The sequence below is a fragment of the Enterococcus sp. 6D12_DIV0197 genome (genome assembly GCF_002174385.1).
In the GTDB taxonomy this organism is placed as follows: domain Bacteria; phylum Bacillota; class Bacilli; order Lactobacillales; family Enterococcaceae; genus Enterococcus_D; species Enterococcus_D casseliflavus.
Genome location: NZ_NIBN01000001.1, coordinates 2,663,468 through 2,778,810 on the forward strand (window position 1 = coordinate 2,663,468; position 115,343 = coordinate 2,778,810).

The window sequence follows — 115,343 nt, forward strand, 5'->3', positions numbered from 1 at the left end:
GTTATTAATAAATCAAAGTGCTCTAACATTGACTCTAATTTATTACCATCTTGAATAAAAGTTATATTTTCAGGATATTTCGACTGATTTAACCTTACATAGGGATGCAGTGATATTGTTATATCATACTCTTCTACTTGATCAGAAAATACTCGAATAAAAGTCTCTATCAAAGAAAGAGAAAAATCTGAGCTACCTGTTCTGTAAGTCGGAGCATATAAGACTTTTGTCCTGCTCCCTTTAGAATGAGTAATCCTTTGATTGATAATACTGTCACATTTGGGATTGCCAAGAGCTTTTACATTTTCTAAAGCCATACCGAATGCTTCGGCAAAAAAAACAATATCTTCATCCGCATTAACTACCGCTAAATCATAATTTTTATGAGGTTTGATCACATCAGTACGATTTTTTTTCACTGATAAACCAAATTTTTTCAAATGACCGATTGCATGCCAAATCTGCACAACGAAATTTCTTTCATTCTTGGTTACACAATGTAATGGAAGGAAGTAATCATCTACAACAAATATGCCTGATTTCGCTAGGTAATATAGCCCCTGAATAGAATGATACATATACAGAATTCTGCCTTTAAACGATCGTTCAAATCGAAATGTTAAGATACGTGTCTTATAATCACCATTTTCTTCAAAAGCTTTGTACATATTTTTTAACCCACCATATAACTCAGTATCACGATTCGAGACAAAAGTGACTAAATCTCTGTCATATGAACAAAATACAGTAAATAAAATGTAAAGAAGATTAAAAAAATATTTCACTACCAGCAATTTTATTTTTTTCACATCAGATGTCCCATTTCATCACTGATTTGCCCCAACTGCTGATCAAATCATCTTCAAAGAATTCAACAACATCTGATAAATGGCGAATCGTTTTGCGAATGCCAATTAAATTAACCAAACGTTGTCTTGTTTCTTCGTGCGCGCTTAAAAAGTCAACCGTCTTTTGAAATGCTTCTCTGCCGCTGCGAGAACTGCCAATCATAGTTAACCCTTTTTCAAGGATCATCCGTGTATTTACTTCGACATAATGTTCAGAAACTCCCATTAAAGCAATCACGCCTTGTGGCTTGATCAAATCAATAATTTGGTTGATTGCATCTTGACTACCCATTCCGCCAGTACACTCGATGGCATTTGAAATTTCTAAATTTGCAGGAATATCATCCACTTGATACGTTTCATCCGCAAATGAAAAATAATCCAGCTTTTCTTTATGTTTTCCAAAAACGATCAATTTGGCATCTGGATACATGTTTTTCAAAAGAACTGAGGAAATATAGCCAAGATTGCCATCTCCCCAAACGCCAAACACTTGTTGATTGTCATTCATTTTTTGATCCAAGCGGCTGATTGCATGCATCGCTACTGAAATCAACTCAATAAAGGCTGCTAATTCAGATTCAATATTATCTGGAAGAGCCACTGCTCGATCACGGCGCAAGTATACATATTCTTGCATGTAACCATCATAGCCACTAGAGCGAAATTTAGTACTTCGCAAATAATTTTCCTCAATAACGGGGTCCTCTTCAAATGGTGTGTTAGGTATCATCACAACCCGTTGTTTTTTTTCGAACTCGCCCTTCGGATCAAAAATAACTTCGCCGATTCCTTCATGGATCAATGCCATTGGCAATTTTTGACTCATGACTTTCTTATCTCTACTACCGGTAAAATAGCGTTGATCTGCATGACAGATCGATAGATAGGTTGGGCGGACGACGATACAATCTGATTGCTCGATTTTCTCATCAACGATAACCGTTTCAAATTGACGTGGTGAAACCAATCGATATACTTGGTTTAACATTACTCTCTCTCCTCAATGATTGCTTTAGCAATTTTCAAATCAAATGGTGTAGTCACTTTAATATTGGCTGTTGAGCCTTCTACGAGTCCTACTTTTTCTCCTAAAAGCAAGCAAATTTTACATGAATCACTTAAAGTTTTGATATCTTCTTCAGAAAGCTTATTTAGACAATCCAAAAACACATTGATATTGAACGTTTGTGGTGTTTGACCTTGATACATTTCATCTCGGATTGGTATTTCTGTTACTTCAGAACCATTGCCGCGGACGATCGTATCGGTAGCAGGGATCACTGTATCAATGGCATTGTATGTTTTAGACAAGCGAATATTGTCCTCAATGATACGGCGAGAAATGAATGGTCGTACAGCATCATGCACAACGATCACATCATCATCATGTTGTCCAAAAGATTCATGGATAAATGCGATCCCACTTTTCAATGTGTCATTTCTTTCTTTACCGCCAGCAATGATTTTGACCCGATCATCGTGAATATATTTGGCGATAATATCTTTGGCGTGCTGAATCCAGTTTTCTGGACAAGAAACAATAATCGCATCAAAGGCATCATTTAGGACAAATTTCTCTAATGTATGAATAATAATTGGTCGATTGCCTAATTGTAAAAATTGTTTTGGCATACCTACATTACCCATTCGTGTTCCTTTACCGCCCGCTAAAATTTGTGCATATAACATAGTTTGATCTCCTCACCTTAGTCGATTTCTTCTGTTTTTATTTTTTGTTTCTTTTTGTTTGTGGATTCTCCCCAATGAGGAATAAATTTCCCATCTGCTGTATATCTTGAATCAACTGCTTCTTCTGTCTTATCTTCTTCATAAAAATCATTGATTAGATAATCAACAAAGCGTTCACTTGCTTTGCCATCAAGATCGTCAAAGAAATAATGAACAAAATCATCAATTTTTTTATAATCGATTTTTTCTTCTCTAATTTGCGTGATCAATTCATTGGTATTGGTTGCAAAAGATCCCGGTATAAAGTCCAAGTAGTCATAATAAAAGTTTCTTGAACTCATATAATCCGCTAGGTCGGGACTAAAGAAAATCATTTGCTTATTTAGTAATGCATATTCAAAACATACCGATGAATAGTCCGTGATCAAGATATCTGTCACCAATAACAAGTCATTAATTTCACGATACGTGGACACATCATAAAAGAAATCGGTATATTTATAGGGAATATTAGGATCATTTTGAACAAAAGGATGTATTTTTAATAAGAAAACATAATCCTTACCCGAAAATTCTCGATAAATCTTTTTGAAATCAATCATTTCATAGGGATAATAAGCTGATTGTTGTCCATTCCCTCTGAATGTTGGTGCAAATAAAATCACTTTTTTGCCTTTTAAAAAAGGTAATTCATTATAAACTTTCTCTACAACGACCGCTTTTTCAACCTCATCAAAGAATAGATCTGTTCTTGGTATACCGATCGGTAAAATATTATTGATCGAGATACCAAATCCCTCAGCATACTTATCCGAGATATTGTGAGAACTAACCAATGCCCGAGTATAGTTTTTATGGTTGACACTATCCGGTTTAGGTCCCCCTGGCATTCCAACACGGCTATAGCCGAAAGTTTTAAATGCGCCAACTGCATGCCATACTTGAATCAATTCAGATTTTTCTCTAATCGTCAAAGGATAGATCAGTGGATAAAAGTCATCAACGATGATGTATTTACTTGTTGCAATTGCTTTTGCCAAAAGTCTGATTTCTGAGAAGGACTTCTTTTCTTTAATACTTGATTTTAAGTAAAATCTTATATCCACATCCAAATTTTTTTCCAATAGTTTGCGATAGATATACTCAAAATTTCCAGAAATATCGATCCGACTATCAGACAAAAAAGAAATCTTCTTCTTGTTTACAGGTTTCAAATGATAGTATTTATAGAAAAAGGAGAATAAATACCGTTTGAACACGCGAGATAGCGGGCCGTCTACGATTATTTCTTCTGTAGAATATTCTAACGGGTCAATATCTGAGAGTTTCTTGGACAAGATCGTGATAAAGCTCCCAGCAAAATGATGAACGATCGTCAGACTGAACTTTTTGTTGCTGCGGGCTGAAAAGCTGTACATTTTTGTGGAAACTATTATATCGTTTGTTGCATGTTTAACTTTTCCGACAGTATCTCTTTTGGTTATCCAGCCACCAGCATCCCGCAGAAATTGTGTAACTTCAATCAACATTTCGTAATTACCGACTTCGATTGGTTTGCCATCACTAAATGTTGAAAAATTGATCGCGCCTCTGTATTTTACCCAACCTTCTCCCTCTTTAGCTTTTTTATTGATCAAAGGTACCGTGAATTCCTGATTGGTTTCTTTGTTGATAATAATCAAATTTTTACGTATCAAATCATCTGAAATAGTCTCATCTGTTTCGAAATAGGCATAGCCATCGATTTTAAAAAATGAGTTATTGAATTCGATCTGATCAACGCCTCGTTTAAGAACATACTGGTTATTTACACTTTTGCCAGCTGCACTTCCTTTGCTGCTTGTTTTATTGATTACATAGTCGCTTAGAATTTGATCCATTACAATACTACGCAATTCTTTGCTATCAATTTTGGTTTCTTCCGTGTTATTCTTAACAACTACTGTCGAATTTCCTGTAATTTTTCGCTTAACACGCCCTAAAAATGATCTAATCCCCATTTGTCCACCTCATAGTCTTATTTCGATAGTTCCAGTATAAACTTTTCCCCAAAAAAACAGGTAATTGCAACATTCTTCCAATCCTTGTAGGGTTACTCACCGAGCGGTATAACCACTCCAAGTGCCACTTGATAAATAGGTCAGGCGCGCGCTTTACATGACCACTCAATACATCAAAGCTTCCACCTACATCTTGAAAGATGTGTACGTTGAGATCTTGAAAATGTTTTGCTAAAAATTGCTCTTGTCGTGGAAATCCTAACGCAACAAAAAGGAAATCAGGCGATACTGCATTGATTTGTTTGACGATTTCTTCATCTGTTGATGTTACATACCCGTCAATCATACCAACAATCCGAAGATTAGGATACATTTCTCTCACATGCTTATCTGTATCTTTTAAAACATTCGGTTTGGCGCCGTACAAGAAAATCGATTTTTGATGTCTATCGGCATATGCGAGCATTTCTAGCATTAAATCATATCCAGCAACGCGTTCTTTGATCGGACCGCCTGTCAGCTTTGAAACCAGCACAATACCAATACCATCCGGAATTCGATGAGTACTTTGTTTAATAAAGGCTACGACTTCAGGATAACCTGCCGCTTCAGTAACAATTTGGGGATTGACACTGATCAGCGTCATCTTTTTGTCTTCAGACAAATAATTTGGTACATCCTTTACAATATCTTCCATCGTCAATGCATCTACAGGTATTCCCATCACTATATCAGTTTGCATATTGTTTATCGATCCAATCTATTAATTGTTTGGCAGCATTACCTTGTGGGAATGCATTCCATTTCTTATTAAATTCTGTGCTATCATCATGACTTGTTGTCAATATTTCCCTAACTAATGCTTCATTTGAGTCAACACTTTTTTTGGATGTTTCTTCAATAAAAGATTCTTGCACACCTACTGTTTCAATATACTCATTCAAGTCATAGCAAAAATATACAGTTTTTCCTGCTGGATTCGCTAATGAATATTCAAAGGGTACTGAAGAATAGTCTGTGATCAAACAATCCGCTACAAAGAGCAAGTCGCTTAACGGCCAATGATCTAATTTTGATGTTTGCTTGCCGTTATCGGCAATTTTTTTCTTCAAAAAATGATCATGAGGATGAGGATGTATCATAAAATGCCACCCTTCCCCCAGTGCTTGTTGCATGTAATCAATCTCAATTGGATTTTCTTGGTAATGTTCTCGATAAGTAGGTACATATAGAGCGAGTTTCTTTTGCTCTGGATTATCTTCATGATATTTTTTTTCTACTTGCTCTTTGATTTTTTGATCAAAGTAACGATCAGTCAATGGATAGCCGAAAGGTAGAACCTCGATCGATGTATGATAACTTTTGGCAAAGATATCTGCCATGTGTTGTGAGCTGACAACGTAATGTGTATACCGTGCATAGACTTCTTGGTATCTTTTTTGATCTATTTGTGTAGCATGTTTCGCATAGTTCGCTTCTAAACCAAATTTTTTGATAGCCCCATTTGCATGCCAAATCTGAATGATTTTGGTGGATTCTAAAAAATCAATCCCACCTAGAACAGCAAAATAATTATCACAGACAATCACTTTGCTATTTTTCAAAATTGGCACGATTTTTCTTAGTAACACATCAAAGGTATCGAGAGGATAGACTTGGCACCCCTTTTTTTTGTATTCTATTGCCATCCCTTGAGCATTTTTTGTATAGCAAATAACCAATCTTCCTTGGTATCTTTCATAAAGTTTTTCCAATATATACTCGCTTGTACTAGGAAAACTCATCATGAAAACGACTTGGTCATGTTGATGACGTGCAAATTTACTAGCCTGTCTGACGCAATGCAGATAAAATGATTTTGATAATGACTTCACTGAACGAATTTGCATAATTCCCCTCTTTTTCACACTAACCTTTATTTTAACCGATATTCGCACAAAAGAAAATATTTGTAATAAAACCGTCATATTTCCTCCCTGATCCTATGGTTTAGACACAGCATGATATTAGCTATTTTTCATTGTTCCCCTTATAATGATGTGATAATATATTACTTCGACGAAATTTTACAAGCAGCAGAAAGGAATTAATTATGAATACTCATAAAAGAACAGGTTTTAGTTTATTAGCTATCGCCATTCTTGCTTTATTTTTTATTTCACCCCAAATTTTCCAACGATCCTTGATTGTTGCCAATGACTGGATTTTTCATATGAATCGTTATTATGATACATCTATGCAAATTCAGACTGGTCACTTCAACTACTTCCAATCCTTATTTGGATTTAATCAATCCGGTCGAGTAATCAATGCGATGTACGGAGCTGATTTTGCTTACTTTGCCGGTTTTGTTTTGGCAGTTGTCAAGAATTGGTATCATTTCGAATTAATTCTTAATTTTTTGTGTTTTTTCATCGCAGGCTCTTCGATGTATATACTTACGCGATCTGCTAAACTGAACAATAAAATTGCTATTTTATGTGCTGTTTTATATATGGGTTCTCCTTTGATTGTCTGGTGGACCACGACTCAAGGGTTTTCTGGAATGGGAGCTGCTTTCTTACCTCTAGCTTTTGTTCCAGCTCTTCGCATGATACAAAATCGTGAATATCCCATTCAGCCTATTGTTTTTGGGAGTATTTTTGCCCTACTTTTGTCTATTCATATGTTTACCACATTGCTAGCATGTATAGCAATTTTACCTTTTTATATCATTGGTTTCATTCGCTCAGATCAAAAAATGCAAATGTTTAGACAGACAATCCTTGCTGTGTTCATTGCTGTTTGTTTGTCTTTGAATACATTTGCTGCCATACTTGATTTGCATACTGATACTTTAATCATGCCTCTAAATGCCGCTGGACTATATAACGGTGGAACATTTCTCTCCTTAGGTGCGATGGACTATAACAATTTTGGCTTGATATTCTCGCTTATATTTATCTTTCAACTGGTCATAACAGTTGCCTATTGGAAAAATATGTCAACACTGATCAAAATAACCAATGTCACTGGACTCATATTTTTTGTTATTTCTTCAAAATACTTCCCTTGGAATCATCTCACAGAACAGTTACCTGCTCTGCTGAGTATTCAGTTTTTGAGACGCTTTTCAGGTATTACCTGTGTCTTGCTGATTCTCGGATTCGGTTATTCAATGAACCACTTGCGTCATTATCTCAACAAAGATGAATCCAAGAAATCCCTAATGATTGGTTTAGCCGTTTTAGGATTGATCAGTACAACAAGCGGTTGGCAACTAATAGATAAACAAGCACAAAGATGGAATTCTGATACTCCTCTTTCCGGTGATACGAATGCAGCACAACCTATTGAGTCTGATCCTATTAAAATAAGAACAGGATTGACCAGTTCCGACTTATCTCAGGCATTCACAATTACACAGAAACCTACACCTGATTATTTGCCTACAAAGACCAATTTGATCAATGGCTATTCAACTTATTCAAATGAAGTCTTGCATAACGATCTTGCGATTACTAAGACCGTCACGAATGATGCAAAACTTAAAATCACTTGGGATAGCAATCAAACTGAGGAAAAAAACATCTTACTGCCAGTAATTGTTTATAACAATAGTACATTAAATTTAAATGGTAAAGAGTTAACTGCTGATGATTACCAACTATCCGATATTGGCGCCTTAAAACTAAGGAACAACCATGAAAAAAACACCTTAGTGATTGGATATCAGCCATCAATCTTCTTTACTATTTCACTTTATATCAAAGGATTAGCCTTCATTGCTCTTGTTTTATACAGCATCTGGAAACTCACGCAAAGCAGGATACTGCACAAAACGAAAGATAAAGAGTGATCGAGAAGTTTCTATCAGATGAATCACGTCAAAAAAAGAGCTTGTGATATAAGTAAAAAGACGACATTAATTTCCAAACATTTGGAATTTGATGTCGTCTTTTAAATTTAGAAAAGCTACTATGTTCTAAATTAATGATGAATTACACGCAAAATTTAACGAACAATTAATAATGATTTTGATGCTTTGTTCAATTATCAAACTGCTTAAACATTTTATGTTACACTCGTCGTTTTGAGCTCGATTTTACGGATAAATCCGATTCAACAACCGTGGAAACGGAATGGATTCTCTTACGTGCTCGATTCCTGATAACCAGGTAACGGTCCGTTCTAATCCAAGACCAAAGCCGGTGTGAGGAACTGAGCCGTACTTGCGTAGATCTAAATACCATGAATATTCATTTTCGTCCAAGCCGTGGGCGCGGATTTGTTCTAGCAGGTATTCATGATCGATAGCACGTTCAGAACCGCCTATGATCTCGCCATAGCCTTCTGGTGCGATCATATCGGCACAGATCACGACATCTTCTCTCGTTGGATGTGGCTTCATATAGAAAGGTTTGATGGCTTTTGGATAGTTTAAGATAAAGACGGGCTGATCGAATGAATTGGCAATAAAGGTCTCATGTGGTGAGCCAAAGTCATCGCCCCATTGAATATCATCAAAGCCGTTCTTTTGTAATAATGCCACTGCATCATCGTAAGAGATTCTTGGGAATGGTAATTTGGTGTATTTTTTCAAGACTTCACGGTCACGGCCTAAGACGTCTAGTGCATAGTCACAGTTATCAAGCACATTTTGCACTAAGAATGCCACGTACTGCTCTTGGACTTCTAAACTTTCTTCTTGGTGCATAAAGGCCATTTCTGGTTCAATCATCCAAAATTCAATCAAGTGACGACGTGTCTTCGATTTTTCGGCACGGAAAGTTGGTCCAAAAGAAAAGACTTTGCCAAACGCCATAGCGGCAGCTTCCATGTACAATTGACCGGACTGAGATAGATATGCTTTTTGATCGAAATAGTTGGTTTCAAATAAATCGGTCGTTCCTTCTGGTGCTGATCCGGTTAGGATCGGTGGATCGATTTTGATAAAGCCATTCTTGTTGAAGAATTCATACGTTGCCCGGATGATTTCGTTTCTGATTTGCATGATGGCGTGTTGTTTTGAGGAACGCAACCATAAATGACGATGGTCCATCAAGAAATCTGTTCCGTGTTCTTTTGGTGTAATTGGGTAATCGTGGCTTTCACCGACAACTTCTAAACCAGAAATGCCAATTTCATAGCCAAATTTTGAGCGGCTGTCTTCTCTGATTTCCCCCGTGACCAGTACGGCAGTTTCCTGATTTAAATTTTTCGCTAATTGGAAAACTTCTTCCCCTACTTCACTTTTTACAACGATTCCTTGGAAATACGCTGTTCCGTCGCGAAGTTGTAAGAAGGCGATCTTGCCGCTAGAACGTTTGTTAGCAACCCATGCTCCGATTTGAACGGTTTCGCCAACGTGTTTTTTTGCATCTAAAATTTGAATAGATTCCACTTGATTCTCTCCTATCTAATTAATAAAGGCACCATAGAGCATTTTAAGCTTTTTGGCGCTTCTTTTCAACAAAATCATGGATTCGTTTGGTAGCTTCCTCTAACGTGTCCCAATCAGTTGCATAGCTGATCCGTAAATAATCCGGTGTGCCAAAACCAGCACCAGTCACTACTGCCACGTGGGCTTCCATTAGTAAAGCTTCTACGAAGGCATCAATGGTTTGATAGCCGCACATTGTCATGGCTTCTTTGACATTTGGGAACAAGTAAAAAGCGCCTTGGGGTTTCGTCACCTGAAAACCAGGAATAGCGGCAATTAGCGGATATAGTTTGTTCAAGCGTTCTTCGAAGGCCTGACGCATCACTTCGATCGATTCTTGATTACCAGTCAGTGCCTCAACTGCAGCGTATTGGCTAGCAGCCGGCGGGTTGCTGGTAGCTTGGGAAGCGATATCGACCATCGCTTTGATGATTTTTGCATCGCCGACAGCAAACCCGATCCGCCACCCAGTCATAGAATAGGTTTTAGAAACGCCGTTGATCACGATGGTTTGTTTGCGGATCTCTTCTGATAGACTAGCGATTGATGTAAAGGTATTGCCGTTATAAACCAAACGACCATAGATATCATCCGCTATGATCCAAATATTATTTTCCACTGCCCAGTTGCCGATTGCCGTTAATTCTTCTTTTGAGTATATCGCCCCTGTTGGGTTGGCAGGCGAGTTTAAAATGATGGCTTTCGTTTGCTCTGTACGAGCGGCTTCTAATTGAGCAACAGAAACTTTAAAATCTGCTGATTGCTTGGCTTCAACAAACACAGGTGTCCCTTGCGCTAAACGGACTTGTTCCGCATAGCTGACCCAATAAGGCACTGGAATGAGTACTTCATCCTCTTCATCAAGGAGCGCTTGAAACAGCGTATAAAGGGCAAACTTCGCGCCATCTGTCACGATCACTTGGTTTGAATCATAGTCAGCACCATAAAACTCTTTCATATAAGCAAGAATCGCCTGTTTTAACTCAGGAATCCCCGCAGTTGCTGTGTAAAAACTAGCCTTGCCGCTCTCAATCGCTGCGATCGCTGCTTGGCGAATGTTTTTCGGGGTAATAAAGTCGGGTTCACCGACAGTTAGACTTAATACGTCTACACCTTGGTCCGCTAACGCTTTTGCCTTAGCAGATGCCGCTAACGTTGCGGAGGGTTCCAATTTTTCTGCTCTTTTTGAAAGTACCATGTTTATCATCCTTTCTACGATCCAAAATTCATTCTATCATAAGCGTCTTCCTATAGTTCAGTGATCGCTTTGATTTCTTCGCCATCTTTGAAACCAATCAAATAATAGTTCAAACGACCATCGCCATCTTTCGTCATGACTTCCCAAGTTGGCTCGCCTTCAAAAATACCCAATGCGGCCTTTTGGATTTCCTGACCTTGATGATTGTCGCGAACAAATGCCTTAGCTTGTGCTTCCGTCAGCCCATCCGCTTGATTAAAAACAGAAACCTTCTCACCGCTTTTTGGGATGATCACAACGATCTCATTGTTATTCGTATCCTTTCCAACAATGCTAAAGGAGGTTTCCTCACGGGTAAACCAATAAAATTGTTCGACCTCTGCTAAATCGGTGTATCTTTCTGCTATTTCGATTGCTTCGTTTCTTGCTTGTCGCATTGGACGAGAAGAACGGAGATAGAAAATAGAAGCGAAGAGAATAACGACCAGTAAGACTGTGATCGCACTCAGCAAAATAACCACACGCCGATGTTCTTTGTCTTTTGTTTTCACACTTCGTACTCCAATCTTAAATAAAATCCATTATATCAGATGTTCAACTCATTTTTCAAAATCGGCTGCTGCTTTTTCCTCTTGCGCAAAAAAATGTTGGATGTCTTCGGCGATCTCGGTTGGACTTGCTTCAATCAGAGGTAAGTTTTTGGGTAAGCCTTTGACCATTCGTTTGCCATACTTTGTCGATAGCAAGCGTCGATCAAGGACGACCATCACGCCGGTATCCTCCTCGGAACGGATCAAGCGCCCCAATGCTTGGCGCAGCCGTAAAATCGCTTTAGGTAAGGCATCTTCTTTAAAAGAATCAATGCCTTCTGCTTCCAAAAAGGCGTGCCGTGCTTGGACCATGGGTTGTTTAGGGTTCTCAAAAGGCAATCGGGTCACCACAGCGATCTTCAGTGCCTGTCCTGGTAAATCGACCCCTTCCCAAAAACTGCTAGTCCCTAATAAGATACCATTTTCCGCTAATAAAAATTTCTTTAAGATTTTCTCACGGGTTCCGCCAGTCCCTTGAGCAACGATTTCTCTGCCATAATGCAGGGCTTTTTTATTCAATCGATCATAGACATTTTTCAAAGTTTCGTGCGCCGTAAACAACACAAGCGCTGGTTGCGGATTGTCAAACAAAATCGGGACTAACGCTTCGACTAAATAATCCGCGTATTCGGCAGCTGATGCTTGTTGGATCGAGAGACCTTTTTTGATTACATACAGTCGCGTTTGCTTGCTGTAATCATAAAAGGCAGGAATCGTTTTGACTGGCACATCCGTCAAGCCGATCTGATGGGCAAAATATTCTTTGTTGCCTGGGATCTTCAATGTCCCCCCTAGATAAATGATGTGCTGATAGCGTTGGTACCATGTGCTCTCCACGATCGAATGTCCTTCTAGATCAGCTAACTCAATCACAGCATTTCCTGACTGGGGATGCTTTTTCAGCCAATGAACGTAACGAGGATGCCACCAAGTCAACCACGCGGTCACTGTTTGTTCCTGTGCGTCCATTTGACTAAAGAAATCAAATAAACGGGCAATCACGATCCGTTGTCTTGCATACCACCGATCATTGGTCAACTCGAATCGCTGACGCAGCTGCTGTTGAATCTCATTGATTTCCTGATAATAGAGGCTCAATTTTTGATGTAGCTTGTCCTGCTCTAATGACCCCTCATAGAGGTCACGATGCTGAACGACTTGTAATTCTGGGGCATCGATCGATAAGGTGCGAAAATACTGTTCTTGTGTTTCGACCAAAACCGACAATGCATTTCGATACAACGAGAACATCCGTTGCAAAAAATCGTCCTCGGTAATGATCTGGGCAATTTCTTCAAATAGTCCTTCTTCATTCAGCTGTAAAAACTGCCGCTTGAAATGAGCAGAGTCAAAGACATGTTGACTAAATCCTTCTGCTTGCTGCGGCAACTGTTGGGCTTCATCGATCAACAAATAATCACTCGTTGGCAACAGTGGCTGCGCCCGTCGGTTTTCCTGCATTAAAAAGGCATGATTGACGATCAAAACATTGCTTTGCGCCATCCGCCGATATAAATGTCGAACAAAATCTTGTTCATAGAAGGGTTGATCTTTGGCTAAAAAGTCGACCCCGCGATGGCGAATGTCGGTAAATAAAGGATGATCAAGACGAACTAAATTCAATTCATCAAAGTCACCTGTTTCTGTTTTGGTCAGCCAGACTAAGATCCCCATCTGATATTGGGCGTATTGCTTTTGTTCTACCGGTTGATCCAGCGTCGCTTTAAAGCGCTGCAAATCAATGTAATGACGATGGCTTTTGACCAAGACCGCTTGCAAAGGCTGCTGCAGTACTTGGTTCACCAATGAAATATCTTTGCTAACGATCTGATTTTGTAAAAGAATCGATGAGGTGCTAACGATCAATGGATTTTCTGGCGTCGCTAAATAAGCGGCTGGAAACAAGTAACCGATGGTTTTTCCCATCCCCGTTTCTGCTTCAATAATCAAATTTTTCTCTGGTTGGGTGTAATGCGTATACACCGCATTCATCAAACGTGCTTGTTGTTTCCGATAGATCAAGTGCTCGCCAAAGCGCTGTTCTTTTTCCGTTTTTACTTTCGGATACGTTTCTTGAAAATGCGTGGCTTCAAAAAGCGGAACAGTTTTTTTTCGCAGGACGACGCCGTCGATCACTTCGAAATCTTCCGCCAACTCTGGTCCTTTTTCTTTCAAAATTCCGTGAATATACTCACTCGTTTGCATCCCCATCTGACCGCTTAAAAGCGCAATCTGTTTAAGAGTCGTCCGTGGTAGCTGTCGCATGATTGCTTCAATGTATAAAAATAATGCTGCGGTCACTTCTGCATCACTATCGGCTTGATGCGGGTTGTCATGACGAAAGCCGATGCTGTCTGCCAGATCACCTAAGCGAAAGCTGCTTTCTGTCGGCAAAAACACTTGCGCCAATTCCACCGTATCGATCCCTGGAATCGATAAAGGCGGCAGACCGCAACGAACAAATTCATTGCTTAAAAAATGATAGTCAAAATAAATGTTATGCGCCACAAAAATCGTATTGCTGAGTAAGTTGTAGATCGTGTCAGCTATGTCTTCGAAATAAGGCGCTTTGCTTACTTGCTGGTTTGTGATGTGTGTCAATCGTTGAATTTGCTTAGAAATTCTGCGGTCAGGGTTGATATCTGCGGCAAAACGATTAATGATCTTGCCATCTTGGACTAAGACGCAGCCAAATTGAATAATTCGATCAATCGTCGAATCGGTTCCTGTTGTTTCAAGATCCACCACAGCGTATATGGGTTTCATTGTATTCCTCCTTGCACACTGTCTGCATTATACTACAAAATCAATGGCGATTACATCTGTTTTCCCATCGGATACGAGGGTTCGCAGGAAGAAGAACCTTACTATCTAGTATCCGTATTTATCAGCCAAAGGAATTTGTCACTCGTCGCTGATCGCTTTTTTCGACAAAAAAAGGGATCTTTTTTATAATTTACTATAAGGAGGCGAAAAAAATGAATGATTTCAAAAACAAACAAGTGATTGTAACGGGGGCTGCTTCAGGAATTGGAAAAGCGGTGGCAGAACAATTTCTAGCCCAGGGTGCTCTTGTTGGATTGATTGATCGCAACGAAGAGGAGCTACAGGAGTTTCTTGCTGACTATGACGCACAAACCCACTATCGTGCCGTTGACGTCACTGAAGCAGAGAAGCTGCAAGAAGCGATGAGTGGTCTTGTGGAAGAACTAGGTGGTCTCGATGTACTTCACGTCAATGCCGGCATCAACGGTACTTGGACACCGATCGAAGAATTGACGGTGGCGGAATGGGACCAGACGATCAACACAAATTTACGCAGTACCTTTATTACCGTCAAAGCTGCGATCCCATTTATGAAAGCAAACGGCGGCAGCATTGTCATCACGAGTTCAGTCAATGGAAACCGCATCTTCAGCAATTTTGGTGCAACTGCTTACAGTACATCTAAGGCAGGTCAAGTCGCCTTTACAAAAATGGCTGCGCTGGAACTTTCTGGTTATAATATTCGGGTCAATGCCATCTGCCCTGGGGCGATCGCAACGAATATCGATGCCAGCACAGAAATTGAAGAAGAGGTTGCTCGCGTTGAGATCCCCGTCAAATATCCAGAACGTTCTCGACCATTAAAACAAGAAACAGGCGTGCCAGAACAAGTCGCCAACCTTGTGCTTTTTCTATCTTCAGAGGCTGCGGGCAATATTTCTGGAACGGAAGTCTATATTGATGGAGCGGAATCTTTGCTTTAATCCAACAAAAAAACGAAAAATCAAACCTGCTCCCCTCACTTGTTTCAAGTAAAACCTGTGAGATGGATCATTTCTTGATTTTTCGTTTTTTCTTTTTGTTTATTTTTCCACCAAAGCTGCGATTTCTTCTAGAAAAGCAGTCTTTCCATAAAAATCTGCATTCAATAACTCGGGAAAAATGGCTTCAAAGAAATAGGTCACACATGGACGATGCTGAAACGCTTTGACCGTCAAAACCGCTTCACGAAACATTTCTTTGAACACTTTGTCGGGGTTGCTTTTTGAGATCTCTTCAAAAGATTCATACAAAAGATCGATCTTATCCGCAATTGCCAACAGCTGTCCTTCAAGGCTGTTGTCTTTGCCATCCGCCAAGCGTCTGCGATACGTCGCTTGAAAGCTTTGGGGGATTTCTTCTTCGATGAAGGCATCGGTCATTTTTTCTTCAACGGTTGATAACATCGCCCGCAATTCTTTGTTTGCATATTTGACTGGCGTTTTGATGTCGCCAATGAAACGTTCCGTGTAATCATGGTTCAAGGCTTTTTCATAAAGAATTTGCCAATCGACTTGATTTCCCGCTTGTTCTTCGATATCGGCTAAGGTCTGGGCAATCATGGTTACTCGAAACGAATGAGCGGCCACGCTGTGCTCGGTAAACTTAAAAAATCCAGGTGCTCGTTGGATTTTTTCTAAATTAGCCAATCCAAGAATAAATTCATTCAATCCCATCAGTTTGCCTCCTTTTTTTTCTAAGAGTATAACAACTACTTTCTCCGCAAGCAAATATCACGCGCACAAAAAAAAGAGCAGCTAAGCTGCTCTTAAAAGGCATTCACAAATTACGCTTTGTTAACGTTAGTTGCTTGAGGGCCACGTTGTCCGTCTTCGATATCGAAAGTCACTGCTTGACCTTCTTCTAAAGTTTTGAAGCCTTCGCCTTGGATAGCTGAGAAATGAACGAATACATCGTTACCGTTTTCTGCAGTGATGAATCCAAAACCTTTGTCTGAGTTAAACCATTTAACTGTACCTGTTTCCATAATAAAAATCCTCCTTGTGTTTATACACATATTTTGCAATTACTTGTATAAGGTGAAAATGTGGAAGATGTTTAAGATGAAACAAGCTACCATAATTTACCGTAACAAAAACTACACTTTGTATTATAGCACATTATCTTCTTTATGACTAATAGAAAATCAAAAAAAATGAAAACGCCTTTATTTTTTTATGATTCGCAAAAAGACTGCTGCACTAAAGATCTGCAACAGTCTTTTCTTTTTTGGAAACGATTTATTTACGAAGGACGCAACTGCGTTTAGTAGCGCAAAATCGCAGTCAAACTTTTTTCTCCTGGGGCATCTTTTTGTTCCAAAATAGATACCTCGCCGCCATTTTCTAAAACATCGATTGCCAGCGTATTTAACACTTGGCGACGATCGTATTCCGTGTCAGGATCTTCTCCAAACCCATCGGCGAGATTGGAAGTCGCTACAAACAGATTGGCGATCCTGCCTTCTTTAGCTGCAGGTACGATATCAACCAATTGGTCAATAAATTTCCGATCCAACAGCTTGCCGTATTCCCCAACTTCTTTTTGTGTCAACTCCGCAATCAGCTTTTGCGTACACGTTTGGATCTCTTTCAAAGATAACGATGCTGGTGAAGAGGAAATGCTTGGTTCTGCTTTGAAAAAGTTCGTTTTTGCCACTTTTTTAAACAGGGTTTGATTTTCTGGTAAAGCAAAAAGATACATTGGTAAATGCTCTTCGTTTGAATAATCATTTTTAAAAAATGCATCAACTGCTTGGTAGTAGTTGACGTGATCGATCTCGACTTCTTCATCTTTGGCACTAAAGCCGTGATAAGCGACGCCTTCTCCCCCTGAGTTAGGGCCACCTTGGGCACTGTAATTAAAGTTGCCGCCGCCAGTGATTTCTTCCCCCAGCGCTTTTTCGATCGTTGTCGGTGCCTCTTCTGGCAACTCGACTTCACGCACTTGATTGTTTTCAACTTGATAGACTTGCATTGAATCGCGATTCAACGCTAAGAGATAAAATGGGTAATTAAATTGTGCGTTTTTGATGACAGCTAATACATACGGGGTTTCCCCTACATAATATTGATCATCCACACGAATACTTAACCGATGGACCAGTACATCTTCTGGTGTGATAATCACCGCCACACTCGTTGTACTGTTACGCCAAAATGATTGATCTGCAAGCAGTTCATCAATTTTCGTTTGAAAAAGATCCCAAGAATGTTCTGGGTATTTCTTTTCAAAGCGGCGCTTCGCATCTTTGGCAAAGTTCTTAAATTTGATTTGATCCTTTTCGACATTCTGGTGGCCGACATGCGTATTGAGCATGATCGTGACAAATGGTCCTTTGATTCCGTCAGATATTACCTGCGATAAAAAACTTTTTCCAAATTTTCCCATTCCACATTACCTCCTGCTTAATCAAATACAAATAAAGTGTACCATGCTTATTTTCTTCCATAAAGTAAAACGATTGCACGCGTTTATTTCTTCATTCGTTTTTCTGATTACTCACTATACTGGCTATTTTTCAGCGGATCAGCCAAGGTATTTCTGGTGGCCCATAGAAAGCCTCGTTTGGTCCAAGTCTGAATGGTGGGCTCTTCTAGCTCTTTTAGACTGTGTCCAACGGATTGGAAAAAGACTCTGCCCTTGCCCCATTTTTTGATCCACATCATTGGCAGTATGACGTCTTGGTTAGCTGCATTCGGATGATCTTTAGCGGCAAATGTTGAGGTAGCTAACACAGTGACGGCTGGATCAACCAGACAATAGTATTGCTCCGTCGTCAACTGAGGGATCGATTGAGTATTTGCCGTAATATAGTGATCTGTCGTAAGATCGATGCTATAGGTCGTTTCCAATCCACCAGGATGTGCCAAAAAACAGCCGCCAGTCAGAAACAACCAGCCTTTACTGGCTTGAAAAGCCGAGGCAAAGCCGCCATGAACGCCTGCTAATCCTAACCCTTCTGCTACAGCCTGAGTGACATTTTGCAGCGGCTCATCAGGCAATTCTCCTCGCGTCCAATTCATGATCAACAGATCCAGCCTTTTTAATTCTTCTTTATGATAGAGAGGTTCAAAATCTGAGGCGAGTGTCACCTGATATCCTTCTGACTCCAGCAACGTTTGGTAAAACTGACTGGTTTCTTTTGGGGTGTGTCCTTCCCAACCTCCGTAAATGATCAATGCTTGTTTCATTTTGTGTTTCCTCCTTTCTTTCTAACTTAGCGAAAAAAATGCAAAAAGCGAAGCAGAACGATTCTCCGTTTTCCTTCGCTAGTAATTTTTTCTGATTTAACGGTTGATTGAACGTCCGACGCGATTGATCGTATGGTGCATGCCTCTAATTGCAACCGATGTTTCGAAAATATTTTCGGTCGGTGCCATGCCGCCATAGCCGGCATCACCAATATGCTGCAGATCGACCCCACAAGTTTTGTTGATAACGGCTAATTGTCGCAACGTTTCTGGACGCGCGCTTTCTTGACTCGTTCCGATCGCTGACATCGTCAATAAGTCATATTGTTTGGCAATTTGAACAGCGTCGATCAGATCCTTTTCTAGAAAGCCTTGAATCGAGCCAACGGAAGGCAGTAACAAAATATCTGCTCCAGCTTCAGCGTAAGAAATGATGGCTTCTCGATCAACCACAGGTTCATCTGAGCCGGCACTGTGCATTTTTCCAGCGATGATCAACCCAGAGAAATGTTCTTTTGCCAATTTTACTGCTTTAGCGATTTCTCGGTTGGTCACACCCGTTCCAGGATTGCCTGTAAAGCAAAGAAAGTCCACCCCGAGTTCTTGGGCTTTTTTGATGGTGTCAACCGAACTTGTTCGGCCTTGACTGATGCTGATCTTTTCACTCATCATTTCCGTCGTAGCTGGGATCGGCTCAAGATTGATGCCGACAGGTCGTCCAATCAGTTGTTTTAGTTGAGGAATCGGATTTTCAATGGGCTGTGTAGGATCAAGCAGCTGCTCCAATGTGATACCAGGCATCCCAAAAATAGCTGGACGATAACAATCAAAGCCATTCAACAAAATCAAGTCAGCCCCAAAAGCTGCCGCGACTTCTGCGTTGGTGATGTCGCCAGCTTGCGGCATGGTTTGAACCACCGTTTCACAGACGATCACTCGTCCTTCGCTCGCTTTAATGGATTGTTTCAATTCTTGCGCCGACATTTCTTTGATTTCACTATAGTTTGCACTTATCAATCGTTTGACCATGTTTTTCTTCCTTTCTTTTCCTTCTCATCTTGCGAGAAACACGAATAACAGGTAAAATATAGCTATTGTGTTCCCTTAGTTAAATGGATATAACAAGTCCCTCCTAAGGATTAGTTGCTGGTTCGATTCCGGCAGGGAACGTTTTTTGAAGAAAAAGATTCCTTATTTTTAAGGAATCTTTTTTTGTTGGAAAGCAAATACCTCTGCCTCGATTTGCTTAGAAATAATCTTCCAGAATCGGCTTTCCGTCTGGTAAGTTTTCCTGAATCATCACTGCAGCTTCCTTCTCCGTTTCCATTTGCTGGAAAAAGACCAAGGAATCAAGGGATTGTGCCTTAAAGAACAGTTGTACAAAACGCTGAATCGACAAGGTTGCTTTTGGCAGCTGGGTGGCGGTCGTTTTCGTGACATGATGCTGAGCGTTTTCGATCGTCACTTCATAACACCCATTATTCCATGGGGCATATTCGTCCCCTTGAATTTCTATGGCAAAACGACCAGCTTTTTTCAACGTAAATGGATAGCTTGTTAGAAACCCTTCCACATCGACGACTCGTGCCATCATGTCGGGGCGCACTTGATAGTGAGCCAATGGTTTGGCTGCATTTACTTGCAGGACTTCCCCATCAAACCCTGGTCGATAATGGATCTGCGCTACTGAATCTGCATGGGAAACGATAAACCGATTGAATCCTTGATATGCGTCAGCGGTCAAATAGCCCCACTCTTGAATATCAAAGCGTCCTCCTTCAACAAAGTAGATCAAATACCCTTCAGGAACGCCCGCTTCATTGCGATAAATCGCAAACGTATACGGTCTGCGCAAAACAAACTTGATTTCTTCCCACCAGGCTTGGCGAATCAGCCCACCTTTTTGATGGCGAGGCAATTGATGATAAATCTCGTGAATGATCGGCTGTGCTTCCTCCCAATTCATGCGTTGAATCCTTCCGTTCACTTTCTTCCCATCGGGCCATTGATGCGCATCAACTTCATAAACGGTGCGTTCAAAGGTATATTCAAACCCATATCTGCGATAAAACGCAAAGGAGAAAGGTGCCAGATAGGACAGAACGATTTTTTGTTCATAGCAATCTTTAATGATTTGTTTCATGATCCGATCGATCCGACCTTGGCTGCGATACTCTGGATAAGAAGCCACAAAACCGATCCCTGCCATTGGATAAGTCGTTCCATGAAAATTCACATCAAAAATAGTTGCCATGATTTGGCTCGCTAGTTTTCCATCCTCGTCGTAGGAACCATAATTCCATGAATTCTCCGCAAGCTTGCGATAGCGCTTGATATTTGTTTCATTCAACTCCCACTGAAAGGCATAAGAAACCAATTCCAGTACTTCTTGCGAACCGAATTCGGTCATTTTTTTGACATCTGTCATTCCTTCATCTCCTCTACTTGAAAACACGCAAGAAACGCAAAAAAGGCGTCAGTCGACCCCTTAATATGCTTCTTCCATCATACTCAACATTTTTTTAAATTGCTTGCGTTTGAAATATCCTAGAATGGTGCCTAAGAGCATGTCATTCAATTGTTGCATGAAGCCATGTGATTTCATGGTTTCCGTATAAATGACTTTACTGCTCTTTTCATCAAGCGGCGCTACTTCATAGCGAGCGACAAATTCATTTTTCGTCGTTTCTGTTTTGAATTGATAAACTTGATTTTCAATGATTTCTTCGATCTCTATCTTCGCACGACTCGTAGTAGAAAATTCCTTTACATATTGAAATCCTGCCAGTTGCTTTCTAGAAAGTGTTTTTCCAGTTGCTTTTCGTACGTCAAAGATAACAGAATCCATAATTTGATCGTAAAAGACATTTGCTGGAATCGATAAATCTTTTTCAATTCTCATTAAGACTTCCTCCTATCTGACTCTTCGGCTTTCTTCTTTCCTTTCATGAATAAAAGACTGCCAGAAATAAGCAAGAAAATACCTGTTGTAAAACTGAATATATCTAACTGCTGATTACTTGGATTCATACTGTATAGGACTACGAGTAGACCGATACTACATATAAACAAGCCGTTTTTTATCATTTTCAATCATCCTATCTATTCGTTGATCCACAGAGAACCTACTCAAACACCAACTGCTTGAAAGTATAAAACAGAACCCCAAGGCTGTGCTTTGATCAATTCTTTTGCTTTTTTTGCCGCCGCTTCTGAATCGGAAGCTGTGGTAGTAAAAATAAGTTTAATCCCTTGTTTTTCTTTAAATGTAAAAGAAATTCCATCTTCGTTATATCCTTCAAGTAATTCTTTGATGGCATCTTGCTGCATTGCACTTGCTATTGAAATCATATTCTTTTCCTCCTAAATAATCAATAATAAAAGGAGGAGCTGCTTTACTTCAAGCGAAGCCATAGCAGTTCCTCACAATCTACAGGTCTATTCGCCTAGTTTTGGATCAATTTTATTTGCTGAAATAACGAATGGTGCCCAAATGAAGAATGTAACGACCATACATACCAACGTTACGATTGGGGCACGCCAGTCAGCTCCTGTTGCCAAGAATGATAGCAACATTGGTGGAACGACCCACGTTACTTGTTGTGAAACAGGTGCTACTAAACCAAAGTACGTTGCTAACCAGCCGATTGAAGTGGCTACTAGCGGAGCAATAATGAACGGAATAAACATGATCGCATTCAATACGATTGGCAGACCGAACATTACCGGTTCATTGATGTTGAATACACCAGGTCCGATTGACAATTTTGCAACAGTTAGATAATCCGCACGTTTTGATAGGATCAAAATAGCAATCAGCAATACAATTGTACCACCTGAACCGCCAAACCAAGCAAATGAGTCAAAGGATCCGCGCACCCACATATATGCCTTGCCGTCTTCGATTGCGGCAAGGACCGCGTTTGTCCCAGTTTGTCCTTCATATCCTTTTTGGAAGATATCGATATTGATCAACTGCGCTTGTCCCCAGATACCTTCTAAAACTGGAGCCAGTACGTTTGGACCATGGATTCCGAAGAACCAGAAAATTTGAACAAAAACAGTTACGATCAAAACTGCGCCAAGTCCTTGAGACAAGCCCAGGAATGGTTCTGCAATATATTTTTGGACAAGATCAATAATTAATTGTCCATCAGTTAGTTTACCGACAATAAAGTTAATAATAGCAATGACATATAAGGCGATTGTTGCTGGCAAAATCGCAGCGAACGCTTTCGATACTGCTGGCGGTACTGAATCAGGCATTTTGATAGTGATATCAGCTAACATCAATTTACAGAAAATAATAACTGAAATAGCCCCCATGATCATTACGGTAAAATAAGCGTTTCCGTTTAGATGATCGAGTTTCAACCAACCCCATCCACCTGCTGTAATTGCATCTGCTGTTGCAGACCATCCGGAAGTTGCTGACCCAGCATTGATTTCATCCATCAAAGCTGTTGGAACAGCTGTCGCCACAGAAGTGCTGTATGAAAAAGCAATCCCTTGAATCAGTGTCGCTACCCCAACGATCCCACCTGCGAGATCATTCACTCGATAAGCACGAGCCAGATTATATCCCCAAGAAAAGGCAAATACTAAACCAGCAACAGCCAATGTACCATTCCATACGAAGCCATTGATACTAATAATTTCACGAATAACTGGAATGGTACTGGCATCATAACTCGGCCAGAATTGCGGTGGTAAGTCACGAATGATCGCGTTGATCATTACTGCGATCGAACCAGCCATAGTAGCGGGCATTGTTCCAATAAAGGCATCACGTAATGCAACTAAGTGCTTCTGGGCTCCAATTTTTGCAGCTACAGGGAGAATGTACTTCTCCATCCAACTTGTTAATCCATCCATTCTTAATTCCTCCTATAAGTTCTATTCGTCAAAGAAGATTTTTTGATTCATCGACAATAACTACTTCTATCCGTTCAAAGATTATTCGTTATTTAGACGTCGATAGACATCAATGATTTCTTTCGCTAAATCGGTAAATGCGATTGACGTCATTAGGTGATCTTGTGAATGCACTGTCAACAATGTCACGGTCATATGATTGCCTTGCGCTTCTTGTGTCAATAATCCTGTTTGCGAATGATGCGCTTCCACAAGAGATGCTTCAGCATCTTTGATTTTTTGGTCAGCTAATTCGAAGTCCCCTTCTTTTGCTGCCGCGATTGCTTCCATTGCGTCACTTTTTGCATTACCACCATACATGATCAATCCCATAATGGCTTCCAAATTTTGCTCATCCATCTTTAAAAATCCTCCTTACACTTCGATCCTAAAAATCTTAGTTCATTAATGTTTCTGCTTGTTGCAATACTTTTTCGCCGTTCATCATGCCATAGTCTGCCATGTTGATCACGTCCAAAGGAATGCCTTTTGGTGCTAGTTTTTGTTCAAATTGTGATTTCATGAATCGTACTTGTGGTCCTAATAAAAGAACATCGACTGGTTTCGACTCCAAATGTTGGTCGGCTTCTGAAGCTGAAACAGCAAAGATATCCGCTTCCATTCCTTTTGCTTCGGCTGCTTTTTGCATTTTCGTCACCAATAGACTGGTACTCATTCCTGCTGAACAAACAAGCATAATCGTTTTTTTCGCCATCGCGTATCCGCTCCTTTCTGTTGTAAGTTACACTTTACTATAAAGCAAAAAGCGTGCCAAAAAAAAATAAGTTCAGACCTTTATATATCAATGGTCTGAACCAATTTTTCTTTTGCACACTTGCGGATTTATCATTACACACTAATATTGTGTGCGGATTCATCATAACTTTTTATTTCATTTTCTAAAAACATTTGTGTTAAATAGGCGATCTCATCTTCAGAGATTTTGATTTGATAGTTTTTCTCTATCTGCAATAAATGAGTTCGCAACACATCTGTTTCGATACGATAGCGTTTTTGGAAGGCCGCCAAATTGGGGAAGGTACGGGAATGTTCCTTCTTCAATAAACTTTCCACTAGAAAGGCTAAATGAATCACTATGCCGGCGTCAACGGTAGGTTCAACAATCACATGCAATTGATTTTGAATTTGATGAACGATTCGCTGCAGACTTTCGATCAGATGATAGACGGACCCCACATGCGTTAAAGTATTTTCTAATGAACGTACGATTTTTTCAATCGGCACTTCATCTGAAACGATCCGCTTCAGTACATTCAACCGATTGTCATCAAAGACATCATAGGCGGAAAAGAACGGGATATTTTGATAATCGATCTCGACGGTGCCCGCAATGGCTTTGATCTCATATTCTTCTAGCAAGCCATCAATATGTTTCTTGAAGGTTTCTTTTTCAATAAACTGCATTTGAATGATCTCGACTTTTGATTGATCAACGACGGGATAAATTCGTTGATAAAGTTTGGCAGCGACACCTTCTCCAGTAAAGCAAGTGACGATGACTGCCTTTTTATTCCCCTTCGCTTCGCGAACTGTGCGGAACTGTTCTTGCACGATGGTTTCAAAAGAACGCTGAATGTTTTGATAAATGTCTTCTAAACTTCGGCCACTTTCCGCCATTCGCAAAGCCTCTAAGACGATCATCGTACTGACCATCGAGATGGCTTTCGTACGAATCCCGGTCTCTTCAGAAATCAAATTCGCAAATGAATTGAGGGAACCCATATCAGTTAAAAGCAATAAGCCGTTGCTCATCTTTTCCTTATTGTCAGTGACATAGTTCAATAGCTGCTCATACATTTGACCGACTTCCATATCCAAAGACATATTCATCGCTTTGCCGTGATAGGTTTCCAGCAGCTCTTGTGCCGTTTCCAACATACTGCTGGCAGTCGCCTTGCCGTGCATCAAGACAATGATCTCGACTTTTTCAAGGGGCAGCGGCGAAGGTTGCTTGACTTGAATCGCTAAAAACATACTGATAAAGCCGATCTCATCGAAGGGGATCTCGACATGTCGTTCTTCTTCGATAATGGTCGATAGATCCATTGCCACTTGGAACTCGGATTTCAAGTTTTTTCTGACTGTATTCAAATCTGGATGAACGATCATATGTCCTTCCTTGACACGTTCCAGTGTACTTTGCAAATGCAGTGCAAAGGCAAAGCGGGCTTTTTCACTATAGGTTCGAGACAATCTTTGCCCAGCTAGATCATAAAGAACATTTGTCAGCTTCCAGATGTCTTCTGGAATCAGTTCTTTATGAACGGGATTTTGGATCAATTCTTCGACATACTTTTCAAAGTACGCATCGACATCTTTGGAGATCAAATTTTCTAGATCGACATTGGCTACACCCGTTTCAATCAGTGAGCTGACTTTTTCTTCGATCTCATTATACACTTGCATATTCCGTTGTGGATCACGAGACCAGACGACATCTGGGTCGCCAGGTTCAAAACTTAGAAAGTCGCCTTTGCCATCTAAAAACCGATCCAAGCGTTCCGACATTTCTTTGATCTTCAACAAGCCTTTTTGAACTTGCAAGGAGCAGTCGCCTTTTCGTATCAGCAAGTGTTTTTTTCCATAGGTTCGATAATGCAAAAATGCTTTGGCACAGACGAGTTTAAGGTCGCGCTTGATTTGACCAATGTTGCCTTCTGCATCATAGAGCATAAAGGCCAATATCGCATCTCGTTCGACATCGATTCGTTGATTTAGACGGGTCGCCTCTTGCTTGATAAACAACGAAATGATTTCATACCGTTCATCTAAGGAACGACTTTCCACATTTGGCAAAGTAATAGCCATGGGAATTCGCCGATTGAAGGTCGTTAAAAAGGTTTCTGATGATTCCGTGGTGGCACCGATGATCTGCACGGCGGCTTCATGAACTTGATTACTTTCCCCTAATGGACGGTAGATCCCTTTATCAATGAAGGTAAAGAGCATTTCTTGGCCTTCTGGCGGCAGTCGATGGATCTCATCTAAGAACAGGATGCCGCCATCGGCTTTTGCCATAAGTCCTGGACTATCTTCTGCAGCACCTGTGTAGGCGCCTTTTTTGATGCCAAAGATGTGACCAAACAACAATTGCGGATTTTGTGCATAATCCGCACAGTTAAAGGATACGAATGGGGCATCTTTTTCTAACATATTTGATTCAACCGCAAAGTGATACATACATTCGGCAAATAAGGATTTACCGGTACCTGTCTCACCAAAAATAATGGTATGGAGTCCTCTAGGTGGATATAAGATCGCCGCTTTGGCTTGCTGGATACTTACTTTCAAGGAAGCTTGGACTCCAACCAGACTTTCAAAACTAACTTCAGAGGAAACATCCACATGGACCGTTTCTTCTAAAGGCTCATAAACAACCGGACGGCCGGAACGTTTGCCGATTTTCTTTTCTTTATAAAGCTCACTGAGATAACGGCTTGCATTGCTGCGATCGATTTGTAAGATTTTAGCGACATCAACTGCGGTCAACCCTTGCTTATGCAGTTCGATCGTTTGAAAAATCTCTTCTTTTCGCGAATTCATTCGATAGCCTCCTCATTTTTTTACACACTAATAATAAACAACGTTAATGGTAACACAAAAAGACGCTCAATGGCGTCTTTTTCCTTTGTCTTTTTGCTTTTTCGTCTTTTTCTTGCTCTTTTTAACAGGAGTGTGTAAATTTTCTGGTGTTTTCTTGGAAATTTTCTGCACACTTGTTGTTTTCATTTCTTTCTTGCTTTCTTTTTCGACAACAGGTGCTTCTGTGTGTAACTGTCCCCCATGCAGATAGACTTCCTTGAGTTCTATGGACAACTGATTTGCGATTTTTTTCAAATCCTTCAACGAATGGTCTTGAACGATCGTAACGACAGTTCCTTCTTTGCCCATTCTTCCAACGCGTCCTGCGCGGTGTAAATAGGATTCTTTTTCTAAAGGGACTTCTGTATTGATCACGTAAGGCAGATCCACGACATCTAAGCCGCGAGAGGCGACATCGGTCGTCAATAGTTCCACTAGTTTTCCTTGACGAAAGCTCTCTAATGCACCTTTTCGTGCAAGTTTGTTTTGATCAGATGCCAAAGATGCCACCGGCAAGCCATGAAACAATAGCTTTTCTTCCGCATTCCCCATTGTGCTTAATTCATTGAAGAAAACCAAGGCTTGAAAGTTTGGTAAATGAGCAAAGCGTCTTAAAGCATCCACGATTCGTCGTTGCGGATAGTTCAAATAGTAATGATGGATGACGCCTTTGCTCTGATCTTCTTGGGTAACATCAACGATCAGCGGCTCTTTTGACACGAATGGTCGAATCTCATCGATCACTTCGTTCGCGGTTGCTGAAAAGAAACTACGCTGGATTTGTTTTGGTAATGTTTGATTGATCTTGGCTGCCAGGGTGAAGGCACCCTCTTTCAATAATTGATCAACCTCATCCAATACCAACGATTGCAGCTGCTGGGTCTTGATTTTTTTGGCTTTGATCAACTCTAACACACGGCCTGGGGTACCGATCAAGACCTCGGGTTTGTCTTTTAGTTTTTCCACTTGGCGTTTTGTACTTGCGCCGCCAATTAGCGGCAGAACGGTCAAACCAATGGCTTGGGCCCATTCCCTTGCTACTTCTGTGACTTGCATCGCTAATTCTTGTGAAGAAGTCAAAATCAACAGCTGATTGCCTTGCTTTTTTTCAACCTTCGTTAACAATGGCAAGAGATACGCCAAAGTTTTACCTGAACCGGTCGGTGAGATTCCTATGACAGACGCGCCGTCTTTTAAAGGACCAAAGGTTTTTTCTTGGATCAAGGACGGTGCGTGATATCCTGCCGCTTGCCATTTTTCCTGCCAGACGTCTGGCAATTGTGTCAATTCAAATACTGTCATAAATGTTCCATTCCTTATTTTTTATCTGCATCAAAAATGATGTCGGCCTGCTTACGCATCAAAGAGACGGTTTCATTGACACTGCGGGCAAGTTCCACCCATTCCTCATAGCGTTGTCCTTGTTTAGGATCATCTTTGTTTTCAATGATGTCTGCAAAGTCTTGCGCTTCTTCGATCATCGGATTGTCTAAAGCAGCGACTGCTAATGGATGCGTTTGTTTTGTTTGGCGTTCATAAAATGCTGCTTCTTCAATAGCATTGACGGCATTCAAATCTAATGTCCCGTCTTCAAAATAAATTTCTGATCGTAACTCTGAATCAGCGATTTTGCCTGTTTGGATCGTGACATCAAAATCAGCATAGCGTAGCACAGCAGTCCCGATACCATCTACACCGGTCGGTAATTTGCGCGCAAAATAATGAACGTCCTGCGGTTTACCAAACCAAGCGACCGCCGCATATACTGGATACACACCCAAGTCGGCTAAAGCTCCGCCAGAAAAATGTGGAGAAAAGATATTTGGTTCCTCCCCAGCTAGTACAGCGTCATAACGAGACGAGTATTTCATATAAGAAAAGTTCGCCCCAAGAATGGCACCGCGTGTCGGTAAGAATTCGGCTACGGTTGAAAAACTCGCTTCATGAATGTTGCGAGCTGCTTCAAAGAATAAAACCTGTTGTTGGTTTGCTAGGTCAATGATCTCCGCCATTTCCTCAGGCGTTGAAAAGGCTGGCTTTTCCACAATGACATTTTTTCCTGCCAAAATACCTTGCTTGGCTTGTTCAAAGTGCAAACTGTTCGGAGAAGCGATATAGACCGTGTCCATATGAGCTAAGCCAAAAAAAGTGGCCAAATCGGTCGCATATTCGATGTCCCCGTATTTTTCCCCAAAGCGTTGCGCTGTGGCTAATTTCCTTGAGTATACGGCTACCAATTGATACCGTTTGGTTTCGTGGGCTGCTTGTACAAATTGATCGGTGATCCAATTTGTGCCGATAATCCCTAAATGAATCATGTGTTTTCCTTCTTTCTTCTATAGATTGGGGTCGTCAAATTCGACGTTCAAATCAAAAGGGATCGGTTCTTTGACCGCGATCATCCCTTGGTTTACCTGGCAATTATAAGCAAACACTTCGACACCTTTGCTTTGCGCTTCAGCGATCTTATCGGCCAGATCCGGCTGCATCTGTCGATGGATCGTGGCGCTTTGCACCACTTCAAATTGGATCATGAACAAAACCGCCGCATAATAGCCTGCTTCTTTGGCATGGATCAATTCATTGACGTGTTTCAAGCCGCGAATCGTTGGCGCATCTGGGAAAGCGCCGATTTGCTTGTTTTCAAGTGTCATCCCTTTAATTTCTATAAACCCTTTTTCTTGTTCGTCTGTTTCAAAATAAAGATCAAACTTAGACATCCCATAGACGACTTCACGCCGCAAGAGGGCAATTTTCCCTTTGATATTTGGCAACTGGATCGTGCCATCCAAAAGGCCTTCATAGCCTAACCGATTGGGTACTTGACTATCAATATTGATCCATTGGTCTTCTTTCTTGACTGAGATCAAATCGTAATTGGTTTTACGTTTCGGATTGTCCCAATATTGGAGGGTCACGAGTGCCCCTTTGTGCAATAGTTCTTTTCCTCGTCCCGTATTTTTCACATGGACGATCACTTCTTGCCCATCGACTAGACATCGGGCAATGAATCGGTTGTCGCGAACGAGAAACGTGGCTAAGAGGGTATTCGGATAATTCATTTTCTCACCTGCTCTTTTGAATCATAGCATATTTTGATAAAAACTTCTAAACTTCAAACTAAAGTACCATGCTTTTTTACCTTCTCATGGTATACTTATGGCAATTATTTTCTAGTGTGCAGAAGCGGGCATCTTGTTCACAAGGTGCAACTAGATGAATCGTAAGTGATAGGACGTGTATAAATGAAGAAAAGGTCTCTATTGATTGGTTTATCTCTAGCAACGGGCGTGGTCAGCTCCTTGCTGTTGCGAAAGGAAAAACAAAAAAATGAAAACCGCCAAAATTTCATTGGAAATTGGCGTTTTACTTCAAAGACAAAAGAAGATGTCATTTTAGAAATTGCCAATGATTATTCATTGACCATCGAAGGCAAACCGTTGCCTGTTTCCATTGTTGAACTGACTCCGATGCGATTAGTGTTACTGGACACATTTGGCTATCATTTAGTTCTGGAACAAAAAGGCTCCGTTATTACTTTATATGATGAAGCAGAAGATTGCCACTATTCTTTGACAAAAATCGCCTAAGGGACATGAGAAGATCGAGTTCATGTTTTCTTCACATTTTCTTCGGTCAATTCTCAGACTTTTTATCAGCATTTCCTGGCAATCCATGCTATCATTAACTTAACAAGTGGTTGAACAAGGTGTTCCGTTGAGTGATGTTTGATCGTTCATAGATTAAGGTGTAGGTTCGATTCCTACCTTCCACATTTATTTTAAACAGAAAGAAGGGATTTTTATGTTAACGACCTTTATTTCACTCTTTTCCGTCTTTGCTTTAGCTGCGTTACTAGCTGGGACATTCATTTTAGCAAAATTGGCCATGCAACAAGAAACGAGAGCAGTGAAAGTTCCCGTCAGAGCCCAAAACCAAAACCCGAGAATCCATTCCAATCGTCGCTAAGTGAAATCGTTTGACCCGATGTCAATTCAGAAAAACTTGTCTTCTTTATTAAATAGAAAGGCAAGTTTTTTTTGCTGTCTTTTGCCCTTAGGTCTTCTAGGTTGAAATGGTTTACCAACGCCCATTCCCCCTTTGAGCGGTCTTCTCGCAATTAAATGCTAAGTTTTCTCTTAGAGTATTGCAACAGCGGATACTCTTTGTTAAAATTTTTGCTTAGATACAACTTAAAAGGAGCTACTACATATATGCAGAAAATAACCAAGTTCGGGTATTCCTTCGTTGCTGCTTTGGCAATCCTCTTTGCTGCTGTCGGCATCCCCCTCGTTTCATATGCTGATGATACAGCAATGAGCATCGAAGAGATCCAAGATTTTTCGATTGACGCCAAAGCCGCCTACTCCATTGATTTTGACACAGGGAAAGTGTTGTATGATCAAGATGGCGAGACAGCCATGGGTATTGCCTCCATCACCAAGATCATCAGCCTCTACCTTGTCGCTGAGCAAGTAGAACAAGGAACGATCGCTTGGGATGATCCTGTGCCGATTTCCGATTATGCCGCTAATCTCAGCGTGTCCCCTAACTTATCAAATGTCCCTTTGCATCAAGACGTTACCTATACAGTAAAAGATTTGTATGATGCCAGTTATATCCAATCTGCAAATGCTGCAATCGTCGCGCTCGCGGAGCTGATTGCTGGGTCTGAAAGTGCCTTTGTGGATTTAATGCAAGAAAAAGTGCAATCATGGGGCATCACCGATGCAAAAATCGTCAATGCTTCTGGCTTGAACAATGCTTATCTTGGGGAAAATATTTACCCAGGATCAACTTCAACTGATGAAAACGAACTATCCGCAAAAGATGTGGCATTGATTGCCCGTCATTTGTTAGAAGACTTTCCAGATGTTTTGGAAGTAACCAGCCTTTCAACGAAACAATTTGGTGAAGGTTCCTACTCGCCTGTCGAGATGGTCAATTGGAACTGGATGCTTCCAGGTTTTACGAATACGAAAGATGGTGTCGACGGTCTGAAGACTGGTACGACAGATATGGCAGGCGCCTGCTTTGTCGGAACCGCCGTTAAAGATGGCCAACGAATCATCACCGTGGTGCTAAACGTCAATGGTCATGCAGAAAATCCTAGTGTTCGTTTTATTGAAACAGGCCGTTTGATGGATTACTCGTTTGACGCTTGGGAACAAGTAGAGATTTTACCAGAAAATGCGCAACTAGAAGATACCCAGACGGTTGCAGTCAAAGATGGGAAAGAATTGAGTGTGCCCGTTGCCTTAAATCAAGGTTTGACCTTATGGGTACGTGGAGATATGGATGCCACCGCCTTTGAAACAACCATTGACTTTAATGAGCATTATCGTGATTCTGCCCTGCAAGCGCCATTGACTGAGGGCACAGAAGTTGGTACCGTAAGTGCTTCGATTCCAGCTGATACGCTTGGTTATATTGATGATTCCGATCATGACGAGACTGCAGGATTGATCACAACACAAACAGTGGAAAAAGCCAACATCTTTGTTCGTGCTTGGCGCGGCGTGTCCAACTTTTTCAGTAATCTTTTTTAACCTAAACGAAAAAATCTGTCCGAAGCAAAGACTGCTTCTCGGACAGATTTTTTTTATTCTACTGTTTCCACCGTTGCTGTTGCCAATGGTTCTACAGGGAAAAACAATTCAACTTCCCCCTCCTTAAAATGAGGAAGATACCTTTCTTGGATGGCTGCTGACAACTGGACGTTGTTTTCTGGTAAAACGTCCATCAGCATTTTTTCAGTCATCATCGTTAAGTTTTTTTCATCCGTTTTTACAACGAGATAGGTCATTGCGGGAATTTCCCAACGGACCCAACCGACAGGAGGAAAATTTTCTGTCTGGACTTGAACGCCTGCCAAGTAGCGACCGGTTTCTTGCCAAGGCTCTAACCAATTGGTGCCATCACTCATCAAGCCCCAAAATTCCAGTTCTTCTGCCTTTTGATCACTTACGAGAAATTCGATCTCTTCAAAATCCTTTGTTGCAAGTTCCCAAAGCGCTGGTACCCAAGAAGCACCTTCTTCTGCTAATCCCTTGCCCTCTTTTCCAATCACATAAAAAGCGGGTCGTTCGACGCGAATCACTTCACCTAATTGCATGTTCCTTCCTCCTTCTTTCCTTCATTTTAGCGAATTGCAAGAAATTCAGCAACTTTGACCTTAGCAACAAGCAATTTCTGCCATTTTTCGGTATACTAAGTGTATCGTTAAAGGAGTGAAAAACATGGATTTTACGCAATTGCTGATTTTTGCCATCAGCTATGTGTCGGGCGTGATCGTCGTTCAAAAATGGCGCAAGAAAAAAGATGATCCGGATATTTTCTTTTTTGAATGTTGTTGGACGATTCTAGCCCTGCTAATTTATTTAGCTGTCTCAGAATTACGGACAGGTAGTTTCTTTATTCTGATACCCGTCGCCTTCGCCGGCCTTTTTTTATTTTCTTATCGGCGCAACAAGCACCAACTTGTAAATGGCTTGCTTTTTAATTTGTTCGTGCTGGCTTTTGGTGGCTACTTAGTCATTAATTTATACCGAACCCAAGACATACTCGTAGGTGGTTTACTCGCTGTATTACTGGCAATCTTCGTTGCTGTACTATTATTCGGTTTGGCAACACTCGTGGTCTTTCTTTACTGGAATTCCATTATCGTACTACGAAGAGAATCGCGATCGATCGCCAATTTGTTAACCCTGATCTTAGCGGTGGTTTTGACCGTTTTACTATTTTCAGATACCCTTTTGCACTTTTTCCCAGATTGGATCCGAACCTTATTCGGCATTGTTCCCCTAAGTCTTTTGTATCTGTTTGTAGTCTTTTTGAACTTTTTATCCATTTCAGTCATTTATCAGTTCAACCATCCTCGCTATAATCAGGACTTTATCATCGTCTTAGGTGCAGGCCTTTTGAATGGCACCACGGTCTCCCCTTTATTGGCAAAACGCATCAATACAGCGATCTCGTTCTACGAATCGCAATTTAAAGCGAAAAAAACCGCGCCTCGATTACTGATGTCAGGCGGACAAGGAAGCGATGAGCAGCTGCCGGAAGCTGTTGCTATGAAAGAATATGCGATTGCCCAAGGCGTACCAGAAGGTGAGATTTTAGTGGAAACAAATTCCACGACTACTTATGAAAACATGAAATTTTCGAAAGAAATCATGGATTCGCTTAAGCCAAACGGCTACAAAGCAATCTTTGCCTCAAACAATTACCATATTTTTCGTGCTGGTCTCTATGCAGATCAAGCCCAACTTAAAGCGGATGGCATCGGAGCACCTACTGCCTTTTACTATTTACCGAATGCCTTTTTAAGAGAATTTGTGGCAATCCTTTTTATGCACAAAAGACGACATTTAACGGTATTGATCACCTTACTGATTCTCTATGCAGGAGCAGCGATCCTCCAACTTATTTTTGGCTAAACAAACAAAAAAAGTTCTTTGAACCAGTTGGTTCGAAGAACTTTTTTCTTATTGAATCGTGCGATGTTTCTTCCAGAAGCGTTGTTGCCATTTTTCTTTCATGCTGTCTGTAAGGGGTTCTGATGCTTCTTTGATCGCACAATATTTGTCCACCATCGTGACGATATAGCTTTCTTTATAGCGTGGCGGTGCAATCGTTGCTCCCCACATATGTTTCAAGATGATATCTTTTTCAAGATCACTAAGTTCAGTGATTTTTTCGGCATTTTTTACTGCGATTCGTGGATGCATGTACGCATGGGTACCTTCGTCAAACTTTGTAGTACGCCAATCGTAATAAAATAAATCATGAAGGAGTCCTGCACGAGCTGTTGCACGAGCATCGCCGCCCCATTTCTTGGCCAATTTGTAACTATAATAAGAGACGCTGATCGAATGTTCCAAACGTGTGGAGTTCATATGCTGCACAAAATTGGCTAATTTTTTTACAGCTTCTGTTTCTAACAGGTCAGCCACGTAAGACATATATTCGCTATCTTCTTGCCATTTTTCTGTCATAAATTTTTGTCTGCCACCTTTTTTGATCTGCTTGATTGTTACAAGACAAAGTATAGCACCTATTCCTGCAAGTTTCTAGGTGAGGTGCAATAGATTCAAATAGTTTAACAGTTCCTTAAAATCTAGCTGACAGCAAAATACATCAAAATACCTGCCGCAATGGCGACGTTCAATGATTCCGCCTGACCATAGATAGGAATATATAGATTTTTATCGGTCAATGCCAACAGTTCCTGATTGACCCCTTGCCCCTCGTTGCCTAAAATGAAGGCAGCCGCTTGTTCTTTAGGAAGCTCGGTATAAGGGACTGCTTCTTTGTTTAACTCGGTACCATAAATCGCCACACCAGCTGCCTGCAGCTGCTTTAAAAATGACGGGATCGCTCCTTCTATGATCGGCAGATGATAGTTGCTACCTTGCATGCTGCGCAAGACTTTGGTGCTGTAGAGATCGGCTGTTCCTTCGCCGAGAAAAACCCCGCTGAATCCAGCGGCATCCGCTGTTCGAATCATGGTGCCAACGTTTCCAGGATCTTGCACATTATCTAAAATCAGCCAATTGCCCGTCAGTGTCTGTAAGTCTTGTTCTTGCTTTTCCACCACGGCGAAAATCCCTTGGGGTGTTGGCAAATCAGAAAGCATCGCTGCGATCTCCTCTGTGATCAAATAGCTTTCTTCCTGATAACCATCGAGTTGCCCGTTGGCTTCACTTAACCCTCGCGGGGTCACCAACAATGCTTTGATGGGTACTTGTGCATGCAATGCTTCTTGCACCAAATGCCAGCCATCGATCAAATAGGTATTGGTTTGTGTCCGATGTTTTTTTTGTGTTAGTTTTTTGATTTCCTTGATAAAGGTATTTTTTTTCGATTGAATTTCTTTCATCTTGTCACCTCGATTCATTATAGCATGAGTCAATCGATCTAACTTGTTCTTTTGCTGAAAAAACGCTATCATATAAAGCAGAGGAGGGATTGTCCATGAAGAAACTACGAATCCATGTGCAAGGACGTGTCCAAGGCGTCGGTTTTCGTTATACCACAAAAATGCTTGCCGATCAGTTGGGCGTCACCGGATCTGTAAAAAACGAAGCGGATGGTTCTGTTTCGATTGAAGCAATTGGCGATGACAAAGCCATCGATGCCTTTGTTGCTGGGGTTAAGGATTCTCCTTCACCCGCTGGGAAAGTAAATCAGATCGACATCCAACCAGACGATGCCATCAAAGAGCGTCGGAGTTTTGATGTAGTGTACTATTAACAATTGAATATTTTCTAAGTCGAAAGATTGATTTTTCAATGAATTTCTCTTTGTACATTGAAATAGTCGGTCTTTTTTAGTATAGTTATTTTTGTCTAAATTTATTGTGAAGAGGAAGAATAGAATGTCTAAAATGAATAAATGGCTGCTTTCATCAGGATTATTTGGCCTGTTATTAGCATTATCAGGCTGTGTCAGTACCAATGCTGATGGTACGCCGAAAGAAACAGGAATGATTTATCGCTTTTTGATGAAACCATTAGGGGATATGATCACGATGCTCGTAGAAAACTTCAACTGGTCTTACGGCTGGGCGATCATCGCCGTAACGATCGTTGTCCGTGTCATTATCTTACCATTAGGGATCCATCAGTCTCGAAAAACGATGGTTCAAAGTGAAAAAATGCAGTTTCTGAAACCTCAAGTGGATATTGCACAAGCCAATTTGAAAAAAGCAACCACTCGGGAAGAACAAATGCAAGCGCAAGCGGAGATGCAAAAAATTTACTCTGAAAACAACGTCAGTATGTTTGGCGGTATCGGATGTCTCCCTTTGCTGATTCAGATGCCGATCTTCTCTGCTCTTTATTTCACCGCTCGTTACACACAAGGAATCCAAAACTCTGAATTCTTTGGCGTATCTTTAGGCGACCCAAGCATCCTCTTTGTGGCGATTGCTGGTCTTTCCTACTTGGCACAAGGATATATCTCAACCATCGGGATTCCTGAAGAACAGAAAAAAACGATGAAAACCATGTTGATCGTTTCTCCATTGATGATCGTTTTCATGTCCATGAGTGCACCAGCTGGTGTGACACTCTACTGGGTAGTTGGTGGGGTCTTCAGTTGTATCCAAACGTTTATCACGAATGTCATCATGAAACCAAAAATTCGTGCCCAAGTCGAAGCGGAAATGAAAGCAAATCCGCCTAAAACGGTAGTTACGCCTCGTAAAGACGTAACGCCTGAAAAAACAGAAGCTGTCAAAAAAGCGTTGAACACGACAAAGCCTAACGGAAAAGGTCGTAACGCTGGCAAGCAGCAACGGAAGTAATTCTTGACCAAATCGCTCATTGGGCGGTTTGGTTTTTTGTTGTTTTCAAATGGGAATCAGTTGCTTCTTCTATTGCCTTTCGCTATAGTAAATGAGAGGTGAGCGCATGTTTCAAGCATATATCAATATTTTTGTCATTTTCAGTCTCATGTTTGCCGGTTATTGGTTGTCTTACAAACAATGGTTTTCTAATCGAACCGCCGATACGTTTTCAAAACTGGTGTTAAATGTCTCATTACCCGCCAATATGTTTTTGACGATCATTAAAAACTTTACGAAAGACGAGTTTCTCTCATTAGTTTCCGGGATGATCATCCCTTTGCTTTCCATGATGATCACTTACTTCGCCGGTTATTTATGGCGCCGTTTCGCGCAAGTTGAAACCAAACACCAAGGGGCATTTTCCGCCATGTTTACCTTTTCCAATACGATCTTCATCGGCTTACCGATCAATTTAGCCATTTTTGGTGAAAAAGCCGTTCCCTATGTGTTGTTGTACTACATCGTAAATACGACATTATTTTGGACCATCGGTATTTTTGAGTTAGCAAAAGATAACCCCGATTTCGGCGAAGCCCGCATTTCCTTTCATCCATTGGTCATGCTAAAAAAGATTTTTTCGCCAGCCTTGATTGGTTTCATTATCGGCTTGATCTGGATGCTGTTCACATTCCCACTGCCCTCCTTTGTTGATGGGCTTGGAAGCTACCTAGCAGATTTAACGACGCCTTTATCAATGTTTATTATCGGGATCATCGTGTACTTTGGCGGGCTCAAGAACTTGCGAATGACCAAAGACATTGCTGGTGTCTTGTTTGGTCGCTTCATTCTTTCGCCCCTCGTTGTATGGCTATTAAGCAGAATCATCCCTGTTCCTGAATTGATGCTTTCTGTGTTTATTATCCAAGCCTCTATGCCCGTCCAAAACTCTGTCCCAATTCTTGTGCGAAACTATCAAGGGGATGAAGAATTTGCAACTTCTTGTCTAGGCTATTCCGTCTTACTGTACATGGTGTATCTGCCTGTTTTGCTTTTTTTCTTTTTTTAGCTAGTTAACGAACTTTGTCGAAAAATACTCGTTGCCAAAGGCATTCGCTTCTTTCGGTAACGAGTATTTTTCTTCTCTTTGTACGGTAATGGGTCTTTTGCTTCGCTGTCCGATCGGCAAACCGCTTTATGATTTTTCACTATAGATCACGATTTTTCTGATTTTCGCCAGATTGTGGCTGCTTAGGTTACCTTCATAAACAAGACAAAAAAAGCCCATCATGCAGAAACTAGCTATACTAGATGCTGCGATGATGGGCTTATTTTTTTAAGTGAACAGCCGTTGGCTTACAACATATCGAACAACGACAACTGATTTTCATCTGGTAGATCTTTTAGAACACCGTTATCCGTCATGTATTCAATCAATGTCTTAGAAACTTTCCCGCGATTGGCGAGGTCTTCTTTCGATAAGAAGGGACCATCTTTTCGTGCTTCCACGATTTGTTTCGCTACGTTCAGCCCTAAACTCGGTACTGCTCGGAACGGTGCGATCAATTTTTTCCCATCGATCACGAAATTTTCTGCATCGGATTTATACAGATCGATCATCCCGAATTCATAGCCGCGCTCCAGCATTTCATTGGCCAATTCCAGAACTGTCAACAGATTTTTTTCTTTCGTTGATGCATCCATTCCTTTGTCATTGATTTCTTGCATCCGTTCTTTTACGGCATCTTTTCCTTTTGACATGGCAATCAAATCAAAATCATCCGCCCGGACAGAGAAATAAGCACAGTAATAGAGAATTGGGAAGTACACTTTAAAGTAAGCCACCCGCAACGCCATCAAGACATACGCCGCGGCATGGGCTTTCGGGAACATGTACTTGATCTTCGAACAAGAATCGATATACCATTCTGGGACATTGTTCTCCCGCATCGCTTGCAAGTAAGTATCCCGCAAGTCGTCAGGGATCTTGTTCCATTGTCCTTTACGGACCGTCTCCATGATTTTAAAGGCCATCCCGTCATCTAAGCCAGCATGGATCAAATACACCATGATATCATCCCGACAGCCGATTACTTCCGCTAGGCTGGCATCTCCGCGACGGATCAATTCTTCCGCATTGCCTAACCATACATCGGTACCATGGGAAAGACCAGAGATCTGCAGGAGTTCAGCAAAGGTCGATGGATGGGTTTGATCCAGCATCCCCCGCACAAAGCGGGTACCAAATTCCGGGATGCCTAATGTACCGGTTTTCGAATAGATCTGCTCTTCGGTCACACCTAACACATCCGTGCCGCCAAAAATACGCATCACTTCTGGATCATCGGTGGGGATCGTTTTTGGATCGATGCCTGATAGATCCTGCAGCATCCGAATGACTGTCGGATCATCGTGTCCGAGGATATCCAGCTTCAAGATATTGTCATGAATCGAATGGAAATCAAAGTGGGTCGTTTTCCACTCCGCATTTTGATCATCCGCTGGGTATTGGATCGGGGTGAAATCATAGACATCCATATAGTCGGGAATAACGATGATCCCCCCCGGGTGCTGACCAGTCGTTCGTTTGACGCCTGTGGCACCTTTTGCCAGGCGATCGACTTCGGCTGCTCGATAATGAAGATTATGATCGCGCTCAAAGCCTTTTACGAAACCAAAGGCTGTTTTATCGGCTACGGTACCGATCGTTCCTGCACGATAGACGTATTCTTCACCGAAGAGTACTTTCGTATAGTTATGGGCTTCTGGCTGATATTCCCCTGAGAAGTTCAAATCGATATCGGGTACTTTATCGCCGTGGAAACCAAGGAACGTTTCAAAGGGAATATCGTGGCCATCTTTGTTCAGACGGGTGCCGCATTTTGGACATTTTTTCTCTGGCATATCATAACCAGAACCATACGAACCGTCTTCGTAAAACTCCGAATACTGGCAATCGGGACAATAATAATGAGGAGCTAATGGATTGACCTCAGTGATCCCCGTCATGGTTGCCACGAAACTAGAACCGACTGATCCCCGTGACCCTACTAGATAGCCGTCTTCATTGCTTTTATGAACGAGTTTTTGTGAGATCAAATAGATCACGGAAAAGCCGTTCCCAATGATCGAATCAAGCTCTTTTTTCAAACGTTTTTCCACGATCTCTGGTAATGGATCGCCGTATAACTCTTTGGCACGGTTGTAACTTAAGTCGGTGATCTCTTGTTCTGATCCGGGAATCTTTGGTGTATACAGATCATCTTTTACCGGAATGACTTTTTCACAAAGATCGGCGATTTTATTCGGGTTCGTCACCACGATTTCTTTCGCCGCTTCCGGACCTAAAAATTGAAAAGCGGTCAGCATCTCATCCGTAGTACGGAAGTGCACGTCTGGTAGGCTATGACGATTCAACGGATTGGCGCCTCCCATGGAATTGATCAAGACCTTGCGATAAATGGCGTCTTCTTCGTTTAGGTAATGGGCATTACCAGTAGCCACAACGATTTTCCCTAACTCTTCCCCCATTTTTACCAGATTCCGAATGATGTCTTCTAGGTCTTTTTCACTTTTCACGAGTTCCGTTTCCAAAAGATGGGCATAAACTGCTTTGGGCATGACTTCGATGTAGTCATAAAACTTGGCAAGTTCTCGTGCTGCATCGACCCCTTTTTGCATCATTGCGACAAAGACTTCTCCTTTATCACAGGCGGTTCCGACTAACAATCCTTCCCGCAATTTCACCAATTCTGAACGTGGGATTCGTGGGACTTTATCATGGAAGTACTTCACATTCGACATCGAGATCAGCTTGAATAAATTCTTCAATCCTGCCTGTGTTCGAGCCAAGATCGTGGCATGGAAAGGTCGAGCTGCTTTGTAGGAGTTCTCGCCCCCCACGTGTCGGTTCAACTCTTCGTGCAGCAGCATCTCATGTTTTTCCATTGCTTCTTTGACAAAGATCCATGCTAAATGACCGGTTGCCTCCGCATCGTAGATCGCTCGGTGATGTTGTTCTAAGCTGACACCGAATTTTTTGGAAAGGACACCTAAACCGAATCGCTTAAACTCTGGATACAAATAACGAGCGAGTTCCAATGTATCAATGACGGGATTTTCCGCTTCTGGAATACCGTATTTTCGATAACTGGTATTTAAGAAGCCCATATCAAATGACGCATTGTGGGCAACTAAAATGGCTCCTTCAGAAAACTCACGGAACAAACGTAAGACTTCTTCTTCTGATTTTGACCCGCGAACCATTTCATCGGTGATTCCCGTCAGTTCTACGGTCGTTCGCGATAAGGGATGACCTGGATCGATAAATTCATCAAAGGATGCCTCCACGTTGCCTTTATGCATCCGCACAGCAGCCAACTCAATGATGGTGTCGTATACTGCAGACAACCCAGTGGTCTCCACGTCAAACACGATATAAGTAGCATCGGTCAGTGGAACAGGCTGAGGATTGTAGGCAACCGCTACGCCGTCATCCACGATATTGGCTTCCACACCGTAAAGAATTTTAACACCAGCCTTTTCTCCTGCATGATGGGCATCAGGGAACCCTTGCGCTCCACCATGATCGGTGATCGCAATCGCCTTATGGCCCCATTTGCCTGCCTGAGCGACAAAATCCGCTACGTTGTTGGTGGCATCCATCGTACTCATATTGGAATGCAGGTGGAGTTCGACCCGTTTTTCGCCTTCAGGTGCATAGTCTTTGCGAGCTTCGTGTTTAACTTCCAGCAAATCTTGCGCATTCATAACAAGATCTCGCATGAAGGTATCTTCTTGGACGCTACCGCGTACTTTGACCCAACTACCTTTGGCGATGGCATCAAAGACTTGTTCATCTTTTTCATTGTTGGAGAATTTTTTCACACTAAACGATGACGTATAGTCGGTGATTTTTAAGATCAAAATCTTCCGTTTTGAGCGCAGTTCTCGGACTTCTTTATCAAAGACATAGCCTTGGATCGTGACCCGACGTTCTTCCTCAATGATATTGATCATCGGTGTCACAGGTTCATCGGCAGGAATATTACGCCCCAAGGCGATTGGTCCGTCAAATTCGACTGTTTTGACTTCTTTTTTGCGTTGCTCGTGAGCCATTAAGTTCTCAGCAGCTTGTTGTTGGAACGCTGCTGTTTGCTCTTCCTTGCGTGCTTCAAGTTCTTTTAAGGCCGCCTCCGCTTGCTCTTGGTCTAGCTGCGGCAAGATCCGAAATTTTTGAAAGCCGAAGGTACTATAATTTTCCTCAATGATCGGCAAGTACTGCTGCTGCAAAATCGTGATGACCGCATCATTGTTGACTGGCAAAATCACTTTGTTCTCTTGCAGCACAGGCATTTGGTTTTTGATCACTTGATGAACCAATGGTCGATCACAATTTTGATTGGCTAACGCTAATGGCCAATATTCTTGAATGAATTGCTCATCAAAGGAACCATCTTGAGCTTCAATGATGATACGAACTTCCGCAATCTCTTTAAACGCCAATTCAATATGTTGTTTAAAGGACTGATACACCATCACCGGTAATAAACGTTCAAATTGGAAATAAAACGTCCACGCTTTTGATTGTCGATGCACGGTCACTTGTTTGATTTGGGCAGTCTGCATCAACGGATGCTGCCGAAGATTTGGGGCAGCTGCAATTTGGTCTAATAATATCTCAAAGGTCTCTCTTTCTTTTGACAATTGAAGATCCTCCTTTTCTCAGTACTCACTAGTATACCTCTTTTTGCCCTCATTTTCATTAAAAAATCGAGAAAGGATTTCCTCTCTCGATCTGTTATTCATTCTTGTTCGTTCCTGTTTATTCCTGATTGGCTAACAAAATCGTCAAGGTCGAAGCGACTTCTTCTTTTCTCACTTCAACGGTCGCACCAGTATGCTTGATTTTGATCTCCACGATGCCTTCTACGGCTTTTTTACCGATAGTCAAGCGAATCGGACAGCCAATCAAATCGGCATCTGCAAATTTGACCCCTGCACGTTCATTGCGGTCATCTACCAGCACTTGATAGCCGACTTGGTTCATCATTTCTTCTACCTCTTCACTTAAGGCATTTTGATAGCTATCTTCAATCGACGTTTGAATGATATGCACATCAAATGGGGCAATTTCTTGGGGCCAATCGATCCCAAATTCATTGCCGTATTGTTCGACGATCGTTGAAAGCAGCCGAGAAACCCCCAGCCCATAACAGCCCATGGTGATTGGTTGCTCATCGCCGTTTTCATCGACAACCGTCGCTTCTTGCGCCTCACTGTACTTGGTTCCTAACTTGAAGATATGCCCAACTTCGATTCCTCGCGTAAAGGTTAAGGTTCCTTTTCCATCTGGGGAAGGATCACCTTCTTGAACCAAGCGAAAATCGGCAAAGGCTAATGGTTGAAAATCACGCCCCACATTCGCATTGAGATAATAGCTTTGTTTTTCTGCCGCTGGAACGATCAGATTCGCCATATCTTGGACATGCTGATCGGCGTACAACTGAATCGAATCAGCAAGCGCAATGGGACTGCGCAGCTGCGTCTCACTCGTCAGATAAGACTCCGCTTCCTCAACAGTCAGCACCTTCACTTGATCAGCGGCTAAGTAATGCTTGACCTTTGTTTCATTGAGGCTGTGATCGCCTCGTAATAACACCATAATGACTTGCTCGTCAACGAGTAATAAAGATACTTGAACGATTTTTTGCAAGTCTGTTTCGTATGCCTGCGCCAGCTCCTCTAACGTTAAAGGCTCATCCTGAACGACTTTTTGTAATTCTAAATAGGTCTCGTGAGATTTTTTGGCGATGTATTGACTGGTTGCTAATTTCCAATTGGCGACATAATCGCTTTCGGTCGAGTAGCAGATCAGCTCTTCGCCGATCCCCGACAATGCCAAAAATTCTTTCGAATCTCTGCCACCCATCAAGCCATTGTCCCCGACCACTGACCGATACTCGATCCCACAGCGTTTCAATATTGCATGATAAGCCATTTCGTAACGATTATAGGTTTGATCTAAGCTGGCTTCATCGGCGTGAAAAGAATAGCCATCTTGCATGATAAATTCACGGCTGCGGATCAATCCAAAACGCGGCCGCTGTTCGTCCCGATATTTCGTTTGGATCTGATACAAGCTCAATGGCAGCCGTTTATAAGACGTGATCTCGTTTTTGATCAATGTCGTAAACGGCTCTTCATGAGTAGGTCCTAAAACGATCTCTCGTTCGTTTCGATCTGTTAATCGATACAAGGATTCACCATACAAGGAGGCACGTCCTGACTCCTTCCATGGCTCATACGGAAGCAAAGAAGGCATCGCCATCTCTACGGCATCGATTTGTGCCAATTCTTCACGGATGACCCGCTTGATCTTTTCTAACACCCTTTGTGCTAGCGGCAAGTAAACATAAATGCCTGCCGCCACTTGTCGAATATACCCTGCCCTAACTAACAGTTGATGACTTAACGTCTCCGCATCGCTGGGGGTTTCCCGCAATGTCGGAATCAAACATTTTGACTGTTTCATTTTTTTCTCCTTTGCTACAAAAAATCATGTTCACCCGATCAACAATTGATTTGCTTGTGCGTCTTATTTTTAAAAGAAGAAACGTTGGATATCATTCCAGGTAACGAGAACCATCAGCAGCATCAAAAACCCAAACCCAATCAGAGTAATGATGCCTTCTTTTTCTTGGCTGATTGGCTTGCCTCGCAAACCTTCTAAAATATTTAAAACCAGCTTACCGCCATCCAATCCAGGAATCGGTAATAAATTAAAGATCCCCAAGTTGATAGAAATCATCGCCATCATCGCGATCACCGTTGTTACCCCTTGCGATGCAGCTTGAGAAGACAGTTGGAAAATCGCTACCGGTCCACCCAATTTATTGATATCTGGTTGGGCAATCAAGTTGCCGACTGCTCTAAAAATCACCAGTGAATTGTCAATGGTCGTTTGCAAGCCGCCCAGTAAGATATCTCCGATCCCAGTTTTTAAGGAAGCGGTGATCCCTAAGAAACCAATCGTGGTCTCCCCTGATTCTTGACTCGCAGGAGTTGCCGTCAAATCAAGTGTTTCTGATCCTCGTTTGACTGCTAGAGCAATCTGAGTATCTGGGTACTTTTGGATCTCAGTCGTTAATTCTGACCAGTTAGAAACATCGACACCTTCGACAGCTAAGATTTCATCGCCATTTTGCAGCCCTGCTTCAGCTGCCGGTGTTCCTGCTTCGATTCCTGTCACGATGGTTGCATCTTGATTCGCAACACCACCTTGTGCAAACACCAACCCAGTGAATAAGACCAAGGATAAAATAAAGTTGTTCATCGGTCCAGCAAAATTCGTCAGCATTCGCTGCCAAAGCTTTGCGGACTGGAATTGAACGTCTTTAGGTGCGATCCGAACTTCAACGCCATCTTCATGGATGATCGTTGCATCATGATCCACAGCGTACGTAATCGCTTCTTGTTCATTGCCATTGATGAACCCTGTGATCGTCAACTTCTCCTCCAAGTCAAAGTCGGTCACTTCCATAGGGATCGCTTGCGGCAATTGGATCTTTTTGCTCGTATTGATTTTGATAACTTTGCCAGTTGCATCTTGAACCAAGGAGACTGGCATACCTGGTGTTAATTCTGTTTCATCTTCACCCCAGCCCGCCATTTGGACATACCCGCCTAATGGCAGCATCCGAATCGTGTAGGTCGTCCCATCTTTCGCTTGATGCGCGAACAATTTAGGCCCCATACCGATGGCAAACTCTCTTACTAAAATACCTGCCCGTTTTGCAAAGAAGTAGTGTCCAAACTCGTGAATCACTACCACTACGGAAAAGATAATGATAAATACAAGTATCGTTTTCATGCTCGTTCCTCTCTTTCACAGCATCCCTCTCATTCAGGGCAGCCTTTCCTTATTTTATCACACCGATTCCCGTTGAGGAACTCACATTCCCGTTGTAACAAGAATTTAAAAAAAGAAGCGCAAGCCAAGCCTGCACTTCTAAATAATTTCTAAAAAACACCGAATAAATACATGATTGGAAACACAAACAGCATGCTATCGAAGCGATCCAAGATCCCGCCATGTCCTGGCAAAAGATTGCCTGAATCCTTCACGCCATAATGACGTTTGATTGCCGATTCCACTAAATCCCCGAATTGACCAGCGATCGAAAAGAGGACCGTCAATAAGATCATGATGGCACTACCATGTCCAAAATAATCTTTCCCTGGAAATGCTAGCAGATACAAACCGGCTACGACCACCGCAGCAGCAATCCCGCCTAGGGCCCCTTCGATCGTTTTATTAGGGGAAATCTCTGGCCATAATTTTCGTTGACCGTAACGCCGTCCCACCATGTAAGCCCCAATATCCGTTGCCCACACGATAAACAGACCGAAAACTAAAACGACTAAGCCATCTGTTGCTGAACGTGCCGTCAAGAAACGTTCAAAACCGACACCCGTATATAAGCTGACGATCACTGGAAAACCAGCTTCATCGATAGTATACGTATTTTTAGAAATAACCGCGATCCCTAGTAATAAAAGGACGATTACATAATACAAGGCACTTTTATCTGTGCCCTCTGGCAAAAAGAAAAACCAGCGTTCTTGAGGTAAAACTAAAATCACCGCACCGATGATTGAAAGAATTCCTTCAAAACTGAAAACAGCTAGTCCTTTCATCCGAAATAATTCATAAACACCAATCCCTGCCATCGCTGCTGCCAGCAATTCGACGGCAATGCCGCCAACGTAAATAATTGGCAGGAAAAAGGATAATGCGACGACCGCAGTGATTACACGTTGTCTCACTCTTCTTCCTCCTTCGTTTTCAAACCGCCAAAACGCCGGTTTCGTTGTTGAAAGCTCCCGATCGCATCTTCTAGTAAACCAGCATCGAAATCAGGCCAGAGCGCTTTCGTAAAGAATAATTCGCTGTAAGCAATCTGCCATAACAAGAAGTTGCTGATACGTTCTTCGCCACTCGTGCGAATCACCAATTCAGGATCACGTAACGCGTTTGGCAAAAAACCAGTCATCAAATGTGTCGCCAGCATGTCTTCCGTGAGCTTGGGCAGGGCTTCCTCCGAAGCTGCAAGCTCTTCATAAAGGGCTTGGACCGCAGTCAAAATTTCTGCGCGGCTGCCGTAATTTAAAGCAAAATTCAAGATCATCCCAGTATTATCTTTGGTTTGGTCAATCGCTCGCTTGACCGCTTCTTGTGTGTGTTCGGGTAAAGATTCCGTGAAACCCATCACTTTGACTTGAACATTTTCTTTGATCAGCTCAGGAACAAACGTGTCGAAAAAGTCGACGGGCAGTTGCATCAAAAAGTCCACTTCTTCATTTGGCCGTTTCCAATTCTCTGTTGAAAACGCATAAAGAGTCAATACTTTCACACCAAGGTGTGAAGCATGTTTCGTGATCTTTTTTACCGTCTCCATGCCTTCTTTGTGACCAGCTACTCTTGGCAAGCGCCGGTTTTGCGCCCATCTGCCATTGCCATCCATAATGATCGCGATGTGTTGGGGAATCGGCAGTGATGGATCAAATTCATGTTCAGCCGCTTCTTTGATATATTTGTCTTTTTGTGGAAAAAAACGCAGCATCGTATTCGCTCCTCTTCCAATTCTTGAAATTCATCTTTTACATTATAACAATAATCAGATTTCTTGCCTATGAAAACCAAGAAAAGATTTCCATATTAAGAAAAAACAAAAAAACAGTCGTGATATTCAAGTACATACGGCACTTTCGACCATAAAAAAAGAGCCGCTGAAGCGACTCTTCGTCATTCCTTTTAAACCTCAAGTAGCTCTTGCTCTTTTTCAGCTGCGATCGCATCGATTTCTTTGATGCTGTTATCTGTAGCAGTTTGCACTTCTTTTTCAGATTCACGCAAATCATCTTCTGTGATATCGCCAGCTTTTTCTTGTTTCTTGTAAGCTTCCATCGCATCACGGCGAATGTTACGGACCGCGATTTTCGCATTTTCAGCTTCTTTTTTCACGTCTTTGGCTAATTCTTTACGACGTTCTTCCGTTAATTGAGGAATCACCAAACGAATGACTGTTCCGTCATTGGCAGGCGTGATACCAATATCACTTTGCATGATAGCTTTTTCTACTTCTTGGATCATTGTTTTGTCAAAAGGTGTGATCATCAAAATTCTTGCTTCTGGAATCGTAATTGAAGCCATTTGGTTCAAGGGTGTTGGTACACCATAGTAAGTAACCATTACGCGGTCTAAGATGCTCGCGTTCGCGCGGCCAGCACGGATTTGTCCTAATTCCCGCTGCAAGTTTTCTGCTGCTTTTTTCATTTTGTCTTTTGCTTCTGTTAAAATTTTGTCAGCCATGTTATTTCCCCCTTACTGTCGTTCCAATATGTTCACCTAAAATGGCGCGGCGAATGTTTCCATGCTCATTCAAGTTGAATACGACTAATGGAATATCGTTGTCCATACTTAATGAACTTGCGGTTGAATCCATTACTTGCAATCCTTTAGAAATGACTTCTAAATGGGTCAATTCTTCAAATTTCACAGCACTTTGGTCCGTTTTAGGATCTGCTGAGTAGACGCCATCAACATTGTTTTTCGCCATCAAAATGACATCAGCGTTGATTTCAGCTGCCCGTAAGGCTGCGGTCGTATCAGTTGAGAAATAAGGGTTTCCGGTTCCGCCTGCAAAAATGACGACCCGCCCTTTTTCTAAGTGACGTTCTGCTCTGCGACGAATATAAGGCTCTGCGATTTGACGCATTTCGATCGAAGTTTGGACACGCGTTGGTACACCAGCATTTTCTAGCGTGTCTTGTAATGCTAAAGCATTCATCACAGTCGCTAACATGCCCATGTAATCAGCTTGTGCTCTTTCCATCCCCATTTGCGCGCCGATTTGTCCACGCCAAATGTTTCCGCCGCCGACCACGATCGCCATCTGTACGCCTAATTCGTGGACTTCCTTGATCTCTTTAACGATCTCTTGGATCGTCGGTGGTTTGATCCCAAAGCCTTCGTCACCCGCTAATGCTTCACCACTTAATTTTAATACAACACGTTGATATTTTGGTTTGCCCATCATGATTCCTCCGTACATTCTCCAATACTATTGTAGCATATTGGTGCTCTTTCGTTGAAAATTATCTACACTATTTCTTCAAAAACCGTTTTTGCTTAAAAAAAGGGAGCGCACTTCCATGCGTTCCCATCTGTTCGAGGAACAGAATTATTTTTTCACTTGGCTCATTACTTCTTCAACGAAGTTGTCTTCGCGTTTCTCGATACCTTCGCCGACTTCAAAGCGGACAAAAGATTTCACAGTTGCGCCTTTTGATGCAACATATTTTTCAACTGTCATATCTGGGTCTTTAACGAATGGTTGGTCAACCAAAGCGATTTCTGCTTTAAATTTCTTCAAGCGTCCTTCAACCATTTTTTCAACGATGTTCGCTGGTTTGCCTTCGTTCAATGCTTGTTCTGTCAAGACTTGTTTTTCATGATCCAATTCTTCTTGAGAGATTTGTGCTTCGTTCACGTAGCGAGGGTTGATCGCTGCAACGTGCATTGCAACATCTTTCGCAACTGATTCGTCAGTTGTTCCTTCAAGAACAGTCAATACAGCAATACGTCCGCCCATGTGTAGGTAACCGCCGAAAGCAGCATTGTCATCTTTTTCAACAACTTCAAAACGACGGAAGCTGATTTTTTCTCCGATTACTTGTGTTGCTTCGATCAACGCAGCATCCATTGTGCCTTTAGAAGTTTCTAATTTTAAAGCAGCATCCATATCAGCTGGTTTGTTTGCTGCGATTACTTCAGCGATTTCTTTTACTAAGTCTTGGAACATTTCGTTTTTAGAAACGAAGTCAGTTTCTGAGTTCACTTCAACGATTGCTGCTGTGTTGCCGTTGATCGCTACAGATGCTAAACCTTCAGCAGCAATACGGTCGTTTTTCTTCGCAGCTTTTGCCATACCTTTTTCACGTAATAAATCTACGGCTTTTTCGATGTCGCCTTCTACTTCAACTAATGCACGTTTTGCGTCCATCATTCCTACACCAGTCATATCGCGTAATTCTTTTACTAATTTAGCTGTTACTTCTGCCATTTTTTGTTTCCTCCTAAATGTTTTTAAACAAGATTGCTTGTCTTTAAAAAAAGCTGTTTCAAAGGAGAGTGAGGCTTGGCGCCTAGCCTTTGAAACAGCTCCATCATTTATTATTCAGCTGATGCGTTGTCGCCTTCGACAACATCAACGATTTCTTCGATTGAAGTTGCGTTTTCTGTTGATTCAGCAGCAAAATCTTCTTCTGCTACTTGGTCTTCGCCTTGGTTACCTTCGATGAAAGCATCTGCCATTTTCGCAGTGATCAATTTAACGGCACGAATAGCGTCATCATTTGATGGGATAACAACATCGATTTCGTCTGGATCACAGTTTGTATCGACCATAGCTACGATCGGGATATTTAATTTGCGTGCTTCTTGGATCGCGATACGTTCTTTACGTGGGTCAACAACGTACATTACATCTGGAATTCTTGGCATATCAGCGATACCGCCTAAGAATTTTTCAAGACGTTCGCGCTCTTTGTTCAAGCCAACGACTTCTTTTTTAGGAAGAACAGCAAATGTGCCATCTTCTTCCATTTTGTTGATTTGTTTCAAACGAGCAACACGTTTTTGGATTGTTTCCCAGTTTGTCAAAGTTCCACCTAACCAACGATGGTTAACATAGTATTGACCTGAACGGATTGCTTCTTCTTTGATTGCTTCTTGTGCTTGTTTTTTAGTACCTACGAACAATGCAACGCCGCCTTCTTCAGCAACATTTTTCATGTAGTCGTAAGCTGCGTCTACTAATTTCACTGTTTTTTGCAAATCAATGATGTAGATGCCGTTTCTTTCTGTGAAGATATATTTCTTCATTTTTGGGTTCCAGCGACGAGTTTGGTGACCAAAGTGTACGCCGGCTTCTAGTAATTGTTTCATTGAGATTACTGCCATGTTGTGTTTCCTCCAATTTGGTTTTTTTGTTTTCCTCTCTTGCTCTTTTACTCCTTGAAGAACTGAATCGATCAGCACCGCTTCGCAGATGGAACAAGATGTGGGATTGACGTGAAAAACTCACGCCTTAAACAGTATACAGTAGCTAAAAAAGAAATGCAACTGATTCAAATGAAAAACTACGATTCGTGGTCCAGCTTTTTTTTAACGTTCTAATTCTTTTCTTATTATATCTAGGTTTTTTCGGCTTTATCTGCTATGATAAGGCTGACTTAATCAATCATGCTTAAAGGAGTTTACCTATGCGAAAAGCTGATCGCCATTTACTTATTAGACAAATCATTACTGAACATACTGTACGCACGCAAGAAGAATTATTGCAGCAATTGGAAGCCCAAGGCGTCTCCGCCACGCAAGCGACCATCTCTCGCGATATTCGTGATTTGAAAATCGTGAAAGTGCCCGATGAAACTGGTCAGACGAAGTTTGTCATTTTTCAAGGAATGCAATCGTCAGAAGATGAAAAAGAAGAAGAGCAGCGTTTGATACAGATGATCGAAGACGTTGTCACTAAAGTAGATCGTGTGCAATTTATGACGTTGATCCATACCGTTGCGGACAATGCGCCTTTGCTTTCGGCTGCGATCGATGAAGTGACTATGCCAGAAAAAGTTTGCTCGTTGGCGGGCTTTGATACAGTAGCGGTGATTTCCCGCAGCGACGAAGATGCCGAAACTTTTTATCAATTTATCAGAAACCACGCGGTCTTATAAGACACCGAACATGACCTATCTGTATTTTTACTACAAAAAAGCTGTGTCCTTGTCGAAACAAGGACACAGCTTTTTTTGTTACATTTTGTCGGGTGCATGTAAACCAAGCAACCGTAAATCTTCTTTTAATAAGGTCGTTACTGCATAAACTAGAGCCAGACGTGCGTCTTTTTCCGCATCTTCAGCCAAGATTTTCACATTGGCGTAATACTTATTAAAGGCCTGTGCCAATTTGATGGCATGTTTAGCAATGACGGATGGTTCATATTTTTCTGCTGCTTGCAGCACGGTTTCTGGGTAGCGCTGAATCAATTTGATGACTTCCCAGCTCTCAATATCTGCCAATGACAAACTGCTGACAGCAGCAGGATCAAAGTCGGCTTTTTCAAGAATGCTCATGGCACGGGCATGAGAATATTGCACATAGGGTCCGGTCTCTCCTTCAAAACGGACAACTTCTTCTAGCGTAAAGTCGAAATTATTCAAACGGTCATTTTTCAAGTCGTGGAAAACGACTGCCCCAACACCGACTTGTTTTGCAACTTCTTCTTTGTTTTCAAGCATTGGGTTCTTTTCAGTGATTTGTTCTTTCGCTGAATCGATCGCTTCATTCAATACTTCTTCTAAAAGAACGATCTTCCCTTTTCTCGTAGATAATTTTTTCCCATCTTTGGTGATCAATCCAAATGGTACGTGGGTCATATCATCTGCCCACTCAAAGCCCATTTCCTTCAAAACAGCTTTTAATTGCTTGAAGTGATAACTTTGCTCATTTCCTACCACGTACAATGATTTAGCAAAATTGTAGGTCCGTTTGCGGTACAATGCAGCAGCCATGTCCCGGGTGATGTAAAGGGTCGCACCATCGGATTTGCGGATCAAGGCTGGATTTAAGTCATACGCAGCCAAATCAACGATTTCTGCCCCTTGGTCTTCTTTCAGCAAGTGTTTTTCCTCTAATAATTCCACGACTTCTGTCATTTTATCATTATAGAAAGCTTCGCCATTCAATGAATCAAAGGAAACTTCCAACATATCATAGATTTTATTGAATTCTTTTAATGATTCATCACGGAACCATTGCCATAAATCCATTGCTTCTTGGTCACCATCTTCTAGTTTCTTGAACCAAGCTCTCGCATCATCTTCTAATTGTTTATCTGTCTCGGCAGCTTCATGAAAATCAACATACAAACGCAACAGTTCGTTGATTGGTTCCGCTTTGACCGCTTCTTCTGACCCCCATTTTTTATAGGCCACGATCAATTTCCCAAATTGTGTGCCCCAGTCGCCTAAATGGTTGATGCGAATTGGCTGGTAACCGATTTTTTCTAAAATAAAGCCGATCGAGTTACCGATCACAGTGGAACGCAAATGCCCCATTGAGATGGGTTTGGCAATATTGGGTGAAGACATATCGATGGGTACTGCTTGCTGATTGCCGATGGTTTGATCGCCAAAATGATTTTTTTCTTTGAGAACCATCTCTAAGACGTGGGCAGAGATTGCTTTTTTATCCATAAAGAAGTTTAAATATGGACCGACCACTTCAATTTTTTCAAAAGACGCTTGATCGATTTTTTCTGCTAAGTCTGCGGCAATTTGCTGCGGCGCTTTCCGATAGACTTTTGCTAGCGAGAAGGCTGGGAATGCCACATCCCCATGGTCAGCTGACTTTGGATTTTCCAGTAATTGCTGAACTTGTTCGATCGATAGATCTTCTTTTACTACTTGATGGATGGCTTGTGCGACGATTTCTTTGTTATTCATAGTATCCCTCCTATAATGACTGAGCCCATGTTTTGATGAAACGTTGTTTGAAGCAAGCAAACAGCTGTATGTTTTTAACACAAGAAATGATTGATAAAAACAAAAAAAGCCTCTAGCGCATAACATGCACTAGAGACGAGATTTCCCGCGGTACCACTCTGATTGTCCTTTTCGGACCTACTTTTTTCTGATAACGGCAGAATTCCGTTTGCTTGGCAAATTCTCACAAGTGCGTTTCACAATCTGATCAATTCGGCTTCCACCACCCCGAACTCGCTAACTGATACTCGAATCGCTACTTCTCTTGTTTCATCAAATCAAGGCTATTTACTTCCCAGAAAGTATAGCAAAGAAATGTTTGTTTGGCTAGCGAGATTTTGGCATTTTCAAAAAAAAATTATTTTATACTTTAGGAATAAATAGATCTCCAGCAGTCACTGCCATGATCGCTTTGATTGAGTGCAAACGATTTTCGGCTTGATCAAATTGACGGGCATACTTACTGCGAAAGACCTCATCAGTGACTTCCATCTCAGAAATCCCATACGCCTGCGCTGCTTTTTTGCCATACGTGGTCTGATCATCATGAAATGCTGGCAAACAATGCATAAAAATCACTTGATCGTTTTGTGTTTTTTTCATCAACGATTGGTTGACTTGATACGGCAGCAGCTGTTCGATCCGCTCTTGGAATTTTTCTTCTTCACCCATTGATACCCAAACATCGGTATACACGACATCAGCGCCTAGAACACCTTGATCCACATCATCAGTCACCAAAATCTTTGCGCCCGATTGCTTGGCATAGGCTTGTGCCTGTGCGATGATGGTTGTTTCTGGCTGCAAGACTTTCGGAGTGACGACATGAATATTGACCCCTAAAATCGCACTGGTCACTAATAAAGAATTAGCGACATTGTTGCGCCCATCCCCACAGTATGCGATGGTCAAGCCAGTCAGCTCACCAAAGTTTTCTTGAATGGTTAAAAAGTCAGCAATCATTTGCGTTGGATGCCATTCATCCGTTAAGCCATTCCAAACAGGTACACCTGAATAGTTGGCCAGATCTTCGACAACCTGTTGACTAAAGCCGCGAAACTCGATCCCGTCAAACATACGGCCGAATACTTTGGCGGTATCTTCAACGGATTCTTTAGACCCCAACTGAATATCATTGGCCCCTAAAAATTCCGGATGTGCCCCCAGATCCACCGCTGCAACCGTAAAGGCTGCTCGCGTCCGTGTCGAATTCTTTTCAAACAAAAGTGCAATGTTTTTGCCATCTAAATAACGATGTGGTTGATTGTTGGCCTTCATCCCTTTCAAGTGCTGGGAAAAATCAATCAAATATTGTAGTTCTTCTTTTGTAAAATCCTTTTCTGCTAAAAAACTGCGTCCTTTAAAAACCGATGTCATTGCATACCCGCCCTTCAATTAACTAATAATTATACATTATGATATCAAATGATGAAATAAAATACAACGGAATCTTCTGTTTGCTCATAAAGAAACCAAAAAAAAACACCTAAGAACGGATCTTAGGTGCAATCATCTTAAGAAATCGTATGGGCAAAGCTGACACTTGGATCAGCATTCAATGAAAGATCTGCTAAGCGCTGCTTTTTCAACGCAACATGGGCATAAGCTCCAATCATGGCCGCATTATCTCCGCAAAGACGCAACGGTGGAATCAACAATTCCACTTCCGGCAATTCCTGCATCGCTTTTTGTAAAGCGTCACGCAAGCCTTGATTCGCCGCGACTCCCCCAGCAACGATCAGCTGGTTTACAGGATAAGCTTGGCACGCCCGCAACGTTTTGTGAACCAATACTTCGACAACGCTGGCTTGGAAACTAGCTGCTAGATTTTCTACTGACAAAGCTTCCTCTCTTTGCTGTGCATTATGCACAAAATTGATAAAGGAACTCTTTAAGCCGCTGAAACTAAAATCAAAATTATCTTCTTGTATCATTGCTCGAGGAAAGTGATACGTATCACTGCCTAGATGCGCAAGGCGATCAATTTTTTTCCCACTAGGATAAGGCAAACCTAGAACACGACCGACTTTGTCATAGGCTTCACCAGCGGCATCATCTCTCGTTTCACCGATGATCTCAAAAGAGCCATCTTCTGCCATATACACCAATTCGGTGTGGCCACCACTGACCAATAACGCCATTAAAGGAAAAACCAATGGCTTCACTAGGCGAGCTGCATAAATATGTCCTGCCATGTGATTGACCGGAATCAGCGGTAAGCTGTGGGCCCACGCAAAGGCTTTTGCTGCAGAAAGCCCAATCAACAGTGCCCCAACCAACCCTGGACCATAGGTAACAGCAACAGCTGACAACTCTTCAGGTTGGGTGTCGGCCTGTGTCAATGCTTCTTCGATACATAAAGTAATCTGTTCGACATGGTGACGACTAGCGACTTCTGGTACGACACCGCCGAAGCGCTGGTGGCTCTTGATCTGCGAAGCAACAATGTTACTTAAAATGGTGTCGCCGTTTTTAATCACTGCCACACTGGTTTCATCACAACTGCTTTCAATGGCTAAAATCAATTCATTCATTTGATTTTTGTCCGCCTACTTTCTTTTCCATAATCAACGCATCCTCTTCTGGATGACTGTAATATTTTTTTCTACGACCGATGACTGTATAGCCCATACGTAAATAAAGAGCTTGTGCTTGCAAATTCGACACACGCACTTCAAGATAGATGCGCCGACCATCGGTTTGTTCCACGAGCGATTCCATTTGCTTCAACAATTCTTTCGCCAAACCACGACCTTGATACGCTGGTAAAACCGCTACATTAAACAACTCTGCTTCATCCAGCACTTGCTGAAAACAGAGAAACCCCATTAGCTCTTGATTGGTTTTTCCATAACGGAACAAATAGCGACTGTTGCTGTTTTGCAAATCTTGTTGAAATTGCTGCACATTCCAAGGCGAGCCAAAGGGATAGCTCTGATCTGCCAATGACCAGAGCATTTGCGGTGTCGGGATCGTTTGATCTGCTTGTTCGTTAGTCATTTAAAAATTTCACCATATCCAATGCATCTTCATTGCCTTCGGTGTAGTACGCCGTTTTGATCGCCTGTGAAACAAACCCGAGGGTCCGATACAAACGTTGCGCATCACGATTGCCCAGGCGAACTTCTAATGTCAAACGGTCGCATTTGTTTTTCCGTGCATAACGTTCGATTTCTCCTAGCAAGAAAGAACCGATCCCTTTTCCTTGATAATCAGGAATGATCGCGATATTGGTGATATGGGCATCAGCGCCTAAAATCCGCACCCCGATAAACCCAATCATCCGCTCATTATGCAAGATGCCCAAATAAAGATGTTTGACCCGTGAATAAAGTTCTGACAAAAAGGCGCTCTTGGTCCAAGGCAGTTCCCCCGCATACACGAGACGCTCCACCTGCAGCAGCTCTTTAATGTCATCTCCGACTAATTCACGAACAACGTACATTTCCCCTCGTATCTCTTTTTTACGCTCTGGGTATTGAATCTGACGGAAAAGGGCCAGCTTTTCCGTCATCGTTTTAAATTTTTTCAACATAGGCATCCACTCCCGGTTCATGCGAGGCTAACCATTTTTCTTCGGCTTCAACTAATTTTAAATAGTCTGGTACAAAATCATGGATCGAAGCGACCGGCGCTTCTTCTTTCGCAATAGCAGCTAAAACAACGCCATTCGGGTAATTCCATAACGATACTTGATTGATATGGGCTGTCGGCAGTTCCGCCTCGATCATGTCTTTAAATTTGATGGTATCGGCGCCGACAAATAGCACTTCTTGACCATCGACTGCTTTTAACTGGGTCAATAATTCAGACAGTGAGATATGCTGGTCTTTGATCCTTGTTTCTAAGGTCCCATTATGCCATTGGTAGGCACCTGCGTAGACATTTTGACGGCGAGCGTCAAACAACGGCACGATCACTTGCGATACGCCCACACAATTGGCAGCGACTGCTTTCAAACTAGAAACACCAATCAGCGGGATGTTCAATGTTTGCGCCAGCGTTTTTGCTGTTGTGACGCCGATTCGCAAACCTGTATACGAACCAGGACCTTTCGCAACAACGATTTGCTCCAGCTCTTTAGGTGCCATCCCCACCGCTTGCATCAATCCATCAATGGCAGGCATCAATGCTGTGCTGTGGTTTTTGATCGCCATCGTCTGGCTTTGTCCCAACACTTCTTGACCATCGACCACCGCAACCGCCAGTGTCTGGTTTGAGGTATCAATCGCTAATGTTTTCATCTATCTTCTCCCCATTCAAAAAACTCTCTCATATTCTACCATATTCTAATCAAATGCCCAACCAAGTCTCCAAAAAGATGCCTGCGTTTAGAAAAAAAGCAATAGGACAACAATACCCGAACCTTTGAAAAAAGCAAGCACGGTTGCAGCTGCAAACCGACGAGGCTGTTTAAAGGTTCGGGTAAGACGATAGTCATTTTTTGTTATTCCATTAAAACTCAGTTGACGTGTGTAACGACATCCTTCGGTGATTCAACTGGTTGCTAGGAGGATTGGCGCGTGATCAGTTCCGTTGCGATCGTAACTTTGCGAGGAACGGGGGCTGCATTCGTAATGATATCCAGCAAGGTCGTCACTGCCAGCTCCCCCAACCATTCCGTATGAACTTTGATGGTTGACAGCGTCGGAAAGACGTACTTTGCAACACTGACATCGTTGAAGCCGATAATTGCGATCTCCTCAGGAATCTTGATGTTTTTTTCTTGCAAAGCACGCATAGCGCCAATCGCTAAGGCATCACTGGAAGCAAATAAAGCACTTGGCAACTCTTTGTTTTGCTGCAAATACTCTTTCATCGCCTCATAACCGCCCTCTACTGTAAACGGTGCGCTGAGATGATATTGTGGGTGGTGCAGCTTCAACCGACGGAGCCGTTCCTCAAAAATTCGGCGCCGAGGGTCTTCGATTTCTTGGTGATGATCCTTGGTAAACTCAACGCCTGATAACAAGCCGATCCTTTGGTGGCCTTTTGCAATAAAGTCATCGATCACTAAATCCACCGCTTGTTGAAAGTCCACCACCAGGGAATTGACGCCTTGAGCCAATGCGTCAAAATCGACCATCAACAAATTGGCTTGGCTTTTTTTCAATTGTCGAATCTGGTGATCATCGAATTTTCCTAGTGCAATCGTTCCATCGACTGCGGTATCAGTCAATCCTTCGTAGGGTTCTTTCAGCAAACGAATCCCTAATTCTTCGGTTTTGTTTTCAATCCCGATACGGATCGCTAAATAGTAAAGATCCGCTAATTCTTCCTCGGTATCAAACCATTGGATCAAGCGCATACTACTGGTTTCTGGCTGACTCTTTTTTTTATGTTTTGTGTAATTGAGTGCTTCTGCGGCTTTAAAAATTTTCTCTTTGGTTTCAGAACTGACCGATAATTCTGAATCGTAATTCAGCACCCGTGATACAGTGGCTGGCGAGACGCCAGCCTGTTGTGCAATATCTTTGATCGTTGCCATCTTCCAGCCTCCTTTTTTTGCGGGGAACTTTTTTATAAAGTAGCTATAAAGCGAGCAAAGGCCGCTTGCCCTGTCTGGTCTCGCTTGAAGACGCCTGCATGCGTCAATACTTGTGTAAAGACTTCCCCTAATGCATTACGTAAAATCTGCGACACGTTTTCGGCATTGCATTCTGGGTGCTGGGCTTTGATCGCATCTGCCCAAGGAATATGGTATGCCGCGATTTGATTGGGCTGATCCAATAGATAAGCAGTCACTTCTTCTAGTTCCGGAGCTAAACGCGGCGGGAGAACTGCCAAGCCCATGACTTCAATCAATCCGATATTTTCTTTTTTGATATGCTGCACTTCTTGATGCGGATGAAAAATGCCGTCAGGATGTTCTTTGGAAACATTATTATCCCGCAAGACTAAGTCCATTTCAAACAGCTCTCCTTGCTTGCGTGCGATCGGTGTCACCGTATGATGAGGCGTTCCATCTTCTGAAAAGGCATTGATCGAAACACTTGGATCTGAGTACTGTTGCCATTGGGCTAACACATATTGGCAAGCGGCGGCTAATTTTTGTTTGTTTTTCGCTTGTAGTCGTATCACCGACATTGGCCACTTCACGATCCCCGCAGCGACATCAGGAAAACCAGTTAAAGAAAAGTGTTGCTCGATCGGCGCTTTTGCCATGGCAAACGTGTGCCGTCCCCCTTGATAATGGTCATGAGACAAGATCGAACCCCCAACGATCGGCAGATCGGCATTGGACCCGACAAAATAATGCGGCATCACTTCAATGATCTGCAACAAGCGAGCGAAGGTTTGCAAATTGATTTTCATAGGACGATGGTCTAAAGAGAGAAAAATCGAATGCTCATTGTAGTAGGCATAGGGCGAATATTGAAAGCCCCATGCTTCATTATCCAAATTCATACGGATGATCCGATGGTTGGTCCGCGCTGGATAATTGACTCGTCCTTGGTAGCCTTCATTTTCCAAACACAACAGACATTTCGGATAATCTACAGAAGCAGCAGCTCCTTCTTTCGCTATTTGCTTGGGATCTTTTTCAGGTTTTGATAAATTGATCGTGATCTCGATCTCCCCATATTCGGTATCAACTGGGAACACGATATTCTTTGCGATGGCCCGAGTCTTGATGTAATCATTTTGACGGCACAGCTCAAAGAAATAATCCGTCGCTTCTTTAGGATCATTGGCATAATGCTGCGCAAAAAAAGCATTGACTACTGAAGGCGGTGGCGTCAAAAAGTCCATCAACTGTGCTTCAAAGATTTCTCTTTCTGCGTGAGAATCGCCAATTTGCTGATTGCTTAAAGCGCATGCCACCAGCTCGTCCATCAAATCAATGGAGGACCGATCGACAGAACGAATTTCGCTGGGCTCAAAAACAGCTTCCCCGATCATGGCTAGTACTCGGTTTTGCAAATAAATACGATCCATTTCCATCCAGCCGCCAGCCTTGATTGCTAAAGTGACGAAATCGCTGATTGTTTGGCTGATCGTCATTGGTTATTCCTCCTGCCCTTGATACCCATTTGGATGGCTGACATGCCAATTCCAAGCAGTCTCGATGATTGCTTCGACGTCGGTATAGACTGGTTTCCAGCCTAAAACCTTTCGTGCTTTTTCACTCGATGCCACTAAGGTACTTGGATCACCGGCACGGCGAGGCGCCACTCTGGCTGGGATCTCTTTTTTCGTTACATTGCGAGCAGCTTCCACCATTTCTTTCACAGAGTACCCATGATTGCTGCCTAAATTGAAAACATTGCTCTCATTGCCTTTTTGTAAATATTCTAATGCCAACAGGTGAGCAGCGATCAGATCTTCGACATGGACATAATCGCGAACACAAGTACCATCTGGAGTATCGTAATCCTCCCCAAAAATCGCTACCTCTTTGCGTTGTCCTAAAGCAGCTTGCAAGATGATCGGTACTAAGTGTGTTTCTGGATCATGGTCTTCACCGATCGAAGCATCCGACTTTGCGCCAGCCACATTGAAATAACGCAATGCGACATACTTCATTCCATAAGCTTCATCGCACCAACGCATCATTTTTTCCATGATCAACTTGCTTTCGCCATATGGATTTTTAGGATTTGTTGGGGTTTCTTCCGTGATTGGACTATGGTCAGGTTCCCCATAAGTTGCTGCTGTAGAGGAAAAGACGATATGTTTCACTTGATGTTCCTTCATCACTTCTAAGAGGACCTGCATCCCATACACATTATTGTTGAAATACTTCAATGGTTTTTCCACAGATTCTCCCACCAAAGAGCTGGCAGCAAAGTGAATCACGCCATCAATCGTTTCTTTTTCAAATACCGATTGTAAAAATGCTTTGTCGCGAATATCTCCTTCATAAAAGGTTGCTGCTGGATGGATCGCTTGGCGATGTCCTGTCAGCAAATTGTCAACGACAACGACTTGTTTTCCTTGTTCGATCAATTGATCGACTGCATGAGAACCGATATAGCCGGCTCCTCCTAATACTAAAATCGCCATATTTTCAGCCTTCTTTCTTCATTCCTTCATCGTTTCTTATTCTACAGTTTTCGTGCACCATCATCAATACTTGCTTGATAAATGTCGGTTGCGTAGCCGATTTCTGCTAAATAGGCTGCTTTGACTGACGCTTCGAAATCAGCCCATTCACTTGCTTTGACCAATGCGATCCCGCAACCGCCAAAGCCCGCACCAGTCATCCGCGCACCTAGAACAGCAGGGTGCGCTTGAGCGGCTGCGACTAGTGTATCTAGTTCATGCCCTGTCACTTCATAATCATCTCGCAATGAAGCATGGGAGGCATTTAATAACTGGCCGAATTCTTCAAGATCACCAGCAGTCAAAGCAGCTTTTGCTTTCAATGTCCGTTGGTTTTCCGTCACCGCATGTTTCGCCCGTTTGATCAAGCGTGGATCATCGATCAATGCTGTATTTGCAAAAAAGGTTGCTTCGTCTAATGCGCCCAATGAATCAATGGCTAATGATTTTTGCAAACGAGCCAATGCTTCTTCACATTCTGCACGTCGTTCATTGTATTTAGAATCAGCCAATTCGCGTCGCTTATTGGTATTCATGATCGCTACGACATAATCGCCAAATGCCGCTGGTACGACTTCATAGTTTAACGTGTTCGTATCTAAAAGCAGTGCATGGTCTTTTTGACCCATTCCGATCGCAAATTGATCCATGATCCCTGAGTTAACGCCAATAAACTCATTTTCGACTTTTTTGCCAATTTTAACTAAGTCCAAGGTCGTCAGGGTTAAATCAAAGAGATCTTTTAGACAAACCCCCGTCAGCAATTCAATCGATGCCGAAGAAGAAAGACCTGCGCCATTCGGAATGTTGCCATAAAAAGCGATGTCAAAGCCTCGATCGATCACTTGCCCCGCTTCTTTTAGAAAACGAACGACTCCTTTCGGATAGTTTGTCCAATCATCTTCTTTTCGGTACTCCAGCTCATCTAACGAAAAGGAGATCACGCCTTTTTCTGGAAAGTTCTCTGAATAGAGTTGGATCAACTGGTCTTCACGTTTTCGCGCTACTGCATACGTCCCTAATGTGATCGCCGCCGGGAAAACATAACCGCCATTGTAATCCGTGTGTTCACCGATCAAGTTGATTCTCCCTGGTGCAAAATACATGCCTGTGCCTTCTGTTCCAAATTTATCAATAAATATCTGTTGCAATTGCTCCATTTCTCTCACTCCCACTTTCTTTTTAGTAAACTTATTGTAAAATATTTACTAAATTATTTCAAGCGTTTTCAATCCCAAAAGTGATTTTTTTTGATATTTTTTCCGTTTTCATTCATAATGAACCTATAACTAAAGGCGAGGTGTTTAATGATGAAACGATTTCTTTCAGGATTTTTAGTAGGAACAGTCGCAACGGTTGCTGCAGCTGCAAGTGTTGTTATGACGGTCAAGAAACAAGTGATTGATCCAATTGATGAACAACAAGCGGATCATGATGAAAAACGGAAACGTGCGATGCGTAAAAGCGTTGCCCGTTAATCATTTGCTACAAAAGAGCCGTCAGCCTTCAATAGGCTGGCGGCTCTTTTAGGTAATCATTCTTCCTTCTCCAATAAGTCCTGCAAAATCACGGCTTGATTTTGTTCTTCATTTTTCGCTCCGTATAGTAAGGTAACGGTCTCTTGTTCAGCAACCAACGCGTTTAACTGCGCCAGGGCAACTTTTGCGGGCGCTTTCTCTAATTCTTGTAGATAGCGGTCTTTAAACACATCAAAACGTTCAGGATCATGCCCAAACCATTTGCGCAATTCAGTACTTGGTGCGACTGCTTTGAGCCATAGATCGATCTGAGCTGTTTCCTTTTTCATCCCTCTAGGCCAGATGCGATCCACCAATACCCGATAGCCATCTGTCGTTTCCGCCGCTTCATATATTCTTTTTCGCTTGATCAACGCACACTCTCCTTATTAATAGACCTAAGTTCAAATAAAGGCAAAAGCCCACAATGTAAATTGAACAATGACTTACTTGAAACACTCCGTTTGGTGTTTCGTCACTCATTCAAATTTGCTTGTGTTCTTTTGCCTTGAGTTCTCTGTTTTATAAACTATTTTTCTTTTTCGTCTTGCCGCTCCAGCCTTCATATCCTTCTTTTAGGATATAGACATTGGTAAAGCCTTCTTTACGTAATTTATTCGCTGCGCGAATACTCAACGATTTACGCGTGTCATATAAGTAGATCGGTTGATCTTTACGAAATGCGCTGAAGGAATTGGTTAAAACAGTAAAGGGAATATTACGCGCCCCTAAAATATGTCCACTGTCAAACTCATTTTTTTCCCGAACATCGATCACTTGGGCTTTCTTCATTCCTGCTTTGAATTCATCTTCTGAGATGATCGTTGCTGAACGGCGTCCCATGATTTGAAAATACGCCCAGTTCAAAGCGATTGCTAAGATGATTAATCCCAAAACCAAGTTTAGCCACATAATTGGTGTCATTTCTTCTATTCCTCTCTATTGTAACAATCATTCTTTTTTTGATTTATGCTGCTTGAATGTATCATTGCCTAGCAGCTTGGCATCTAAGCTTTTGCTGCAAATTGCAAAGCTAATGATGCTGCCCCGATCACACCGGCATCATTCCCAAGTTCTGCCAATTTGATTTCGGTACTTTCCGTTACCTGTGGGAAGGTAAACTGAGCAAAGTAAGCAGCAACCCGTTCACGTAAAAATTCACCGGCTGCTGATACGCCTCCACCTAAAACGATACTTGATGGATTTAATGTGTTTCCTAAATTTCCGCATGCCAACCCAAGGTAGAAGCACACTTTATCAACGACCATCAAGCCAAATGGATCGTTTGCTTGAGCCGCTTCAAAAATATCTTTACTTGAAACATCTTCCCCATTGTCCAGCTGCTGTTTCAATGCCGAATCGCCAGCATATTCTTCTGCCAACTGTCGAGCAACTCGCACAACACCCGTCGCACTAGAAACCGTTTCTAAACAACCACGTTTGCCGCAAGTACATTCAAACCCTTCAGGATCAACAGTGATATGACCGATTTCTCCAGCACAACCAGCAACCCCATGAAGCAATTGCCCTTCCATGATGATACCGCCGCCAACACCTGTACCTAGTGTGATAAAGATGACATCAGGATTGTTATCCCCTGCCCCTTTCCAGCGCTCACCTAAAGCTGCTACATTGGCATCGTTATCGATGGCAAAGGGGATTTTTGTGCCTTTTTCAATCAGTTCTTTGACTGGCTGAAGTGTTTTCCAGTTCAGATTGTAGGCACCGATAACGGTTCCTTTGTCACGATCGACACTTCCTGGTGTCCCCATACCAATACCGATAAATGCTTCTGGCTGTAAGCCATATAATTCTAGGCGATGATTGATCGATGCCACGATTTCTGGCACAATATGTGAGCCTTCATCAAGAATATTGGTGTCAATACTCCATTTTTGCTGAATCTCGCCTTCGCTCGTTAAAATAGCGAATTTCACCGTTGTTCCGCCTAAATCAATTCCGATGATTTTTTTGTCCATCACTTGTTTTCCTCCCGGCTTTCTTCAATTCGATGCTCCCGCGTAAGAATTCGCCGGGCAGTCAGATATACATCCCGATCTATCAAGCGACTGTCATAAAAGTTTTTCAGCTCGATTTGCATCAGTTCTATATCGTAGATCCGCTTGCCGACATATACGTAAACACCAAATTGTTTCAGTAATTGTTGTACGTCATATAACGTTTCCATTTAACCACTTCCTGCTTATTATACAAGTAATTAATATTTTTTAAAACCATATATCACAAAAATAGCCAATAAGAAAACAAAGAGTACGCCAGAGAGGATTCTGGTGTGGATCGAATATTTTCCATAGTTCTTTGGCAATGCCAAAAGATTCCCTAACAATAACCCACCGAGGATCCCCCCAATGTGTCCCCACATATCGATCGTTTGATCAAACACCCCAAAAACCAGGTTCAATCCAACGAATAGGGCAAATTGCCGTACCATTGCTTGGATGCGGTAATCATTTCTAAAATGCCAACCTAAAATCAAAAATGCCCCGAAAAGTCCGAATAAAGAAGTACTAGCGCCTGCTGATTGAACCCCTATTTGGTTGAAGGCAAAACTCATGGTATTGCCCATGATGCCGCTTAGCAAATACAAGGCAAAAAAACGGCTATGACCATAGATGGCTTCTACTTGCTGCCCCATATAATACAGAATCACAGAATTGATCGCAAAATGAGCCAAACCGAAATGTAGAAAGATCGGGGTAACGAAACGCCAATATTCATTTAAATAAACGACAAACGGACCAAACATCACCCCGCCTGATTGAATAGAGGGACTAAAATAACCTAAGATAAACACAATTGTTTGGATAGCTAAAAACAGATACGTGAAGACCGGCTGATTCAGCCATCTTTTCATTTGAGAATTCATTGACGTGCTCCTTTACGTGCGAATAAGAGAATCCGTATAGATTTTATCGATTGGGATGTCGAATACATCTGGTGTCCATTGATCGTTGAATTGCTCTCCGAAGACCAAAGAAACGGTCTTGCCATCGAAAGCTGACAAGAAACGATCATAATAGCCACCGCCAAAGCCGATGCGATAGCCGTTTTTAGAAAACGCCAAACCGGGAACAATCAGCAAATCCAAGTGATGGGCTTCTTGCTCACTGATCGGCTCTTCAACTCCAAATGCCGACGCTTCATAACGTGTTGTCGGCTCCACATGATAAAACTGCAATTTTTTCTGTTGTGCTTTCGGCACTGCGATTCGTTTGTTTTGTTCAAATCCTTTAGCAAAAATAGCCGCTGTATCAAATTCAAATGGCAACGAACGGATCACACCTACTGACTCAGCTGTTTGCCAAATTTGAGAAGAAAACAGCAACTGCAAAATCAGCGTTTCTTTCTGCTGCTTTTGTTTGATTGGCATTTGTTTTAATGTTTGGATCATGTGCTCTCTAATGACTGGTTTTTCCATTGGATCACTCCTCTCAGAAATAGTACCAAAAACTGTGTCCAAATAGCAAACTAGAATCGCAGTTTTCTTGACAAGATCATGACTAGTTGCTCATCCTTCTTTACGTCGGATCAGCAAAAAGACAAAGTACGGTGCCCCTACGATAGAAATGATGATACCAGCTGGGATCTCGCCGCTTGTCAATAGCAAACGACCGATCGTATCACTGACTAAGACTAGCAGACTGCCGATCATTCCCGCTAAGAAAAAGGCACTGCGAGATTCTCTGCCGATGAGTCCCTTAGCGATATGAGGCGCCAATAAGCCCACAAAGGCTAAATTACCAGTATAGCCAACCGTACTGGCAGCTAAACCAACCGCGATCACTAAAAACCACGTCCGCAAACGGGTCAAAGAAACCCCTAAGCTAATTGCCTGCTCCTCGCCAAAGCCAAGTAAGTTAAGCCTTGGTACGGTCCAGAAAGCTGCGGCAGACAATACGATGACCCAAGGAAGCAGACTGGTGATTTGCTGCCAAGAAGTTCCCCAAATCGAACCAGAAAGCCACGCTGTTACAAAGCGATAGCGGTCTTTTGATAATTCCACCGTAAAGAGTAAGGTAGCCGCCGCCAGCCCTGCATTGACGGCGATTCCCGCCAGCAGTACTCGCTCCATCGATAACAATTGGCGGTGCTTATAGGCAATCAAATAGACCAGTACAGCAGCTAATAAACCACCGATGATCCCAACGACAGGCAAAAGCTGCGATCCTTGGGTATAAAAACCCAAGTAGATCATCACAAAGAGCCCTGCCCCATTGTTGATTCCTACGATACTTGCATCAGCCAACTCATTTCTCGTCACTCCTTGCAAGACAAACCCAGAAAAACCAAAGGCACCACCAGCGATCAGCGCTAGACAAGCCCGTGGTAGTCGAAACTCAGTAAAAGTCAGTACTTGACTCGAAGATGCCGTTCCTTGAAAGATTGCCCCTAATGCCTGAAAGGATAAAATTGTTTTTCCCACCATGACACTTCCTAAAAAAGCGACCATCAGCAGTAGGAAAAAAACAGAGAGTGTTTTTTTCATCAGCCTTCCCTCCGTATCTTGATCAATAGAAAAGGCACACCAATCAATGCCATCAGTATCCCAAAGGGTGTCTCAAAGGGCGGATTGATCAGGCGGCCAGCCAGATCAGCGGCCATCACCAGTGTTCCTCCTCCAAGAATCGTCAAAGGCAAAATCAGTTGATAGTTTTTGCCCACCATTCCCCGCACGACATGAGGAACCATTAAGCCGACAAAACTGACCGGTCCAACAAGCGAAACCGCCATTCCCGCCAAAACTACGACTAACAGTAAGGCAGATGCCCGAATCAGATGCGGGTGCTTGCCTAATGAAATGACGGTGTCATCTCCTAGCGCTAACAGATTCAACGCTTTTCCTAGACGTAGCACAAAAGCGATGGCAATCAGATAGATGGGGCCCACAAAACGCAGTTGCTGCCAAGTCACATTTGCGGCACCACCGATAAACCAAAAGGCTAGCTCTTGATTTAAATCAAATTGCAGTGACAGGGTCTGACTGATGGCTGAGAAAAAAGAACTTAGTGCCACACCAGCCAAAATCAAACCTGTAGGTGACATACCCAATTTGGCATAGCGAGTCAATAAAAAAAGCAGCGCAGTTGCCACAAAGGCACCCAAAAACGAAAATAGCGCCGCTTGACTCGGTTGAATACTAGGAAATAGGATAAATGCGATCGCTAATCCCATCGCAGCCCCACTGTTGACACCTAAAAGACCGCCATCTGCCAGAGCGTTTTTCGTAATTCCCTGCATGATAGCTCCCGTAACAGCAAAACAACTTCCTACTAGAAAAGCAGCCAACACACGGGGCAATCGAATATTGCGCAAGACTTGATGCAGCTGATTCTCATAGTCAAAAGCAAAGATAGCATCCCAGATCGTTTCAAAGGAAAGGTCTGCAGCGCCTTGGGTGATCGCCAAAAAGAAACAGATAATAAAGCAGCAGCTAAAAAGCAGCAGCAACCAAGAAAACTTTTTCATGCTTGGGCTCCTAACTCATAGGTCAAGACCAATGGCTTTGTGCTATTAGGAAAGGTTCCTAACATGGCGTCGATCTCAAACAAACGCTGTAGCCACTCTTTGGTCAGCACTGTTTCTGGTGTACCAGAGACCAACAGTTCTCCACCTTTTAATGCATAAATATAATCAGAAAAACGTGAGGCATGATTCAGGTCATGAATCGACATAATGATCGTTTTTCCGTAGGTTTTATTGATTTGCTGTAATAAGAGCAAAATTTCTAATTGATGCGCTGGATCTAAAAAGGTCGTTGGTTCATCTAAAATCACGATATCCGTATCTTGCGCAAGTGCCATGGCGATCCAAACGCGCTGTTTTTGTCCCCCTGACAGCGTGCTGATCGTTTCATCTGCTAGTGCTGTCAAACCCGTTGCCTGCAAGGACCAGTCGATCGCCGCAAGATCTTGTTCCGATAAACTATTTAGTCCTTTTTGATAGGGAAAACGACCATAAGAAACAATTTCGCGAATCGTCAAGCCAATCGATGAATCGCTAACTTGTGAGAGCAGCGCAATCTTTTTCGCTACTTCTTTGGTTTTGATGTTTTGCAGGTTTTGTGCATCTAAGAGGACCTCACCAGACAATGGCTGTAAAATTCGGGCAAGTGCCTTTAAAAACGTCGATTTCCCACTGCCGTTCGGACCAATCAAGCCGATGATTTTCCCTTCTGGCATCTCAATTGTTAGATTTTGCACAATTTTTTGTTTTTGATAGCCGACACTCAAGTCAACTGTTCGTAATTTCGCCATATTCGTCCCCAAAATAAATGATTGATAATGCTTATCAATTATGAATGTAATCCTACTATTCGTCAATAGTTCTAAAAAAAGGAAATAAAAAAATAAGATTGACAAAGGAGCGTTTCTTCGTGATAATAGCTATCAGCAAATGAGAACTATTCTCAATTAAAATAATAAGTGCTCAACATGTAACAAAGGAGGAAGTGTTTCTATGAAACAATGGTCAAAAAGAAGTACTTGGCTTACCCTGCTAGCTGCCTGCTCCCTTACCCTACTGGGTGCTTGCAGCACGAATAATGACTCAACGGATAGCAGTGGATCAGCCACTACTTCTTCAGAAATAGCAACAACCTTTACCGATGCTATGGGAAATGAAGTCACTGTTCCCGAAAACCCACAGCGGGTGATTGGTAGTTATTTGGAAGATTATTTGGTCGCTTTAGAGGTAACACCGGTTGCTCAATGGACCGTCGGCAATGACAGTGATCAAGCATACTTGCAAGACAAACTGGCGGAGGTTCCAAGGATCAACTACGATCTGCCCTTTGAAGATGTCTTGAGCTTTGAGCCAGACCTGCTACTGATGGATAGCAATTCCATGGTGGAAGGTGACAAATATGATCAATACAGTAAAATCGCGCCGACCTATGTGGTCACAAATGGCGAGGACGTGACTTGGCGGGAACGTCTGACAGATATTGCAAAGGTGTTACACAAAGAAGAGCAAGCTGCCCAAGTAGAAGCTGATTATGATGACTTAGTCGCTGCTACCAAGGAAACGTACGCTGATCAAATCCAAGGCAAGTCGATCGCTGTTTTATGGGTGGTCAATAACTCTGTCTTCATGGTTTCAGAAACAAAATCAAGCGGTCAGCTGCTGTATCACGAACTCGGTTTTAAAGTTCCCTCACTGGTTTCGGAAATCAGTGAAAGTGCCACTGCTGATTGGTCTGCCGTTTCTCTGGAAAAATTAGCAGAATTGGATGCCGATTACTTGATTTTAGTAAATAGTGATAAAGGCGCTGATTTTTTCAGTGAACAAGTCTGGCAAAATCTTGATGCAGTCAAAAACAATCATTTATGGGAATTCGGCCCTGAATCAAGCTGGCTCTACAACGGTCCGATCGCCTATACCAAAATGATCGAAGATATCCAGAGCAAATTGGACTAATGCGTTTCAAGAAATTCGTCAAGTAAAACTACTTAACAAATTTCAGGAAAAAGCTAGCATTCCCTCACGAAACATGCTATTATATTTTAGTCTGAGAGATTTCTTAGAGGATTCTTGTATCGTTAGGGGGGAAAATCATGCGCGTAAACATCACATTAGAGTGCACTTCTTGTAAAGAACGCAACTACTTATCAAACAAAAACAAACGTAACAATCCTGATCGTTTGGAAAAGAAAAAATATTGCCCACGTGAAAGAAAAGTTACTTTACACCGCGAAACAAAATAATGCTATTTAAGAAGTTCGCAAACGCTGATAACCAAGGCGTTTGCGAACTTTTTTTTTTGTAAAAACTAGCTTTGAGGTGATGGTTTTGAATGGAACTCCCCTTCTATTAGCCCTTGTTCTTTCAAACTTAGATAGTAATTGCATCGTCTCCTTGATTACTCTTTGTTTTAGCTGCTTCTTGACTTCTCTTCTTTGGACTTTTAAGCCATTTCTTTGTAAAGTCACAAAAATAAATTTTAATGTATAATGTATAGAAAAAAGGAGAAATTAAATGTTTAACAAAGAAGAAAAAGAGTTTCGTTGCAACCATTGCAAAAAAGTGATCGACACAGGGGAAGTCGTTTGGACAAAATGGTCGTTTCCGCCGAAAGCTTCTGCTTACCAACTAAAACCCAGAAAAGAATTAGCACTGATAAACGCGCCGATCCTTTGCCTAAATTGCTCAGAAAAGCTTCTCCTGGAACACATCGAATAACTATTCTTTTCATCGTTTTATTGTCTCTCTTTGTCCATCATAAAAAAAAGCAGGCAGTAGCCAAATTCACTTAGTGAATGTATTGCTGCTTTTTTTGAATAAGCATCAGGAGAACGCATGAGCAGCAACAAAGATTTCAGGGGCGATTAAGCGGCAGCTTCATTTTCCGAAATTTTTTGCAGTATCTCTCCCGCGATTATGCGCGAGATGATTTTGGCAATAACCATAATATGAAGCCGCTCTCTCCCGTTGCCACCTTTTCTGTATACTTTGATCTCCGATCGACCCTTTCATGCTATACTGCCTATAGGAGGTGAACCCATGCTTGGCAATTTTACGTATCTACCTAGTAACTATCGTCTGTTTTATGGTGCTTTTCTTTTTGCTCTTATTGGAAATATGCTTTTCATTTTCATCAAACACCCTGCTTGGACCTTTAGCCTACCGACGGTGATTGTCCTCTTCTTAATAAATGTCTTCTTTTGGACCAAATACACGAAGAAACTTATTCCTTGCGCAACAGATGCACTGTTTTATGTTCTTCTCTTCCTCTTGGTATTTCACAATCACTAACATAATGCTTCTTTTGATACTGATTGTTTCTCTTTCCCCTATTTCGTCATAGCAAAGGAGTGTTGATGCGATGGAGATTTCCCATATCACGTTGATCGTACAGAATTTAGCAAAGACGACAACGATGCTGGAAACATTGTTTGATGCAGAGGAAGTTTATGATAGTCAGGACCAGGCCCATTCTTACTTCCCAGAAAAATTCTTTTTGATCGATGGCTTATGGCTTGCTGTTATGGAGGATGCCTCCCAGAAGCTGCCAAAAACGTATAACCATATTGCCTTTAAAATCGATCAAGCTCAAATCGATTCCTTGATTACGCGCATCCAAGGACTAGGATTGAAGATCGAAAAAGATCGTTCCCGCAGCAAAGGCGAAGGTGCTTCTATTTATTTTTATGACGATGACAACCATTTATTTGAATTGCATACTGGTACGTTGGCTGAACGGTTGCACCATTACCGTCTGACAAAAACGAGGTGATCTTCATTGCTAGCAACTGCATTGACTGTTATGTAAAGAACGCCCACATGAAAGGAAGAAAACAATGAAACTAGATATGGTCGGTATTATCACAAAAAACATGGAACAGGCACTGGCTTTTTATCAAGTACTTGGCTTCACGCCATTAGGTCAGCACTCAGAAGATTATATGGAATTAGCAAACGACGGGATTCGCATCTCCTTGAATAGCCGCCAGATGGTTGCTGGGATCTACGGACATGCACCAATGACTGTGGGTGATACGATTGAATTAGCCTTTTTATGTGATTCTCCTGAAGAAGTTGATGCCCTTCATGCAAAAGTCGTTGCTGCCGGGTATCAGTCTTTCAAAGAACCTTGGTCTGCCTTTTGGGGGCAACGCTATGCCATTGTCAAAGATATAGACGGCAATCTCTTAAGTTTGTTTGCAACCCTACCTGCCGAAAATTGATTTAAGCTACGACAGTCGGTCCAATGGAGCGGCTGTTTTTTTATCCGTTTTTCGGGTAAAAAGACAAAACCCCGTATGTATGTCCAATCGAATTCTGATAATCTGAAATGAATGTATTCCTTATAAACCAACGTTTCCCATCATTATAAAACAAAAATAACTTCTCTATAAAAAAACAAATCCCCCTCATCCGCTCCTGTTCGCTTGACAAAAAAGAACAAACGTTCGTATAATTTCGGTAAGGAGTGATAAAAATGGGTGGTTTTAATTATGCGCTCGAGCCAAAACGCGATATCTTATTTATTGATGTCAAAAGTTTTTATGCTTCTGTAGAATGCATCTCTCGTGGATTAGATCCTATCCAAGCGATGCTGGTCGTCATGTCACATTCTGACAATACTGGTAACGGCTTAGTCTTAGCAGCTTCCCCAAAGGCAAAATCGGTATTGGGAATTTCAAATGTGACTCGCAATGACAACCTGCCGACACATCCCGATTTGTACAAAGCATCGCCGCGTATGAGTTTTTATATCAAAGAAAACACCAAAGTCAATAATGTCTTTCGCAAATATGTTGGACAAGACGACTTGCTGCTCTATTCGATCGACGAAACGATGATGGATCTGACCCGTACATTGGATCTTTTCATTCCCGATAAAACGATCTCTCGCGAAGAAAAACGTTGGTTGATTGCCCAGCAAATTCAAAAAGACATTTACGAAACAACGAAATTGTATGTCACCATCGGCATTGGCGACAATCCATTGTTAGCAAAACTAGCTTTAGATAACGAATCCAAACACAATCGTTCCTTGATCGCTGAATGGACCTATGACGATGTACCGACAAAAGTTTGGCAGATCGCCCCTATGACAGAGTTTTGGGGGATCGGTCGGCGCACAGAAAAACGACTGCACTTGATGGGGATTGAAACGATCGAGCAATTGGCTCACGCCAGTCCTGATCTTTTACGCAGTCGCATGGGGATCATTGGCGAGCAGCTCTATCATCACGCCCATGGCATTGATCGCACGATTTTATCTGAACCGACACCACAAGTGATGGAAAAAAGCTACGGCAATAGCCAAGTCCTACATCGCAATTATTATTTACAAGAAGAAATCGAGATCGTCATCAAGGAAATGGCGGAACAAGTTACCGCTCGGATTCGCCGTCATCATTGTCAGACCGCTTGTATCAATGTTTACATCGGCGTAGCCTTTGGTGAAACTGCCTCTGGTTTTTCCCGACAAATGAAGATCCCGCCAACTGACAATACCCGCAAACTTGTGGCTCATTGCCTGTTTCTCTTTCGAAAATTTTATACGGGGCAAGTCGTTCGCCACATCGGTATTACCTATTCAAAATTGGTTTATACAGAAAATGTCCAGCTGGATCTTTTTGAGCAAGCAGAAACGCAGTTGCGCCAGCGTAAATTAGATTTGATCATCGATAAGATTCGTGAAAAATACGGCTTCACTTCGATCGTTCACGCCACAAGCCGGATGGAAGGCGCTCGCGCCATTGCTCGCAGCAAATTAGTCGGCGGACATGCCGGTGGTCTAGATGGGATCGCTAATATAGGACCCGTCCATCAGCAAAAGGAAAAAGAACCGTTTGCTGATGGTTCGAAAAATACTGGCACTTGATTCGTTTTTCTTTCCTTTTTGCTGACAAATCTTAAGATAACATTAACAAACGGTCCATTTTTTAAAGATTTATGTAATTTCGATTCGCCCACCTCCCCCTTTGTTCTTTTCTAAGGTACTTTAATAGCAAGGAGTGTGAGCAGATGAAAATTGACAAAATCGAATACAAACGAGTCATCAACGGTGCGGGACACCTTGAGTACGATTTGCTGCAATATTTAGAAAAGAATCGGGCGACTGCTGCACAAAACCTGAAACAGTCTGAGATCGATTACCTTTTAGAAAAAGATATTCAGCATCGTATCATCCAACATGCGCGTAAGAGTTTCTTTGGCGATACGATCGTTTTAAAAGATGAATATGCCGAAGATTATCTTTTATTAAAAAAGTATACGGATATGTTCCAAGAATCATTCTAAAAAAAAACGCAGAACCAACTGGTTCTGCGTTTTTCTTATTCTTCGAAATGTTCTTTATAAACATCATCGACTGTCTGGTTCGGGTCGATCACGATATAAAGGCTCTTCGTTTTCTCACTGATTTTTGTTGATTGGTATACGTTATCCAATCCTTCCGTATCTTTGTCCTTATATGGGAAATACACAAGATCCGGTGTACCGTTACGGTAAAGAATTTCCATCCGTTCGATATCTTCATATTTCAACGCACGGGCAAACATCCCTAATTCAAGCCCACCTAAGTTGATGTCATGCGTTGCCACATGATCGCCTTCTTGGAAGATTTCAATTTTGAACCCAGCACATGGATGAATCTCAACAAATTCGCTTCCGTGGATGCGGCCAAAACTGGTCGTGATTTGTTTGATCCACAAGTCACCGATGTAACGGCGCTCAATCGTCCATGTTTCTCCATTACGGAAATAAAATTTTAAAGCTTTCATTTCTCTAGCCATGACAAAACGCTCCTTTTTATTAGTAATACACTTTAATTCTAACACATAGTCGCCATCGGGACACAAATTAACTTTGTTTTTCGTTGACTTTTTTCATGAACCGAGAGATTTCCACTGCTGCTCGTTGATGCGTCCCATTGGCAATGATCTGTTGTTTCGCGTCTATTACCTGATAATGAAATTGGAGCCCCTGTTCTTTTTCCCACTGCACAAGAACTGTGATTGTCGCTCCAACTGGTGAAGGCTTCAAATGATTGATCGAAAACTTTGTACCGACGGTAGTAAACCCTTTATCTAAAGTAGGCTCAAGGGCTTCCCAACAGGTGTTTTCCACCATTGCTACCAATCGTGGGGTTGCTAAAACGTCTAATCCCCCAGAACCCAAAACAGCCGCAGTGTCTTGCTGTCCCACGATAAATTCTTTTTTGCTTTCCATTTTTCAGTTATCCCTCCTTTGCTAAATACGCTTGGATAAACGCTAATAGTGCTTCTTTTTCATTAGGGATTTTTCGTGTGATGACTGCAGCTTCGGCAGCGGTCAAGACTTCTTTGAGCCACGGACCAGAAGAACGATCGATCGTTTGTAGTAAATCACGTCCATCGATCGCCAACTCCTTCAGTGAATGGATCGGCAGCTGCTGATAGCGCTGACTGATTTTTGCTGGATCGTTGGGCTGATTGTCATAACGCAATAATCCTTCGGCTAAACAGGTTGCTTCTAGACCGAACTGATACAACACTAGGTCATTCCATTCGCCGTTTCGACGCGCGAGCAGTGCTTGATAAGCCGTGTGTACTTGGCGGATGCAGTCATTGGAACATTTCCAAGCTTTTAAAAAGCTGCGGACTGCCTCTGGCGCTAAACCCATTTGGTCAATGAGCAAAACCCAGGCCGCCGTTTCGTTTTCTAATGGGATCGCTGGCAGGTCTGCCATCCGCAGTAACGCCTCACCGTATTCCCGCAAGCCTGGGCAATAGATATAGCATTCGGTTTCTACTAGCGCCCGTAGTGCTTGGTTCCGATGATTGCCTAAAAGCAATTTCACGAATTCAATCATGATCCGTTCAACAGAGATTTTTCCCAACAAGGCATGATTCGCATGGATAGCAGCCAATGTTTCTGTTTCTAAAACAAAGCCCAATTGACTGACAAAACGCAGCCCCCGCATCATTCGTAGGGCGTCCTCATGGAAACGTTCCTGGGGGTGACCCACTGCTCGTAAGATTTGATTATCGATATCTGCCAGACCATCGAAAAGATCAATGATGACACCATCTTCTTGAAGTGCCAACGCATTGATGGTAAAGTCCCGCCGTTTTAGATCTTCTTTCAGGGAACGGACAAAATCCACTTTGTCGGGTCTGCGGTAATCTTGATAGGCTGCTTCCGTTCGAAACGTAGTGATCTCATACTGCGCCTGCTCCCACAAAACCAACACCGTCCCATGCTCGATGCCAATGTCAATGGTTCGAGGAAAAAGCGCCTTGATTTCGGCTGGAAATGCACTGGTAGCAATATCGACATCATGAATCGGCTGGCCTAAGATCGTGTCTCGCACGCTGCCGCCGACAAAGTATGCTTCATAGCCTGCGGCTTCGATTTTTTTTAAAAGCGGTGCAGCTTCTGCAAATTCTTTTGGTAGTTTAGTCAGTTTCATTTACTTTCCCATCTTTTCTTTCAAAACGATACGCATCCCGCTGATTGAATTTTGCCATATTTTCCTCAAACACTTCAGTCAGGTCGATGTCTAGTGAATTGGCCATGATCATCGTCACAAAGAGTACATCACCGAGCTCTTCTGCCACTGTTTTTTCAACTTCATCGCTTTTTTTATTTTTTTCCCCGTAATAGTGATTCACTTCTCGCGCCAATTCGCCGACTTCTTCGGTCAAACGAGCCATTTGGGCGAGGGGGCTGAAATAGCCAGTTTTGAATTGCTGAATATACGCATCGACTTCTTCTTGCATCGATGCCAAAGAACGTTTTTCTGTCATTTTCTCCACCCTTTCTCGTTTATCTTACCAAAAGAATGGCTGCCTGCCTAGATAGAGCCCCCTTCAGGATTTGTTGTGCATTCAATGATTTCGTGCTACATTGATACTTGTGGAAGTTGAATAACGGAGGAAACAGGATGCGGGCATTTTTTTCATGGCGAACGATTCGCGATATTGTTTTGATTATTTTTGGTACAAGTATCTATGGCTTCGGTCTAGTCTATCTAAATATCCCAAATGACTTAGCAGAAGGCGGTGTGACGGGGATCACCTTGATCCTGCGAGCCTTATGGGGAATCAATCCTGCCATCAGTACACTGATCTTAAATATTCCGATCATTTTGATCGGTGGCAAAATTCTTGGTCGACGCTCATTAGTGTATACGATTTTAGGAACTTTTGGTTTGTCTTTTTGGTTGGCATTTTGGCAGAGTGTTCCCCTGTTGATCGATCTGCAGCACGATCTGCTGATCGTTGCGCTCTTGGCTGGTTTGATTGCAGGGATCGGTAGTGGGATCGTCTACAAGGTCGGGGGAACGACTGGCGGAGTCGATGTATTGGCACGTATTTTAGAGAAAAACTTTGGGGTGACGATCGGGCGGTCGCTTTTGATCTTTGATGTGTTCGTCCTGTTGCTTTCTTTGACCTATATAGATTTGAACCGCATGATGTATACCTTGATTTTTTCTTATGTCTTCACTCGTGTGATCGATTCGATCTTAGACGGCGGCTATTCAGCCAAAGGGATTTTAGTGATCAGCAATCATAGCGAAGAGATAGCTCCTGTTTTAATGGATGAATTGGAACGCGGTGTCACGTTTTTACAGGGCGAAGGGGCTTACTCAAGAGTATCGAAACAAATCATTTATATGGTGGTCAGCGGACGGGAGATTTCTGAAGTCAAGCGCATTGTTCATGACTTTGATCCGCAAGCGTTTGTTTCTGTCATCAATGTCCATGAAGTCGAAGGCGAAGGCTTTACTTACTTAAGACCTAAGTCACGGTTCTTACAGCGCAAAGCAGCGGTCTCTAAAACAAAATAAAGACTAAAAAAGCAGTCCCGGTTAAAGGACTGCTTTTTTATTTGTCAGCGGCTTTTTTCTTTTTGTTGGAGCAAGTGCCGATTTACTTCATCGGAAAGTTCTAAGAAGGCATCACGATCCCCATTTTCCAATGCTAGATCGATCTGCCGATACAAGGTATCAATTTTGGTTTTTGCTTCTTCTTTTTCAAGGTACTGGGTAACATGTTGGGTCATTTCTTGATCCAAGTGGTCGTTCCAACGTTCATAAGGATTGTCTTCTAAAACTGCTAAATAAAAGGATTGCGACCAAGAATCTGGAAAGAGACATTCAAGATACAAGGGTTGTTTCCAATTCATGCGAATCTCGTGAAAAATCTGATCAATGTCATAAAAGGTCTGTCCTTCGATACTCAAGACAAAGGGTTCGCCTCCAACTTCCGTACTGCGGACACTTAAGCCCCGTTTGGCTGCGGCTGCCCCTTCTACAAAATGAACATTGGTCAAGATCGCTTCATGGTTCGCCAGATAGTTTAACACCCAAGAGACTTCTCGGCGGCTGAAGGAAACGGTCGAAACTAACCAATTAAGAAACTTTTTCTTTTCTTGTACATTGATGTTCATTTCTCTCACCTATCTTTCTAATAAGTCCTCCACGATCGACTGTACTTCTAAATCACCTGGTTCGTGTGCCAAATAATGTTGTAGCAAATGAAGAGCTTCAGGTAAACGCCCTTCTTCACGTAAGAAAATGCCATATTCCTTCATAAACGCCGGTTCATGGTGCAAATCAGCATTGGCTTCTTCGTAATATTTTGCTGCTTTGTCAAAATCTTCTAACGCATTGAAGGCTTGCGCTAGATTCCATAAAGCGTGAGGCTGTTCATTGTCTTCCATTCGCTCGATCGCCAAGATCGCTTCTTGCCAACGCTCTTCATTCAAGTATAAATTACTTAAAGTCAGTAATGTATCCTCTTCTTTTTCACCAGTTTCCAGTGCTTTAAGTAAAAATGACTCGGCTGCTTCACTGTCATGAAGTCGGTAAGCATTCTCGGCAGCAAAATGATAGAAATCCACTTGATATGGATCTTCATGAATCCCTTCTTCGATCACACGTTGCGCTTCTTCCAGCTGTTCTTCTTCTTGCAATGCTTCAGCCAAATAAAGATACAAGGCCCGGTATTGGGGATTCATGACCCGCAACTGCTGCAAGTAGCGAATCGCTTGTTCATTTTCCTTCAGCTGCAAATAGACTAAAGCCGTTTGAAAGAGACGCTCGTCCGTCTGTTCGTCTTCTAAGCTTGCTTCAAAATATTCCAACGCCTCTTCAAACTTACCTGCCATACTCAATGACGTTCCGGTCCGTTCAACGATCGAAATCCCCGAAATATCCGTAATATCTTCTTCCAGCAATCCTTGATAAAGGTCAACAGCTTCTTGATAGCGATCCGTTGAAAAAGCTAACTCAGCTAAGGCAAAACGAATCAAGGGTTCCTCTGGCACAAGGCTTTGCGCTTCTTTTAATTTAGCTTCGCTGACTTCCGGAATACCGATCAGTTGATAGAGATCCGCACTCAATAACAAGGCTTGCAGATAAGCTTCACTCGTTGGTAGTATTTGATCGATATAAGTGAAGGCTGTTTCAATCTGGTCTTCTTCCATCGCAATTTCCGCTAAAGGAAGCAGCAAAGCTTCATTATCAGGATGTCGTTGCTGCAAGGTTTCAAATAACGTTTTCGCCTCTTCCAAAAAGCCGATCTGCAATAGTTCATCACCTAAAGCGCCTAATGTCTCATCATCATCTTTTTGCAGAGCTTCGGTAAAATTTAATTGTGCTTCAGCCAGTTCTTCCGCGGCTAATGCTTTTAACATTTTTTCACTATATGTTTCCATTTAAACCCCTCGAATCTCATTGATTAATCGCTGATAAGTCTCCATCGTCTGGACGAGATCTTTTTCCTCGATTTTTGTTCTGCCCCCTATTGTACCAACTTTTGCCAAAAATAACAGTTTTTTTTCTTTTTGCTGCAATTCCAGTACATGACTGAAATATTCGCTTAATGAAAAAGACTCGGGCAATTCGATAGGAAAACCCAATCGGGCAAGCCATTGGCAGAACACGGGCAGATCGACAGTCAATTGCTGCTGCTGGACGGTCCACATAAAATGAAACAAAAAGCCAAAGAATAATTTCATCGCATCAGACAGCAAGTGCCCATTTTCCGTTCGATAAGCAGCATCGGCAAAGAGTTGGCCAAACTCCTCCAATTCGCTGCCTGATTGCTGGTATAGTTGGATCAACCGATCGGTATACGCAGCCAACGAATGTCTCATCAACGCCTGATGACTGGGATAAGTTCGATAAAGCTCTTTTAAAAACTCACTATCGGCAAGCACGCCACAACGAATCAGAGTCAAAAAATCGACCAATTTCCCATCGATCTGTTTTTCTGCGATCGTCTGATCGTAAATAACAAATTCGGGTGTATTAGGATTTTCCAGCATCGGGATATCTGGCTTTTTCACAACGATCGCTGTTTCTTTCACACTTTTAGCTAAGGCCCGCAAGGAAACGGGAATCAGCCAAAGCTGTGTCGTCAGAACCGACGTCGCGTGGATAAAACTGCTCAATGCCAACACGCCTTCATTCCCAAAACCGACGATCAGCAGCGGCTCTTGTTTTGAAAAGCGGCCGAAGAAATCCATTGCAGCTTTAAACTCACTAAAGTTGTTGCAATACATTTGATTGGTACAAATATACCAATTGACCTCTCGTGGCAAAAACAGGCGGGTCAATTTTTCTGAAAAGCGGTCATAATAGCGCTGATTCGTCAAAATGATCACCTGCTGCGGCTCGATCGACTGTTCTCTCATGACCGATGCTAGTGTTTCACCATAAGAAATTTGGGTTTCTTGTTCATTTCGGAAAAAAACAGCTTCCATCGGCTCACTCCTTTGCTACTACTTCCTATTATAACAAGAAGGAGCTTAAACACCTACTAAATCGCTAATGATTAGGAAGTATTTTCCTGTGATTGGTTCAACGATCCGATAAAAAGCAAAAAACATGATTTCCTCTTCTTCCAAAGGAAAATCATGTTTTTTCTTAAACCAAAAGTGAGTAGAGTGATTGATTTTGCTGAAGGTTGATATAGTTTTTGTCAAACTGTTCAATTCGTGACAGTAATGCGGGGAGATCTTTTTTGTGTTTCAACAAGATTCCCAGCATTACTGGTCCTGTTCCACGATTGATTTTTTTTGTATATTCAAACCTAGTGATATCATCATCGGGACCTAATACATGGCTAACAAATTCCTTCAACGCACCGGGACGTTGTGGGAAATTGACGATAAAATAATGTTTCAATCCTTGATAGATCAGTGATTTCTCTTCGATCTCTGCCATACGGGAACTATCATTGTTACCGCCACTCACAATACAGACGACTGTTTTGCCTTTGATTTGCTCTTTGATCAGATCCAAAGCTGCCACACTCAAGGCACCAGCTGGTTCAGCGACGATCGCTTGCTTGCTGTACAATTCCAGAATCGTTTGACAGATTGCGCCTTCTTCCACAGCTACCAATTGATCCACATAGCGTTTGGCATGGGCATAGGTTTGAGCTCCGACTTGTTTGACCGCTGCACCATCCACAAAGGTTTCAATATGCTCCAGCGCCACTGGTCCTTGATGATCAAAGGCGGCTTGCATCGAGGCTGCCCCTACAGGTTCTGCTCCAACAACTTTTATCTTCGGTTGCTTTTCTTTCAAATAGGCTGCGGTTCCGCTGATCAAGCCGCCCCCGCCAATCGCTGCCACGACCAGATCGATCGTTACTTGTTTTTTTTCAGCATCCGCCAGCATCTCCACAGCAACGGTTCCTTGTCCTGCGATAATATTAGGATCGTCAAAGGGAGCAATGAAGGCCATTTGCTGTTCTTTTGCAAAGTGTTTAGCCGCTTGGGCTGCCACATCAAACGTATCTCCCACCAATTCGATTTTGACATAATCTCCACCGAAAAAGAGGACTTGCGCGATTTTTTGCTGTGGCGTCGTTGTCGGCATGAAAATAACCGCTCGGATCTGCTGTTCTTGACAGGTATAAGCAACACCTTGCGCATGGTTTCCGGCACTGGCACAGACGACGCCACGACGAGTCAGTTCAGGATCTGCCTGGGTGATCGCATAGTAGGCACCGCGTAATTTGAAGGAGCGGACTTTTTGCAAGTCCTCTCGCTTCAACAAGACCGTCGCTTGATACTTCTCAGATAAAAAGCGATCATACTGCAGCGGCGTATGACTAACTGCTCCCCGCAGTCGCTCGTAGGCTTGTTCGATTGCAGAAACTGTCACCAACAAACGCGTCCCTCCTAATCTTTCGCAACAAACGGCATCATTTTCCGTAACTCGCTGCCGACTTTTTCAATTTGATGATTGCCGTTTTCCTCACGCATTTTATGGAATTCAGGGAAGCCGTTTTGATTGTCTTCAATGAATCCTTTCGCAAATTGGCCGTTTTGGATGTCTGTCAATACGGCTTTCATGTTTTCTTTGGCTTGTGCAGTGATCACCCGAGCACCAGAAACGTAGTCACCATACTCAGCCGTATTCGAGATCGAATGGCGCATTTTTTTGAAGCCTCCTTCATAAATCAAGTCAACGATCAGTTTCAATTCATGACAAACTTCAAAATAAGCCAATTCCGGTTGGTACCCCGCTTCTACCAATGTTTCAAAGCCCGCTTCGATCATACTGGTCAAACCGCCACAAAGTACGGCTTGCTCACCGAAAAGATCGGTTTCGGTCTCTTCTTTAAAGGTCGTTTCCAAAACGCCGACCCTTGTGGCACCAATGCCTTTTGCATAGGATAAAGCCGTTGCTTGTGCGTTACCAGTCGCATCTTGATAAACTGCAAACAAGGCTGGTACCGCAAACCCTTCGGTAAAGGTTCGACGCACCAAATGACCTGGTCCTTTTGGCGCAACTAGAAAAACATCCACCTCTTTTGGTGGCGCGATCACATCAAAATGAATATTGAAACCATGAGCAAATGCTAATGCATTGCCCGCAGAAAGATTCGGTTCGATCTCATTTTTATACAACGATCCTTGGATCTCATCGGGTGCCAAGATCATGACTACATCCGCTTTTTGAACGGCTTCGGCTACTGGGAAAACCTCAAATCCATCGTTTCTTGCGGCTTCCGCTGATTTTCCTTCACGAATGCCGATAAAGACTTCATGACCTGTGTCCCGTAAATTTTGCGCATGAGCGTGCCCTTGAGAGCCGTAGCCGACGATCGCAATCTTCTTGTCTCCTAAATTATCTGTAACTTCCTCGTTGTAATATACTTTTACCATACTTGTTTCCTCCGAATTCTTTCTTTATTTTAAGCAATTCAAAATTGCACTTACCCTCTTGTAAAGCCAGTGACACCCGTCCGTGCCAATTGTTTGATGCCGTATGGACGTAAAACCTCGATGCACGCTTCTACCTTTTTCGTATCGCCAGCAACTTGCACAACGATTGTTTTTAGTGCCACATCGACAATGTGTGCTCGAAATGGATCGATCACTGCTTGGATCTCCGAACGGCTTGTGGTTGGCGCATTGACTTTGATCAGCACCAGCTCCCGTTCGATATGAGGAACTTCTGTAATATCAGAAACCTTCAAGACATCGATCTGCTTGTTCAGATGCTTAGTCACTTGTTCTGTTTCTGCCAAATCGTTCACGTTGACAATGATCGTCATACGTGAAAACTCTGGTCGTTCTGTCGTACCGACAGAGATACTCTCGATATTGACTTGACGACGGTTCAAGACACTCGTGATACGGCTCAAAACACCTGCTTCATTATGGACGATTGCTGCTAATACCCGTTTCATCCCCTTAGACCCCCATCATTTCATGATTGGCTTTCCCCGGTGGGATCATCGGCAGCACATGCTCAGATGGCGAGACCATTACTTCGATCAGCTGCGGCCCTGCTTGAGAAAAAGCTGCTGCCAATTGATCAACCAGTTGCTCTGGGTCATCGATCCGACAGCCTTCAATGCCATAAGCCTGTGCCAGTTTGACAAAATCAGGCTGCTGCGCAAAAACGGAGGCAGAGCGCCGCTTGCCATGGAATGTTTCTTGCCATTGGCGAACCATTCCTAAAGAGCAGTTGTTCAATAACACAAATTTGACATTCAAGCCATACTCATTCAAAATCGCAAATTCTTGGTTCGTCATTTGAAATCCACCATCGCCAACGAACACCACGACCATTTTTTCTGGATGAGCAAATTGAACGCCGATTCCTGCAGGGATGCCATAGCCCATCGTCCCTAGTCCGCCACTGGTAATCAATTGTTTGGGAAAGCGAAAAGGATAATACTGCGCGACCCACATTTGATGCTGACCAACATCGGTGATGACGTAAGCCTCTCCTTTGGTCAAACGCCCTACTTCTTCGATGACTTTTTGTGGTTTGATTTCTTGTGTCTGAGTGCGATCATAGCGATAAGGTTTTTCCTTTTTCCGTTTTTGGCATAGATCCAACCAAGTCGTCCAGGTTCCTCTTGTTGGTGGGTACCGCAGCATTTGCTGCAAAGCAGCCTTGGCATCGCCGACGATTGGGATCTTTGTCGTTACGATCTTGCCGATCTCCACTGGGTCAATATCGATATGAGCAACGATCGCCTGCTTGCCGAACTGACTGCCGGCCGTTGCTAGGCGATCATCGAAGCGAGAGCCGATATTGATAATCAAATCGGCTTCTGATAAAGCCATGTTCGCCGCATAGGTGCCATGCATACCGCCCATGCCTAAGAAAAATTGATGATCACTTGGCAGTAAGCCTAAGCCAAGCAACGTTGTCACTGTCGGCAACTTGTACTTGGCAATAAATGCATTTAGTTCAGCTGCAGCTTCAGCAGCGATCACGCCTGCACCCGCCAGTACCACTGGTCGCTGAGCTTTTTCCAAGACTTGCATCAGTTTTTCGATTTGCAGACGGGATGGCTCTGCCGTCGGCTGATAACTTTTCCTTGTGATCGGCAATGAGCAGGTTTCAGCGGTTTCTTGTAATGTAATATCTTTCGGAAGGTCGATGACAACCGGTCCTTTTCGCCCTGTGGAAGCGATATGGAAGGCTTCAGCGATCACTTTTGGCAGCTCATCGACACAGCGGACTTGGTAGTTGTGCTTCGTGATCGGCAACGTGATACCCAGAATATCCGCCTCTTGGAAGGCATCTTTGCCAATTCCTGGTACCGCCACTTGTCCCGTGATAACTACCAATGGTACGGAATCACTCATAGCATCGGCAATGCCCGTGACGACATTTGTAGCACCTGGTCCGCTCGTCACTAAAACGACCCCAACATTGCCAGTAGCTTTGGCATAGCCTTCAGCGGCGTGGATCGCGCCTTGCTCGTGACGCGTCAAAATATTCGGAATCGCTGCATCATATAATTGATCATATAACGGCAGGACGGCGCCGCCCGGATAGCCAAAGATCATTTCGACGCCTTGCTCTTGTAAGCTGTCCACTAATACTTGTGCGCCAGTCCTTAGATGCGATGCTTGATACTCGATATTTTCCATTGCTACTCCTCCTCATCAGGTACTCGCATAATCCCGCCCGTATTGGCAGAGGTCACTAAAGCGGTATAACGTGCAAGCCATCCTTTTTTCACTTTTGAACGAAACTTCGGTCGTTCTTGCGCACGCTTGGCAAGCTCTTCTTCTGAAACTTGCAGATTTAGCGTTCGATTTGGCAAATCAATAATGATCTCATCGCCATCGTTGACTAGTCCTAATGGACCACCGGCTGCAGCTTCCGGAGAAATATGTCCAACTGCGATCCCCCGCGTCGCTCCTGAAAAGCGGCCGTCTGTAATCAAGGCGACATCTTTGCCTAACCCACGTCCAACGATGCTTGAGGTAGGCGCCAACATTTCTGGCATACCTGGTCCTCCTTTTGGTCCCTCATAGCGGATCACTACAACATGTCCTTTTTGTACGGTATGATTGTCGATGGCAGCAACTGCTTCATCATGTGAATCAAAACAGATCGCTTTGCCTTTGAACACTTGGACACTTGGATCGACCCCACCGACCTTGATGACACTGCCTTCTGGGGCGATATTACCGTACAAGATCGATAGACCACCCACAGGACTATACGGGTTTTCTTTGGGATGAATAACTTCTTCGTTGTGGATCTTCGCTTCAGCGACATTTTCTCGTAACGTCTTGCCTGTGACAGTCGGTCGATCAGGATGAATCGCTCCCTCGATATCACAAAGCTCCCTTATGATTGCGGAAACGCCGCCAGCTTCATGAACATCGTGCATCGAATAGGCTGATGATGGCGCGATTTTTGAGAGATAAGGCACTCTTTTAGCGATTTCATTGACCCGTCTTAAGTCATAATCGATCTCAGCTTCATTGGCGATCGCTAAGGTATGCAACACTGTGTTGGTGGACCCCCCCATCGCCATGTCTAAAGCGAAGGCATCATCAATAGCTTCTTTGGTCACGATGTCTCGAGGTTTCACTTGTTTTTCAACAAGATCCATCAACTTAAAGGCGGCTTGTCTAACTAGTTCTCGTCGTTCTTCAGACACGGCAAGAATCGTACCATTGCCTGGCATTGCCAATCCTAAGATCTCTAAGAGACAATTCATTGAATTGGCAGTAAACATCCCAGCACAGGAACCGCAAGTCGGACAGGCATTTTGCTCCATAAATTCAAAGTCTTCTTTCGTCATGTTGCCAGTCTTGTAAGTCCCCACGGCTTCAAACATGGAAGACAAGGTTATCTGGTGGCCCCGTGGATCAATACCGGCTTTCATCGGACCGCCAGAACAAAAGATCCCCGGTACGTTCGTCCGCATCGCTGCTAAAATCATGCCAGGAGTGATCTTGTCGCAATTCGGGATATAAAATACGCCGTCAAACCAGTGAGCATTGATCACGGTTTCTGCGGAATCAGCGATCAATTCTCGGCTGGGTAGCGAATAACGCATGCCAATATGGCCCATCGCAATGCCATCATCCACACCGATCGTATTGAACTCAAAAGGGATGCCGCCAGCTTCACGAATCGCTTCCTTAGCGATATCTGCTAACTCCCGTAAATGCACATGTCCAGGCACAATATCGATATAGGAATTACATATCGCAATAAATGGCTTGTTCATGTCATGGATATTTTTTACTTGTCCTGTGGCATAGAGCAGACTCCTAGCTGGCGCTGCATCGATCCCTTTTTTAATCTGATCACTTCTCACACTCATCATCTCCTGCATTTTGGAATAAAAAAAAGCATCCCGGTTATAAAAAACTGGGATGCTTTGCCAGAATCCCATTTTACTTACGCAAATAGGACTCAAACAAACGGATAATTTTTGCTTCCGTGTTCTAAGTCCTGGTATCAATAATAATGACTAATAAATATTGATTAAAATTGCGCATAGAAAATGGCTCCTTCATTAGAAATAGTAACGTTCTTGTAATTGTTTACCAATATACCCTTTGCAAAAACACTTGTCAACGAATTTTCTGAATTTTTTTTCAATAATGACAATTCCAAGGAACCCTTCCTCACATTAGATGTCATTTAATCGCTTGCTTCTTTTGATAAAAATGACTTTTAAATCACCTTTATTCTTGCTTGAGAATTAAGGTGTGCCCGCAACCCTTGTTTTTTTTAGCTCAAAAGAAAAACAAAAAATATTTTTGAATTTTCTGACAATAATAACCGTTTCTTTTCCCATTCGATCCGCCTGCATGGTGGCAGTCCCTAGTTAGACAAAAGAAAAAACCCTTGATTACTCAAGGGTTTCTACAAGACTCAATTATTTCACTGCGTCTTTAAGAGCTTTACCTGGTTTGAATGCAGGTACTTTGCTAGCAGGGATCTTGATTTCTTCACCAGTTTGTGGGTTGCGTCCTTTGCGTTCTGCACGAGAACGAACTTCAAAGTTACCAAAGCCGATCAATTGAACTTTTTCACCGTTAGCTAAAGCGTCTTGAATTGTTGAGAATACAGCGTCTACTGCTGCAGTTGCGTCTTTCTTAGTTAAGTCAGTAGCTGCTGCAACTTTTTCGATTAATTCTGCTTTATTTGCCATGGATGGTTTCACCTCCTGATATTTTTTTTGATGTCATGCATCAACAAAAATCTTGAGTGGTCCAAGGTTTTTGTCAAATATTGATTACCATCAATATTCTGATATAACGTTATCATAAGAACCTTGTAATATCAAGGATTTTAACGTTTTTAGGGGGTTTTTTTTTGGTTTTTTCCCATTTTTCTAGAAAAGGACAGATTTCTTTGTAAAAAGAAACAAAGTATGATAAAATCTCTATTTTCTTCTGCGAGGAATGATCCGAATCGGCGTTCCTTCAAAAGTGAATGCCTTGCGGATTTGATTTTCTAAGAAACGTGCATAAGAGAAATGCATCAGTTCTTCTTCGTTGACAAAAATAACAAAAGTTGGCGGTTTGACAGCTACTTGCGTCGCATAAAAAATCTTCAAACGTTTGCCTTTGTCTGTTGGGGTTGGGTTGATCGCCACAGCGTCCATAATGACGTCATTCAACAACGCAGATGGAATACGCATGTTTTGATTCATGCTGACTTCTTCAATCAATTGCGGCAGCTTATTCAAGCGCTGTTTCGTCACTGCGGAAACAAAAATGATTGGCGCGTAATCCAAATATTGGAATTCGTCTCTGATTTCTTCTTCAAAATCACGCATCGTATTCGTTTCTTTTTTCAATGTATCCCATTTATTGACAACAATAATGATTCCACGGCCTGCTTCATGGGCATAGCCAGCGATCCGTTTGTCTTGCTCGCGAATCCCTTCTTCAGCGTTCAAGACCATCAAGACGACGTCTGAGCGTTCAATGGCCCGCATCGCCCGCATGACACTGTATTTTTCAGTAGACTCGTAGACCTTCCCTTTTTTACGCATGCCGGCGGTATCAATCATGGTAAATTCTTGACCGCTTTCGCTGGTAAAATGGGTATCGATCGCATCACGAGTCGTTCCTTCGATATCAGAAACGATCACTCGCTCTTCCCCTAGAATTGCATTGATCAAAGAGGATTTACCGACATTTGGACGACCAATCAAACTAAACTTGATGATGGAATCATCTTCTTCTTCTGCTTCATTGGTGAAGTGTTTGACTGCTTCATCAAGAACATCCCCGATCCCTAATCCATGACTTCCTGAGATTGGGTATGGATCGCCTAGACCCAAACCATAAAATTCATAGATGTCGGTACGCATCTCGGGATTATCAACTTTGTTGACCGCTAAAATCACGGGTTTGTTGCTTTTGTACAGCAAACGAGCCACAAGCTCATCAGCATCGGTTACTCCTTCACGAGCACTCGTAATAAAAACAATGACATCTGCTTCATCGATGGCGATTTCTGCTTGATGCTTGATTTGATCCATAAACGGCTCATCACTTAAATCGATCCCACCTGTATCGATTACGCTAAACTCACGGCCTAGCCATTCACCGGTGGCATAAATACGATCTCTGGTCACTCCTGGAGTATCCTCAACGATCGAAATTCGTTCTCCAGCTATCCGGTTGAAAATGGTCGATTTCCCCACATTCGGACGTCCAACGATCGCTATTGTTGGATTTGACATTTTTTACCCTCCATTTAAAAAAGCAGTCCTTGTACGCTGCTTCTTGTATTCAATCTTACTTAGTTTACCTAAAGCCATGGAAAGTTGCAAGCTTTCCTGGCAAACAAAAAACCAGCTTATAACAAATTCAAACATCGAATCGTTATAAGCTGATGGCATACAATTACTCTTCGTCGCTGTCTTTTAAGGCATCACCTAAGATATCACCCATAGTAAAACCAGTTGATTCTTCTGGCAATTGATAGTCGTCCTCTGAAACCTCTTGTGTTTCATTGGTGTTTTCGGCTTTTTCTAATGCTTTGATACTTAATGCGATTCGGTGTTCTGAAGGGTTCACTTCAAGCACTTTCACTTGCACTTCATCACCTTCTTGTAAGACTTCATGTGGTGTCGCAATGTGTTTATGGGAGATTTGTGAGATATGGATCAGCCCTTCAACACCTGGGAAGACTTCCACAAACGCACCGAAGCTTGTCAAGCGTTTAACAGTCCCCGTCAAGACACTGCCAACAGCCGCTTGCTCTTCAATATTGGTCCAAGGTCCAGGCAATGTGTCTTTGATCGAAAGTGACACACGTTCTTTGTCTGCATCAACAGATAAGATACGCACATTGACGGTATCGCCAACAGATAAAACATCACTAGGTTTGCCAACATGTCCATGAGAAATTTCAGAGACATGGACAAGTCCATCGATGCCGCCAAGGTCTACGAAGGCACCAAAGTCGGTCAAACGCGCTACTTTTCCTTCTACTTCTTGTCCTTCATATAAATCAGCTAATAAAGCTTCTTTTTGTTTTGCTTTTTCTGCTTCGACAACTGCTTTATGAGAAAGGATCAAACGGTTTTCTGAAGGCTCGATCTCAACGATTTTGAAGGTCAATGTTTTCCCTTTGTAATCTTCGAAATCCGCAACAAAATGGTCTTCGACCATTGATGCTGGGACAAACCCACGAACACCTACATCAACCACTAACCCGCCCTTAACGACGTTGGTGACTGGTGCTTCAATGATTTTTCCTTCTTGGAAATCTTTTTCGATATCTTCCCAAACTTTTTTCGCGTCTAAGCGACGTTTAGAAAGGAGATAGCTGCCGTTTTCTTTGTCTTTACCAATTGCTGAAATCACAACCAATTCTAAGACATCCCCAATTTTGACTGCTTCGTTGATGTCTTCAACAGGTAAAGTTGATAATTCTTTTGCAGGAACAACGCCTTCAACGCCGGCGCCTTCGATCCCTACGATCGCTTGTTTATCCTCAATGGCCAATACCTCACCTTTAACGATATCTCCAACTTTTACTTCTTGGAAATTGTCTAAAGCGGCTTCCATTGATTCATTTCCACTCTCAACCTGATTATTTTCAAATTCTGTCATCTCTCATGTCCTCCTAACCAACAATTCTGCAATAATTGCACTACATCTTTTAGTTTAAAATAGAATGAAAAAAAAATAAAGCGATTTCTCTTATTTTCCTAAAAAACTACGGTTTTTTCGTTAAAAAAGTCTTTTCACCTCTGTTTTCTTACTCACTTTCATCTTTTGGTTTCGAAAAATAAAAAAACAATGGGGAACACCCATTGTTTTTGTTAATCAATTTTTTCTTTGATGGTTTTTTTGATTGCTTCGACGACTTGCTCGATCGTTAAACCAGACGTATCGATTCGAACCGCATCCTCCGCTTGTTTCAAAGGGGAGACTTCTCTGTGAGAATCCAGATAATCTCTTTGCTGGATCTCTTCTTTCAACGTCTCATAATCGGTTTTGATCCCTTTTTGCTGATTTTCTTTAAAACGGCGCTGTGCGCGTTCTTCCACACTTGCTACCAGAAAAATCTTGACTTCTGCTTGTGGTAAAACCGCCGTACCAATATCGCGGCCATCCATCACGACACCGCCATCTTTAGCGATCATCTGCTGTTGTTGGACGAGTTTTTCGCGGATCGCAGGGTATGCCGACACCTTCGAAACTGCGTTGGTTACTTCTGGCTGACGGATCGCTTCTGTGACTTGCTCTCCTCCTGCAAAGACCTCTTGACCGTGTTCAGTCGGTTCAAAAGTGATGGGGTATTGATCGATCAAAGCAGCGATCGCCGCTTCATCTTCAAGTGAACAGCCCGTTTTTAAAGCTAAATACGTGATGCTTCGATACATGGCACCAGTATCCGTATAAATAAATCCCAGGTCATTCGCGATGATTTTTGCCACTGTGCTTTTCCCAGATGACGCAGGACCATCAATAGCGATGTTGATTTTTTTCATTTTTCTTACTCCTCGTTTCCCAACGATGTGTATTCCTTCATCGTTTCTGCTTATCGTCCACCTTGGCTTCTCTCTTTCAAGAAAAAAAACCGCCAAAGCGGTTTTTTATTTAATTCGTAAGGTGTCGCCAGGGTAAAGCATGTAGTTGTTTGGATCAATCCCATTTAATTGATATAGGGTTTCAACTGAGATGCCTGTACGGGCTGCCACTTGTTCAGGACCTTCGCCAGCTTGGACTGTCGTGTATTCCTCGGTACCAGTTGCGCCTTGACCTTGATCAGTTTGCGTATTCTCTTGTCCCGCATTGTTTTCTTGTTGCGCCGGTTCACTACTTGATGGCGTCGTTGAAGCTGGTGCAGAACTACTGCTACTTGATGAAGAACTTGATTCACTTGTTGACGAACTCGTTTCACTTGTCGATTCCGTAGTGGATGATTCCGTCGTTGATGATTCGGTTGTTGAAGACTCTGTCGTACTTTCTACAGTACTGCTCGAACTTGCTGTGGTTGGGGCATCATTGTTATGGTTCAATACCCAAATACCGGCACCAACCGGAATTGCCACGATCAAGAAAAGCAAAACTAAAACGACCGTCAAAAAGAGTGAATTCCCACGCTTTTGTTTTCTTTGTTGGGATCTTGATGCAGAATCATCGTATTCTGTATCATAGATTGGTTGTTCCCACGGTTCTTGATTTTCTGAATTGTAGTCATTGTCTTTCTTGCTCACTCGTATTCCCTCCTAGTTTCCTTCCGATGTATTATACCATAGGTAAATAAAAACTGTCCTACAAAATACGATTCAATTTATATCTTTAAAAATTTTTATTAAACGTTCCTGCCAATGATGGGCTTCCTTTTTCTCGGGCAGCTGTTCTTCACCCGCTATTTCGATCCCGTCATTGTCGCAACAATAAGGATTCTCCTGGGCTTCCTCTCCGAAATGCGCCAGTAAAAATTGTCGGCGACAACCTGTAAAATGAATATAAGCCAACATTTTCTGTAATTGTTCTTGTTTTTGCTGTTCATTGCGTTTTAATGTTTCCAGCCAAAAGGAAGTCCCCAACTCTTTCATTTTTTGCTGCCACTTTTCTTGCAACGGTGTCAAGGGTTCTTTCCTCTTCTCCTGAACCATTCGTTCTAAAGCAAGGCGTTCTTCTTTATTTTCTCGCTGAAAGAAGTAATGGATCTGCTCATCATGTTCCTGATAAAGCAAAATCGCATTGCTTTGTTTGCCATCACGACCAGCTCGCCCGATTTCTTGACTGTAATTCTCTAACGAATCAGGTAGATCATAATGGATCACAAAGCGAATATCTTCCTTATTGATCCCCATCCCAAAGGCATTGGTAGCAACGAGTAATTTTAATTTATTCTGAGAAAACTGCTGCTGCAACGTTTTTCTTTGATCACTCGCGAGACCACCATGATAATAGCCTACCAAATAGCGCTGACGCAGTTTGTTATAGACTTCTTCGACTTTGCTTCTTGTGGAACAGTAGATGATCCCAGCCCCGCCTAAGCGGCTGAGATAGTCTGCTAATGCCGCATCTTTGTCTGTCGTTTGCTCTACGAACAAGCCGATATTGCTGCGGTTCATCGAATAACGGTAGACATTGGCGTTCTTTGCTAACAATACTTGCCGTATGTCTGCTTCCACTTGTGCTGTTGCAGTAGCCGTCAAGGCTAATGTGACGGGTGCCTTCAAGCGTTTCTTTACTTCACCAAGCTGCAAGTACTCTGGTCGAAAATCAATGCCCCATTGCGAAACACAATGGGCTTCATCCACCACGAGCATGGCGATCTTAACCTGTTCCAATTGATGCAAAACAGCTTCTTGTACGATCATTTCTGGACTTAAAAACAAAAACTTGTACTTCTGCAAATGCTGCATCACATACTGGCGATCAGCAAGGTCCAATTGACTATTAAACGCAATCGCGCGTTTTTCCCCTTGCTTTTGTAAGCCGTAGACTTGATCTTCCATCAAAGAGACTAACGGCGAGATAATGATCACGATCCCGTCTACTAGGTACCCTGGCAGCTGATAGCACAGACTTTTGCCATTCCCAGTAGGCAGAATCGCTAACGTATCTTGCTGCGCTAAAACACTTTCGATGACTTCTTTTTGTCCTTGGCGGAATGTTTTGAAACCAAAATACTGATTCAGTGCATCTTCTAACATCGAATCCCCCGCTTCTGAGCAATCTGTAACAAACGAATCGTCAAAAAATCAATCGTAAGAAGCGCCTGTAATTCTTGATAGCTATTTTTCCAAGAAGCTTCTGGCAGCTTTTTCAACAACGCTGTATCAAAGCGCTGAAAAGGAAACGTGGGATCAAGCAATGCCCACTCAATCAAATGATCATTAACAGTTCCTCGTTTGATCCTTCTTTTTTCCATAATCTGCTCGACAGAATCGCCTCGCAAAAACAATGCTCGGCTTTCCACCATGCTTTGGTTTAAACTTCTCTTTAGAAAAGGCGACAATCCTCGAAACAGGATCGTCTGGGGCGTTTTTTCGATCAAGGTTAAAAATTGATGGATCGAAGCTCCTACATAAAGAGTGTCCCAAGGCTTACTTCGAACATTTTCTGGTAAAAGCTGAAAAAACGCCTGCCCTAGAATATCTGGACCCGATAAGGTGCCCGCTAAAAAATCTGCCATTTCTGCGGGAAGCTGGTCAAAAATTGCTGTTAGCTCTTGATACAGGCACTTTTTGATGTCAGGATTGTGACGGATCAGCTGACGGACAGGTTCTGTATAGAGTGGCGTGTTTTCAACGGGAATATACTGATTGGTCACGCCTTGATACGCAGCTGCTTGAACCAGCAGCCGAACAAAACGCCAAGCCTCCTCCGTCGTTCGTCCATAACGAAAGTAATTCGCATAACGCAACAATCGTTCACCTGGCTGCTGGCTGTTTCTAGCGGTCGTTTTGAGCAGCAGACCATCTGAATCTCGACTTAGAGCCCCTCGTTGGATCAAGTCAGCGAGCGTCTGTTGATACGCTTTCTCATTCAACTGGGGCAACGATTGAAAGAGACCTAAGCGATCATAAAAAAAGGCATAACTCAAGACAGAGCTAGTACGCTTACCAATGAGAATTTGATAAAGTGTTGATGGGCGCAGCTTGTCAGTATCAGAAAACAGCGCTAAAATAAAAGAATCCATATTTCCCCTCCAGAAAGGACTAAAAAATGTCACAACGCTGTAAAATTATTCCTGAGCGCTGCATTGCTTGTGGCCTATGTGCGATCTATGCCCCCGAGATCTTCGATTATGATGAAGACGGGATCGTTTTATTTGCCCAAGAACCAAATGCTCGGCAACAGTTTATCATAGAAGACCAACAAGAAAAAGTCAAAACTGCTTATCGCAAATGCCCTACCCGTGCGATTATCATGGAAAAATAAAAAAAGCCGACTTGCCATTGACAGACCTTTCGTCTGCAACAGCAAGTCGGCTCATTTTTTTATTTTCCTATAGCAGAATGATGGGGCTGCTTACGAGCCAACCATGGCAGCAGTTTGGCGTGAAGTGCTAAAAAGACAGCACTGACGATTGCGCCTTTGACCAAATTGAAAGGTAAGATCCCGATCGCCACATATTGCGGCAAAGACATTCCTAAAAATTGATCGGCTGTGACCCCGAAAAAGCGCAGGTAAAGCGGTGTGATCACAAATAGGTTCGCCACACTCATAAAAATCGTTACCGACAAGATACCGCTGATGACACCAACCATTTTGTTTTTGGTGTGAATACCTTTGCGGAAAAAGTAGTACATTGGCAAAGTAAAGGCACATGATGCTAAAAAGCTTGCCGTATCCCCCACCATATCAGCAGGTGAAAAACCAGATAAGAACAAATGCAGCACCGAACGAATGAAAGCAGTCAATACCCCGCTCCAAGGACCAAATAAAAACATCATGATCATCACGGGAATATCACTAAAATCGATCTTTAAAAAGCTGAATGCTGGGAAAATCGGAAAAGCGATAAATTGCAAAATTGTTCCCATAGCAGCACACATGGCGATCGTCACCATTTTTCTTGTTTTGTTGTTCATCAGTATAAATCCTCCTAAGTTCAGGATTCCTCTTCAAACGAACCTATTAAATTTCCTCGGCTTTCTTGTCGGCGCCAGACAAAAAATACCCTCTTTTTTCCACAGGGAAAAAAGAGGGCATTCGAAATAGCCATAAGCAAATCAAATACGCTCTATCTTCTTTATCCAGACTGTACTGTCGGTATCGGAATTTCACCGATTCAGCTATTTCCGAAGAAATAGGTCGTGGACTATAACCACCGGTCGGGAATTGCACCCTGCCCCTGAAGACGAACCTTTATTCTATTTATTACATGTTCTATTATACACAAAATCTAAAAATTAACAATAGTTACGTTTTCAGATACTTTTCAACTATTTTGCACTATTTTTCAGCTGACTGACTTCCTTCTTCGACAATTCTCGATATTCCCCTGGACGAAGACCTTTCAAATCTAACGGACCATAATTTTCCCGTTTTAATTTTTGCACAGGCAAACCAACTGCTTTTAACATATTTTTGACTTGATGGTTGCGTCCTTCATGGATCGTCAATTGCACAATACTAGATTGCGTCGTTTGGTCTGTCGACAAGATCTCAAAGCGAGCAGGTGCCGTCTTACGGCCTTCGATCCGAATCCCTTTTGTCAATGGGAGCAGCTGCTTTTTATCCGCAATCCCTTTGACTTTGGCAACGTACACTTTGTCGACTTCGTGTTTCGGATGCATCAGTGTCTGTGACAATTCCCCATCATTTGTCAGCAATAACAAACCAGAGGTATCATAGTCCAAGCGCCCGACGGGATACACCCGTTCAGGAACTTCAGCAAAATAATCCAAAACGACTTTGCGCTTTTTATCATCCGTTACAGCTGAGATCACACCACGAGGTTTGTAGAATAGATAATAGACGTGTTGTTCTTGTTCAATTGGTACACCATCGACTTCAACAACATCTTTTGAGCTAACTTGGACCCCTAATTCTTTGATCACTTGCCCGTTGACACGCACTCGGCCTTCAGTTATCAATCCTTCAGCTTTTCTTCTTGAGGTGATGCCAGCATGGGCAATCACTTTTTGCAAACGTTCCATCTTCATTCTCCTTCTGTTTCTGCTTGTTTGTAGCGGTCGTAAAAAAGATCAAACGGTGCATCTTCTTCAAGTTCATCTTCCATGGATTGGATATCGGGTAATTCAGCCAAACTTTTTAAGCCAAAATAATCCATAAAGTATTCCGTCGTACCATATAGGATCGCTCGTCCTGGTCCGTCAACGCGGCCTTTTTCTTCAATCAGTCGTTTTGCCACCAATTTTTGAACCGATCCGCTAGATTGGACGCCGCGGATCTCTTCTACTTCCATCCGAGTGATCGGCTGCTTGTAAGCAATGATCGACAACGTTTCTAAAGCGGCCTGCGACAACGAGCTGCCCATCGGTGATTCAGCATATTTCTTCAATAAAGGGGCAAATTGTTTCTTGGTGGTCAAAATAAAATGATTGCCCACTTCAAGAATATGCAACGCAGTATGTTCATTTTCTTCATATTGCTGATTTAGTCCCTGCAAATGCTGATAGACACTGGCAGTATTGCTTTTGACTAAGTAACTCAATTCTTCAAGTCCGATCCCCTCATCACCGACGACGAATAAGATCGCTTCTAATTCACTATATTTACTCATCTTCTTTACCTGTTGGATAGAGCAGAATCGACGCATAATTGTCTGTTTGCTCTACTCGAATCGTTCCTTTTTTCATTAATTCTAATAGTGCCATAAAAGTTACCACAACTTCTGTTTTATTGTAGGTCGTAAAAAACGAATCAAAGCTGCGGCCTTTTTTGGCACTGACATGCTGCATCTCCAGCTGAATCGCCGCCATCTTTTCATCGATGGTGCTTTCATCAGGAGAAATTTTTGTTTCTAGTACTTGGCGATTTTTCTTTTTCTCGATCATTTTTTGAAAAGCCAAAAAGAGATCGATCGTATTGAATTGATTGGCTCTTAACTGATCTTCTTCCTCTTTGTATTCATCGACGTCCATCGGATCTTTCGTATAATACAAACTGCGCTCTTCCGCTTTTTCGGAAAGCTGCTCGGCTGCATACTTAAATTTGCGGTATTCTAGCAGCTGTGCCACCAGCATATCCCGTGGATCTTCTTCGTACTCTTCCACTTCAGCAATCAGCTCTTGTTTCGGTAACAGCATCTGGCTTTTGATCGCCATCAGAGTTGCCGCCATGACTAAATATTCACCAGCGACTTCTAATTCTAAAATTTTCATGGCATGGATATACTTCATGTATTGTTCGGTGATGGTTGCAACTGGAATGTCATAAACATCGATTTCCAGTTTTTTGATCAAATGAAGCAGCAAATCCAACGGTCCTTCAAAGACAGCTAATTTTATTTTGATTTCTTCCATTCCATCCTCGATTTCTAGGCGCGCGGAAAGTGCTGCTTGTACACTTCCGTCATCCGTTTCTTCGTTATATGCGTGTAAATCTGAGTGGTCGAGATATCTGCGTGTCCTAACAGCTCTTGAACCGTTCGCAGATCTGCGCCGTTTTCTAATAGATGAGTCGCAAAACTATGGCGCAACGTATGGGGAGTCACATTTTTGGTGATCCCAGCTTGTCGAACCAAGGCTTTTAAATTTTTCCAGATTCCTTGACGAGACAGCTGTGTGCCATGGTTGTTTACAAACAGGTGGCTTTCATCCGGTGTTTTTCTCGTCAAATACGGACGTGCATCGCTGAGATACGTTTCGATCCATTGAATCGCTAGATCCCCTAATGGGACGATCCGTTCTTTGTCGCCTTTCCCGGTTGTTTGCAACAAGCCCATACTTAAATGCAAATCATTCAATTTCAAACCGATCAACTCGCTGACGCGCAAACCTGTCGCATACATCACTTCCAAAATCGCTCGATCGCGAATGCCCAACACCGCTCGAGTATCTGGTGTTTCGATCAAGCGCTCCACTTCCTGCAAACTCAAAGTGTCAGGTAGCTTCTGCTGTTTTTTCGGCGAATCAATATGCTGCATCGGATCATGATCTGTCAACCGTTCTTGACGCAAATATTGATGGAATCTTCGCAAACTGGAAACCATCCGAATCACGGTTGCCGAGGATTTTCCCGCCTCTTGCAAACTTTGCAAAAAAGACAAAACGATCACTCGGTCGATCTGTTGCCACTGCGTCACTTGTTTTTTTTGTAAAAACGCAAGATACTGTTGCAGATCCCGCTGGTAGCTGGCACGGGTATTTTGGGATAGCCCGCGCTCAATGGTCAAATAATGAAGATAATCAATAATTTGTTCGTTCATGGGGCTTCCTCTACTTTCAGCTTTTTTATCATATCAAATTCTGGCTCGTTTAGATAGTAGCTTGCCAACAAAAAAAGAGGCATCTACCCGTATCTTTTTCCCAAGGAAACACCCGAATCATAGCAGATTTTTTGGTTTCTTTCAAATTGGAAAAAAGAGCACTCTTCCTATCGAAACCATCTGACTATCATTCGGGTGATAACAAATTTTTTTCAAATTACCCAGCTACAGACACTAGGCTTTGTTTTGGCATTTTTGGCAGACACCATGAAATGTCAACCGATGATCCTTTACTAAAAAATGGTACTTTTGTTCGACGATCTCTTCGACTGTGCCCAACAGATCCTCTTCAACCTCTTCGATATTGCCGCATTCCAAACACAACAAGTGATGATGGAAATGTTTGGCGCCTTCTTTACGTAGGTCATAACGAGCGACACCGTCATTAAAACTGACTTTATCGACGATTTTCAAATCCGTCAAAATCTCCAATGTTCGATAGACGGTTGCTAAGCCAATCTCAGAATTTTTTTTGCGCACAAAGAAGAAAATCTCTTCGGCGGATAAATGATCTTTCTCATTTTCTAATAAGACCAACAACGTCGCTTCTCGCTGAGGAGTTAATTTGAACCCCGACTCGTGCAATTGTTTCTTGGTCTTTTTTAACGCTGCTGTTGTGTTCATAGTTGCCTCCGTATGCCGCTAATTTATAACGATTCTAATTTGAGTGAGAATCACCCAAGACAAACATTGTAATCATTATAAATTAGAACAGCAAAAGAAACAAGTATTCTCAATTAGGTTTTTTAACAAGAATCGTAAAGCCATCTTTTTGCTCAATCAAACGCTGTTTCATCAAGGTTCCTAACGCCCGTTTAAATTGGCCTTTACTAATACCAAACGTTTGTAAAATCTCTTCTGGTGCTGATTTATCGGTAAAAGGAATTTTATTTTCTGGTGCTCGTTCTAAAAAGGTTAGGACCATGGCGGCATCATTTGAAATCGCCTCGTGGGCTCTTGGTTTCAACGAAAGGTTCAAGACGCCATCTGGACGAATCCCAATCACTCGTCCTTTGACAACTTCCCCAAGACGCGGCTCTTGATAGCGCTCTGATGGGTGGACGAAGCCAATATAAAAATCATCCGTCAATAAGTAGGTTCCGGCTAGTTTTAAGCGATACACGGTACCTGTAACATCTTGATTCTTCATCTGTTCCGTACCATTCTTACTCAGTGCCTTGAAGATTTTCTCATCTGCTAACGAAGCCCATATACGCTCTTTGTCGTCGACGCGCAAGCTGACCATCAAACGATCGCCTTTTTTGGGCCAAAGTTCCCGCATTGTTGGCAATTCATCTAATGAAACCACCATGTCCTTGTCTTTTAAACCGATATCGACGAAAACGCCTAAGTCGCGACGGCTTCCTGTGACTGTACCAAAGGCATAATGCCCTTTGCGGCTTTTCGGAATATTCGTAGTGAGTACATTTTCTTGCTTTTGGTTTTGATAGCCAAACCCTTCGACGGCTTCACCTAAATGATGTTCGCCTTCTTCCTTGGCTAGTCGGAAGGTAACCCCGCCTTTTTGAACAAAATAATTCTGTTCATTTTCATCAATGATCAATCCGCTAAATACGGATGCTAATAAGTCTTTCATCTATTCTCTCCTTCTTCATAAAAACTGCCCGTTGCTAGAAAAAGAAACGCAGCAGTGCCATAGCAATAACGCCTGTGATAACGATCTTCATCAAATCTTTTGTATAATACCCCACCAACAATGCTGGGATACAGGCAACAGTTTCTTTGACTTTCAAGATGGGAAATTGCCCTTCTCGAAAGATCAGCAAATTTTGAACCAACAATGCCGCCAAAATACACAACGGCAAGTAACTCAAAAAGATGGTGAAAGGTTTCGGAAATACGAGCTTTTTAGAAAATAAAAAAGGAACGATCCGCGGAATCCAAGTAACCAACCCACATGCTAGCATTAGTATAACAAAATTAGTCATGATGTGTCACCGTCCCAACCAAACATCCTGCCAAGGTCGCAGCAATTACCGCGATCTCAGCAGTAGAAAAACGCATAAATAAAATCAATGTCCCCACAACTGCCCCGAGTACTAAGAGCGTTTGCTGGGTTTTCTTCTTGAGGGGTCGCTCTACTTGAAATAAAAAAAGACCAACAAACATGGCTACCAAGGCAAAATCTAAGCCTAACGCTTCTGGATCTGGAATAAACGAGCCTAATAGTCCGCCCAAAAAGGTTGCGAAGATCCAACTCAAATACGCCATCACGTTCAACCCATGGGTCCATTTCGCTGTGACTGGTTTGTCTTGTTGCAGTGCCGTCGTCAAAACGCCATAGGACTCATCAGTCAAAAGCGTCCCAATCCCAATAGCAGAAAGCAAAGGAGTCTTTTTAAAATAGGAAGCCACTGATAAGCTCATTAAGAAATGTCGTAAATTCACTAAAAAGACGGTTGCGACGATCGTCATGAAAGGTGCTTGAATCGCGAGTAATGCACAAATAATAAATTGAGCACTGCCTGCATAGACAATAATAGACATTAAAATAATTTCAAGAATCGACAACCCAACACCTTTTCCTACGACCCCCATCGCAAAACCAATCCCTAAGTACCCAAGAATCGTTGGTACACAAGCAATGATCCCATCTTCAAAGCGATCATATCTTTCTATTTTCTGCACAAAAAACCCTCCCTGTTTGAACGATTATCTTTCATCATATCGAAAACAGGGAGGGGAAACAAGTATTTTTCACATGTGCATGTAATAACTCTGAAAGTTTTCTAGTGACTCAGGAGACTTAGCGAACGGTATGATCGTTCCCATTGCCTCTGAAATAGCCAGTTTTGGCGTTTACCGTAAATAAGTATAGCGGGAACGCTGAATCATCCGTTCCTTTAAGCAAGCTGCCTTGGGCATTTGTCGCATAAAAATTGTAATAGCCTTCGCCGTTGACGATCCGCACGCGTTCAAAAGTATAACCACCATCAACCACGTAACCACGGGCAATCGCTGTGGCAATGATTTTTTCTTGGACACCATCTGCCCACACCCAAGCGCTATTGTTTACATCATTCAAATCACTTTGACGGGCTGGAATAATTGGCTGATTATTGGTATTTGTTGGCGTATTTGGCGAAAGCACATACTCTTCTTCAGACGTGCTTTGTGCAGGCGTCGCAGCGCTTGTAGAACCGCCGCTCGAAGCGGAAGCGTTGTTCTCAGAAGCCGCCGCTTGTGCTGCTTCTTGGGCCGCTTGTTGTTGTGCCGCTGCTTCTTGCGTAGCGGTTTCACGCTTCGTCAACGCAGTATCGACTTTGCGCAGATCAGCAGTGAGACTTTCCACCAATGAATCGATCGGTAAAGCTTGGACTTTTTTCATCAAGGCATTGTAGTTCTCACGGGTGACACTTTCAGGTGCTTCACCATCACCACTTAAAGCCACCATGCTCTTCACCGCATTTTGAACTTCCTCGATCGCACTGAACTCTTTTTGTCCCATGTCGATGGCTTGATTGATCAACTCATCAAAGGCATCCCCGTTCTCACGCTTCGCCATTGTGACGGCAGCCGCTTCTTTCAATGAGACTTCTTCCAATTGATCTTCCACAACGGCAGGACTGCTAAAATAGCTGTTGATCTCGGTCAAAGTTGCTAGTTTGTCAGCGATCGTCGCAGCTTCTTGTGACAAGGCATCGTACCGTTCATGGTCTTGAAACTCTGCCAACTGATTCGTCACAGCCGTCAGCTGTTCTGATGTTTTGTCGTTTTTAATGAACACTCGTTCATCATTTGTATAAAAATCATTCAGCTCATTTTCAATTTGATCGAGTGTACGGTTTTCCTGCGCCAGTTGCGTTTCTCGGGCTGTTTCTTGTTGCTGCTGTTGATAGTAATACGCCCAACCGCCACCAGCTGCCACTAATAAACAAGCCGCTGTAATATAGAGTGCTTTGCGAGGACTCTTCTTTTTTTCGCTAGGCGTCGACGTTTTTTCTTCAGTAGTCGCCTTTTTCGGTGCTTCATCCGCTGCGGTGATCGGCTCAGGAATTGGATCGATCACTGGTTCTGGCTGCTTCTTCGCTTCTTCAATGACTGGATCCGTCACTGGTTCATCTTCGCTTATCAGTAGAGGTTCCTCACTGGCTTGTTCCTGACTTTCTTCAGTAGCAGACAAATCATCAGTGGCGGCTTCTGCTTCTAGAGCAGCGGCTTTTTCTTCTTCATCAAGTTTGTGTTGGCGGATATAAGCAGCCAAAATATCAGCGTCATGCTGTTCCTCCGTACTTAATGCATCGGTTTCACTTGCTTCCTCACTGGCTGATGTCGCATGCTCTTGCGTTGCGCTAGAACTTTCTACTTCCGTTTTTTCCTCAGCTTCTTTCTTAGAGGCTGATGTGGGGGTTACATGTTGCTCATCGGAAAAAGTCCCTTGCTGCGCGAGGTCGATCGTTTCTTCATTTGAGGATGGCCGATCACCTAAGTGCTCCTCCATTTTTCCGATCGGGACGTTTTTAAAGTCTGACCAGCGAATATCATCATTTTTATTCTGTGGCTCTTCTGGCGTAACGGAAGAGTCAGATGTTGGTTCCAGTTCATTCTCCTTTGCCTGGTTCCATTGGAACCCGCAATTGGGACAAACGGGTGTTTCTTCTATTGCTTGAAATCCACATTCAGGACATGTCTTCTTCATTGATTCAAACTGACTCCTTTTGTTTTTTGCATTTCCTTTTATGAAGCAGTCGCCTCTTTCATCAGACGCTTGCTGTACCTACTGCTTCTTTTTTTAGACCAGCAAATAATGGGTCTTTTTTGACACTTCGTTGTTTGTTACGTTTTGATGCAGATGCACAAAATTAAATTTATCACATTCTTGGCAATTAGCCAACACTTGCTTGGTTACGTTTTTATTAAGTTCTTTACCAATCTTGTGTCGAGAGGACAGAATCTGAATAAAAAAGACTTTCCAAAGGGTTCCTTTGGAAAGTCGATAAACCTTGATTATTCTAAGAAATCTTTCAATTGTTTTGAACGAGATGGATGGCGTAGTTTCCGTAATGCTTTTGCTTCGATCTGACGAATCCGTTCTCTCGTTACCCCAAAGACTTTGCCGACTTCTTCTAATGTCCGAGTACGACCATCATCGATTCCGAAACGCAAGCGCAGCACGTTTTCTTCACGGTCAGTCAACGTATCCAGTACATCTTCTAGCTGCTCTTTCAACAGCTCATAAGCCGCATGCTCTGCTGGACTTGTGGCATCTTGGTCTTCAATAAAATCACCTAGATGAGAATCGTCTTCTTCACCGATCGGTGTTTCTAATGAAACAGGTTCTTGAGCGATCTTCAAGATTTCACGAACTTTTTCCGTCGGCAGATCCATTTCTGCGCCGATTTCTTCTGGTGTCGGTTCGCGCCCTAAGTCTTGCAGCAATTGCCGTTGAATACGGATCAATTTGTTGATGGTTTCCACCATATGCACAGGAATACGAATGGTTCGCGCTTGGTCAGCGATCGCACGGGTGATCGCTTGACGGATCCACCAGGTCGCATACGTCGAGAATTTGAACCCTTTGCGGTAGTCGAATTTCTCAACGGCTTTCATCAAGCCCATGTTTCCTTCTTGGATCAAATCAAGGAATTGCATTCCTCGACCCACATAACGTTTGGCAATACTAACGACCAAACGTAGGTTGGCTTCTGCCAAACGCTGTTTTGCCTCTTGATCGCCTTCTTCGATTTTCAGTGCGAGCGCCACTTCTTCTTCTGCGGTCAATAACGGCACACGACCGATTTCTTTCAAGTACATCCGAACGGGGTCATTGATTTTCACACCAGTTGGTGCAGACAGATCTTCTTGAGGTTGTGTTTCTTGTCGTTTTTCATTGCTCTTTAGACTATGGACTGAAGGCTCTCCATTTTCATCCACGACACTGATGCCTGAATCCTCCAGTTTTTGAATTAATTTGTCCATTGCATCAGCATCCAAAGTATACGGCGTTGCTAAACGATTGGTAATGTCATCGTAAACAACTTGCCCCTTTGTTTTGTTTTCTCGGATGTATTCGGCAACTGCTTTGTCATACGTTTTTTTTGTTTCTTCTGCCATGAAAGAAAGCCCCTTTCAGTTCGCTATTTAGCTTGTTTCAACCGTTTGGTCAAATCAATGATTTCGATCGCAAGTTCAAGTTCTAATTGCTGGTTTCCTATTTGTCTTGCTTCTTGCTGCTGGATTCGTTTTTGATTGATTTCTTCAGCAATGCCCGACTTTTGAAATACCTGCAGAATGTCCTGAAATTCTTGTTCAGTCCCTTCCTCAGAAGCTTTAAGATCTGCAATATCGATCACCATTTTTTTCATTGAATCTTCTTTTAAAAAATCTAAGAACTTTGCTAAAACAAAGTGTTCTTCTGTTTCCATATACGCATCAAACAGCAGATAAAGCTGTTGGTAACGATCATGGATAAAGGATATGCCACTCGCTCGAAAGCGATGGTTTAACGTACTGTCATGAAACAAACGGTACAATAATAATTCTTGTGCTTTTTCTACCTGTGTTTTGGGCTGCTGCCGCGTTGGCGGCGTAAAGACCATAGGATTATTGGTTGTTGGCGCTGGCGGCGGTGCATCTTGCCGCGGCTGCTGCTCTTGCCGGTTTTGCTTGAGCTGCTGCTGCAAGGTCTCACGGCTCAAGTTGAACTCTGTGGACAACTGAGTCAAATAACGGTCTTGCTCCAGCAAAGAATCCACCCGCTGTAATTCCTTTAAAACGACTTGGACATAATCTAGCTGCTCTTTCTCATTGGCCAAATTTCGATTTGCTCGATGGTAATCCATTTTGAAAGCAAAGACGGTTTCTTTCCCATGTACAGCTAATTTATAAAAAGCTTCTGTCCCATATTTGCGCAAATAGTCATCTGGGTCCATCCGTTCCGGCACTCGAACCACAGATAATTTCAAGCGGCTATTGTTTTGCAAAAGATCGATCCCACGGTTCGTGGCTTCAACCCCTGCACTATCTCCATCGTAACAAAGAATCACTTCTTGTGCCACTCGCTCGATGTGAGCGATCTGCTGATTGGTCAGGCTGGTCCCCATCGAGGCGATCCCATTTTCGATCCCTGCTTGCCAAGCGGCGATCACGTCCATAAATCCTTCAAATAAATACACTTGGCCATCTTTACGCATCGCTCGTCGCGCTTTGTCAAAGTTGAAAAGAACCTCGCGTTTATTGAAAAGAATCGTTTCAGGACTATTTAAATATTTTGGTTGGTCTTGATCACCGACTTTTTCGCTTGCTAACCACCGACCAGAAAAACCAATCGTTTTCCCCTGAGGATTGCGGATCGGAAACATGATTCGCTGGTAAAAGCGATCCGCCAGTGAGCCATCGTTGCGCTGAACAAAGAGTCCTGTATCAGGAAAAAACTCTGCTTTGGCTTTTTCATTCAAAAAAACTTTCTCCAAAAACGAGCGTTCATTCGGTGCAAAGCCAATATTGAACTCTTCGATCAGTGCCATCGTCAATCCACGATCTAATAAATAATCAAGCGCTTCTTGTCCAGCAGCCGTATTCACCAACATGTGATGATAGACTTCGGCGGCTTTTTCATGTAACGCAATCAATTGACTCGTTTGTGAGGTCGCTTCATTGATGCCTTCAGACTGCTGATATTGCGGATCAAGAGGAATATCGTTCATTTCTGCTACTTTGACGACTGCTTCTGGAAAACTGATCCCTTCAAGCTCCTGTAAGAAACCATACACATTTCCACCACGACCACAACCAAAGCAATGAAAAATTTGTTTGTCCTCTGCAACGGAAAAAGAAGGTGATTTTTCATTATGGAACGGACACAAACCAAAATAATTTTTTCCAGACTTCTTTAACTGGACATACTGTCCCACGATATCGACGATATTGCTACGTTCGCGAATGTCGTCAATGACCGTTTGAGGAATTCGTGCCATCCACTCACCTCCATTTGGTAAGTATTCATCGGTTTACTAGGTAAAAAAACGCACTAATAGATATCAGTGCGAAGAATAATTAGACAGAATCACTCATAATGATTTTACCATATTTTATTTGTATTTCAAGCTTTTTTGTTTCACTTATTTTACAACGCTTATGAAAAGAAACGCGCCGTAACATTGATCTTCCATTGATTCATTTTTATTAAATCAGCGTAGAATAAATTGCCGCCGTTATGATACAGGTGACCACCATTATAAAAAACGGATTGGATGCCCCAGTAACGATAGGTTTGTTCCGTATCATTGCCTAACAATGGAGATAAAACCTCTCTGGAATATGTTTCTGCTAACTCTAAGGTGTTCACTCCCCCTCGGGCAGCGACATAATCAATATAATCTGTACCAAAATTATACGCCTGTACGGCGGTCCAAAGATCGCAGTTCATTTGCTCGGCTTTTTCAATCAACTCAGCTAAATAGGAAACACCTTGTTCGATGCTTTGTTCTGGCGTATCGAACTGATTTTGTTTTCCATAAACACTTTCAGAACTTTGCATCGGGTCGTTGCCTTGTCCTTTTGACTCCGTCAGCATGATGCTCATGGCTAATGACTGATATTCAGAGATGTCGTGGGCTTGCGTCTGTTGCGCGATTGCTTCTTCATACGCATAGACAGCTTTCAATGCCGTGTAGTTTCGATAGACCCAAACCCCTGCCCCGATCAGCAACAGCACGAGGGCCAGCTTTAGTATAAATCCTAGGAAACGTCGAATTTTTCTCATCAAATACATCCCATCTTTTCTAAGTCAGAATCTATCGTACTATGAAATGAACGGGCTGACTAGAATTTTTTCTCTCCTAAAAAATCCTTAATAAAATCACAAGATTATTTAGAAAAAAACAAGCAATCCTAAGCTGACTGAGGGATTGGCGATCTTTTGACAAGAAAAAGGAAACAGCGCTTCTTCAAAAGGAAGCACTGTTTCACTCATCATTATTTTTCGATCGTGGTAACAATACCAGAACCGACTGTTCGTCCACCTTCACGAATCGAGAAGGTCGTTCCATTTTCTACAGCAATCGGATGGATCAATTCCACATCGATCGTTACGTTGTCACCAGGCATCACCATTTCCGTTCCTTCTGGTAAAACGATATTCCCAGTTACGTCCGTTGTACGGAAGTAAAATTGTGGGCGATAGTTATTAAAGAATGGGGTATGGCGACCGCCTTCTTCTTTTGTCAACACATAGACTTCCGCTTGGAATTTCGTATGCGGTGTGATAGAACCTGGTTTTGCTAACACTTGGCCACGTTCAATTTCATCACGGGTGATGCCCCGTAACAATACCCCTACGTTATCGCCAGCTTCTCCGAAGTCCATCGTTTTGCGGAACATTTCTACCCCTGTCACGACTGCTTTTTGTGTTTCAGGTTTGATTCCGACGATTTCTACTTCATCCCCCACTTTTACCATGCCGCGATCGATCCGACCAGAAGCAACGGTTCCCCGTCCTGTGATCGAAAAGACATCTTCGATCGGTAACAACAATGGTTTGTCAGTATCACGTTCTGGCGTTGGGATATATTCATCTACTGTATCCATCAGCGTTAAGATCGCTGCTTCAGCATTTGGGTCCCCTTCCAAGGCTTTTAACGCAGAGCCCTTGATCACAGGAATGTCGTCGCCAGGAAAATCATATTCAGTCAGCAATTCTCTGACTTCCATTTCAACTAAATCGATCAACTCGTCATCATCGACAAGGTCCGTTTTATTCAAAAAGACGATCAAATGTTTCACACCCACTTGACGAGAAAGTAAAATATGCTCCCGTGTTTGTGGCATTGGGCCATCTGTCGCTGATACGACCAAGATTGCGCCGTCCATTTGAGCAGCCCCTGTAATCATATTTTTCACATAATCCGCGTGTCCCGGTGCATCGATATGGGCATAGTGCCGTTTTTCCGTTTCATATTCCACATGAGCAGTATTGATTGTGATACCACGTTCGCGTTCCTCAGGAGCCGCGTCGATACTTGCGTAATCTTGCGGATTGGCAAGCCCTTTTTTCCCAAGAACTGTGGTAATTGCAGCAGTCAAGGTGGTTTTCCCATGGTCGACGTGTCCAATCGTTCCGATGTTGACATGGGGTTTGCTACGATCATAATGTTGTTTTGCCATATTGTTTCCCTCCTAGAGAAAGTTGAGTCGTTGGTTGACTCGAATCATATTTTTGCGATTTACGCTTCCAAAGAGATAAGGATTAACTTATTTTTTGTAAGTTTAAATCTACCCTTATTATAGGTCAAAATTAGTCAAAGTCAAGCGAGAGGTCTCGGCAGCTAATCCCTAAGAATTTCTTTGCTTTTTGTGATCCATTGGACGCAAGCCTGGTTTTTATGAATAATAGAAGATGAGGTGAGAAATGTGAAGAAAATCATTGCAGCGCTGGTTTTTACAGCAATTTTTCTTGGCGGCTGCTTCCTTACTTATGACTATTACTATGGTGGAAGTGACTACTATACAGTTATCAACGATGCGGGGGAACACGATACCGAAGTCAGTGACGAGGGGGTCGTTGAAAACATCTATCGTTATACACAAACAGCCTACAGCGCCTCTGGTGACGTCAAAACGGTCAAAATGAATGAACACCGTTCCGCTCCTTTGAAAGAAGGCGCCTATTTGAAACTATTGGTCAATCCAAACAAAGGCGTTATAAGCTGGGAAGAAGTTTCTGAAGAAGACGTTCCTCAAGCGGCTCTTGAAAAGTTGACCCCTCAATAATTGCTGCTATCAAGCAAGCGTCTGTAAAAAAGCAGGCCGTCCTCTTTCTAAATGAGGACGCCCTGCTTTTTGTGCTCTATAATTTATGGGCCTGATGAATCAGAATTGATTCTTCAGCCCCATTTTCATTATTGACAAAGAGCCGCTTTTTTGTACTTGTTTTACCATCGTCTGCTTAGAAACAGCTCTTGTTACATCCGATTAATCACTTCTTCTACATTTTTGATCGTTACGGAAATCGTTCCGTCTGGATTATTGATAAATTCGATCAAATTTGGATCTCGGTAAACATCCAAAGGAACGATCAATTCGATCCCGTTAGATAATTTTAGTTTTTGTTTCCCGAATTTTTTCTCTGAGATCTCACGGACATCCCGCATCATTGGTGCCTGATTGACAAATCCTTTTTCAGCCACTTCTTCTTGAAAAGAAAGCTGAGCGGTAATATTGTCTTTAAAGACTTTTTGCGCCACTTCACTGACATCAATGTGTCCTGACTCTTCGATCGTGTCGTAAACCGCTTCTTTTAAATCGGCAACAACGTTATAGGTAGGTGTTTCAAATTTCTGACCAATTTTTTCCGCTACTTTTTTGATGACTTTGACGTTTTCTTCTAACGAGGGAATCGGTTCGGCATCAATGACTTTCGTTGAAAAGTAGGCATATTTTTCACCTGAAAAGCTATATTTCTTTTCAATCAGTTCAAAGTCTAAGCTCTCCACATCAATTGTGATCCCTTCATCGGCCTTTTGAGTTTTACCTGCTAGTAAGGCACGATGCAAAATCAAATTGTTTTCGATCCCAGCTTCCCCATTATCAATAAAGTGCGTATAGCCGTCTTGATAGTTGACCTTCAAAAATGCCAACTGCATTCTTGTATCAAATTCATACAAGACCACAAAGGCATCCGCACTTGGTGCATCTTCACTTTCCTTGTACGCTTCATACCACCGTTGGACGATCGCTTCACTGGCTGCGACAAAGTCTTCGGGTGCTTGTTTGACCAGTTGAGCGATCATTGATGTTTCGAGTAAACGCCCTGTTTTGGTTTGCGGTGTTGCAAGTTTCTGTATTTTTTTCGTCAAATAATCGCGGATGTATTCCGTGGTCAAATCGAGTTCAACTTGAGAAAAAACCGGATCACCAGTTTGACGGTCAATAATGTGTAATATCGCATGTTTCAAATAAATATCCATTAGTTACGCTCCTTATCCATTTGTCTAGTGTACAAAAAAAATAGGCGAACTGACAAGAGCCAAACGTCATTTTTCTTATTGGCCACTTCCTTTTTGAAAGATGCATTCATTGGAAAATCCGTCCTCGTCTGCTAAACTAAAGGTATCACAGAAAACGGAGGAATGAACATGAACAGCTATACGTTATCAAACAATGTAACCATCCCTGAGTTAGGTTTTGGCACATGGCAAACACCAGACGGCGACGTTGCCGTAGCATCAGTCAAAAAAGCACTGGAAGTAGGTTACCGCCATATTGATACAGCCCAAGGCTATAAAAATGAAGCCAGTGTTGGTCAAGCGATCAAAGAAAGCGGCATTCCCCGCGAAGAACTCTTTTTGACTACAAAATTGTGGAATGCGAACCATTCCTATGATCTTGTGATGTCTTCTTTTGAAGAGTCCTTAGAGAAACTACAAACAGACTATATCGATCTTTTCTTAATCCATTGGCCAAACCCGGTAGCCTTTCGTGACAACTGGCAAACAGCGAATGCAGAAACATGGCGCGCTTTTGAAGAATTGTATCAAGCAGGCAAAATCAAAGCGATCGGGGTCAGCAACTTCTTACCACATCATTTTGAAGAATTGAAAAAAACAGCGACTATCTTCCCAATGGTCAATCAAATTTTCCTTGCACCTGGCGAGTTACAAGAAGAAGTCGTGACTTATTGCCAAGAACACGATGTATTGCTTGAAGCATACAGCCCATTAGGTACTGGGAAGATCTTTGATGTACCAGAAATGAAAGCATTAGCTGAAAAGCATCAAAAATCAATCGCTCAAGTTGCATTACGCTGGTCTTTACAACATGGTTTCTTGCCATTACCAAAATCAGTCACACCAAGTCGGATCGAAGAAAACATTCACGTCTTTGATTTTGAGCTATCTGAAGAGGACATGAAAACGATCGATCAATTAGATGGTGTGGTTGGGAAAGCGACCAATCCAGATACGACAGGGTTTTAATTTCACTCTCTATAAAGGAGAAGCCTATGAAAAAAACTGATTTGAATCACCTCTCCCCTGCTGTTCAAAAAGCCTTACATGCTGATTTTGTTTTTCTCGTTTGGCCAGACAAAGTTCAACATTTTCCAGCACGTCAATGGACGACCAGCGACTATCAGCAGATGCTGACCGAGAAACTTACTGGGGAACCACGCTTTTTTCTTTGGGAAAACTACTTAGTCGCAACTGGAGAAAATGACCTTTTGGTCCTGATGCCCAAGTACCATCAAATCAATGATCTAGTAGAAACACCAGCGCCGCTTTTTTAGCAGCGTTGGTGTTTTTTCAGGAAGTATATAATTTTTTTTGTATTTTTTCATGAGAATCACTGTTCTTTTCTGCAAATTTTCCTTATAATCGATAGTGATCGAGAGGAGAAGATTATGAAAAAGAAACAATTAGCAAAATTGAAACAACAATTCCGCCCGTCTTATGAAACAGCTCGACAACAGTTGTTTACAGCGATCGAGCGCAAAACAGCAGATAAGTTTGACCTTCCGACGACTGTGTATATCAATCCTAAAAACCAAGAGGAATTATTGATTGAATTGTTGAAGGAAACGCCAAAAGAACAAAAAATCGCTGTTCCTTTAGATGAGAACTTCAAGATCGTCGTGAAACGAATCCAACGCTTAGAAGCTGGTTTGCTTGATCGTTTCAGCGATAACTTAGTCGATGAGATCGCTGCTTACTGGTTGCCGACCAATCCGCAAGAAAGTACGGCACCCGCTCCTGCAAAAGAACCAGCGAAAGTGAAGGAAGAATCAGCACCAGCTGAAGCGGCTGCACCGACTACCTCTGCATCAACTAAAGAAGTAGAAAAAGCAACTGAAACAATGGCTGATACTGCTGACAACACAATGACTTTTTCAGCATTTGCTGAAAAAATCGCAGCATTCCCTAAATTTTCTGCCAAACAATCTTCAGGAGAAACGATCGTGATCGAAGCTTCCCCGAAAGAAGATCGTGTTCTAGCAACGATTTCTGAAACAGAAAGTGATACTTTTACCATCGAAACTGCGCTAGAGCGCAAATACAAAGTAAAATTAGAAGTCATTCCATTGATCGAGGCGTATGCCCACACGGCGATTTCGAAACGATAAACAAAAGGTTCTCTAGACAAATGCCTAGAGAACCTTTTTTAATTGCGTATTTCGGTTAAAAATTTACGGGCTTGCTCTTGGTTCATTTGAGTCGCAGCTCGCAGCTTAGCTGCCAGCTGTTCAATCTCGGTTCCTTTTGCTCCAACTGAAATAGCTAATGAACGGGCTTGCATGCTCATATGGCCATGCTGGATACCTTCTGAAACCAATGCTCGCAACGCGGCCAGATTTTGAACCAACCCGACACTTGCCGCCAGCGAAGCTAACTCACTCGCCGTTTCAACACCAGTCAATGCCAACGCAGCTTGGGCTTTTGGCAATATTTTTGTGGCACCCCCGACTGTGGCGATCGCCAACGGCAGTGTGATACTACCAATCAAACGGTCTTCTATGATGGTCCAGGAAGTCAACCCTTGCATGCGGCCATTACGGGCAGCATAGCCATGACAAGCGGCAGAAACGGCGCGAGTGTCGTTTCCGGTAGCCAAAATCAGCGCTTCAACGCCATTCATGATCCCTTTGTTATGGGTAGCGGCACGATATGGATCGATCTTGGCAAAATCAGCTGCATGAACAATTTTTTCGGCAACTTGTCTGCCATTTCCGGTCTTTCTCAATTTGTCAAAAGGCACCGAGCAAGTGGCTGTTACTAACGATTCCGTAGCGAGATTGCTTAAAATACTAAAGAGAATTTCTTCTTCTGGGAACCATTTGCGAAAAAGCTCTGCCACTCCTTCTAAAATCGAATTGATGATATTGGCGCCCATCGCATCTTTGACATCAACCATTAAATCGATCGACACATAAGCGGTTGCTAAGTCAGATTCTGCTGGCGAGAAGTTCCGACCGATCACTCTTCGCAATCCACCGCCGCGTTTCACGATGGAAGGATA

At 42.6% G+C, this 115,343-nt stretch carries 117 protein-coding genes, 1 tRNA gene and 1 riboswitch (1 of these 119 cut by a window edge); of the genes, 26 read left to right on the forward strand and 92 right to left on the reverse strand.

Going from position 1 to position 115,343, the window contains the following annotated elements:
• The 6 genes from A5867_RS17985 to A5867_RS12380 form a co-directional block, all read right to left on the reverse strand.
• Nucleotides 1-809, reverse strand: an 809-nt coding sequence (locus A5867_RS17985; RefSeq protein WP_087628181.1) for a CDP-glycerol glycerophosphotransferase family protein, incomplete at its 3' end; no start/stop codon positions are given.
• Between the two features lies 1 nt (nucleotide 810).
• A complete protein-coding gene (locus A5867_RS12360; RefSeq protein ID WP_087627731.1) occupies nucleotides 811-1,839 on the reverse strand; it encodes a ribitol-5-phosphate dehydrogenase in 1,029 nt (342 codons plus the stop codon).
• The gene (locus A5867_RS12365) at nucleotides 1,839-2,540 is read right to left on the reverse strand and encodes a 2-C-methyl-D-erythritol 4-phosphate cytidylyltransferase (protein WP_087627732.1); all 702 of its coding nucleotides are present in this window, start codon (nucleotides 2,538-2,540) and stop codon (nucleotides 1,839-1,841) included. Before A5867_RS12365 ends, A5867_RS12360 begins: the two co-directional genes overlap by 1 nt.
• A gap of 17 nt (nucleotides 2,541-2,557) precedes the next feature.
• Nucleotides 2,558-4,540: a CDP-glycerol glycerophosphotransferase family protein gene (locus A5867_RS12370; protein ID WP_087627733.1), complete on the reverse strand. Its 1,983-nt coding sequence runs from the start codon at nucleotides 4,538-4,540 to the stop codon at nucleotides 2,558-2,560.
• Nucleotides 4,530-5,282: a WecB/TagA/CpsF family glycosyltransferase gene (locus A5867_RS12375; protein WP_170927535.1), complete on the reverse strand. Its 753-nt coding sequence runs from the start codon at nucleotides 5,280-5,282 to the stop codon at nucleotides 4,530-4,532. Before A5867_RS12375 ends, A5867_RS12370 begins: the two co-directional genes overlap by 11 nt.
• Nucleotides 5,272-6,507 carry a CDP-glycerol glycerophosphotransferase family protein gene (locus A5867_RS12380; RefSeq protein WP_249270055.1) on the reverse strand — a complete coding sequence of 412 codons (1,236 nt, stop codon included), beginning with the start codon at nucleotides 6,505-6,507 and terminating at the stop codon, nucleotides 5,272-5,274. Before A5867_RS12380 ends, A5867_RS12375 begins: the two co-directional genes overlap by 11 nt.
• 125 nt (nucleotides 6,508-6,632) lie before the next feature.
• Here A5867_RS12380 and A5867_RS12385 point away from each other — a divergent pair, with 125 nt between their 5' ends.
• Nucleotides 6,633-8,378 (forward strand): hypothetical protein, encoded by a 1,746-nt coding sequence (locus A5867_RS12385; protein ID WP_087627735.1) that lies wholly within the window; start codon nucleotides 6,633-6,635, stop codon nucleotides 8,376-8,378.
• 246 nt (nucleotides 8,379-8,624) lie between these two features.
• Here A5867_RS12385 and asnS read toward each other — a convergent pair whose 3' ends face one another.
• The 4 genes from asnS to A5867_RS12405 are packed head-to-tail and all read right to left on the reverse strand — an operon-like array spanning nucleotide 8,625 to nucleotide 14,516.
• Entirely contained in the window at nucleotides 8,625-9,923 is a 1,299-nt protein-coding gene (gene asnS, locus A5867_RS12390) for an asparagine--tRNA ligase (RefSeq protein ID WP_005229504.1), read from the reverse strand.
• 43 nt (nucleotides 9,924-9,966) lie between these two features.
• The gene (locus A5867_RS12395) at nucleotides 9,967-11,160 is read right to left on the reverse strand and encodes a pyridoxal phosphate-dependent aminotransferase (RefSeq protein WP_087627736.1); all 1,194 of its coding nucleotides are present in this window, start codon (nucleotides 11,158-11,160) and stop codon (nucleotides 9,967-9,969) included.
• A gap of 50 nt (nucleotides 11,161-11,210) precedes the next feature.
• Nucleotides 11,211-11,711: a DUF5590 domain-containing protein gene (locus A5867_RS12400; protein ID WP_010749344.1), complete on the reverse strand. Its 501-nt coding sequence runs from the start codon at nucleotides 11,709-11,711 to the stop codon at nucleotides 11,211-11,213.
• Between the two features lie 48 nt (nucleotides 11,712-11,759).
• A complete protein-coding gene (locus A5867_RS12405) occupies nucleotides 11,760-14,516 on the reverse strand; it encodes a helicase C-terminal domain-containing protein (protein WP_087627737.1) in 2,757 nt (918 codons plus the stop codon).
• 212 nt (nucleotides 14,517-14,728) lie between these two features.
• On the opposite strand from A5867_RS12405, the gene A5867_RS12410 reads away from it, so the two are divergent.
• Nucleotides 14,729-15,499 carry an SDR family NAD(P)-dependent oxidoreductase gene (locus A5867_RS12410; RefSeq protein WP_087627738.1) on the forward strand — a complete coding sequence of 257 codons (771 nt, stop codon included), beginning with the start codon at nucleotides 14,729-14,731 and terminating at the stop codon, nucleotides 15,497-15,499.
• 99 nt (nucleotides 15,500-15,598) lie between these two features.
• On the opposite strand, the gene A5867_RS12415 is transcribed toward A5867_RS12410, so the two are convergent.
• From A5867_RS12415 to A5867_RS12435, 5 genes are all read right to left on the reverse strand, one after another.
• Entirely contained in the window at nucleotides 15,599-16,231 is a 633-nt protein-coding gene (locus A5867_RS12415; RefSeq protein WP_010749341.1) for an HD domain-containing protein, read from the reverse strand.
• A 110-nt stretch (nucleotides 16,232-16,341) separates the two neighbouring features.
• Nucleotides 16,342-16,542 (reverse strand): cold-shock protein, encoded by a 201-nt coding sequence (locus A5867_RS12420; protein ID WP_003126918.1) that lies wholly within the window; start codon nucleotides 16,540-16,542, stop codon nucleotides 16,342-16,344.
• 278 nt (nucleotides 16,543-16,820) lie between these two features.
• A complete protein-coding gene (locus tag A5867_RS12425; RefSeq protein ID WP_087627739.1) occupies nucleotides 16,821-17,945 on the reverse strand; it encodes a hypothetical protein in 1,125 nt (374 codons plus the stop codon).
• Nucleotides 17,946-18,052: 107 nt separating this feature from the next.
• Nucleotides 18,053-18,748 carry a ThuA domain-containing protein gene (locus A5867_RS12430; RefSeq protein ID WP_087627740.1) on the reverse strand — a complete coding sequence of 232 codons (696 nt, stop codon included), beginning with the start codon at nucleotides 18,746-18,748 and terminating at the stop codon, nucleotides 18,053-18,055.
• 96 nt (nucleotides 18,749-18,844) lie between these two features.
• Nucleotides 18,845-19,777, reverse strand: a complete 933-nt coding sequence (locus tag A5867_RS12435) for a PEP phosphonomutase (protein ID WP_087627741.1) — start codon at nucleotides 19,775-19,777, stop codon at nucleotides 18,845-18,847.
• A gap of 69 nt (nucleotides 19,778-19,846) precedes the next feature.
• On the opposite strand from A5867_RS12435, the gene A5867_RS12440 reads away from it, so the two are divergent.
• Nucleotides 19,847-19,918, forward strand: a tRNA-Arg gene (locus A5867_RS12440).
• 76 nt (nucleotides 19,919-19,994) lie between these two features.
• Here the strand turns inward: A5867_RS12440 and A5867_RS12445 are convergent.
• The 11 genes from A5867_RS12445 to sfsA all read right to left on the reverse strand — a co-directional run bounded on the left by A5867_RS12445 (nucleotide 19,995) and on the right by sfsA (nucleotide 30,327).
• Nucleotides 19,995-21,176, reverse strand: a complete 1,182-nt coding sequence (locus tag A5867_RS12445) for a GNAT family N-acetyltransferase (protein WP_087627742.1) — start codon at nucleotides 21,174-21,176, stop codon at nucleotides 19,995-19,997.
• Between the two features lie 60 nt (nucleotides 21,177-21,236).
• Entirely contained in the window at nucleotides 21,237-21,650 is a 414-nt protein-coding gene (locus A5867_RS12450; protein WP_015510041.1) for a DUF3284 domain-containing protein, read from the reverse strand.
• A complete protein-coding gene (locus A5867_RS12455; protein WP_010749336.1) occupies nucleotides 21,650-21,835 on the reverse strand; it encodes a DUF3188 domain-containing protein in 186 nt (61 codons plus the stop codon). Before A5867_RS12455 ends, A5867_RS12450 begins: the two co-directional genes overlap by 1 nt.
• Before the next feature lie 42 nt (nucleotides 21,836-21,877).
• Nucleotides 21,878-22,099, reverse strand: a complete 222-nt coding sequence (locus A5867_RS12460) for a hypothetical protein (RefSeq protein ID WP_010749335.1) — start codon at nucleotides 22,097-22,099, stop codon at nucleotides 21,878-21,880.
• Nucleotides 22,100-22,186: 87 nt separating this feature from the next.
• The gene (locus tag A5867_RS12465) at nucleotides 22,187-23,623 is read right to left on the reverse strand and encodes a PTS sugar transporter subunit IIC (RefSeq protein ID WP_010749334.1); all 1,437 of its coding nucleotides are present in this window, start codon (nucleotides 23,621-23,623) and stop codon (nucleotides 22,187-22,189) included.
• 81 nt (nucleotides 23,624-23,704) lie between these two features.
• A complete protein-coding gene (locus A5867_RS12470; protein ID WP_005229473.1) occupies nucleotides 23,705-24,022 on the reverse strand; it encodes a PTS lactose/cellobiose transporter subunit IIA in 318 nt (105 codons plus the stop codon).
• Between the two features lie 37 nt (nucleotides 24,023-24,059).
• The gene (locus A5867_RS12475; protein ID WP_005229471.1) at nucleotides 24,060-24,377 is read right to left on the reverse strand and encodes a PTS sugar transporter subunit IIB; all 318 of its coding nucleotides are present in this window, start codon (nucleotides 24,375-24,377) and stop codon (nucleotides 24,060-24,062) included.
• Between the two features lie 134 nt (nucleotides 24,378-24,511).
• Nucleotides 24,512-27,226: a sigma-54-dependent transcriptional regulator gene (locus A5867_RS12480; protein WP_087627743.1), complete on the reverse strand. Its 2,715-nt coding sequence runs from the start codon at nucleotides 27,224-27,226 to the stop codon at nucleotides 24,512-24,514.
• A gap of 66 nt (nucleotides 27,227-27,292) precedes the next feature.
• Nucleotides 27,293-28,567: a DEAD/DEAH box helicase gene (locus tag A5867_RS12485; RefSeq protein ID WP_087627744.1), complete on the reverse strand. Its 1,275-nt coding sequence runs from the start codon at nucleotides 28,565-28,567 to the stop codon at nucleotides 27,293-27,295.
• Between the two features lie 14 nt (nucleotides 28,568-28,581).
• Nucleotides 28,582-29,583 carry a Gfo/Idh/MocA family oxidoreductase gene (locus tag A5867_RS12490; protein ID WP_081116266.1) on the reverse strand — a complete coding sequence of 334 codons (1,002 nt, stop codon included), beginning with the start codon at nucleotides 29,581-29,583 and terminating at the stop codon, nucleotides 28,582-28,584.
• 18 nt (nucleotides 29,584-29,601) lie between these two features.
• The gene (gene sfsA / locus A5867_RS12495) at nucleotides 29,602-30,327 is read right to left on the reverse strand and encodes a DNA/RNA nuclease SfsA (RefSeq protein ID WP_060792906.1); all 726 of its coding nucleotides are present in this window, start codon (nucleotides 30,325-30,327) and stop codon (nucleotides 29,602-29,604) included.
• 183 nt (nucleotides 30,328-30,510) lie between these two features.
• Here sfsA and A5867_RS12500 point away from each other — a divergent pair, with 183 nt between their 5' ends.
• The 3 genes from A5867_RS12500 (at nucleotide 30,511) to A5867_RS12505 (ending at nucleotide 32,814) form a co-directional block, all read left to right on the forward strand.
• Nucleotides 30,511-30,855: a DUF4828 domain-containing protein gene (locus A5867_RS12500; protein ID WP_016610747.1), complete on the forward strand. Its 345-nt coding sequence runs from the start codon at nucleotides 30,511-30,513 to the stop codon at nucleotides 30,853-30,855.
• 214 nt (nucleotides 30,856-31,069) lie between these two features.
• Nucleotides 31,070-31,234 carry a hypothetical protein gene (locus A5867_RS17990; RefSeq protein WP_170927536.1) on the forward strand — a complete coding sequence of 55 codons (165 nt, stop codon included), beginning with the start codon at nucleotides 31,070-31,072 and terminating at the stop codon, nucleotides 31,232-31,234.
• A 245-nt stretch (nucleotides 31,235-31,479) separates the two neighbouring features.
• Nucleotides 31,480-32,814, forward strand: a complete 1,335-nt coding sequence (locus tag A5867_RS12505; RefSeq protein ID WP_087627745.1) for a serine hydrolase — start codon at nucleotides 31,480-31,482, stop codon at nucleotides 32,812-32,814.
• A gap of 53 nt (nucleotides 32,815-32,867) precedes the next feature.
• On the opposite strand, the gene A5867_RS12510 is transcribed toward A5867_RS12505, so the two are convergent.
• On the reverse strand, nucleotides 32,868-33,380 hold the full coding sequence (locus A5867_RS12510; RefSeq protein ID WP_087627746.1) for a GyrI-like domain-containing protein: 513 nt from the start codon (nucleotides 33,378-33,380) through the stop codon (nucleotides 32,868-32,870).
• 124 nt (nucleotides 33,381-33,504) lie between these two features.
• Between A5867_RS12510 and A5867_RS12515 the strand changes: the two genes are divergently transcribed.
• Nucleotides 33,505-34,704, forward strand: coding sequence for a YdcF family protein (locus tag A5867_RS12515; RefSeq protein ID WP_016610745.1), 1,200 nt, complete (start codon nucleotides 33,505-33,507; stop codon nucleotides 34,702-34,704).
• Between the two features lie 48 nt (nucleotides 34,705-34,752).
• Here A5867_RS12515 and A5867_RS12520 read toward each other — a convergent pair whose 3' ends face one another.
• Nucleotides 34,753-35,262: an HD domain-containing protein gene (locus A5867_RS12520; RefSeq protein WP_005229452.1), complete on the reverse strand. Its 510-nt coding sequence runs from the start codon at nucleotides 35,260-35,262 to the stop codon at nucleotides 34,753-34,755.
• Nucleotides 35,263-35,384: 122 nt separating this feature from the next.
• Nucleotides 35,385-36,146, reverse strand: a complete 762-nt coding sequence (locus A5867_RS12525) for an RNA methyltransferase (RefSeq protein WP_087627747.1) — start codon at nucleotides 36,144-36,146, stop codon at nucleotides 35,385-35,387.
• Between the two features lie 95 nt (nucleotides 36,147-36,241).
• Here A5867_RS12525 and A5867_RS12530 point away from each other — a divergent pair, with 95 nt between their 5' ends.
• The 3 genes from A5867_RS12530 (at nucleotide 36,242) to A5867_RS12540 (ending at nucleotide 38,622) form a co-directional block, all read left to right on the forward strand.
• On the forward strand, nucleotides 36,242-36,520 hold the full coding sequence (locus A5867_RS12530; RefSeq protein ID WP_010749324.1) for an acylphosphatase: 279 nt from the start codon (nucleotides 36,242-36,244) through the stop codon (nucleotides 36,518-36,520).
• Between the two features lie 124 nt (nucleotides 36,521-36,644).
• On the forward strand, nucleotides 36,645-37,574 hold the full coding sequence (yidC, locus tag A5867_RS12535) for a membrane protein insertase YidC (protein WP_087627748.1): 930 nt from the start codon (nucleotides 36,645-36,647) through the stop codon (nucleotides 37,572-37,574).
• Between the two features lie 106 nt (nucleotides 37,575-37,680).
• Nucleotides 37,681-38,622 (forward strand): AEC family transporter, encoded by a 942-nt coding sequence (locus A5867_RS12540; protein ID WP_087627749.1) that lies wholly within the window; start codon nucleotides 37,681-37,683, stop codon nucleotides 38,620-38,622.
• Nucleotides 38,623-38,909: 287 nt separating this feature from the next.
• Here the strand turns inward: A5867_RS12540 and A5867_RS12545 are convergent, their stop codons facing one another.
• The 9 genes from A5867_RS12545 to rpsB all read right to left on the reverse strand — a co-directional run bounded on the left by A5867_RS12545 (nucleotide 38,910) and on the right by rpsB (nucleotide 51,579).
• Entirely contained in the window at nucleotides 38,910-43,259 is a 4,350-nt protein-coding gene (locus tag A5867_RS12545; RefSeq protein ID WP_086295594.1) for a PolC-type DNA polymerase III, read from the reverse strand.
• A 118-nt stretch (nucleotides 43,260-43,377) separates the two neighbouring features.
• Nucleotides 43,378-45,087 (reverse strand): proline--tRNA ligase, encoded by a 1,710-nt coding sequence (locus A5867_RS12550; RefSeq protein WP_087627750.1) that lies wholly within the window; start codon nucleotides 45,085-45,087, stop codon nucleotides 43,378-43,380.
• 69 nt (nucleotides 45,088-45,156) lie between these two features.
• Nucleotides 45,157-46,425, reverse strand: a complete 1,269-nt coding sequence (gene rseP / locus A5867_RS12555; protein ID WP_005229437.1) for an RIP metalloprotease RseP — start codon at nucleotides 46,423-46,425, stop codon at nucleotides 45,157-45,159.
• Nucleotides 46,426-46,574: 149 nt separating this feature from the next.
• Nucleotides 46,575-47,381, reverse strand: a complete 807-nt coding sequence (locus tag A5867_RS12560; protein WP_087627751.1) for a phosphatidate cytidylyltransferase — start codon at nucleotides 47,379-47,381, stop codon at nucleotides 46,575-46,577.
• The gene (locus A5867_RS12565; RefSeq protein ID WP_087627752.1) at nucleotides 47,378-48,178 is read right to left on the reverse strand and encodes an isoprenyl transferase; all 801 of its coding nucleotides are present in this window, start codon (nucleotides 48,176-48,178) and stop codon (nucleotides 47,378-47,380) included. The genes A5867_RS12560 and A5867_RS12565 overlap by 4 nt, the downstream gene beginning before the upstream one ends.
• Before the next feature lie 191 nt (nucleotides 48,179-48,369).
• Complete coding sequence (frr, locus tag A5867_RS12570; RefSeq protein ID WP_005229434.1) at nucleotides 48,370-48,927, reverse strand: ribosome recycling factor; 558 nt, start codon at nucleotides 48,925-48,927, stop codon at nucleotides 48,370-48,372.
• 1 nt (nucleotide 48,928) lies between these two features.
• Nucleotides 48,929-49,651, reverse strand: a complete 723-nt coding sequence (pyrH, locus tag A5867_RS12575; RefSeq protein WP_005229433.1) for a UMP kinase — start codon at nucleotides 49,649-49,651, stop codon at nucleotides 48,929-48,931.
• A gap of 147 nt (nucleotides 49,652-49,798) precedes the next feature.
• A complete protein-coding gene (tsf, locus tag A5867_RS12580; RefSeq protein WP_005229432.1) occupies nucleotides 49,799-50,680 on the reverse strand; it encodes a translation elongation factor Ts in 882 nt (293 codons plus the stop codon).
• A gap of 110 nt (nucleotides 50,681-50,790) precedes the next feature.
• A complete protein-coding gene (rpsB, locus tag A5867_RS12585; RefSeq protein WP_005229426.1) occupies nucleotides 50,791-51,579 on the reverse strand; it encodes a 30S ribosomal protein S2 in 789 nt (262 codons plus the stop codon).
• Between the two features lie 302 nt (nucleotides 51,580-51,881).
• Here rpsB and A5867_RS12590 point away from each other — a divergent pair, with 302 nt between their 5' ends.
• Entirely contained in the window at nucleotides 51,882-52,352 is a 471-nt protein-coding gene (locus tag A5867_RS12590) for an ArgR family transcriptional regulator (protein ID WP_005229424.1), read from the forward strand.
• A 78-nt stretch (nucleotides 52,353-52,430) separates the two neighbouring features.
• Here A5867_RS12590 and argS read toward each other — a convergent pair whose 3' ends face one another.
• From argS to A5867_RS12640, 10 genes are all read right to left on the reverse strand, one after another.
• A complete protein-coding gene (gene argS / locus A5867_RS12595) occupies nucleotides 52,431-54,122 on the reverse strand; it encodes an arginine--tRNA ligase (protein ID WP_087627753.1) in 1,692 nt (563 codons plus the stop codon).
• Nucleotides 54,123-54,524: 402 nt separating this feature from the next.
• On the reverse strand, nucleotides 54,525-55,538 hold the full coding sequence (argF, locus tag A5867_RS12600; protein ID WP_087627754.1) for an ornithine carbamoyltransferase: 1,014 nt from the start codon (nucleotides 55,536-55,538) through the stop codon (nucleotides 54,525-54,527).
• Between the two features lie 137 nt (nucleotides 55,539-55,675).
• Nucleotides 55,676-56,695, reverse strand: a complete 1,020-nt coding sequence (gene tsaD / locus A5867_RS12605) for a tRNA (adenosine(37)-N6)-threonylcarbamoyltransferase complex transferase subunit TsaD (RefSeq protein WP_087627755.1) — start codon at nucleotides 56,693-56,695, stop codon at nucleotides 55,676-55,678.
• Nucleotides 56,688-57,161, reverse strand: coding sequence for a ribosomal protein S18-alanine N-acetyltransferase (gene rimI, locus A5867_RS12610; RefSeq protein ID WP_010749314.1), 474 nt, complete (start codon nucleotides 57,159-57,161; stop codon nucleotides 56,688-56,690). Before rimI (A5867_RS12610) ends, tsaD begins: the two co-directional genes overlap by 8 nt.
• Nucleotides 57,154-57,696, reverse strand: coding sequence for a ribosomal protein S18-alanine N-acetyltransferase (gene rimI / locus A5867_RS12615; protein ID WP_087627756.1), 543 nt, complete (start codon nucleotides 57,694-57,696; stop codon nucleotides 57,154-57,156). Before rimI (A5867_RS12615) ends, rimI (A5867_RS12610) begins: the two co-directional genes overlap by 8 nt.
• The gene (tsaB, locus tag A5867_RS12620; protein WP_010749312.1) at nucleotides 57,680-58,405 is read right to left on the reverse strand and encodes a tRNA (adenosine(37)-N6)-threonylcarbamoyltransferase complex dimerization subunit type 1 TsaB; all 726 of its coding nucleotides are present in this window, start codon (nucleotides 58,403-58,405) and stop codon (nucleotides 57,680-57,682) included. The genes rimI (A5867_RS12615) and tsaB overlap by 17 nt, the downstream gene beginning before the upstream one ends.
• A gap of 263 nt (nucleotides 58,406-58,668) precedes the next feature.
• Nucleotides 58,669-59,649, reverse strand: a complete 981-nt coding sequence (locus A5867_RS12625; protein WP_005229404.1) for a LacI family DNA-binding transcriptional regulator — start codon at nucleotides 59,647-59,649, stop codon at nucleotides 58,669-58,671.
• Between the two features lie 32 nt (nucleotides 59,650-59,681).
• Nucleotides 59,682-61,166, reverse strand: a complete 1,485-nt coding sequence (gene galT, locus A5867_RS12630) for a UDP-glucose--hexose-1-phosphate uridylyltransferase (protein ID WP_087627757.1) — start codon at nucleotides 61,164-61,166, stop codon at nucleotides 59,682-59,684.
• 3 nt (nucleotides 61,167-61,169) lie between these two features.
• Entirely contained in the window at nucleotides 61,170-62,168 is a 999-nt protein-coding gene (gene galE, locus A5867_RS12635) for a UDP-glucose 4-epimerase GalE (protein ID WP_005229400.1), read from the reverse strand.
• 41 nt (nucleotides 62,169-62,209) lie between these two features.
• Nucleotides 62,210-63,367, reverse strand: a complete 1,158-nt coding sequence (locus A5867_RS12640; protein WP_087627758.1) for a galactokinase — start codon at nucleotides 63,365-63,367, stop codon at nucleotides 62,210-62,212.
• A gap of 150 nt (nucleotides 63,368-63,517) precedes the next feature.
• Between A5867_RS12640 and A5867_RS12645 the strand changes: the two genes are divergently transcribed.
• Entirely contained in the window at nucleotides 63,518-63,685 is a 168-nt protein-coding gene (locus tag A5867_RS12645; RefSeq protein ID WP_017144401.1) for a DUF3042 family protein, read from the forward strand.
• A gap of 56 nt (nucleotides 63,686-63,741) precedes the next feature.
• On the opposite strand, the gene A5867_RS12650 is transcribed toward A5867_RS12645, so the two are convergent.
• From A5867_RS12650 to A5867_RS12690, 9 genes are all read right to left on the reverse strand, one after another.
• Entirely contained in the window at nucleotides 63,742-64,098 is a 357-nt protein-coding gene (locus tag A5867_RS12650; protein ID WP_087627759.1) for a DUF488 domain-containing protein, read from the reverse strand.
• 148 nt (nucleotides 64,099-64,246) lie between these two features.
• Nucleotides 64,247-64,648, reverse strand: a complete 402-nt coding sequence (locus tag A5867_RS12655) for a rhodanese-like domain-containing protein (RefSeq protein WP_005229396.1) — start codon at nucleotides 64,646-64,648, stop codon at nucleotides 64,247-64,249.
• Between the two features lie 83 nt (nucleotides 64,649-64,731).
• The gene (locus A5867_RS12660; protein ID WP_005229395.1) at nucleotides 64,732-65,703 is read right to left on the reverse strand and encodes an ROK family glucokinase; all 972 of its coding nucleotides are present in this window, start codon (nucleotides 65,701-65,703) and stop codon (nucleotides 64,732-64,734) included.
• Nucleotides 65,703-65,912 (reverse strand): YqgQ family protein, encoded by a 210-nt coding sequence (locus A5867_RS12665; RefSeq protein WP_005229394.1) that lies wholly within the window; start codon nucleotides 65,910-65,912, stop codon nucleotides 65,703-65,705. Before A5867_RS12665 ends, A5867_RS12660 begins: the two co-directional genes overlap by 1 nt.
• A gap of 30 nt (nucleotides 65,913-65,942) precedes the next feature.
• Nucleotides 65,943-66,611: a rhomboid family intramembrane serine protease gene (locus tag A5867_RS12670; RefSeq protein WP_005229393.1), complete on the reverse strand. Its 669-nt coding sequence runs from the start codon at nucleotides 66,609-66,611 to the stop codon at nucleotides 65,943-65,945.
• Nucleotides 66,612-66,623: 12 nt separating this feature from the next.
• Entirely contained in the window at nucleotides 66,624-67,163 is a 540-nt protein-coding gene (locus A5867_RS12675; protein ID WP_010749307.1) for a 5-formyltetrahydrofolate cyclo-ligase, read from the reverse strand.
• A gap of 90 nt (nucleotides 67,164-67,253) precedes the next feature.
• Nucleotides 67,254-68,231 carry an iron ABC transporter permease gene (locus A5867_RS12680; protein WP_087627760.1) on the reverse strand — a complete coding sequence of 326 codons (978 nt, stop codon included), beginning with the start codon at nucleotides 68,229-68,231 and terminating at the stop codon, nucleotides 67,254-67,256.
• Nucleotides 68,231-69,211 carry an iron ABC transporter permease gene (locus tag A5867_RS12685; RefSeq protein WP_087627761.1) on the reverse strand — a complete coding sequence of 327 codons (981 nt, stop codon included), beginning with the start codon at nucleotides 69,209-69,211 and terminating at the stop codon, nucleotides 68,231-68,233. Before A5867_RS12685 ends, A5867_RS12680 begins: the two co-directional genes overlap by 1 nt.
• On the reverse strand, nucleotides 69,208-69,999 hold the full coding sequence (locus tag A5867_RS12690; protein WP_015510060.1) for an ABC transporter ATP-binding protein: 792 nt from the start codon (nucleotides 69,997-69,999) through the stop codon (nucleotides 69,208-69,210). The genes A5867_RS12685 and A5867_RS12690 overlap by 4 nt, the downstream gene beginning before the upstream one ends.
• A gap of 202 nt (nucleotides 70,000-70,201) precedes the next feature.
• On the opposite strand from A5867_RS12690, the gene A5867_RS12695 reads away from it, so the two are divergent.
• The 8 genes from A5867_RS12695 to A5867_RS12730 all read left to right on the forward strand — a co-directional run bounded on the left by A5867_RS12695 (nucleotide 70,202) and on the right by A5867_RS12730 (nucleotide 75,496).
• Nucleotides 70,202-71,161, forward strand: coding sequence for an ABC transporter substrate-binding protein (locus tag A5867_RS12695; RefSeq protein WP_087627762.1), 960 nt, complete (start codon nucleotides 70,202-70,204; stop codon nucleotides 71,159-71,161).
• A gap of 137 nt (nucleotides 71,162-71,298) precedes the next feature.
• Nucleotides 71,299-71,448 (forward strand): 50S ribosomal protein L33, encoded by a 150-nt coding sequence (gene rpmG / locus A5867_RS12700; RefSeq protein ID WP_005229384.1) that lies wholly within the window; start codon nucleotides 71,299-71,301, stop codon nucleotides 71,446-71,448.
• Nucleotides 71,449-71,719: 271 nt separating this feature from the next.
• Nucleotides 71,720-71,923, forward strand: coding sequence for a hypothetical protein (locus A5867_RS12705; RefSeq protein ID WP_087627763.1), 204 nt, complete (start codon nucleotides 71,720-71,722; stop codon nucleotides 71,921-71,923).
• A gap of 321 nt (nucleotides 71,924-72,244) precedes the next feature.
• Nucleotides 72,245-72,496: a hypothetical protein gene (locus A5867_RS18110; protein WP_087627764.1), complete on the forward strand. Its 252-nt coding sequence runs from the start codon at nucleotides 72,245-72,247 to the stop codon at nucleotides 72,494-72,496.
• Between the two features lie 70 nt (nucleotides 72,497-72,566).
• On the forward strand, nucleotides 72,567-72,977 hold the full coding sequence (fosX, locus tag A5867_RS12715; RefSeq protein ID WP_005229379.1) for a FosX/FosE/FosI family fosfomycin resistance hydrolase: 411 nt from the start codon (nucleotides 72,567-72,569) through the stop codon (nucleotides 72,975-72,977).
• 64 nt (nucleotides 72,978-73,041) lie between these two features.
• The gene (locus tag A5867_RS12720; RefSeq protein WP_087627765.1) at nucleotides 73,042-73,428 is read left to right on the forward strand and encodes a VOC family protein; all 387 of its coding nucleotides are present in this window, start codon (nucleotides 73,042-73,044) and stop codon (nucleotides 73,426-73,428) included.
• A 254-nt stretch (nucleotides 73,429-73,682) separates the two neighbouring features.
• Nucleotides 73,683-75,077 (forward strand): Y-family DNA polymerase, encoded by a 1,395-nt coding sequence (locus tag A5867_RS12725; RefSeq protein WP_087627766.1) that lies wholly within the window; start codon nucleotides 73,683-73,685, stop codon nucleotides 75,075-75,077.
• 143 nt (nucleotides 75,078-75,220) lie between these two features.
• Nucleotides 75,221-75,496 (forward strand): hypothetical protein, encoded by a 276-nt coding sequence (locus tag A5867_RS12730; protein WP_005229370.1) that lies wholly within the window; start codon nucleotides 75,221-75,223, stop codon nucleotides 75,494-75,496.
• 35 nt (nucleotides 75,497-75,531) lie between these two features.
• Here A5867_RS12730 and A5867_RS12735 read toward each other — a convergent pair whose 3' ends face one another.
• From A5867_RS12735 to A5867_RS12750, 4 genes are all read right to left on the reverse strand, one after another.
• Nucleotides 75,532-75,990 (reverse strand): hypothetical protein, encoded by a 459-nt coding sequence (locus A5867_RS12735; protein WP_005229368.1) that lies wholly within the window; start codon nucleotides 75,988-75,990, stop codon nucleotides 75,532-75,534.
• Between the two features lie 67 nt (nucleotides 75,991-76,057).
• Nucleotides 76,058-76,426 (reverse strand): thioesterase family protein, encoded by a 369-nt coding sequence (locus A5867_RS12740; RefSeq protein ID WP_005229366.1) that lies wholly within the window; start codon nucleotides 76,424-76,426, stop codon nucleotides 76,058-76,060.
• A 7-nt stretch (nucleotides 76,427-76,433) separates the two neighbouring features.
• The gene (locus A5867_RS12745; protein WP_087627767.1) at nucleotides 76,434-77,648 is read right to left on the reverse strand and encodes a CCA tRNA nucleotidyltransferase; all 1,215 of its coding nucleotides are present in this window, start codon (nucleotides 77,646-77,648) and stop codon (nucleotides 76,434-76,436) included.
• A complete protein-coding gene (locus A5867_RS12750; protein WP_005231912.1) occupies nucleotides 77,635-77,985 on the reverse strand; it encodes a nucleotide pyrophosphohydrolase in 351 nt (116 codons plus the stop codon). The genes A5867_RS12745 and A5867_RS12750 overlap by 14 nt, the downstream gene beginning before the upstream one ends.
• A gap of 137 nt (nucleotides 77,986-78,122) precedes the next feature.
• On the opposite strand from A5867_RS12750, the gene A5867_RS12755 reads away from it, so the two are divergent.
• On the forward strand, nucleotides 78,123-79,028 hold the full coding sequence (locus tag A5867_RS12755; RefSeq protein WP_005237068.1) for a YitT family protein: 906 nt from the start codon (nucleotides 78,123-78,125) through the stop codon (nucleotides 79,026-79,028).
• A 44-nt stretch (nucleotides 79,029-79,072) separates the two neighbouring features.
• Here A5867_RS12755 and A5867_RS12760 read toward each other — a convergent pair whose 3' ends face one another.
• From A5867_RS12760 to A5867_RS12830, 15 genes are all read right to left on the reverse strand, one after another.
• Nucleotides 79,073-79,630 carry a YpiB family protein gene (locus A5867_RS12760; RefSeq protein WP_034872191.1) on the reverse strand — a complete coding sequence of 186 codons (558 nt, stop codon included), beginning with the start codon at nucleotides 79,628-79,630 and terminating at the stop codon, nucleotides 79,073-79,075.
• A gap of 9 nt (nucleotides 79,631-79,639) precedes the next feature.
• Nucleotides 79,640-80,899, reverse strand: coding sequence for a tetratricopeptide repeat protein (locus A5867_RS12765; protein WP_087627768.1), 1,260 nt, complete (start codon nucleotides 80,897-80,899; stop codon nucleotides 79,640-79,642).
• Complete coding sequence (locus A5867_RS12770; protein ID WP_005229354.1) at nucleotides 80,900-81,949, reverse strand: hypothetical protein; 1,050 nt, start codon at nucleotides 81,947-81,949, stop codon at nucleotides 80,900-80,902.
• A gap of 163 nt (nucleotides 81,950-82,112) precedes the next feature.
• Entirely contained in the window at nucleotides 82,113-83,366 is a 1,254-nt protein-coding gene (ilvA, locus tag A5867_RS12775; protein ID WP_087627769.1) for a threonine ammonia-lyase IlvA, read from the reverse strand.
• Nucleotides 83,367-83,377: 11 nt separating this feature from the next.
• Nucleotides 83,378-84,367, reverse strand: coding sequence for a ketol-acid reductoisomerase (ilvC, locus tag A5867_RS12780; RefSeq protein ID WP_005229350.1), 990 nt, complete (start codon nucleotides 84,365-84,367; stop codon nucleotides 83,378-83,380).
• 50 nt (nucleotides 84,368-84,417) lie between these two features.
• Nucleotides 84,418-84,894, reverse strand: coding sequence for an acetolactate synthase small subunit (ilvN, locus tag A5867_RS12785; RefSeq protein ID WP_005229349.1), 477 nt, complete (start codon nucleotides 84,892-84,894; stop codon nucleotides 84,418-84,420).
• Between the two features lie 4 nt (nucleotides 84,895-84,898).
• Complete coding sequence (ilvB, locus tag A5867_RS12790; RefSeq protein WP_087627770.1) at nucleotides 84,899-86,599, reverse strand: biosynthetic-type acetolactate synthase large subunit; 1,701 nt, start codon at nucleotides 86,597-86,599, stop codon at nucleotides 84,899-84,901.
• Nucleotides 86,600-86,601: 2 nt separating this feature from the next.
• Complete coding sequence (ilvD, locus tag A5867_RS12795) at nucleotides 86,602-88,290, reverse strand: dihydroxy-acid dehydratase (RefSeq protein WP_008381045.1); 1,689 nt, start codon at nucleotides 88,288-88,290, stop codon at nucleotides 86,602-86,604.
• Between the two features lie 567 nt (nucleotides 88,291-88,857).
• On the reverse strand, nucleotides 88,858-89,133 hold the full coding sequence (locus tag A5867_RS12800; protein ID WP_003126821.1) for an HU family DNA-binding protein: 276 nt from the start codon (nucleotides 89,131-89,133) through the stop codon (nucleotides 88,858-88,860).
• A 234-nt stretch (nucleotides 89,134-89,367) separates the two neighbouring features.
• On the reverse strand, nucleotides 89,368-90,678 hold the full coding sequence (gene der / locus A5867_RS12805; protein WP_005231911.1) for a ribosome biogenesis GTPase Der: 1,311 nt from the start codon (nucleotides 90,676-90,678) through the stop codon (nucleotides 89,368-89,370).
• A 163-nt stretch (nucleotides 90,679-90,841) separates the two neighbouring features.
• Nucleotides 90,842-92,056, reverse strand: coding sequence for a 30S ribosomal protein S1 (gene rpsA / locus A5867_RS12810; RefSeq protein WP_087627771.1), 1,215 nt, complete (start codon nucleotides 92,054-92,056; stop codon nucleotides 90,842-90,844).
• A gap of 212 nt (nucleotides 92,057-92,268) precedes the next feature.
• Complete coding sequence (cmk, locus tag A5867_RS12815) at nucleotides 92,269-92,940, reverse strand: (d)CMP kinase (protein WP_010749236.1); 672 nt, start codon at nucleotides 92,938-92,940, stop codon at nucleotides 92,269-92,271.
• Nucleotides 92,941-93,045: 105 nt separating this feature from the next.
• Entirely contained in the window at nucleotides 93,046-93,669 is a 624-nt protein-coding gene (locus tag A5867_RS12820; protein ID WP_087627772.1) for a LysM peptidoglycan-binding domain-containing protein, read from the reverse strand.
• A gap of 72 nt (nucleotides 93,670-93,741) precedes the next feature.
• Nucleotides 93,742-95,124, reverse strand: a complete 1,383-nt coding sequence (locus tag A5867_RS12825) for an ATP-dependent DNA helicase RecQ (RefSeq protein WP_010749234.1) — start codon at nucleotides 95,122-95,124, stop codon at nucleotides 93,742-93,744.
• Complete coding sequence (locus tag A5867_RS12830) at nucleotides 95,118-96,113, reverse strand: helix-turn-helix domain-containing protein (RefSeq protein ID WP_087627773.1); 996 nt, start codon at nucleotides 96,111-96,113, stop codon at nucleotides 95,118-95,120. The genes A5867_RS12825 and A5867_RS12830 overlap by 7 nt, the downstream gene beginning before the upstream one ends.
• A 26-nt stretch (nucleotides 96,114-96,139) precedes the next feature.
• Between A5867_RS12830 and A5867_RS12835 the strand changes: the two genes are divergently transcribed.
• The gene (locus A5867_RS12835) at nucleotides 96,140-96,355 is read left to right on the forward strand and encodes a ferredoxin (RefSeq protein WP_005229322.1); all 216 of its coding nucleotides are present in this window, start codon (nucleotides 96,140-96,142) and stop codon (nucleotides 96,353-96,355) included.
• 59 nt (nucleotides 96,356-96,414) lie between these two features.
• Here the strand turns inward: A5867_RS12835 and A5867_RS12840 are convergent, their stop codons facing one another.
• The 14 genes from A5867_RS12840 to tuf all read right to left on the reverse strand — a co-directional run bounded on the left by A5867_RS12840 (nucleotide 96,415) and on the right by tuf (nucleotide 110,498).
• A complete protein-coding gene (locus A5867_RS12840; RefSeq protein ID WP_010749232.1) occupies nucleotides 96,415-97,008 on the reverse strand; it encodes an ECF transporter S component in 594 nt (197 codons plus the stop codon).
• Nucleotides 97,009-97,158: 150 nt separating this feature from the next.
• Nucleotides 97,159-97,283: riboswitch (FMN riboswitch) on the reverse strand.
• A 79-nt stretch (nucleotides 97,284-97,362) separates the two neighbouring features.
• Nucleotides 97,363-98,079 carry a pseudouridine synthase gene (locus tag A5867_RS12845; RefSeq protein WP_081116291.1) on the reverse strand — a complete coding sequence of 239 codons (717 nt, stop codon included), beginning with the start codon at nucleotides 98,077-98,079 and terminating at the stop codon, nucleotides 97,363-97,365.
• A 2-nt stretch (nucleotides 98,080-98,081) separates the two neighbouring features.
• Nucleotides 98,082-98,666 (reverse strand): SMC-Scp complex subunit ScpB, encoded by a 585-nt coding sequence (scpB, locus tag A5867_RS12850; protein ID WP_087627774.1) that lies wholly within the window; start codon nucleotides 98,664-98,666, stop codon nucleotides 98,082-98,084.
• Entirely contained in the window at nucleotides 98,659-99,408 is a 750-nt protein-coding gene (locus tag A5867_RS12855) for a segregation/condensation protein A (RefSeq protein ID WP_087627775.1), read from the reverse strand. Before A5867_RS12855 ends, scpB begins: the two co-directional genes overlap by 8 nt.
• A 14-nt stretch (nucleotides 99,409-99,422) precedes the next feature.
• Nucleotides 99,423-100,313, reverse strand: a complete 891-nt coding sequence (gene xerD, locus A5867_RS12860) for a site-specific tyrosine recombinase XerD (RefSeq protein WP_015510075.1) — start codon at nucleotides 100,311-100,313, stop codon at nucleotides 99,423-99,425.
• Nucleotides 100,314-100,547: 234 nt separating this feature from the next.
• A complete protein-coding gene (locus A5867_RS12870) occupies nucleotides 100,548-100,997 on the reverse strand; it encodes a Fur family transcriptional regulator (RefSeq protein WP_015510076.1) in 450 nt (149 codons plus the stop codon).
• A 109-nt stretch (nucleotides 100,998-101,106) separates the two neighbouring features.
• Nucleotides 101,107-101,970 carry a S1-like domain-containing RNA-binding protein gene (locus A5867_RS12875; protein WP_081116293.1) on the reverse strand — a complete coding sequence of 288 codons (864 nt, stop codon included), beginning with the start codon at nucleotides 101,968-101,970 and terminating at the stop codon, nucleotides 101,107-101,109.
• A 34-nt stretch (nucleotides 101,971-102,004) separates the two neighbouring features.
• Complete coding sequence (locus A5867_RS12880; RefSeq protein ID WP_010749225.1) at nucleotides 102,005-102,322, reverse strand: AzlD domain-containing protein; 318 nt, start codon at nucleotides 102,320-102,322, stop codon at nucleotides 102,005-102,007.
• Nucleotides 102,315-103,022 carry an AzlC family ABC transporter permease gene (locus A5867_RS12885; protein ID WP_087627776.1) on the reverse strand — a complete coding sequence of 236 codons (708 nt, stop codon included), beginning with the start codon at nucleotides 103,020-103,022 and terminating at the stop codon, nucleotides 102,315-102,317. Before A5867_RS12885 ends, A5867_RS12880 begins: the two co-directional genes overlap by 8 nt.
• A 118-nt stretch (nucleotides 103,023-103,140) precedes the next feature.
• On the reverse strand, nucleotides 103,141-105,033 hold the full coding sequence (locus A5867_RS12890) for a cell division site-positioning protein MapZ family protein (protein ID WP_087627777.1): 1,893 nt from the start codon (nucleotides 105,031-105,033) through the stop codon (nucleotides 103,141-103,143).
• A 308-nt stretch (nucleotides 105,034-105,341) separates the two neighbouring features.
• The gene (gene rpoD, locus A5867_RS12895; RefSeq protein WP_005229298.1) at nucleotides 105,342-106,448 is read right to left on the reverse strand and encodes an RNA polymerase sigma factor RpoD; all 1,107 of its coding nucleotides are present in this window, start codon (nucleotides 106,446-106,448) and stop codon (nucleotides 105,342-105,344) included.
• A 23-nt stretch (nucleotides 106,449-106,471) separates the two neighbouring features.
• Nucleotides 106,472-108,310, reverse strand: coding sequence for a DNA primase (gene dnaG / locus A5867_RS12900; protein WP_087627778.1), 1,839 nt, complete (start codon nucleotides 108,308-108,310; stop codon nucleotides 106,472-106,474).
• Nucleotides 108,311-108,468: 158 nt separating this feature from the next.
• Complete coding sequence (locus A5867_RS12905) at nucleotides 108,469-109,098, reverse strand: lysozyme family protein (RefSeq protein ID WP_005229291.1); 630 nt, start codon at nucleotides 109,096-109,098, stop codon at nucleotides 108,469-108,471.
• A gap of 212 nt (nucleotides 109,099-109,310) precedes the next feature.
• On the reverse strand, nucleotides 109,311-110,498 hold the full coding sequence (tuf, locus tag A5867_RS12910; protein ID WP_087627779.1) for an elongation factor Tu: 1,188 nt from the start codon (nucleotides 110,496-110,498) through the stop codon (nucleotides 109,311-109,313).
• 246 nt (nucleotides 110,499-110,744) lie between these two features.
• Between tuf and A5867_RS12915 the strand changes: the two genes are divergently transcribed.
• Nucleotides 110,745-111,104 carry a YxeA family protein gene (locus A5867_RS12915; RefSeq protein WP_015510082.1) on the forward strand — a complete coding sequence of 120 codons (360 nt, stop codon included), beginning with the start codon at nucleotides 110,745-110,747 and terminating at the stop codon, nucleotides 111,102-111,104.
• Between the two features lie 191 nt (nucleotides 111,105-111,295).
• Here the strand turns inward: A5867_RS12915 and A5867_RS12920 are convergent, their stop codons facing one another.
• Nucleotides 111,296-112,300 (reverse strand): nucleoid-associated protein, encoded by a 1,005-nt coding sequence (locus tag A5867_RS12920; RefSeq protein ID WP_005237126.1) that lies wholly within the window; start codon nucleotides 112,298-112,300, stop codon nucleotides 111,296-111,298.
• A 168-nt stretch (nucleotides 112,301-112,468) separates the two neighbouring features.
• Between A5867_RS12920 and A5867_RS12925 the strand changes: the two genes are divergently transcribed.
• The 3 genes from A5867_RS12925 to A5867_RS12935 all read left to right on the forward strand — a co-directional run bounded on the left by A5867_RS12925 (nucleotide 112,469) and on the right by A5867_RS12935 (nucleotide 114,450).
• Complete coding sequence (locus A5867_RS12925) at nucleotides 112,469-113,308, forward strand: aldo/keto reductase (protein WP_015510083.1); 840 nt, start codon at nucleotides 112,469-112,471, stop codon at nucleotides 113,306-113,308.
• A 26-nt stretch (nucleotides 113,309-113,334) separates the two neighbouring features.
• Nucleotides 113,335-113,616 carry a hypothetical protein gene (locus tag A5867_RS12930; protein WP_015510084.1) on the forward strand — a complete coding sequence of 94 codons (282 nt, stop codon included), beginning with the start codon at nucleotides 113,335-113,337 and terminating at the stop codon, nucleotides 113,614-113,616.
• Between the two features lie 114 nt (nucleotides 113,617-113,730).
• Nucleotides 113,731-114,450: a hypothetical protein gene (locus A5867_RS12935; RefSeq protein ID WP_010749217.1), complete on the forward strand. Its 720-nt coding sequence runs from the start codon at nucleotides 113,731-113,733 to the stop codon at nucleotides 114,448-114,450.
• Nucleotides 114,451-114,488: 38 nt separating this feature from the next.
• Here the strand turns inward: A5867_RS12935 and A5867_RS12940 are convergent, their stop codons facing one another.
• A protein-coding gene (locus tag A5867_RS12940) for a hydroxymethylglutaryl-CoA reductase, degradative (RefSeq protein WP_087627780.1) crosses the window boundary here: on the reverse strand, nucleotides 114,489-115,343 show its end. The gene runs 1,620 nt beyond the window's last position; only the last 855 of its 2,475 coding nucleotides appear in the window; its start codon lies beyond the right edge, outside the window; its stop codon occupies nucleotides 114,489-114,491.

Coding starts and splice junctions, on each gene's coding strand:
- A5867_RS12360 (WP_087627731.1), bottom strand. CDS start 1,839: ATGTTAAACCAAGTATATCGATTGGTTTCACCACGTCAATTTGAAACG.
- A5867_RS12365 (WP_087627732.1), bottom strand. CDS start 2,540: ATGTTATATGCACAAATTTTAGCGGGCGGTAAAGGAACACGAATGGGT.
- A5867_RS12370 (WP_087627733.1), bottom strand. CDS start 4,540: ATGGGGATTAGATCATTTTTAGGGCGTGTTAAGCGAAAAATTACAGGA.
- A5867_RS12375 (WP_170927535.1), bottom strand. CDS start 5,282: ATGCAAACTGATATAGTGATGGGAATACCTGTAGATGCATTGACGATG.
- A5867_RS12380 (WP_249270055.1), bottom strand. CDS start 6,507: ATGACGGTTTTATTACAAATATTTTCTTTTGTGCGAATATCGGTTAAA.
- A5867_RS12385 (WP_087627735.1), top strand. CDS start 6,633: ATGAATACTCATAAAAGAACAGGTTTTAGTTTATTAGCTATCGCCATT.
- A5867_RS12395 (WP_087627736.1), bottom strand. CDS start 11,160: ATGGTACTTTCAAAAAGAGCAGAAAAATTGGAACCCTCCGCAACGTTA.
- A5867_RS12405 (WP_087627737.1), bottom strand. CDS start 14,516: ATGAAACCCATATACGCTGTGGTGGATCTTGAAACAACAGGAACCGAT.
- A5867_RS12410 (WP_087627738.1), top strand. CDS start 14,729: ATGAATGATTTCAAAAACAAACAAGTGATTGTAACGGGGGCTGCTTCA.
- A5867_RS12415 (WP_010749341.1), bottom strand. CDS start 16,231: ATGGGATTGAATGAATTTATTCTTGGATTGGCTAATTTAGAAAAAATC.
- A5867_RS12420 (WP_003126918.1), bottom strand. CDS start 16,542: ATGGAAACAGGTACAGTTAAATGGTTTAACTCAGACAAAGGTTTTGGA.
- A5867_RS12425 (WP_087627739.1), bottom strand. CDS start 17,945: ATGGGAAAATTTGGAAAAAGTTTTTTATCGCAGGTAATATCTGACGGA.
- A5867_RS12430 (WP_087627740.1), bottom strand. CDS start 18,748: ATGAAACAAGCATTGATCATTTACGGAGGTTGGGAAGGACACACCCCA.
- A5867_RS12435 (WP_087627741.1), bottom strand. CDS start 19,777: ATGGTCAAACGATTGATAAGTGCAAACTATAGTGAAATCAAAGAAATG.
- A5867_RS12445 (WP_087627742.1), bottom strand. CDS start 21,176: ATGACAGATGTCAAAAAAATGACCGAATTCGGTTCGCAAGAAGTACTG.
- A5867_RS12450 (WP_015510041.1), bottom strand. CDS start 21,650: ATGAGAATTGAAAAAGATTTATCGATTCCAGCAAATGTCTTTTACGAT.
- A5867_RS12455 (WP_010749336.1), bottom strand. CDS start 21,835: ATGATAAAAAACGGCTTGTTTATATGTAGTATCGGTCTACTCGTAGTC.
- A5867_RS12460 (WP_010749335.1), bottom strand. CDS start 22,099: ATGATTTCAATAGCAAGTGCAATGCAGCAAGATGCCATCAAAGAATTA.
- A5867_RS12465 (WP_010749334.1), bottom strand. CDS start 23,623: ATGGATGGATTAACAAGTTGGATGGAGAAGTACATTCTCCCTGTAGCT.
- A5867_RS12470 (WP_005229473.1), bottom strand. CDS start 24,022: ATGGATGAGCAAAATTTGGAAGCCATTATGGGATTGATCATGTATGGT.
- A5867_RS12475 (WP_005229471.1), bottom strand. CDS start 24,377: ATGGCGAAAAAAACGATTATGCTTGTTTGTTCAGCAGGAATGAGTACC.
- A5867_RS12480 (WP_087627743.1), bottom strand. CDS start 27,226: ATGAATTCGCGAAAAGAAGAGATTTTTCAAACGATCGAACTGCATAAG.
- A5867_RS12485 (WP_087627744.1), bottom strand. CDS start 28,567: ATGACAGTATTTGAATTGACACAATTGCCAGACGTCTGGCAGGAAAAA.
- A5867_RS12490 (WP_081116266.1), bottom strand. CDS start 29,583: ATGATTCATTTAGGGATTATCGGCACAAATTGGATCACCGATCAATTT.
- sfsA (WP_060792906.1), bottom strand. CDS start 30,327: ATGAATTATCCGAATACCCTCTTAGCCACGTTTCTCGTTCGCGACAAC.
- A5867_RS12500 (WP_016610747.1), top strand. CDS start 30,511: ATGAAGAAAAGGTCTCTATTGATTGGTTTATCTCTAGCAACGGGCGTG.
- A5867_RS17990 (WP_170927536.1), top strand. CDS start 31,070: ATGTTAACGACCTTTATTTCACTCTTTTCCGTCTTTGCTTTAGCTGCG.
- A5867_RS12505 (WP_087627745.1), top strand. CDS start 31,480: ATGCAGAAAATAACCAAGTTCGGGTATTCCTTCGTTGCTGCTTTGGCA.
- A5867_RS12510 (WP_087627746.1), bottom strand. CDS start 33,380: ATGCAATTAGGTGAAGTGATTCGCGTCGAACGACCCGCTTTTTATGTG.
- A5867_RS12515 (WP_016610745.1), top strand. CDS start 33,505: ATGGATTTTACGCAATTGCTGATTTTTGCCATCAGCTATGTGTCGGGC.
- A5867_RS12520 (WP_005229452.1), bottom strand. CDS start 35,262: ATGACAGAAAAATGGCAAGAAGATAGCGAATATATGTCTTACGTGGCT.
- A5867_RS12525 (WP_087627747.1), bottom strand. CDS start 36,146: ATGAAAGAAATTCAATCGAAAAAAAATACCTTTATCAAGGAAATCAAA.
- A5867_RS12530 (WP_010749324.1), top strand. CDS start 36,242: ATGAAGAAACTACGAATCCATGTGCAAGGACGTGTCCAAGGCGTCGGT.
- yidC (WP_087627748.1), top strand. CDS start 36,645: ATGTCTAAAATGAATAAATGGCTGCTTTCATCAGGATTATTTGGCCTG.
- A5867_RS12540 (WP_087627749.1), top strand. CDS start 37,681: ATGTTTCAAGCATATATCAATATTTTTGTCATTTTCAGTCTCATGTTT.
- A5867_RS12550 (WP_087627750.1), bottom strand. CDS start 45,087: ATGAAACAGTCAAAATGTTTGATTCCGACATTGCGGGAAACCCCCAGC.
- rseP (WP_005229437.1), bottom strand. CDS start 46,425: ATGAAAACGATACTTGTATTTATCATTATCTTTTCCGTAGTGGTAGTG.
- A5867_RS12565 (WP_087627752.1), bottom strand. CDS start 48,178: ATGCTGCGTTTTTTTCCACAAAAAGACAAATATATCAAAGAAGCGGCT.
- frr (WP_005229434.1), bottom strand. CDS start 48,927: ATGGCTGACAAAATTTTAACAGAAGCAAAAGACAAAATGAAAAAAGCA.
- pyrH (WP_005229433.1), bottom strand. CDS start 49,651: ATGGGCAAACCAAAATATCAACGTGTTGTATTAAAATTAAGTGGTGAA.
- tsf (WP_005229432.1), bottom strand. CDS start 50,680: ATGGCAGAAGTAACAGCTAAATTAGTAAAAGAATTACGCGATATGACT.
- rpsB (WP_005229426.1), bottom strand. CDS start 51,579: ATGGCAGTAATCTCAATGAAACAATTACTAGAAGCCGGCGTACACTTT.
- A5867_RS12590 (WP_005229424.1), top strand. CDS start 51,882: ATGCGAAAAGCTGATCGCCATTTACTTATTAGACAAATCATTACTGAA.
- argS (WP_087627753.1), bottom strand. CDS start 54,122: ATGAATAACAAAGAAATCGTCGCACAAGCCATCCATCAAGTAGTAAAA.
- argF (WP_087627754.1), bottom strand. CDS start 55,538: ATGACATCGGTTTTTAAAGGACGCAGTTTTTTAGCAGAAAAGGATTTT.
- tsaD (WP_087627755.1), bottom strand. CDS start 56,695: ATGAATGAATTGATTTTAGCCATTGAAAGCAGTTGTGATGAAACCAGT.
- rimI (WP_010749314.1), bottom strand. CDS start 57,161: ATGACTAACGAACAAGCAGATCAAACGATCCCGACACCGCAAATGCTC.
- rimI (WP_087627756.1), bottom strand. CDS start 57,696: ATGTTGAAAAAATTTAAAACGATGACGGAAAAGCTGGCCCTTTTCCGT.
- tsaB (WP_010749312.1), bottom strand. CDS start 58,405: ATGAAAACATTAGCGATTGATACCTCAAACCAGACACTGGCGGTTGCG.
- A5867_RS12625 (WP_005229404.1), bottom strand. CDS start 59,649: ATGGCAACGATCAAAGATATTGCACAACAGGCTGGCGTCTCGCCAGCC.
- galT (WP_087627757.1), bottom strand. CDS start 61,166: ATGACGATCAGCCAAACAATCAGCGATTTCGTCACTTTAGCAATCAAG.
- galE (WP_005229400.1), bottom strand. CDS start 62,168: ATGGCGATTTTAGTATTAGGAGGAGCCGGCTATATCGGTTCTCATGCA.
- A5867_RS12640 (WP_087627758.1), bottom strand. CDS start 63,367: ATGGAGCAATTGCAACAGATATTTATTGATAAATTTGGAACAGAAGGC.
- A5867_RS12645 (WP_017144401.1), top strand. CDS start 63,518: ATGAAACGATTTCTTTCAGGATTTTTAGTAGGAACAGTCGCAACGGTT.
- A5867_RS12655 (WP_005229396.1), bottom strand. CDS start 64,648: ATGACACCAATTATGTGGCTAAACTTGGTTTTGGGATTAATCATCTTA.
- A5867_RS12660 (WP_005229395.1), bottom strand. CDS start 65,703: ATGGACAAAAAAATCATCGGAATTGATTTAGGCGGAACAACGGTGAAA.
- A5867_RS12665 (WP_005229394.1), bottom strand. CDS start 65,912: ATGGAAACGTTATATGACGTACAACAATTACTGAAACAATTTGGTGTT.
- A5867_RS12670 (WP_005229393.1), bottom strand. CDS start 66,611: ATGAATTCTCAAATGAAAAGATGGCTGAATCAGCCGGTCTTCACGTAT.
- A5867_RS12675 (WP_010749307.1), bottom strand. CDS start 67,163: ATGGAAAAACCAGTCATTAGAGAGCACATGATCCAAACATTAAAACAA.
- A5867_RS12680 (WP_087627760.1), bottom strand. CDS start 68,231: ATGAAAAAAACACTCTCTGTTTTTTTCCTACTGCTGATGGTCGCTTTT.
- A5867_RS12685 (WP_087627761.1), bottom strand. CDS start 69,211: ATGAAAAAGTTTTCTTGGTTGCTGCTGCTTTTTAGCTGCTGCTTTATT.
- A5867_RS12690 (WP_015510060.1), bottom strand. CDS start 69,999: ATGGCGAAATTACGAACAGTTGACTTGAGTGTCGGCTATCAAAAACAA.
- A5867_RS12695 (WP_087627762.1), top strand. CDS start 70,202: ATGAAACAATGGTCAAAAAGAAGTACTTGGCTTACCCTGCTAGCTGCC.
- rpmG (WP_005229384.1), top strand. CDS start 71,299: ATGCGCGTAAACATCACATTAGAGTGCACTTCTTGTAAAGAACGCAAC.
- A5867_RS12705 (WP_087627763.1), top strand. CDS start 71,720: ATGTTTAACAAAGAAGAAAAAGAGTTTCGTTGCAACCATTGCAAAAAA.
- A5867_RS18110 (WP_087627764.1), top strand. CDS start 72,245: ATGCTTGGCAATTTTACGTATCTACCTAGTAACTATCGTCTGTTTTAT.
- fosX (WP_005229379.1), top strand. CDS start 72,567: ATGGAGATTTCCCATATCACGTTGATCGTACAGAATTTAGCAAAGACG.
- A5867_RS12720 (WP_087627765.1), top strand. CDS start 73,042: ATGAAACTAGATATGGTCGGTATTATCACAAAAAACATGGAACAGGCA.
- A5867_RS12725 (WP_087627766.1), top strand. CDS start 73,683: ATGGGTGGTTTTAATTATGCGCTCGAGCCAAAACGCGATATCTTATTT.
- A5867_RS12730 (WP_005229370.1), top strand. CDS start 75,221: ATGAAAATTGACAAAATCGAATACAAACGAGTCATCAACGGTGCGGGA.
- A5867_RS12735 (WP_005229368.1), bottom strand. CDS start 75,990: ATGGCTAGAGAAATGAAAGCTTTAAAATTTTATTTCCGTAATGGAGAA.
- A5867_RS12740 (WP_005229366.1), bottom strand. CDS start 76,426: ATGGAAAGCAAAAAAGAATTTATCGTGGGACAGCAAGACACTGCGGCT.
- A5867_RS12745 (WP_087627767.1), bottom strand. CDS start 77,648: ATGAAACTGACTAAACTACCAAAAGAATTTGCAGAAGCTGCACCGCTT.
- A5867_RS12750 (WP_005231912.1), bottom strand. CDS start 77,985: ATGACAGAAAAACGTTCTTTGGCATCGATGCAAGAAGAAGTCGATGCG.
- A5867_RS12755 (WP_005237068.1), top strand. CDS start 78,123: ATGCGGGCATTTTTTTCATGGCGAACGATTCGCGATATTGTTTTGATT.
- A5867_RS12760 (WP_034872191.1), bottom strand. CDS start 79,630: ATGAACATCAATGTACAAGAAAAGAAAAAGTTTCTTAATTGGTTAGTT.
- A5867_RS12765 (WP_087627768.1), bottom strand. CDS start 80,899: ATGGAAACATATAGTGAAAAAATGTTAAAAGCATTAGCCGCGGAAGAA.
- A5867_RS12770 (WP_005229354.1), bottom strand. CDS start 81,949: ATGGAAGCTGTTTTTTTCCGAAATGAACAAGAAACCCAAATTTCTTAT.
- ilvC (WP_005229350.1), bottom strand. CDS start 84,367: ATGGTAAAAGTATATTACAACGAGGAAGTTACAGATAATTTAGGAGAC.
- ilvN (WP_005229349.1), bottom strand. CDS start 84,894: ATGAAACGGGTATTAGCAGCAATCGTCCATAATGAAGCAGGTGTTTTG.
- ilvB (WP_087627770.1), bottom strand. CDS start 86,599: ATGGAAAATATCGAGTATCAAGCATCGCATCTAAGGACTGGCGCACAA.
- A5867_RS12800 (WP_003126821.1), bottom strand. CDS start 89,133: ATGGCAAATAAAGCAGAATTAATCGAAAAAGTTGCAGCAGCTACTGAC.
- der (WP_005231911.1), bottom strand. CDS start 90,678: ATGTCAAATCCAACAATAGCGATCGTTGGACGTCCGAATGTGGGGAAA.
- rpsA (WP_087627771.1), bottom strand. CDS start 92,056: ATGACAGAATTTGAAAATAATCAGGTTGAGAGTGGAAATGAATCAATG.
- cmk (WP_010749236.1), bottom strand. CDS start 92,940: ATGAAAAAAATCAACATCGCTATTGATGGTCCTGCGTCATCTGGGAAA.
- A5867_RS12825 (WP_010749234.1), bottom strand. CDS start 95,124: ATGTTAGAAGATGCACTGAATCAGTATTTTGGTTTCAAAACATTCCGC.
- A5867_RS12830 (WP_087627773.1), bottom strand. CDS start 96,113: ATGGATTCTTTTATTTTAGCGCTGTTTTCTGATACTGACAAGCTGCGC.
- A5867_RS12835 (WP_005229322.1), top strand. CDS start 96,140: ATGTCACAACGCTGTAAAATTATTCCTGAGCGCTGCATTGCTTGTGGC.
- A5867_RS12840 (WP_010749232.1), bottom strand. CDS start 97,008: ATGAACAACAAAACAAGAAAAATGGTGACGATCGCCATGTGTGCTGCT.
- A5867_RS12845 (WP_081116291.1), bottom strand. CDS start 98,079: ATGGAACGTTTGCAAAAAGTGATTGCCCATGCTGGCATCACCTCAAGA.
- scpB (WP_087627774.1), bottom strand. CDS start 98,666: ATGAGTAAATATAGTGAATTAGAAGCGATCTTATTCGTCGTCGGTGAT.
- A5867_RS12855 (WP_087627775.1), bottom strand. CDS start 99,408: ATGGAAGAAATCAAAATAAAATTAGCTGTCTTTGAAGGACCGTTGGAT.
- xerD (WP_015510075.1), bottom strand. CDS start 100,313: ATGAACGAACAAATTATTGATTATCTTCATTATTTGACCATTGAGCGC.
- A5867_RS12870 (WP_015510076.1), bottom strand. CDS start 100,997: ATGAACACAACAGCAGCGTTAAAAAAGACCAAGAAACAATTGCACGAG.
- A5867_RS12875 (WP_081116293.1), bottom strand. CDS start 101,970: ATGAAAGACTTATTAGCATCCGTATTTAGCGGATTGATCATTGATGAA.
- A5867_RS12880 (WP_010749225.1), bottom strand. CDS start 102,322: ATGACTAATTTTGTTATACTAATGCTAGCATGTGGGTTGGTTACTTGG.
- A5867_RS12890 (WP_087627777.1), bottom strand. CDS start 105,033: ATGAAGAAGACATGTCCTGAATGTGGATTTCAAGCAATAGAAGAAACA.
- rpoD (WP_005229298.1), bottom strand. CDS start 106,448: ATGGCAGAAGAAACAAAAAAAACGTATGACAAAGCAGTTGCCGAATAC.
- dnaG (WP_087627778.1), bottom strand. CDS start 108,310: ATGGCACGAATTCCTCAAACGGTCATTGACGACATTCGCGAACGTAGC.
- A5867_RS12905 (WP_005229291.1), bottom strand. CDS start 109,098: ATGAGAAAAATTCGACGTTTCCTAGGATTTATACTAAAGCTGGCCCTC.
- tuf (WP_087627779.1), bottom strand. CDS start 110,498: ATGGCAAAACAACATTATGATCGTAGCAAACCCCATGTCAACATCGGA.
- A5867_RS12920 (WP_005237126.1), bottom strand. CDS start 112,300: ATGGATATTTATTTGAAACATGCGATATTACACATTATTGACCGTCAA.
- A5867_RS12925 (WP_015510083.1), top strand. CDS start 112,469: ATGAACAGCTATACGTTATCAAACAATGTAACCATCCCTGAGTTAGGT.
- A5867_RS12930 (WP_015510084.1), top strand. CDS start 113,335: ATGAAAAAAACTGATTTGAATCACCTCTCCCCTGCTGTTCAAAAAGCC.
- A5867_RS12935 (WP_010749217.1), top strand. CDS start 113,731: ATGAAAAAGAAACAATTAGCAAAATTGAAACAACAATTCCGCCCGTCT.